The sequence below is a fragment of the Leptospiraceae bacterium genome, from assembly GCA_016708435.1.
Classification (GTDB): Bacteria; Spirochaetota; Leptospiria; order Leptospirales; family Leptospiraceae; genus UBA2033.
The window spans coordinates 230,686-346,028 of sequence record JADJFV010000002.1 but is presented as its reverse complement, the minus strand read 5'-3'; the positions used below and the strand labels follow the sequence as shown (position 1 = coordinate 346,028).

Below are 115,343 nucleotides of genomic sequence, written 5' to 3'. Positions count from 1 at the left end.
GGAGATTCTACGATGGACTTGGCACGCTCTGTTTCAACATTTTATGATACTACAAAAACTTTAAACTATGCAGTTTCGGGAAATACAGCCTGTGATTATCTTTATCAAATGGAGGCTATTAAGTGTTATCCAAAGAATGTATTGATCGCCACTGGAGACGGAAATGGAGTTCTAAGAAAAGTTTCGAGTGCGACTAGCATTGACACAATGAAAAAAGTTATTCTTAGAATAAAAGAAAAATGGAATGCAAACAGCATCGTAATAGGAATTCATCCCATTCTTTTGCCGAATGAAAATCTTGCTAAAAATCCAGTCAATGCAGGAGTTAGCCAGCTTGTGTCTTGTTTTATAAATCCCCTTCCTATTTTTGGCGTGACAGAGACTGATCCGCCAGACAGTTCCTTGATGCTAGATCAAATTCATTACAATGCAACCATCTACCCAAAATACAAGGCACAGATTTCAAGCCAGTGCGGTATCAGTTTTTAAAAGGAGCCTACACTAAAACTTCTATTGCGCTTGATTTTTTCTAGTTGCTCTATGACTATAAAAATAAAAAAATGAAGTAGGAGTAAATCAATTGCGATACAAACTTTGGATAGGCGGAGATTGGAAAGAAACTGGGGATACTCGCATTATATCTTCCCCTTTTTCTGAAACCACTGTTGGTCTTTGTGAACAAGCAGGGGAATCAGAGGTTGAGGAAGCAATTGAATTTGCAAAATCCGCATTTGATAAATTCAAAAAAGTTTCACGCTATACAAGATCCATTTTGCTAGAACGAATTGCAGAGGGAATTGAAAAACGTAGAGACGAATTTATTTCCGTCATAATCGAAGAAGCAGGTAAACCAATTATGCTCGCAGAAGTCGAAGTAAGTCGCGCAATTTCCTGTTTTCAAATTGCAAGTGAGGAATGTAAACGTTATGCGGGAGATATTATTCCACTAGACAGCGATCGAAACGGAAGGGAGTTTGATTCTGCAATAAGCTTTCTTACACCACGAGGAGTTATTTTAGCAATCACTCCCTTTAATTTTCCACTCAATCTTGTTGCACATAAAGTCGCCCCTGCCCTCGCTATCGGAGCAAGTGTAATTTTAAAACCATCCCCTGAAGCACCTGGAGCTTCAAATTTACTTGCGCAAGTTTTTGCGGATGCTGCAAAATTCATTTCCGATTCCCTCGAAAAAATTCCTCTCGCCGCGTTTCAAGTTGTTCACTGTTCAAATGAATTAGCCTCAGTAATGGTGAAGGATGAGCGGGTATCCACTCTTAGCTTCACAGGAAGTGATCGTGTAGGATGGGAATTGCAAACACTCGCTCGTCACAAAAAAGTTTGTCTCGAACTAGGAGGAAACGCTGCGGTCATTGTTCACAAAGACGCCGATTTAGAAAGAGCCGTTAGCCGCTGTGTATTTGGTGCGTTTGCATACGCAGGTCAAGTTTGTATATCCGTTCAAAAAATATTTATTCATCATAGTATTTTTTCGGAATTTAAAAAAAAGTTTCTAAGGGAAACAGAAAAGGTCATAGTAGGCAATCCATTTGAAAGAGATACGCTCATCGGTCCTTTAATCAATCGAAAAGCAAGAGATCGAATTCTTAACTGGGTAGAAGAAGCAAAGAGAGCAAATGCACTTTTCTTAAATTCCGTCAACGCAGTGGATAATATAGTATATCCAATCGTATTAGAATCAGTCCCTCCTTATCTAAAAATTTCAACAGAAGAAGTCTTTGGACCGGTCGTAATTTTGGATGACTATACAAACTTCTCAGAGGCAGTGCAAAGAGTAAATGATTCTCGATTTGGTCTTCAAGTGGGAGTATTTACAGATAGCGATAAAATTATGCGACAGGCAACAGATGATTTGGATGTGGGTGCAATTTTATTCAATGAAATTCCAGGCTTTCGCGTAGATCATATGCCTTACGGTGGCGTAAAAGATTCAGGCCTTGGACGAGAAGGTATTCGGTTTGCAATGGAAGAATTTAGTGAGCGCAAAACAATTATTAAACGGAGAAATAAGAATGTCATCGAATAAAAATTATAAAAGCTATCGAATCCTACTATTAGAAGACGATCCCAATTCTGCTGAAATAGTAACCAGAACATTAGAAAAATATAATATACTAATAGATCACGTTGTCAACGCGAGACTTGCTATTAATAAATTAAAAATCCCTTATGACTTAATCATCTCGGATGTCATGATGCCGGTCATGGATGGATTTAGTTTCATTGAAAAATACAGAGAGGAAATTCAAAATACTCCAATCATTATAATCACTGCACTGCAAGAAAAAGAAGACATACTAAGAGCAGCAGCCTTGCGGATAACGCACTATCTAATCAAACCATTCGAACAATCAAAATTGCTTGCAAAAGTTACCGAGGCTCTCGGTATTAAAGAAACAGATTTGGTTTCTAAAAAAGATTTTCCTTTTTCTATTTCGCATGACGTCATAAATGAATCAAGTATCAAGTTGATAATAAAAGGCATTACTAATTCCACACAATTTAAAAATACGCTGGCAAATTACATTGCTGAACTCAAAACTTATTCTTCGAGTATAAAGGATTTTACAATATTTGTAAGCAATGAATTCAATTATACCCAGGGCGCTGTGGATTTGATTGACTTTCTTTTGCAAGAAATTATGGAAGAGTTCAAAGTAAAAGAAAATCGATTTTTACTGCGAGGAGATTTTTTTTCAAAGCTACCAGAAGAAGAAATTACACGAACAAAAATTTTAAAACTAACGATTACCAGCAGTTCAAAGGGATGATTCTAAATTAATGAATTTAGGTCAAAAAATAGATCGATACTTAATCTTTATCGAACTCTGCGCGTTTTTCACATTCGGAATTGGATTAGTTGCTATGATCGGATGGGTCCTAGATTCAAGATTTTTATTTAGCATGAATCCAAACTATAAGCCTATGCCACCTAACGGTGCATTGAGTTCCATGATAATTGGATTTTCTTTATATGTTTTAAATAATTCATTTGAATGGAAAAGAAATTTATTTTCATTGGCTGTTCTTTTATTTTTTTAATTTCATTCACTAGAATTTTTGAATACGCAACCGAATCTGAACTTGGGATTGATTTTGCGCTTTTTCATTTTAAGAATTATGGGAAATGGTATAGCACTGCGGCAAAGACTTCTTTCTTTGGCTCTCTTTGCTCTGCACTTGCTGGAGCAGGCATAATGCTATTATCCATTAAGTCAAAGATAAAACTATTTGAATACACCGCTTTCTTTTTAGGAAATATCATTGGATTCATCGGAGCTATTTTTTCACTCGGATATATTTACGGAGTGCCTTTATTTTATTCTACAAACCAGATTCCAATGTCACTCAATAGCGCAATTTCTTTTGTTTTTTTGGGGATAGGAATTTCTCTCGCAGGCTCAATTCCAGAAATGAGGCATAGATTAATTGTAGAAATTCAGCTAGATGAAGCAAAGAAGCAAATCGAAAGCGCATTCCATTATTCTGCCTCGGGGATGGCACTCATTGGGATAAATGATAATTGGCTCAGAGTCAACCAGCCTTTTTGCAATATCTTAGGATATACAAAAGAGGAACTAACGTCTAGACAGTTTTTTAGCCTATTAGAAAAAGAATTCGTTATAGACTACATTGTAAAGTTTGATGAATTGTTATCGGCGAAAGTAGAAAGTCTGCAAATGGAAAATAGGCTCGAACATAAATCAGGCGCTTTAGTCTGGGCACTCTTGAGCATCTCTCTACTCAGAGATGAAAAAAATCTCCCTGAATACTATATCATCCAGATGCAAGATATTACTAAACTTAAAAAAATTGAATCTGACTTATTAAACGCGAAAAATGTTTTGGAAGAAGCCTTACACTCAAAGAGTCATTTTTTTGCTTCCATGAGTCATGAATTAAAAACTCCACTTCAATCAATCCTTGGTTACAGTGAATTAATCGCTGAAGAAGCAGCACAGATAAGTGCCGAGCAGATATTCAGCGATAGCCTCAAGATCAATCGATCTGGGAAAAATTTACTGAAAATGATTAATGACATTTTGGACATCGCAAAATTAGACGCAAAAAAAATGGAAGTAAAGAATGATTTATTTGAATTAAATACATTATTAGATGAATTAATTGATACAATCAAACCGTTATTATCCGCAAATAAAAATACTTTTTCTCTTTCCATTTCGGAGGAGATAACTTTAATTTACCAAGACATTGACAAATTAAAGCATATACTATTAAACTTACTTTCGAATGCCTGTAAATTTACAAATGGTGGAAGTATTTCGCTTATCGTCAAATTGACCAGGATTGATTTAGGAAAATGGATACAATTCGAAGTAGTCGATTCGGGTATTGGAATCTCAGAAGAGGATTCTAGCAAGATTTTTAATCCATTCCAACGATCGGTTGATTCAAATACAAGAAAATATGCAGGTACAGGACTCGGACTCACCATCGCAAAACAGTTTGCCAATTTACTTGGTGGTGATCTCTCCGTAGAAAGTAAAGTGAATGAAGGTAGTCGATTCATTGTTGTTTTACCTCTCCGCGAACCGCCAGGTTTACAGGATGTATAAACAATCGAAGATTATCATTGCCAGATTTTTCCATTCTGATAAATTAGAGTATAAAATCAAAGATTGAAAATTTTCTAGGACAAAGTATGAATATAAATTTTTGGCAAAACAAAACGATAGTTATTACCGGCACATCTAGCGGCATCGGCGAAGCAATATTATTCGCTCTAAAAGAGATTCCCTGCACAATATTTGCGCTAGACCGCAATCCTAAGAACATGGAAGCGTTTCATAACGCGGAAATTATTCCAATTCAGTGTGATATTAGTTCCGATGCCGATATACTTAACGTCCAAAAGCAAATCTCAGCTAAGACTGATAAAGTAGATGTATTATTTAATAACGCAGGAATTACCACTCATGGTAGATTTGATGAGACAGATATAAGTGTTTTCCGAAAAACGTTCGATATTAATTTCTTTGGAACTGTAAATCTAACTTCTAAACTAATTGAACCGATTAAGCGAGCCAAAGGGGTAATGATTGTTACCTCCACAGTCTCCGGCTTATACGGAGTTCCTGCGAGAGCAGCCTACTCTTCATCGAAGTCTGCCCTCCACGCTGTCTTTGAATCCATTCGAATCGAACTTTCCGAAATTGGTGTGCGTTCTATTATCTTCTGTCCTCCTTACACTAAAACCAACCTCAGAACTTCCGGCTTAACAGGGTCAGGTGAAAAGTTAAACGACAAACAACACGGAGGAAAACTACTCACTCCCGATCAAGTAGCAAACGCCATGTTAGCCGCAGTGGAAGATAAAAATTCTAGATTAGTGACAATGGATAAAAGCGGATTCTTTGTGAAGGTATTACGGTTATTTGCCCCTGCTTTATTAGAGAAGAAGATGTTTAAAAAATTATATAACGACTTTCATCACTGAGTATTATTCCATTTCTCCAAATAGTAAGTATCTGATAATGTTTCTTTGATAAATTGAAATACCTTTAAAGGAGAGATCGTTTGATTCTTCTTCTAGCGTAAACACAGTAAATTTTCCTTTCTTTAAGTGTTTATCCGCGAGGTAAAATGCATTTAGTTCTCGTTTTAGATTTTCCTCTTTTAGCTCTGCCGACACTTGGTAGAGATGCCAATTCTCTAAGTTGGAATGAGTTAGAAAATCTATTTCAGCATGATTCTCGATTAAACCATAATACATCTCTCTAGTTTTGCGTTTTAATTCTAGAAATAAAACATTTTCTAAACGATACGGATAATTCTCATTAAACGGTCTATATAAACTTAAAAGGCCGGTATCAATTGCGTAGAATTTTTTTGAAGTAGAGAAAACCTTACTTTGTTTCCAATCGAATTTATTCAATTCTACTAATGCAAATGGTTTAGTAAGATAGTTAATGTATTTGATAATAGTTTCTACTTTAATATCATACAACCCATACGCCTGGATTCTATTTTTGAGTTTTGTATAAGCTACAATATTTCCAGCAGTGGACAAAAGATAACTTAAAAGCTTTTCCAAAAGATTGATATTTTCGATATTGAATCTTTTTATTACATCGTCTAGAATAACCTTTGTAACAATTCCCTGTAGGTAGGATAGTTTTGACTCTTCATTTCGAATATCTAGAACTTCCGGTAATCCTCCAAACTTTAGAAATTCATAAAACTGAGTTCTAATTTCCTGTCGATTTCGTAAATAATCTTTCTCGTGACTAACATAAATTTGCCGGTAAGTTAAAAATTCTTTAAAACTAAAAGGGAAAATGAAAAATTCAATAAAACGTCCGGCTAGGTTTGTGCCTAATTCTTGCGAGAGGAGTTGTGAGTTTGAACCAGTGAGGACAATCTCTATATCCTTCTCTTTCTCATAAATCGTTCGAATCCATTTATCCCATCCATTTACATTTTGAATTTCATCTAAAATTAAAAGTTTTTTTCCTTTTCTCGCAATTCGAGATAGAAAGAAATCGTAAATGCGAGATAAATCTTTTGGACTCAATACCTCGGCAAGACGAAAGTCTTCGAAGTTCAAATACAAAAGATTTTCACGCGAATACTTTTTGGAATTAACTAATTTTCGAGCAATTCTTTGAACGATAAAAGATTTACCAGAGCGACGAAATCCAGTAATGATTTTCATAGGTTTAGAGCCAATGCTTTCTAAAATAATCTTTTCAGCGTCTCGCTCAATTCCTTCGTCTTGGGATAATAAAAAAGACTGCCACTCATAAATAAGAACTGAAAGCTCCTCTTCTGTCATAAAATCCCCCTATAAAGGAATTAATATATACACATATATCCTTTGTAAAGGTATTTTTCCTAATTTTGTCGTCTTTTGCCTGATTCCAAGAGAATTAAAAAATTCCCAAAATAAACAAGAACTTCATCCACAATAAAATCCAAATGAATCACACTTACGCGCTGTTTTAAAAGTTTAGCATTAATTTCAACCAGAACATCTTTTTTAATAGAACTAGGACTCGCCCCTTTCCAATACACATTCTCATGAATAGTTTCATAGATCACTCGAATGATTCGAGCATCATAGAGTTTAACCATTTCCGAGCACTTGTTTTTAAAATCGCCAATCCCTGGTTGCTTAGCTAATTGTTTTCTTTTCATACAATATCCTTCTCTCAAAATTCCGTTTATGTCTTAAGATAATTTTATTACTATTTTTTTGTATAGCCTTTATTTTTAACTATACAATTTTTTACTATATCGAAATAGTAGTATTCAAGCAGGACAGATTAGAGAGAAAAATAAAAAATATTTCAAAAACAGACAGTTTATTCTAAATTTTAGCACTCTTCCTAAGATCGGAAATCTTAATTCCCCAAACCCAAGACGAGCTAAAATTATGTAACATAAACAAATATTTACCATGAAAGAATTTTTTTAGGAATTTTTTTCCAAATCACTCCTAATTTGTCCTGCCCATTGTTAGAATTATATATAAAAGGGAGAAGAGCATGAAACCACAAACAAAACTAATCATAAAAATCGTCTGTTTAGGACTGGCATTTACAATCTTAATCAAATGGCTGGGCATTGAAAAGAGAGCCTATTTAAGCTCTGATCTCGTCTGCCCTAGCTTTGGAAATCTGCCAACACTTGTCATTCCAAAAGAATCCATTTCCGTAGACCCAAACGATGGAGCTAGAAGAATTGGAATCCGTAATAAACTCGGCGAAAAAAAACTTTATCCTTTCGAATTGGTAAATGGTGCATTGTTCATTAAAACAAAAATGGAACTCCGAGAATACCTTTCCGCTTATGGTGATATTTGCGGCGGCAAGCCCTCTTTTTACAATTCTATCGATTACGTAAAATTAGCCCGACTCAAAAAAATCGAGACCAAACGATTAGAAAGCGCCCGCAACAAAATGGAGCACAAAGAACTGGGAAATTTCTATGCCAAAGAGAAACGTCTTAGCACTGACAGATCTTTTCTTGCGAGTCGAATTTCATCTCTCCGAAATAAGCTTGAGCGCATTACACCCATTAGCTTTAATATTGTAGGCAAAGTTGCCGAGACTACCAAAGACTCACTGATTGTATTTGGTAGTGCCTTGCCAAATGCCAAAAGTGATAAGGATAACGGTGGTTTTGTGCACAATGGGGTAATCATTTTAAAAAATGCAAAGAAGACAGACATTGTCTCACCAGAATACTATTCAGCAAAGCATGTATTGGCGAAAGATTTTTATTTCATAAAAAGAATTGATGGTAGAGATACCTTCGGACATTACATGCCCGTGAGTGTGTATGATAGAAAAGTAAAAGTCACTAGCCCGAAAACTCTTTCCGATATCAAAAGAGAAATTTCTATAACTGAAAAGAAGCTATTCTCTATTGAGAAGGAATTAAAAGACATGGAGCGCATCGAAGAACAATTAATTGCAACGGTGATGTAGTCTTAAGTAGAGACAGGTCTAAGACCTGTCTCTACGAACGATACCAATTTCTACTTGACCAACCACTATTAAATGTAAAAATAAAACCTATACTTCTAAAAAGCTAACAGGCTTTATCCTCAAATCGGAAGAAGTGTTCAACTAACTGACGCTTACTTTTTCTGGCAAGATTGGGAAGGAAACTTTTTTTGCTACATCGCGAAGTCTCTTGTCTGTAGAACAAATATAAATTTCTGATAAACTATTTCTTTTAAATTCCAGGGCAGTAGCAATATGAATTGCATCTAATGATCTGCATCCTGATATCTCTTTTTTAGATTTTATAATTTCATAAATCGTTGAGTCAATATTTCTTTGTGAGATTTCAGAGAGCATCAATTCACAAGACTTTTCTTTTTCTCTTAAAATGCGATTGGTTTGTTTTAGATTGGTATTCTGAAAAGTTCGCCTGATAGAATTAATTGACTCGATAGAAATAAGAATAGAGCCTAATCTCGATTTACCCTTCTTCCAAATTTGATAGCATTCATCCGATCCCTCCTCTTCAAAAAGAATAGAAAGTAAAAAACTGGAATCTATAAATAAATTCATCTATCCTCTTTTATCTCAGCATAGACTTTTCTCCAATCTAGCTTTGCTTTGGTTTTATTTTTTTTATAAAATGAATCAATAAAAGACTCACTCCTAACCGCTTTCTTAATAATCCCTCCCTCAGTAGACTTGGAAATGTATTTTTCTAACTTAGAATCATTACTGAAATTTTTGTCCTGACTAGACCCTCTTAACTCTGCGACGATCCGATTTCGATCAGTTATCAAAAGTATTTCTCCTGTTTGGACAATCTTTATATACTGACTTAATTGACTTTTTAATTCTCGTATTCCGATGGCTAACATAATTCCAATGTAGTCCCTGTGACTACATTTGTCAAGTTATTTTCCCCTTCTCCAAAATGCCGCTAGCACACTTGCAATCAGCGAATGAGCAAGACTCGAAATCGCACAGGGAACTGCTGTCAGCGGATTTGTAAAATTTTCGCGAGCAAGCAATACTCCAAGACCTGAATTTTGCATTCCTACTTCAATCGAAATTGTCCTAGCAGAAATTAAATTCTCTTTTAAAAGGATACTCAATATATACCCAAAGAAAAATCCTGCAATATGTAAAGAAAATACAGAAGCTAAAAGTTTAAAGCCGGACTCAGTAATAGGTGCTTTATTTGCAGCAATGACCGAGGCTACAATTAATATAATCATTAAGACAGCTAGAAGTGGAGAAACAACTGAAAGTTTTTTTGTAAGCTTAGGAAAAAAGTAATTTAAAAATACACCAATGGCAACGGGTAAAATGATTACCTTTAAAGTGCTAAGCAGAAGCCCTACAGAATTTACATCAACTCGGTTTCCAGCTAGATACAAAGTTAGAAGTGGAGTCAGGAGAACAGAGAGCAAAGTAGAAATAGAAGTGAGGGTAACAGATAACGCAACATCCGCCTTCGCAATAAATGTCAAAACATTCGATGCAGTGCCTCCAGGACAGCAGGCAACAAGGATTAGCCCTACAGCAAAGGGAGTCGGCAAATCATAAATATAGGCAATCGCATATCCAGACAGAGGCATCACCGTGTATTGCAGAAATACTCCAATTAAAACTGATTTAGGAAATTTGAGAACTCTTTTGAAATCGTCAAGCGTAAGAGTTAAACCCATACCAAGCATGATGAGTGCCAGCGCAAAAGAGATATAATCCCCTTTAAACCACGAAATCAAAGGAGGATAAATAAAAGAAACTATGGACACAATCAGTATCCATAGTGGGAATAGAGAAGTTATGCGATAGATCAAATTATTCTAAATTCATATTTAAAGTATCAAATTTCAGATGATTGGAGCGCTTTAGATTTCTCACTACAAACCTTCCATCTATCTTTTCCACTTCCAAAAATTCAGCAAATATTTTCTCTATCTTATTTGGATCACCACCTGAGCCAAGAGTATTGCAATCACGACCACAACCATTGCAATCCATTTGCATTTCTTCCGGATTATCGGTTGCAGTCGCTACCTCTGATTTTAATTCTCTTAAGAAACCAAAAATACGAACTTGTAAAACATTATTCTCAGTAGACTTGACTTCATAGTTACCTAACGCATAAAAACGACTTGTATTTTCCGAGTCAGCATCAGTGGAAGAAGTGAATCCTTCCATAAACATACTTCCATCAGAGCGCAAACGAAGTGTCCAATTAGAGCCTGTTTGTTCGGGAGAGGTAACAGCAACATCAGTGCCAACTAGACTCTTATTGATGATATCAGAAGTTCCTGCTTGCTCAAAGTCTTTTCCATTTGCTTTTGCGATGTCTTTGATACGAGAAAACGGATCGAGTAGAAACCATTCTTTCCCATCAAAAAATCGCAGTTCACTTAAAACAATTCCTTTGTATTTTTTTCCTCGATAGGATTCATCGACTATCATTTTTAAATTTCTTCCGGAGAATAACTTAGGCAATTCGACAACCTGCGGACCCATTTCATCTTTTAAAGTAATTTTTTCACTATATCCATCGTCGCCGGTGAGGTTAATCGTTTTTACCCTCCCATTCTCTACGCAATGAACGTCTGATCTCTGATACCCATTCCATACTTTTATTGATTTAATTTTTTGTGGTTCTTTGAAAGTGAAGTCGATGGAAACTCCCTTTGAATTATCAAGCGATGCGTAGGAATATTCATATCTTGAATCAAATAAATTCATGACACCATAAGAAGCTTCTGGCTTTCCTGTTTCGGATGCAACAGCGGTTCCTTCGATTATCCGCGGCGACTTAACTTTGAACTGTTTTCCCTTCTCATCATACAAATGAACTGACGAAAGACAGATATTTGAATTCTTAGAAAAATTAAACGTAACCGAGCGAGCTGTCACCGGTGTTGCAAAACTATAATTCGCAACTTTACCCTCTTCTTTCATTGTCTGAATCATTTCGTCGAAGTTAATATACATATCAATGCGGGATTTAAAATCATCTCCACAGGAATTGACTTCCACTTTAGAAAGTTGAACAGCTTCATCTAAGTAAACATGAAACTTCACAAACTCAGCATTAGCCTCTGGCATCCACTTGGAATCATTCAATGCCAGAAATGGCAATCCGTTTTGCATAGACGTTGCCGTTACCATTGAAATTGAAATTTCCTTTTTGCAAGCCACAAAAAGAAAAAGGATCAGTATCAAAAATAGTTTTTTCATTTTAAAATATCTCCTCGAAAAGATTACATCTAATCTCTCAGAGTTTGATTTGAGATTTATTTCGTCAATTGGAAAATTAAGTCCTTAAAACAATTCTTTCATTTCCCGATTAATCTCTTCCACTTTCTCACGGGCTTTGGCTGCAAAGTCAGAACCTGAAGAATTAAAGATAATCGAGCGAGAAGAATTAATAAGTGAATTGCGAGCGCATACTTTCATTAGTTCGCTGAGATTTCCACCTTGGGCACCGTAGCCCGGAATCAAAAAGGCAAGTTCAGGAAATGCATTTCGAATTTGAGATAGCTCTTCTGGATGTGTTGCCCCTACTACAAGTCCAACTTGATCTTTGTATTTTACATTGAGCGACTTACTAAAATTAGCCACTTCTTCGTAGAAATTCTTTCCGTTTGAAGTCTTAATTTTCTGTAAATCTTTAGAGGCGGGATTAGAAGTGAGGCAAAGCAAGAAAACCGCGTGGTCTTTGTATTCCAAAAATGGCTCAATACTATCAGAGCCCATATAGGGGGAAAGTGTAACTGTATCAACCTTCAAATCACCAAAATAATACTTGGCGTATTCTTTGGCAGTGTTTGCAAGATCTCCTCGCTTCACATCTGCGACAATAGAAACTTGCGGATACTTAGATGTTATGTGCTCTACCAAATTTTCAAATTGTTCAATGCCTTTATAACCAAATCGTTCAAAGAAAGCAATGTTCGGTTTATAAGAAACAACTTTATCCTGTGTAGCGTCTACAATTTCCTTGCAAAAGGTAAATAGCGGTTTGTCAGAACTCTTGACATTTCCGGGTAATTTCTCCCACTCCGGGTCAAGTCCCAGACAAAGTAGGCTTTTTAATTCGTTTGAACGAGTTGTAAATTTTTCGTAAAATTTCATTAGATAGAATCCATCCTTTTTGTTCCAGGTATCTGCATGATGAAGTCTTTTCCAAATGCGAGAGAGGGAGTAATTGCGCCTATCGGTCTTGCATTTAGGACTGATTCCACGCATAGAATACTTGATTTTGCAGTAAACAAATAACCTTCCAGAGTCTCAAGCCAGGCTTCTTTAAAATTCCCGGCTTCATCAGAGGCTTTGACGTATACTAACGATTTGCCGGTCTTTCTCATTTCTTCGTTCGGACCTTCCACTGTAAATTCAATAATCTTCTGTAAAGTAGTTCGAACAATTTCAAAATCTGTCAAATAACGAATAGAACTTTCTAGAAAGGGAAGTGCTTTAATGAATGACTCCGGATAATGACTATATGTCGTTATATTAGAAATTTTCGTGCTGACAAAGGCGCTTGCCAAATCTCCCCATGGAATTGGAAGAATAGTTCGCTCTACTCCATCGCTGAATTGAACCTTTTTACTTCCTCTACCAAGAGGGTAAAATTCCAATTTGCCGCTTTTACGAATTCTGCCTCCTTTAGGAAGCATTTCAACCATAGACTTTGCTGTTCCTTGACTTGGCGAGCTAATGGCTACGAATGCAATTTCTAATGAAGAAGCATTTGGCAAAGCTTCGGAAACATATTTTGCCATGCAATCTGTTGGAACTACATCAAAGCCTACACCAGAAATCAAAACAATTTTCTTCTCGATTGCTTTGGCGTGATAGGAAAACGTATTTTCTAAAACAGGAATTTCACCTGTAATATCTAGATAATTAATTCCAAATTGCAGACAAGCCTGTATCATTGGCTCACTCGTATGAATAAAAGGTCCCGCACAATGTAGAACCAACTCAACATCTTTCAGTCCCTCTTCCATTTCGTGCGGCTTATTGAGATTAAACACTCGATAACTAAGGCCGAGAGATTCAGCAAGAGGTTTTAATTTCTCAGCAGATCTTCCAGCAAGAATTGGTTTATGCCCTCGGCTAATTGCCTCTTTTGCTATGATTTCGCCTGTGTATCCTGTTGCGCCATAAATAAGCCAGTTCTTCATACGTTAATAATTTCATGCACCTGGAGGTTTATGAAAGATCTCCTTTCCTAAATTTAAAACACCGCGTTCCATTTCCACGACAGAAAAATTTTTAGCGATAAGTTTATTTTTAAAATATTCAATTGCTCGGTGATTATCGATTAGCTCACCACAAGTAAAAATGTCTAGCGCACAGTATCCGTATTCAGGCCAGGTATGAATTGCGAAATGGGATTCCGCGACAACGGCTACTCCCGTTATGCCGTGAGGACTGAATTTATGAAAGACAGTTTTTACAAGAGTCGCACCAGAAATTCCAACTGCGTCAATCATAATTTTTTCAACCAATTCCTGATTGTTTATAATCTCAGGGTCACAGTCATACAATTCAACGATTACATGTTTTCCAAGCGCATTCATTGCATTTTCGTAGAGACGGATGAATTGAGTGACTTTTTGGCTCTACGCCTTCATCCCAAATTTGCGTTTCAATAATTTCGATGCATATGCCCAAGCAAGTTTTAAAACTTTTTTATTAAAGGAGGAATTTGAAAATATGTAGGTAATCGGAATTTCCCGCACGGTGCCGCCATTTGAATAAGTAAGATACAATGCTTCCATGTGAAAGTCAAATGCAACTGATTCCAACTGGGCGTTGGCAATTCTAGTAAATGCCTCTTTCGAATAACGTCTGTATCCTGAAGTGCAATCGCTCAAGTTTGGACCCAGTAGATGAAACATGCTCTTAGAGAGGCAATAGTTAATTAAGCGCGCTGCCCCAAAAGAAATAATTCTTCGATAAAATGGAACTCCTTCGACTTTTGCACGCTTCCCAATGACTAAATCATTCGGGGGATAGTTTAGAAATTTTGGAAGCTCATCAGGATTATGCGACATGCCCGCATCCATTGTAATCACATAATCATAACCCTTTTCAAGTGCAAACTTCATCCCATCTTGCACTCCGCCCGGTATATGCGTGTTCTTCTCATGTCGCACTGTAAACAACCGATTGGGGTAAGCACGCTGTAAGCCTTTGATGATCTCAGGAGTTTTGTCCTTCGACGCATCATCCACCACACATACATCCGCGTGCTTCACCGCGCCGTGAATCACTTGCGCGATAGTTTCTTCTTCATTATAGGCAGGAATTACAATTAGGGTTTTCAAATCTTACTTCTTAATTTCAAACACAGATCGATTTTCTTGTATCCACAAGAGAAGGCGTGTTATCCCCTCGTGAGGTTTGATTTTAGGATTAAAGCCGAATTTGCGTGCCATATTTATATCGCAAATGAAATAGCGCATGTCACCAGGGCGCTCTGCTTCGAAGATAATTTCTTGTTTACGACCTAGAATTTCACCGATCATATAGATGCATTCGAGGAGAGAAATTTTATGCTCTTTAGCTCCACCGATATTGTAAGTGCCGGAGATTTGATTTTGGAAGAAGTTGAAATAGCTTTCTGCTCCATCTGTTGCATGGAGGATATCGCGTGTTTGCTTCCCGGTTCCGAAAATACGCAGAGGTAAACCAAAGACAGAACGAATTGCAAAGTTCGCTACCCAGCCATGATCTTCCCCGCCAAATTGGCGCTCGCCGTAGATTCCGGTAAAACGAAAACTTGCCGCTGAGATTCCATACATATCACGGTATGTTTGCACATAATGCTCCGCACTCATTTTAGAAGCATGAAGAGGAGAAATTTTTCCAACCATCACAGATTGTGTTTCCGGAATTTCTATCGGACTACGCTCATATGCCGTTTCACCTTCAGTCAGTGAATCATTGATTGAATTTCCGTAGACGTGAATCGAGCTTGTGTTGACGACTGGAATTTTTCTTTTTCTAGCTGTCTCTAAAACGTTAAACGTTCCAACAACGTTAGTTGTCATATCTAACTCAGGGTCTTCCCAAGAAATTGTCATTGCAGGTTGTGCCGCAGTGTGAATAATAAAATCACAACCCTGTGTGCGGTCGAGAAGATGCTCGCTATTTCGAATATCTCCTTTCACCATTGTCACGCCTAATTTTTTTAAATAATTCCAATTGAAATCTCTTGTGGCATCTGTTCCGTAGCCGGTGCGTTTTAATTCATACTTGGTCATGCTATCATAACTTACAACACCCCAGCCTTTTTTGATAAACGACTCACATACATGCGAGCCTAAAAATCCACACCCACCTGTTACTAATACTTTCATAATTACTCCTCTGCTTTTTTATTCTTTGAATCTTCTCTTCTTTTTTTGAACGCAATCTTCATAATAGCTGCTGCATCGTGAAACGCATCTTTCCATTTATAAGGCTGTGATTCCACAGGCTTAAAATAAGAAATTGGAATTTCGATACAACGCATATGAGCGCGAATAATTTCAATCATCATCTCGACCGTGTAAGTTTTTCCTTGCACTTCGAGTGAGGGTTTAATTCTGTTATACGAATCTTTCCAGATAGCCATATAACGGCAGTCAACGTCCGTAAACCGCGGCTCTTGATTCCACCATAGCACTTCGATGAGTTTACCCATTGCGAGGTGAATAAAACGAGGAAGCGGTTTTAAATTAGAGCCCTGCTCTATCATCTGTCTTGTAGTGCGAGTGCCTACTACCATATCACAGTCTTTCATATACTCCAAAAGTTTAGGTAAATCTTTAGAGCGAAAGGCACCGTCAGGCGAAACGATAATCGCAATATCTCCCGTAATTCGATTGAAGCCCTGACGAATTTGAACTCCCTCGTATTCTTTTTTTTCTCCGTAGAAATAATGTTCTATTTGAGTCTTAAAAGATTTAGCTATTTCAACTGTCGTATCTGTTGACTCTGCATCTACTACTAAAATTTCATGCACCTTGTCTTTGAAGTCTACAATCACATCTGAAATAGAGCGCTCATTATTATGCGTTGGGATGATTAGAGAAATCTTATACTGATTAAATAAATCATTTCGGACTTCATAGACTGCGTAGTGATAGTCTTGCATAGAATTGATATTAAAATAATCGCATTCAATTTCTGTCGCATACACTTGATTAGTCTCTTTCGCCATTAGGTCAATTACATCTGTAATTTCGATGACTCCACTTTTAGGCGATGGTGGAGTTTTTTTGAAATACTCAAAATAGGCAGGCGTAAATAAGTAAGAGCCAAGACCAAGCCATTCATTTGGCGGGTCTTCTGGTTTTTCGACTAGATTTTTAATTCTCATTCCATCGAGTTCAACGGAATAATTCTTACGAATCCGAGACATCACAGAAGTTTTTAAAATTCCAATCGATGCTACTAACTTTTTATTTTGCTTATAAGTAGTTAGAAATTTTTCGTGATTAGTTTTATAATAATACTCATCACCCAAAATTAATAAGAAAGGTTCACTTATTTTATCTTCTAAGGAAGCAACGTCAGACGCAAGACCCTTCGTAGTCCACTCTACAGCTTCAATTACTACCTTGGGCAATACGTATTTTAATGCTTCGATCTCTTCGAGCATCTGATCTTTTAAGTGCCCGACTAGAATGTAGATTTTTTCGACTTTTAATTTATGATGTAGAAGTTCAATATTTCTAAGAAGAATTGATTTGTTTTCAATCTTAAATAGAGGTTTAGGAATAAAGTTAGTGCGCGGATAAGCACGAGTTCCCTTTCCCGCAGCAGCAATTACTCCTACTCTAATTTTTTTGGGATTACTATTTTGAATAGACTTCATTGCATTCATACATTTTCTGTGGACTATTATGCTTCGAATCAGCTATAAACGAATCAGATTGTTAATGTCATTCCCGATATTTTCAGTCGGGAATCTCAACATCTTGAGACCCCCAATATCGCTCGCTTGGCGGTAGGGGCGAATGCGGGCGGAATTTTGAGGGTGACAAACATCAGTTACTTTTCCATTTTATCGTCTAGAAATTTTTGAATCGAATTCTTATCTTTTTCCAAACTATGTTTATGAATTTCTTCAATTGCGATCTCAACAAGGCTACCTATAAACAAAACGCCTGATTTGACTTCGATATTGTAAACTCTTTCTGAAAATCCGTCCGAAGTAGAACGATAGACGCTATGTCCGGTAATAGTAACTGTCTTTTCATTCTTTGGAGGAGCAATTTTAAAATCGTGAGTGTTTGTTTCTGTGTTGAATGTGGATTCTTCAATGAGAGATGCGTCATCAAGAAGCGGAACAAGGACTGGAGGAAGAGAAGAAGCAAGACTTACTTTTCTTTTTTGGAAAATCAATTTGCCTTCTTTTCTTTCTTCGAGTAAAGTTACATTTTTGAGATCTGGAAATTTATCCAAGTATTTGTATCTATCTTCGCGAGCGCGGAGTAAATCAAAGAGCGAATAATTAAACTTATGCGTTACTGTATATTTCATTAAATTTTAAACCTTTTATATAATCCTGTTTCTTAGTTCAAAGAGAATCGCGGCATTATCTGCGCAATATTATTGTTAAATGCTAGTTCATGTATCTCATAACGCATGAATTTTACCAAGGGGAAAGAACCGATTGTTCTCTCTGCTTCTTTTTGGGTGTCCGCATTTACGACTGCCCAAATTCTTCCTCGATCCATGGAGAGAGAATAGCTATTGAGAATTCCACGACCCATCAGTCGATTGACTTGACTTCTTTGAAAGGGAATCAAGGACATAAATTCTTCCGAAATATATTCAGGTAAGGTTATGTCGACCATGTATTGATTCATAAATGATTTCTCCTAAAATGATTGGGACTTAGCACATTGGTAACAAGCATAAACTTAATGTCAAGGGTAAATCAGAAGATTTTATCATTTCTTAACTGTTTCCTTGTATTCAGCAAATTTTGCCATGATAACAGTCACGTATTTGTATGGCTCGATACCTCTACAATACCCATAGCGAACTCCGTATCCATTATAATAAGCAGGATCGGATAATAATAACATAGACTCAGCAACATTCTTGTCCCATTTAGTTGCATTTTTATTTTGGAATCGAGCGAGAGTCATTGCGTCAATCACATGCCCTTGCCCGGCGTTGTAAGAAGCGAGAACAAACTTTACACGCTCTTCGTCTTCCTTGATTGTTTTCTGCCAAATTCCATCCAGGTATTTGAGATGCTTCACACCGGCAGTAATATTTTTTCGTGGGTTGTTGATTTCTGCCAGACTCACACCAAGACCTTGAGCGGTTTCTGGCATTAGCTGCATGAGTCCGCTTGCTCCCATCCATGATTTTGCATTAGGATTAAATTTTGATTCTTGGTGAATGATAGCGGCTAACAGTCTCCAGTCCCAACCAATCACGCTTGCTTGTTCTTTAATAATCTCATCGAAAGCGGATACATGTGATTTGTTCTTAGGCTTGGATTCAATTTTTAATTCTTGCATTTGATTTCTAGATTTGCGATAATATTTGTCTTGCACTTCCGTAATCTTGGCCTGATTTTTTTCAATCCAGTCATTGATATACTGCAATAGCTCCGGAGAGTTTCGCCTAACGACCCAAGCGATCTTCTGAGGAAAGCTAATTGGGAGGCTAATGTCCAATTCACTGTAATAGGCATTGTTAATCAAAGCAGTCTGCTCATCGGCAACGGTATAATCGATCTCACCGCTATAAACTTGCTCGATAAGTTCGTCAGTTGTAATGTTTTCTGGAATTGTTTTGATGTTGATTGTTCCACCCAATTCTTCTTGTAATTTTTTTAGTCGGATATGATAATCGGAATTAGCCCGCACATGAACTGTTTTTCCAATTAAATCGACAGTATTATCAATGTATTCCGTAATCTTTTTGCGAACTACAAATCCCTTTTTTCGTTGGACTAGAACCTGTGTCGTCGTCATCAAATGCTCTGTGAATTTGAGTTGTCGTCCCTTCTCTCGCGTCACAATGGTATTAGCCGCTATTAAATCCCCTTCTCCACTGTTTAACAAATAGTCCAGATTAGCAAGATCGTTAGACGCTGTAATGTCAAGCTCTACACCTAGATCTTTTGTGAGTAATTTCAAAAGTTCGTATTCATAACCTATAGCTTGATCCTTGTAGATAAAATAACTATTCGCGTTATACGATGTGATGACTTTTAGCTTTCCTCTTTTTTTAATTTCACTCAGGCTGACTCGATTCATCTCCTCATAAATCGCAATACAGGAAAGGTTTAGGATAATAAACACAAGGATTGAGCGAGAAAAAAAATGTTGCATAGGTTTTAATTAAATTAGAAATCCAATCCTAAATTGTAAAGAAATTTATTTTTTAAAATTAAGTCCCAGGGATAATTTCTTTTGAGTGCGTGATTAGGGCTTGAGCCTAAACCAAATCGTGACAACAAGTAAAAACAAAACGAATAACTCCTAAAAGCAAAAAAGACATCCATTTGGCTTAGAAAATAAACATTGCATCGCCATAGGAATAGAAACGCATTTTACTCTCGATTGCTTTATGATATGCCTCTAGGATAAGCTCTTTTCCCGCAAAAGCAGCGACTAATAAGAGTAAGCTACTCTCAGGCAGATGGAAATTTGTAATGAGTCCATCAATGGAATCGACTCTATCACCCGGCTGAACAAAAAGATTTGTGATTCCTTGTTGTTTAGTGTAACAGTCAGTATTCGCATCATACGATGAAGCAAGAGTTCTTAAAGTTGTAGTCCCGAGTGATATAATTCTTTGTTTTCCTTTACTTGCATTTAAAGCTGCAAGAGTTTTTTCCGAAATTTGAAATTCTTCTTCGTGTAATTTCTTTTCCTGTATTTGTTTTTCCGTCAACGGGGAAAATGTTCCGTAGCCGATACAGAGTTCTACTGATGACATTTGAACGCCTTTTTCTTGCAGGGAAGTTTTTAACTCTTCCGTAAAATGAAGTCCTGCTGTAGGTGCGGCAACAGAGCCGGGAGATTTTGCAAAGATTGTCTGGTAACGCTCGTTATCCGCTGCATCCGCTTTTCTCTTCATATAAGGAGGAATGGGAATTGTCCCAATTGCTTCAAAAATTTCTTCTGAAATGGAAACCGAAGGAAATAAAAAAATATCCCCCTCTTCATTTCGATGGAGAGTAAAATAAATATCGTCTCGATTGGAAAATAATTTCTCGTTTGGCTTTAACTTGCGGACATTTTTTAGCAAGCATTTCCAGACTTCTTTGTCTCCCGAAAAATTCTTTTCTAAAAAAACGCATTCAAACTCTCTACCAGATTTATTCTTCAGATAAACTCTTCTCTTACTCACACGAGTTTCATTGAATACCAAGATATCGCCTTTAACAAAATATTTTTCTATACTTCGAAAGACTGATTCTATATGTATACTTCCTGACTTACGATTAACAATCATAAGCCTCGACTCATCCCGCTTTTCTGTTGGATAACGAGCAATTAACTCTTCCGGAAGATGAAAATTATAATCTGATAGGTTTAGCATTATTGGTTTTATGAAATTAATTAAATTGGTTTTATAACTATGTTGGAAAAATAAGTTCTAAAACAAAGCGATTTTTTGACGAAACACCTACCCTTTTGACTAATTATCAAATTTAGAACTGAATGCAATGCAACTAATAGTAGGATAGGCAAGGATGCCTTAATGCTGCCAACTTAAGATTTTTTTAACCACGAAGGGCACGAAGATCACGAGGGATTTTTGTTATGAAATTCTTTCTTTTCTTCGCGTTCTTCGTGCCCTTTGTGGTTAATTCTTTTTTCTTTTCCTTAAGTTGACAGCATCGGTGGTAAAATATTATTCCTATTGATTTTTTATGAGCGTATTTCAAGTTGATTATCAGCTATGCTTCAAAAATTTAAACAGGCGATGCCCTATTTTACTGGACTACTACTTTTGCTTTTGTTAGTCCAGAGTATCGGAAGGGCTTCCAACAAAACTGACTTCCACGATTACTACACTGCATCACAATTATTCTTCGAACAAAGAGACCTTTATAACATTGAGTCAATTGAAACACTACGCGAAGAAATAAAATTGGAAGATTTGTTTAAGGCAGAGAATTTAAAAAAATTGGAGAGCCTTAAAGGAAATGTGGGAACGTATATCTATCCTCCCCTATTTGCGTTTCTTTTAATTCCTCTTGGTTGGTTAAGCTACCCCACTGCCGCCACAATTTTTATTTTGGTAAATTTCATTTGTCTACTCGCATCGCTTTTTTTAATTACAAAGTTTATTTCTTTTAAAAATCCCTTTGTAATTCTTTTTTTCACATTAGCGGTTAATTACCGTTATCTAGAAAGTCATGTTTCAAACAACCAAGTCGCTTTCATTTTAATCTTATTCATGTTGCTTTCTGTCTATGTAAAATCGGATGCGTTAGCTGGTATACTTCTTTCTCTTGCAATAATTATTAAGCTCACACCTGCCATTTTTTTGTTTTACTTTTTATACAAACGCCAATTCAAACGCTTCGGTTATACTTTGTTATTCGCAGGAGCATGGACATTACTTCCATCGATTTATTCGCATGAATACAACCTACATTCTCTTGGGAATTGGTATGACCTCATATTAAACAACGCAATGAAAAACCCTGCCTTTCGTTCCTGGAAAAATAACCAAAGCCTAATTGCAACTATCGCAAAGTATTTCATGGTTGGGGCGGATCCATTGAATCAAGCCTTATTTGGAATGCCTTTTGCTAGCTTTGGTGCGAGAACAATCACCTATTTTTTTTACTTTTGTTCTTTGCTCATAGGAATTCCTTTTTTATACAAAATCAAAACTGGATTCACGGATGCGGGACTTATTTCTATTCTGTTTATACTCTCTGTGATTTTTAGTGGAATCAGTTGGGTGCATTCTTTTGTAGTATTGCTTTTTCCTATAGCCTACCTTGTGCATCGCATATTCGAAGAAGGAATTTCTGGTGCCAAGCGGAATCTTTTCATTAGCCTCTGCGTATTAACGATCATAACCTCTCGTTCGATCATAGGCTCTACAGGAGAAGGAATTTTCTTGATGTTCTCGCTTCTTCTCTACATATCGCTAGGGTTTTACTTGCTCTTATTAAAAATTGATACCGGTGAATCGAATGCAAATGGAAGTTAAATACAAGCCTAGAATTGCAGTCGATGCAAGACCTCTCGCCTACGGACTGACGGGTAATTCTCGTTATCTCTTCGAAGCTTTGAAATACCTAATTCGAAAAGATTCTCATTTCGAATATTACCTCTATTCCAACAAAGAAATTCATCCTATGTTTATGGATTTCATAAAGCTAAACAACGTCACAGTTGTGGTTCCCATAAAAACGATTCCGGGTGTAATCTGGTTAAATTTTGTTTTGCCGTATTTTCTTCATAGAGATAGAATCGATATGCTCTGGGGAACATTGCAACTCCTTCCCTATTTCAAGCTCCCAATGCCAGAATTTGTAAACTACCACGATCTGAATTTTCGCTCTGCACCAGAGACAATGACTCGTGCCAACTTTATTCAACACAAATTACTTTCTCCTAAAACGTTACGAAACGCGGATACCGTGTTTTGCCTCTCGAAGAATACAATGAAAGAAATTGCCGAATTCAGACCAGAATATGCAAAAAAACTAAAAGTAATATATCCCGGCGTAAGTAAAAAAGTAATCAAGAACAATGAATTAGCCATTGAAGGCAAATTTCTATTTACCATAGGAACACTTGAACCACGAAAAAATATTTCTACGGTCATTGACGCCTACTTAGATTTAAAAAAAGAAAAACCGGACTTCGATTACAAATTAGTCATTGCGAGTAGACGTGGCTGGGGACAAGAGGAATTAACCGCTAAACTACTCTCCGGTGAATTGGAAAAAGAAGGGATTCTATTTTTAGAAAATCCAAACGATAACTTACTCAACCTTCTCTACCAAAAATGCAGCGTTTTTCTATTTCCCTCTATCCACGAAGGATTTGGACTTCCACTTTTAGAAGCAATGCTAGAACAAAAAGTTTGCATTGCCTCGGACATTCCAGTCTTTCGAGAAATTTTGGAATCAGGCACCGACATTTTAGTCAACCCGCGTGCAACAAGCGAATGGAAAGAAGCAATTCTCACAATTACAAATCGAGATTCAATCAAAAGAAGGCGAATTTGGGATGAAAAACAGTGGACATGGTTAGCCACTGCTAGTCAGATAGAAGAATCCTTTTTAATTGAATGGCATAAAAGATTAGGTTCGAGCGTTTAAAGACATGCAGTTTAATTCCTTACATTTTTTAATTTTCTTTTTTATATCCATCATCATCGGAAACATTCTCAAGAAAACCTGGCAGAAGGTTTTCCTACTCATCGGAAGTATTTATTTTTATACTTATACAAACACTTACTTCATCGCATTACTCGTATTATCCACTGTAATCGATTATTTTGCAGCACTCGCCATTGATAACGAAAACAGAACAGAAAAACAAAGAAAGATATTTCTATCCATTTCTGTTTTCTTTAACTTGCTCATCTTGGGCTACTTCAAATATGCCTACCTCACTACAGATATTATCAATCAAATCTTTGGCTCACAACTTAGAACATTTAACGTAGTGGCTTATTATATTAACCTGCTACACTTAAATCCAGCACCTCTAGATGTGTTTTTGGAAAAAATTGTTTTACCGGTTGGAATTTCTTTTTATACATTCCAATCTATGAGTTATACGATTGATGTTTATCGTAAGCAAATTGAAGCGCGTCGCTCTTTCATTGATTTTTCTCTTTACGTTGCATTCTTTCCTCAATTAGTCGCAGGTCCGATTGTGCGGGCAACGACATTTTTCCGCGACTTAGATCATCGTTTATCAGTATTGAATGAAGACATTCAGATTGCGATCACTCGTATTCTAATTGGCTTTATGCGTAAGTTAGTTTTCGCTGACAATTTAGGCAAAGTAGTAAATCATACTTTTGCAAACTATCAGAGCATGAATGCAATTGAAGTCTGGACAGGGGCGATTGCTTTTGGTTGGCAGATTTATTTTGACTTTGCGGGTTACACTGATATTGCGATAGGAATTGCAAGACTGTTTGGTTTTAAGTTCGACCCTAACTTCAATTTTCCTATGACAATTACAAACATAACAGACCATTGGTCGAAATGGCATATTTCCTTTTCTACATGGATTCGGGATTACATCTATATACCGCTCGGTGGTTCAAGGGGTCGAAATTTTATTACCTATCGAAATATTTTTATCACATGGCTATTTGGTGGAGTATGGCATGGAGCGGATTATCACTATATAGCGTGGGGAATCTGGCAAGCGGTAATGCTTTCTGCGCATCGAATGTATGCACAAACGAGTCTTAGAAATTTCCTAAATGAAAAAGGTGGATTTTTATACAAGACCAGTTCGGCAGTCTTTACTATGTTCTGCCTTGCTTTCGGATTTGTAATGTTTAGAGCCCAGACAAATCCGGCAGGAACAGCAATGTTTCATGTAAAGGAAATGTTTAAATCAATGCTCCTATTAACAGAAAATTCAAGAGCACTTGACAGTTACTCTAATTATGACTACGGGATACTTCTTGTTATCTGCTTTGCGGCAAGCTCTTACTTCTCTAAAAAGAATATCGAGTTCATGGCAACAAGCGGAAACAAACTATTATTCGCAAATATTGCAGCTATCTTTTTAATTCTCATCTTTGGCGCAGAAACGCAAACCTTTATGTATTTTCAATTCTAGGCTACAACATGACAGAGTTTAATAAATTTTACAAAGACAAACGCTTTTACATTCCAATCCTAGTCCTAATCGGATTCGAATTGCTCTTTCAACTTTGCGCAGGTTTTTATAGACCATTCTTGAAAAAGAAATCTTATGCCGCAAATATCAATCAAATCATAGGTCATATCACAGAGAAAAAACAAAATCATGAACCAGATATTCTAATTGTTGGAACCTCTGTCGCTTATCAGGGATTATCTCTTCCTATTTTGCAAGAGAAGATCAAGGACACTGGATACAAAATTCAATCCGTAGCAATTCCGGGCTCGGAGCTAATCGTGCAAAGCCTCGCAGTAGAAGAAGTTTTAAAAGAATTTAAAAATGTAAAACTAGTTATCTATGTAGGAGAAATTACAATGCCCTGGGTGAGTAAAACCGATCTTACCCTCCCCACTCTCGCAATGGTAAATGAATTCGATAAGATTTCAGCGCTCAAAAAAGTTGTAGAGTTTGATTATGATTCGGGGAAAGGTTGGGGTTATTTTTTGCATTATGACGATTGGGCATATCTATTTTTTAAAAGCATTGCTTATAGAAGAGACTTAAATGATTTTCTAGTCGATCCAGGTAAGCGGCTAAAATACATTTCCCGCAAGAATGCAAATCCAAATCTAAATTTCTATGAATACGATAACGATCGAACAGAAAAAATGAGTGACTATCAAATTTTAAATTTAGAAGATTGCTTCAACAAGACACATCCTTTCGACAACAACCATCCAATTCCTGTAACATCGAATCCGGATCACAGGAAAGCTATTTGGGATACTTGCTGGGTGGCAAAGTATTCAACCAACGTGCAAACCCGCACGCCCGAAACCGAATTATATTTCAAGCGGCTAGCTAGCATTTACTCCCATATTCAGAAAAAGAATATTAAAATAATAAATATTTTCGCGCCCTATAGCAACGCCATTGAATCTCAACTAGGCGGTGCTGGACGAGTCCAGGTTTGGAAAGAAGAATTGGAGAAAATAAATCCACCGAATCCAATTCTCGTTGACTTTCGAAATGTATTTTACGGAAAGAATGGAGATGAGTATTGCTACGATGTAATTCATCTAAATCACAATGGCGCCGTTTTATTTTCCGAAGCCCTCGGTGATTATCTTAAAAATAATATGAATGAGTTAATAAAAAATGACAAGAAATAAATTGGAGAAGCGTTAAATCTATGTTATTCACATCTTTGCTATTTGCAGCCTTCTTCCTTGTTGTCTACATTGTATTCTGGTCAATTCCAAATCAGAAGGGAAAAGAATTCTGGCTATTAATTGCGTCTATCGTCTTTTATGGTTCATGGAGTCTTGGTTTTCTGGTTCATTTCCTGGCAGTCGTGGGAATCAATTATTATTTCATCCACCTACTTCATAAAAATCAATCGAAGCGGCTAATCAACACAGCCGTTATAATCAATTTAGTAAACCTAGGACTCTTTAAGTATTTTTACTTCTTCACAGATATTTTTGCAAGTTTAAGCGGAATATCAGCGTTAACCAATCTCCGCACTAGCACCACCTTTAAAATTATTCTTCCTTTAGCAATCAGCTTTTACACATTTCAAATGCTTGCTTATATAATTGATGTTTATAGAAAGAAAGTAGAAAAGGAAATCAGTCTACTTGATTTTACCATTTTTATTTTGTTTTTCCCCCAACTGATTGCTGGTCCTATTATGCGCTCTCAGGATTTTCTACCTGAATTAAAAAACATCAAAGCAAAGCCAGAATATCTTTCGCCCGGTCTCAGCTTCATTGCACTTGGAATTTTAAAGAAAGTTCTAATCGCTGATAACCTGGCTCTGCTCATTGATCCGGTATGGACTGCTCCGGCTAATTATGATTGGATTACTATTCTATTAGTTGCACATGCTTTCACCTGGCAGATATATTGTGACTTTAGCGGTTACACTGACATAGCCCGTGGATGCGCCTTTCTACTCGGATTTAGAATTCCTGAAAATTTTCGTTCACCCTTTCTTGCAGATTCAGCTAGAGACTTATGGCAACGCTGGCATGTCACACTGTCTACATGGCTAAGGGATTATCTTTATATACCGCTCGGAGGAAATAGACAGGGTGAATTTCGTTCTTATATTAATTTGATACTAACATTTACATTGGGTGGACTCTGGCATGGGGCAAATTTCACTTATATCCTCTGGGGTTTTTACCATGGAGTAATCTTGGCTCTAGAAAGAGTATTCGAAAGATTCAATTGGCGGATAACATCGACTAGTTTCTTGTGGAAATTAGTTTGTATTTTCTATGCCTACCATGTTTTCGTTATTGGAGCCATAATGTTCCGATCTAACAATATGGGCGATTATCTGTTAATCATGAAAAAAATTCTTACAGTGTCTTCTGGAAACCCAATCAGCGTAACTGACTTTGAAACAATTCTCTATTTATGTTTTTTTAGTTTTATCATTCAACTCGCTCAATACTTTGAGGCTGTTCCAAATTGGATTCTAAAATCGAGAAAAATTTTAATCCCACTCGCCTATATAATTTTACTTTTCCTCATCAGTCTGTATAGCAAATCCGGAAAGGAATTTGTATACTTCCAATTCTAAACTATGAACGAAACATTTTTAAAACACAAATTTTTATTATACCCCCTCCTACTCGCAGGATTTATTTTTTGCTTCGATAAATTTTTCGGGACTGACTTTGTTAGAAAATACACAGAGTCAAGGATTGAGTATTCATTCTACGCAGAGAAAGGAGCCTTACTTGAACAACTGCTCGCATACCAATCTAACAAGAAGCCTGAAGAGAAACTTTTAATCCTTTTCGGCACATCTCATATGGGAGAGTTTTCTCATAAATACATTCACGAAAAAGATGAACGGATAACGACATATAACTTCTCCGCACCAATGGCACCTCCATCCTATTTGTATTATAATTTACAAACAGTGCTGAATACAGGGGCAAAGATAGACTATGCGGTTTTGGAAATCATACCGGAAATTTTTCAGGATGCAGCCAATGAATATGCTTTAAAGTTTTCCTATGATTGGAAATTCATGTATGAAAATAAAGATATTTTTTCTAGTGATGAAATGGAAAGTTTTGTTCATGCGAATCTATTTAGTGTAGTGCGTTTCCCTCCCAGACTAAACATCGCAATGCAAAGAATCAAAGATAAAAACAAGATTGCCGGATTCGAATATTTTAACTCGATGGTTCATCTCGCAACCAAGCAAAACAATGGCGGGATTCCAAATCCAATCATCCATGAAATACCAGAAGATGTTTTCGAAAAAGAGTCTAAGAGCTATTACGCGCAAGCCTTTCGTAAACAGGGAAACAAATCTTTCAAGGAATCTACTGCACAAAAAAAGTTCTTTGAAAAATTTTTAGAAACCTGCAAGCAAAACAATATAAAAGTTATAGTCTACAAACCCATAATTTCTAAACCATTACAAAAACTTCTTGATGAATCAGATTTTTATGAAGTATGGTGGAAAGACAAAATCGAATTCGCAAACAAAAGCGGCATACCCGTATTAAACCTGGTTGACTATGCTAGCTCCATCCAATGCCAGAAATTCGTAGACGTCCACCATCTAAGCGGCGGCTGTTATCCAGAAATTACAGATATACTTTTGGAAAAGATTTTAACACCGATGGACACCGATGGACACAGATGAGGATAAGGGCGAAAATTTGAACAGTCATTTCGAACTAGCAGCATCAAAATTTGCGCCGTGAGAAATCTATATTACAATACAATGATAGTATTAAGCTAGATAGACCTTGCGAAGGCGCTGGTTCGCGACCGAGCGAATGGTGGACGATGATACCGTTCGAGGTGACAGGAGTAAAGCCATTATGAATAACAACGATTTAACTCTAAACCAGGCTCAAAAACAAGTTGATGAATGGATTACTACCATTGGTGTAAGGTATTTTAGTGAATTGACTAATCTTGCTCTCTTAATGGAAGAAGTTGGGGAATTATCACGATTAGTCGCTAGGACTTATGGAGATCAGTCTTTTAAAAAGTCAGATTTAGAAAAATCAATTCCATCGGAAATGGGTGATGTATTATTTGTATTGATTTGTCTCGCCAACCAAATGGGAATTTCTTTAGAAGATGCATTAAAACAAACCATCGAGAAAAATACGTCACGCGATAAAGATAGGCATAAGAATAATGAAAAGTTAAGGTAAAGTATCTTTTATGATTTTAGTTAGAAAGTTCTGAATATGTATATGCTTAATGCCGTTATGATTGCCTTCTGCCCTTTCATCCATTGAAACCACATACTTGGGAAAATTGTCTTTGATTAGAAGAAGATTTCCAAATTCTCGCTCGAATGTTTTTTCATCAGGAATCAAATAGGCAACTTGAATATAAAGCTTTTCATCTTTCCTAGAGCATACAAAATCAATTTCTTTATTGTCAAGTTTACCAATGCGCACATCATAGCCGGCAATGCGCAGATGCAGATAAATGATATTTTCCAATACTTTATGAATATCGGAGATGTTAGAGTTTAGTAAGGTTCTACGAATTCCTATTTCTTCAAAATAGTATTTTTCTCCAATTTCAAATATTTTTCTTCCTCCAATTTCTGCTCGTTGCACCTTAAAAATAATAAATGCACTTTCTAGATAAGAAATATAATTCAAAATAACATTAGGTGATATATTGATTCTTTGGGATTTCAGAAAATCACTAATACTCTTAGCTGACACGAGGCTACCCGTATTATCCGCTAAGTATTCCAAAAGTCTTTCCAGAAAAGCAACGTTCCTAAGTTGATAACGAGCAACTACATCTTTTAACAAAATTGTATTATAAATATTGCGCATGTATTCTGATACAATTTCTTCTTTGAGTTCTAGATGAATTAAAAAAGGTAATCCTCCAAATTTAAAATATTGCAATAAATTGTCTTTGTTATTTTTTAATTTATGAAAGTTAAGAAATTCTGGATACGAAAGACTGTAAATTTTAAATTCAATATAACGACCAGCTAGATTGGTTGCCAACTCACCCGATAAAATATTTGCATTACTTCCTGTGCAATAAATATCATAAAGATTTTCTGCCAGTAAACTTCGAAGTGCTGTTTCAAATTTTTCTATCTCCTGAACTTCATCAATGAAGAGATAAATTTTTTGTTTCTTCTTTTTCTTTAATTTTTCGATGTAGGATAAAAGGTCTTTGTGGTTTTTAATGGATGCAAATTCTGCTAATTCCTTATTTATATAAACAATCTGCTCAGACTTAATGCCTTTTTCTCGTAGCATCTCAATAATTTGAAACAGCATATAGCTCTTACCCACTCGTCTATGACCAGTGAGAATTTTTATAATGTTCTTATCCAAAAATGGGAGAAACCGATTTACATAGAGTTCTCTTTTTAAAAAAGGAAAGTCTGCTATTTCAAAATCCATTGATTTTAGCCTTATATTAAAGTTTTAAGTATACTTAAAACTTTAATGATTTTATGTAAATCTTTTAAGTATATGTAAAACTATTTTTTTAGAGGGAAATTCAGGATAGATGTCACTCGTAGAAACTTTATGATATATTTTAATTTTCTTTCTATTGCAGAATGTCTTTAGATTCAAAAGCTCCAGTTAAAATTAAACAATCACTTACCTTCACCCTACTAACGTAGCTTGCAGAATAAACACTTCTGAGAACAACTGTAATATTTACCATAGAGTTAATCTCTTCTTCATAATCCCGAAATAGACTCCATAAAAAAAATCTTCGCTCTCGCCAATCATCAAAATTCAAACATACAAAAATCTTTTTATACTTAACGCCTTTGACTTCGTAGTCATATTCCCGATAAGATTTCGAAACATCTTTGAACTGTATTCTGAAAAAATTAAACTTTCTATCTATAGATCTCCAATAACTCAAATCTTCTTCATCTACTTCAATAAAATCATCCTGTTTCATTGACAAAGTAGCTTTGTCTAAAACTATTTTTTTGGATTTTATAATAATATTTTCTTTAGGAAAACAATTAATAACGACTCCGATAGCTAGGATAATTACTATTAGCCAAGTATTCATCATTTCTTTATTCTCCTGTCACCTCGAACAGCATCACCGTCAGAGGTCTATCTTGCTTAAAACTACCGTTCTTTTGTCAGATAGATTTCTCACGCTCGCTTAGGCTCGGTTCGAAATGACAGTATACTTCTTAAATAAAAATTCCAACAAACTCATATCAAGAAGTAAAAGAAAAACAGCAGGGAAAAGAAAAAATTGGTAACCATCTTTCTTAAATAGGTTGGATAATTTAGAGGATGTGTTTTTATTCATGGAGTTAATTTTTTGCAGCAGGTTGTCGGCGCTCGCAGGGTTTGCAGATATATTGGTGTAATCCGCTTTTTGGATTGCTGCAAGTTCTAATAGAAACTCTTCATCTAGTTTAGTGCGGATTAATTCTGGGTTGGACTTGTCGCTGACTAAATTTCCTGTGCGAGTGACAAAGCCCGATACACCAGTCTGCTCGTCTTTGTAAAAAATATTTCCCCCCTCTTCTGTTCCGACTCCCCAGATTAAAATATCAGCATCTATTTTGGATGGTGTGCTTCCTTTATGTCTTCGCCGTCAGTTACTAATATCAATACTTTATTTCGCAAGACCTTGCCTGATTTAAAAATTTCTTCTGCTTTCCCGAAGGCTCTTTTTAAATTCGTGCCTGTGTTGGGAATCATGTCTACATCAAGACCACGCACATAATCCGAAAATGCCGCAATGTCTGTTGTCATAGGACAATACAAAAAAGGAACTCCCGCAAAGGCAATGATTCCGAGACGATTTCCATTGAGAGCGGGTAATTGGCGTAAGACGGTCTCTTTGAATTTAGAAAGTCGATTCGGTAGAGCGTCTGTCGCATTCATAGAAAGACTCACATCTACTAAAAATACAATGTCTACTCCGGAAACAGATTTTTCTTCCACGCCTGCTTCCTCAGAGAAGGAAGGATTTAATATCGCAATCACTAATAGAATAGTCACGATGACATAGAGAGTATATCGAATACTAAGAAGCCAATTCGGCGGCATACTCATCTTAGCCTTAACTCCCGGGTAGACCTTGATAAATGTATCAATATCCATTCTCTGTTTAATTTTATAGAATATGTAAACTCCCACTGATGCAACAAGGAGGATAAGAAGGAGTAAATGATAGAAGTCCAAATTTTTCATATATAATACCTGAGATAGAAACTTCGAATCAGAAAATCAAAAACTAAAAGAAGAATTGCAGGAAGTAGAAAATACATATAGTGAGGCTCTACAAAAATCCTTGGCTTCACGTTGAGATTGTCTTTTTCTAAGGTGTCAATGGAATTGAGAACTTCCGCAAACTCGTTCGAATCCGTTGCCCGATAAAAAAGTCCATCTGTTTTTTCTGCGATCTGTTGCAAGCTATCAAAGTCAGTTTCAAATTCTCCTTGCAAATCTTTTCCAATTCCGATCGTATAAATTTTAATTCCAAACTTATCAGCAGTATCCGCCGCTGTAATTGGATCAATTTTTCCTGTGTTCGAAACGCCATCTGTAATTACAATCATCACCTTCGATCTAGCCTTCGAGTTTTTCAATCGATACGTAGAAAGAATAATTGAATCTCCAATAGCAGTCCCCTGCTCGTCTACTGTGCTCTGGTTAATTTCGGAAACCACTTCTACGAGAGATTCAATATCATTCGTGAGCGGCGACTGCAAATAAGCCGCTCCTCCAAAGACAACAAGTCCCATTCTATCATTGATTCGCTTTTTGATGAAGTTTTTAATTAAGTCTTTCGAGACTTCGAGTCTATTTTTAGGTAGAAAATCATTGCTTCTAACCATGGAGCCTGAAACGTCAATAGCGATCATCATATCGACTCCGTTCTTTTCATCTGGTAGTAGACTAGATTGTGTGCCCGGTCCAGCAAGCGAAAGTATCATCAAGATAACAATGATAAACCGCAAAAAAGGAAAATACTTTTTCACGGTTTCTAGAATTGGAAATTTTACAGTATCCGCTTGGATTCCAATGCTAAGTCGCATTTTGTTCTCATGAAAATTCATTTTCCAAAAGAAAAAGGCGTATACCAATACAAATGGAATTAAATATAAAAGTTCTGGTCGTTCAAAGTAGTTCATCTAGCGAGTATTTTATCCCAATATTTTACGAGAGCCAGCGCATTATCGCGAGTAATCTGTTCTTCGTTCGGCATATATTTTACAGAATTAAAATAATTGTCTATAGAGAGTAACTCTACATTTGCCACACGATAATCCGTTTGCAAAATGTCGTGCAATTCTGTTTGCGTTAAGTGCATGATCGAAGTTTGTAACTTACTTCCAATTCTTTCTTTGATATAACCAGAAAGATGAAATATAAATTCCTTGTGAGACAACTCAGCATTCAACAGCATATTCTCTAATTGTTTTTTGTAAAAATCTACATTCTCTTCTACATCTAACTTTTCAAACAATGCATCTTTAATAGCAGCTTTCTTTTTGTTATTAAAATAAAATAGTAAATACGCAAGCCCGGTCACTACAGCTAAGCCTATGAGTATAAAAGTTAATAACCTTACTATGTATTGACCGGAAAACGCAATCGGCTCTGCAATATCAAGTGGCTCTTTTTCATCGGCTAATACAGATTTAACTTCTAAAGCCTCCTGGCTTTGTGCGACTTCCCCATTTGCATTCTTCCAACTCAATTTTGCAGTAAACTTTCCGGGCTCAAAATACACATAGGTAAATTTTAACTCGGTTGTAGTTTGCGTAATTTCTTTTAATTCGCCTATCGGTGTTTCTGCATCTTTCTCAGAGTAAAAAAATCCTTTTGCAGGCAAACTCCATTCTACCACATCACCAGTTTGAAATTTTACTTCAAGAACAGACTCTTCCCCTACTTGCACAGACTTCTTCGAATACGACTCGGTGACTTCAGCAAGAAGTAGACTAGGACAAAGATATAATAGACAAAGCAATATTCTTTTCATGTCACCCCCGAAATCTTTAATCGGGGGTCTCAAGAAGTAGAGATTCCCGATTAAAGATTTCGGGAATGACAAACAAACAATACTCTTAAATCTAAATAATGATTTCATCTGTTTAAAAACCGCACTATTGACTTACCCAAATCTGAATCAGTCTTGAGATTGAGCAAATTCGCTCTGTAAAATTCATTTAGTATTTCCGAATCGGAATTAAAAGTAGAAGAATAATCTCCACCTAGACTTGTTTCTAGATTTTGAACGAAGAAATTTTTCAGTATTTTATTATCTATATTCTCAATTGGATCTGTAATTCGAATTGCGTATAACTCATGTATAGCGAGAAGAGAGCGATACGGGCTAAGGTCTGTTATCCCTGCAAAATCGCTTATGATATAGGAAATCGAATTGCGGGGAATTTTATTTTTTAGATATTGCAAAGGCAAAAGATGATCTGTTTTATTTGCCTGAGGAGTTTCATTTATCTTTCGTAAGATGCGATAAGCTTCTGCCTTTGATTTAATACCTAGTGCGACAAATTCTATTTTGTCGGAATATAGAACAATATTGATTCTATCTCCCGTATTGAGTGATAAGAGTGCGATAAACGCAAGGAATTGAAATCCAATAAAGAACTTTGTATAGGAATTTGCACCGTTAAACGACATGGACTTGGAAATATCCAAGAAAACATTGATCGTTCTATCATTCTCTTCGTGAAAAAGTTTTACATATAGCTCACCCATTCTAGAACTAACATTCCAATCAACAAATCGTATATCGTCCCCATACATATAAACCCGCGACTCTTTAAAGTCCATCCCTCTTCCAGAGCGGTTAACAAGAATTGACCCCGCTCGATTACTGCGAATTTTCTTTTTGTATTTTAATTCAATCTCTTGGATTAACTTTTCTAATTCTTTTAGTATCATTAACGTGCCTTTCGCAGGGGCACCAGCACTGCCGTGCTGGACTGGGCTAATTTTGCCTGCCGGCGGCTTGGGCACTGCCCAAACCCTTTTATTATAGTCCTTTCTATCATACTAAGGTAGTGCAGTAACTTCTAGGACTGTTTTGATTAGAGAATCCACTGTTACGTCTTCGGAGACTGCTTCGAAGGTTAGGATCATACGGTGGCGCATGACTTCGTAAATGGAGAAGCGAATGTCTTCGGGCACTACAAAATTTCTTCCTTCTAATAAAGCATTTGCTCGCGCACAACGAAGGAGCGCAAGAGAGGCACGAGGGGATACTCCGTGTTTAACGTAAGGCTTGATTTCATCTAGCTTGGAAGTTTGGGGGCGAGTGTTACGAACTAATTTAACAATGTAGTCTTTTAATTTTTCATCTATATAAATTTTATCAGAAAGAGAAGAAATTTCTTGTATTTCTTTTCGGCTGATGCTTTTTTTGATTTCTTTATTTTTAGAAGTTACACTTCCATGCTGACTGAGTATCGCGACTTCTTCTGCTTCTCCCGGATAATCTACATTTACCTTCATTAAAAATCTATCCATCTGCGCTTCCGGTAGTTGGTAAGTTCCTTCCTGGTCAATTGGATTTTCAGTCGCTAAAACCATAAACGGCGCATCTAAATGAAAAGTTGTATCGCCTATCGTCACAAGTCTCTCTTCCATACACTGTAAGAGTGCAGACTGAACCTTTGCAGGAGCACGGTTTATTTCATCAGCAAGGAGAATTCCTGTAAATATCGGACCTTTTCTAGTTTCAAAATTAGCTGTCTTCGGATTAAATATCACAGTCCCAATTAAATCAGCCGGGAGCAAATCAGGAGTAAACTGTATTCGTTTAAAGGAAAGGTCAATACTCTGTGCAATCGACTTAGCAAGTAAGGTCTTTGCAAGTCCCGGCATCCCTTCTAATAATACATGCCCCTGTGCAACAAGGCAAGTCATGATATTTCGAATAACGAGTGTTTGCCCCGTTATTTCTTTCTTCAACTCTTCTAAGAGTCCACCGATTTTTTCTTTTGCTTTTTGAATTTCTTCTGTTTTTACTAATTCTTCCATTCTCTATATATTCCTGTTAAAATTTCCTTTTCGCAAACTCTTCAATAAATCTTTCCTGCTCAATTGACTCAACAGCTCGCAGTGAGCGATACTTTCGCACACGGGCTACTGCGTCTTTGGCGCTAAGTCCATAGTATTTAATTAAATAACATGCCGCAACTGTTCCAGACCGTCCAAGTCCTCCAACACAATGAATCAATACATTCTGTTTCTTAGACAGGATTTCATGCATCCAGTTTAAATTTTTATCCATTGTGGCATAATCCGGTATCCCCTGATCTATAATCGAGAAATAACAAGTAGCAAATCCGGCATCCGCGTATGCTGACTTAAGTCTTTGCACTCCAAACTCTTCGTATTCCAATTCTGTGATTAAAGATATAACTGCATTTATTTCATTGGACTTGATTGCTTTAACGTCTACGGTAATACTTCTCGCTCTATCTTTACGACCGGGGAGTATCGTCAAACCCATCTTACCCTCTCCTTTGTCAGTAGGATTTTCAATAAAATCCACACGAAGATCATTTGTGGTTTGTAAAGTATTCTTTATCTTTGCAGAGCAAGTAGCTCCTGCATACAAGGCTAATTTCTTTTGCCAATCATTTGATTCATCGAAGGAAAGCGTATGCATAGAATAACGCATGAGTCCAACAAATAATTGATATGGGTCTCTGTCGGTATGAATCAAATCAGGATAATAGGAGCGCATAATGGCGATTGTCTCAAACGCCTTTGCAATTTGCGGAAATTTATAATTATTCTTGAGTGAAAGATCAAGTGGCTCACCTAGATTTTGAACATCAAGCAAAATGTCTATTAGCTGCACAGCTTCTTTAAACTCATCGAGAGAGTTAATCGTCATGAAAATATAGAGAATATCATTTTCTAGTTTGATTAAGTCTTTTAGAATATGACCTTTGTGTGTATGAAAGAAATCAATTAACCAAACATTTTCCTGTGCGTCTATAATGATATTTGCTCCATTCAAGTCACCGTGCAAATAAGAAACATAATGATATGGAGTAATGTTTTCTTTGAGTCCAGAAAGTTCGCGCTCATAAAAATTGCACACATTCGGGAATGCAAATCCATGTAGATTGAGAGTATGCCCATTTGCCGGGGCGCCTATAATGGATTCTACTTTTTTACGAATGGAAGATGCGTATTTATTTGAATATTCATAATATTCGAGTAAATTTATTTTTTCATTTGTAGATGCATCATAGAGTCTACCGAGTTGCTTTCTAAAGATTATCTCCAATTTGTGTTTGATCTTTTCCATATCATCTACTACACCGTAGTATTTTTGAAAAGTCTTTACACCATTGTCAAGCATTGCCGCATAACGATACTTAATCGCTCCTCGGTCTTCTAGCTCCGCAAAGTCTACGATATTGGGAGCGTTATTTCCTAGAACTTCTTGGATTTTTTCAAAGGAAGATCTTTCTTTACCGATTAATTCGCGTTTGCCTATTTTAATGACTGTTGGCACCTGATAATGTCCAAACTTATCCATTGCCCGCGCTTTTAAAACTACGTTTCCTGAAAATCCTCCATCCAAACAAAGAAATTCTACTTCCTTTGCATCTCTATACAAATAAAGTAAAATCTGAGTATCAACATCGGATATAGCATAATTCGGATCAGAGAATTTTAACTGAATTGCTTTCTTGTCTTGAATTTTGTGCTCTATCTTTGGCAAAGTTCCTGTTAAAAAATTTGTAAAATCTCCCACAGAAGAAAATACTTTCACTCCCAAAATAGACGTTAGTTGATCGAGTGAAATAAAATGCATAGTTCTAGAAGAGCTAGCGCATAATGCAGAGCATACCGCTATTTCAAAATTAGGGTAGCGCGTTTTTAAATCATAAGCTAGGAAAGTTATCTTTGCTTCCGTCCAAACTCCCATTAGCCCTACCTTCACAGGCTCTGATTTATAAGGCGCGAGTAATTCGTCTAAATTCGTATTTACAAAATCATTTAGTCCAGATGCATTTACTATATGATGAGTTCTATTGGGTAATATTGATTTTGCGAAAACAAACTCTGCGCCTTCTGTATTTTGAATGCAATGATTTCCAAATTGAGTCAAGTGATCTTTCTGTAGCGGATCATCGGGATTATGCCAATCTCGAATATGTATGATGTTGAGATTTTCCACAGGAGTGTGATACGCCCAATCCATTACTGTTGTGATTGGTCCCTCTTCTACTTTTTCGCTCAGAAGACGACGTGCTTCTTCAAAGCCAACGTGTAGCAAATTTGGAATTCCGTCAAACTTCCCAATTAGTTTTGTGAAATCGTTTTGGAGGCATTGCGTAATCAAAATAGATTGTTTCATACTTCCATCATTCACAATCGTTATTGTTTACAAGAATTTTTTTCAATTACTCTTTCTCTACTTTTGCAATTTCATCTGTATAGGCTTTTTCGTTTTCTACAAATACCTCATATCGCTCTTTTAAGAATCCCTCCAATTTAGTTTCATCGAATACACCTGCATTTTCTAACCCTAGAGCGTAACGAAAAATCTCTAGTCTGTCTTTCGATGTCTTTAATCTTTCTTTATAATAGAAAAGTCTATCTTCTTTGGGAACTTTCTCATTTTGTAAGAATTGATTTTGTATATTTGCCATCTTTTGATTTGTCTCGGCTAGTTTCTTTGCTTCTTCGGCAGATAACTCTCGCGGTATAACGGAATTATGCGGAAATAGATTGGCAAGTTTCTTAGATTTTTCGATAATGAGTTTTTTCGTCTTTCCTTTTCGGCTGGAGTAATGGCATCTGCGTCTAACTCTTCTAATCCAAGATCAGGAAATTCTAGAAATTTTGCATCTTCATCAAACAAAGATTTTGCGTTCGCTCTGCCTTTCTTTTTAGTGGTATTCGAATTTGTTGATTCACTAATACTACCCATTTCATTTTCACGAGAATTGTTTTTTGTCTTTGTAAAATCATTAAAAAAAGAATAACCAATGAATAGTAAAAGAATAAGCGGAGCAATGTAATAAAATAATTTCATATCCTGAGTGTTTGCTGAAAAGCAGCGAGTTGTCAACTAGAAAACATCGGAGTTTAAAACTGGAAATAAATAAACGGCTTCACTTCCGCACGATGTAAGTAGTAAGCAAATAAAATAGAAAGACAAGCAAAAAATCCCTGTATAACGACAGGCGACTTATACCAGACTAGTCGCAAGTATCCGATTAGCTTTGCATGGAATAATTCATACAAATAATACAAAACCAAAAAGCAAACAATCCAAGTCTCTAAATTATTCGTATGATAACTGAGTCCGGAAAGATTTTGCAAAATGCGGCTAAAGGTAAGCCAGCTATCACTTCTAAATATAATCCAACCGAATAGCACTAAATGCAAAGTAACCGCACGTAGAAAAAGATTTTCTTTTTTATGAATGCCTGTAACTCGTTCAATGACCAATAGGGCACCATGATAAATTCCCCAGATAAAAAAAGGAATTCCCGCTCCATGCCAGATACCGCAGAGAATAAATGTGAATAGTAAATTTCGATAGACTGCATTTTTATTTCCACCTAGCGGTATATAGAGATAATCCCTGAACCAACTTCCAAGAGAAATATGCCATCGTCTCCAAAAATCCGTAATGGAATAAGATGTATATGGTCGATTAAAATTGAGAGTCAAGTGATAGCCCAATATCTTTGCAGATCCAATGGCTATATCGGAGTAACCGGAGAAATCAAAATAGATTTGCACTCCGTAAGCATAAAGACCTGCGAGTATTTCAAGAGAGCTATACATATCAGGATTTGCGTAAACTCCATCGACAATTCCAAAAGCCATACGATCTGCTAGAATCTTCTTTATCACACCAACAAGAATTTGAAATACTCCACTTGAAAAATTGATATACTTTAATTTAAAATGCTCTCCTCTGCTTTTGAGACCGGGTAAAAACTCTGTTGCCCGCACAATCGGACCTGCAACTAACTGCGGAAAAAAAGCAACATACTCAGCAAAACGAACGAGCCTTGTTTCTGGAATTAATTTTTTTCGCCAAATGTCAATTGTGTAAGAGAGAGTTTGAAAAGTATAAAAGGAAATTCCAACAGGAAGAATTAAATGCAAAAGTGGTATTTGAATTGGACTTCCATTGACCAAAATTCCATTGAAGAGGCTAATGGCAAAATCATAGTATTTAAAAAAGAACAAGATAGATAAATTGGAAGTAAGCGACAAGACCAAGTAAAATGTTCCTCTGCTCCCCGACTGCTGCTTTTTATAAATCTGCAATCCACAAAAGTAATCAATGATTGTAGAAATTAAAATAATGCCGAGCGCGTAAAAATTCCATGTTGCATAAAAATAAAAAGACACAATGGCAAGAAAACCAATTTTCCATTCCGGGTAACGTGTTAGAAAGGCAGATGTAATCCAAACAAATAAAAAGAAATAAAAATAAGCCTTAGATACAAAATTGACTTCTTTGTTTTTTTCTTTTTTTAATTTTTCTAAGTCTAGCCTACGAGTCTCTTCTACTACTCCATTGAACTTTTTATAATGCGTAAAGAAATCAGAGTAAAACACTTCTGCAAAGAACTCTCCGCCTTTTCGCGTCAAATGCGTCTTATCCGGTTGCATAAATCCATTCTCAGATAAAATATCATTCTGCCCAGCGCCGCCGAGAGCCGTAAAGCTATCAAAAAATGCAATCTTGTATTTCTCGGCTACTTCTTTTTGGGTATCTCGTATCAAGAGAATTTCCGGCATTGTTCGCATTTCGCCTTTTTCATTTCTAGAAATTCTTTCAATCGGAGAGAGTAAGAGTAGATTAGCCTCCGGCAATATTTTTTTAAAACGAATAATTACATCTTCTAGATTCTGACGATAACTTTCAGGAGTTATATACGCCTTACGCGCTAGATTTTCTGATTCATTTACTCCAAACTGAAACACCACTAAGTCCGGCTTATAGTGAGTAAACCCGCATGCTAGACTTTTTTCTTCAATTAAAAGTAAGTCTCCTACTTCTATGCCCTGTCTGGAAACAGTCGAATACGCAAGCCCGGAATCTGTTTCAAAGTTAATGGCATCAAATACAGTTTGCGAAGGAGAAATAGGGCTGATTTCTAATTGAAGAAGAGAAGAATCTTCTAATTTAAAATGAACCCGATTGCAGATATCCGCGTTTGTTTGTGTTATTCTAGTTTCGTCGAGTGGTTGTAAAACTTTATCTTTTATAGTTTGATAGTTTGCTTTTACAGTGAGTGGACTTCCTGCCTGCGAACTACGATAGAAAAGCTCAGCTTTTGTCCATCCGACCTTTGTTCCATCCATTTCATGCTTCATCGTGACTCTTGGATAATTTGGAATAGCCGCTTCTCCTAAGAATCCAATTTGTGGATTAATGAATTGTCTATGGTCTAAATTTTTCCATGTAAACTGAGTTTCATCCGTGAGGTTTTTATGAAGTAAAACTTTTCTAGATGGTTGATTCGTAATAGGAACGAGTCCCCTTCCTCCATCACCGAAGTCTTTTTGGAATTTTTCTTTTATACCAGATGTAATCATATCCGACCAGAGCATTGAATCTCCATAATGCAAAACTCGAACAACTTGTTTTTTATTCTTCTCTAGCTCAGAAAGTTTCTGTAGAAACGAAAGCAAATACTCATAATTATCCCCTGCATAGAGGTTTGTTTTTACTTTTACTTCTTCTTTTTTGGGCTCTTCTTTAAATAGATTTTTTATAGTATAATAAGAATCAGGAATGTATTCTTGAAAAGAAGGGAAATATTTCTGTGAGGAATCGAGCACTTCTTCTTGGATAAAGGAAAAAATTCCAAATGTTAGAATAAAGACAAGAAAGAATTGAAGAATCTTTTTTAGCACGGCAGTTAATTCTAATTTTTAAAACCTAATATAAATTCATGTTTATTTCTAGCGATAGCGATTGAACGGGGTCATGTTTTTTTATCTTTTTGAAAAAACATGACCGGAGTGAAAGCGCGGTCGTTTGCAAATGTAGGTGACGCATATATGCGCATCACCTACATTTGCAAACGAATCGCCCGAACAATTAATTCATTTCACTTCCCTAACCTGAATCGTTTCCACGCGATCTTCGCCTGCAATAATATCCGAGAGGATAACGACCTGTTGCCCAACGCCAATCATATTATTTTTTTTGAGAGTCTCAATGGCGAGTGCAATTGTTTTTTCGGGGTCACTCGAAAAATCTACTCTGTAAGGAAGTATACCGCGATTGAGCCAGAGCTTGCGACGAACAGATGTCATATTTGTAAATGCGTGAATGATTGGAAACTCAGGATGATAGGCAGCAATATTATTTGCAGTTGTTCCTCTGCGGGTAATAACGATTACTGCATTGCACTTAAGAGAGTCAGCGAGAAGAGCAGCCGACTTTGCAAGTTCTTCTTTTTTATTCTTAGGTTTTTTTTGTAATACATAACCCACTCCGCCACCGGAAGATTCAATACGCATTGCAATCTTATGAAGCATCTCTACACAACGAACCGGAAATTTTCCAGAAGCAGTTTCACCGGATAACATAATAGCATCCGCTTCTTCAAATACAGCATTTGCTACGTCGGTAACTTCTGCGCGAGTTGGAAATGGATTTTGGATCATACTTTCTAGTAAGTGAGTTGCGACTATTACACGTTTGCCTTGCACAGCACATTCTTTGATAATTTTTCGTTGAATGATTGGAAGCTCTTCTAGCTCTACCTCTACTCCCAAATCTCCACGGGCAACCATAACTCCATCTGACACAGCGATAATTTCTTTATAATTCTTAACTGCTTCTGCGTCTTCTATTTTCGCAACGATTTGTGCGTGAGCGTTGTTTTCCTCGATGATTTTTCTGAGTTGTAAAATATCTTCGTGACTTCTAACAAATGAAAGTGCGATAAAATCAATATCTTGCTCAAGACCAAATAAAATATCTTTTAAATCTTTCTGTGTAATAGAGGGGATATTCACCTTTATCCCCGGTAGATTGATATGTTTGCGGCTACCGAGTTTGCCCCCATCGAGGACTCTACAGACTAATTCTTTTTCTTTTTTTTCTAGCACGACTAAGTTGATTAATCCATTGTCTACTGTGACTTTGTCGCCAATTTTTAAATCATCAATTATATCAGTGTAGTTTACAAATACAGATTTTTCTTCAGATTCCTGTCCTGGAATCACATGGAATGTAAATATCTCTCCAACCTTTAAATCAAGCTCCGTATGAACTTCGCCTGTGCGAATTTCAGGTCCTTGCGTATCAATCATGATAGCAATTGGATATTTTAAATCTTTGTTTAACTTTTTGATTTTCTGAATTAAATCGCCATGAAATTTATGATCACCGTGAGACATGTTAAGCCTTGCGATGTTCATTCCTGCATCCGCTAGCTTTCGGATCATATTAATGTCCGAAGTAGCAGGTCCTAATGTGCAAATGATTTTGGTTTTTCTAAATTTTTCGATATTCTGCATTATATCCTAGGTAATACTCTTTCTAAAAACTCTTCCATAAAAGTATACAAATCAAATTTATCTTGATCAGGAGCAGGAGCCCTTCTCTCTGTATCAGATTCACGTTTCGCAATTTCCAATAATCGCTTTCCATGTCGTTTGAGATAATGACGCGATACAAGGATAGGCCATTTATATTTATTAGTTTTTGATTTTATTTGGAAAGATAATATTTCCTTTTGAGAATGCTTTTTCATAAACATCACGAACTGGTCTTCTGACATTCCAGTTTTGACGTTCTGCATAACATATTCTCGATCAGGATAAAGCTTCGCATCCCAAGCAATATCTAGTGCAGTAACGATTGCCTGTAAAACATCTTTAACTTGTTTTTCTTCTTCTGGCGAAAGCTTTTTATCTGGCTCACTGTCTTTTGCATCGGCTGCAGGTAAGCCTTGCTCAATTTCTTCAATTTGTTTCATTCGCTCTTCAACAAGCTTTGATTTTTCTTTTGCAATTTGTTTTGCTTTGGCTTCGTTTATTCGCTTTTTCTGTTCCATTTCTTTTTGGCGACGAATCTGTTCAGCTTCAGCTTTCGTAACATAGATATTTCCCATGAGGGTGCGCCACATTCTAGTCAGGAATGGCAGGTATTTAAAAAGACTTTCCATCTCCGCTGCATAGAAATCTTTTTTTATATTCTCATCAATACTCGTGTGTATATTCATACGAGAAAGAATGCGTATGTCTGTATCATTGCCTGTGCTTTGAAATATTTTCTTAGCTAAATCAGCCGCGAGGTTAACAGCGGATTTGTGCAACAAGAATTCAAACAAACTACTGCCATCATCATACTCACAATAGAGTATATTTTCATTGGCAATAATTGCCGGCAATACATCTTTAGGAATTGGCTCTCCATTCAATCGAATAGTTGCAATGTCTACGAGCTTACCGGCATTCTCCACTAACTTAACTACTTCTATGATTCTATCCTTTTGCTCTTTCTTCTTAATCTCTTCCCTGTAATTTTCATAGAAGGCACCTAGGATGATTAGCTCTTCGACCATGTATTTTTGGTCTCCATAAGAATCATCCATATAGGTTAGAACTTTTGTAGCTAGTGAGGCAAAGTCTGAGTATTCTTCGTCAGAGACTCCACCTATCACTCCAATCTTTTGTAAAGAAGGAATAATAAATTTCTTGAGATAGTTTACGTAAATTTCAATTCTTTCAATGATTTCATCTTTACTATTGTAAAGGAAAATGGATTTATTCGCTGACTTAAGTGCTTTTTCATTTCGAAAGAATAAAAGTATTTTATCGTCCACCAACTTTTTTAATACAGGCTTCAAGTGGGTATTCACTGTTATCTCTTTCAATTGCTTGCTAGAATCGTAGGGACAATTAAATAAATTCCCAACATCATACGATGCATAGGTATCACTTAATTTATTTGCATTGATACGTGTAAACACGTAATCTTTAAATTTATCTCCATGCCAAGGATTACGCACCTCAGCAATTGCCCGTTTTATGGCAGCAACGCTTCTTTCGTTGCAGCCATTGATATAACGCTGCGAAGAACCAGCATCTAACGTAGAAGGTCTTGCAAAAACAGTGTTTCTTCTAAGTCCTGTTGTTAAATTTTCTGATTTTCGAATATCACTTAATTCAAACTCTACAGTTGTAATTTTCTTTATGATAGGTGGGTTAGCTTTAAAACAAAGTTCATTGATAAAAAAATCCACTTTGTCTTTTTCGATACTAATGTCCCTAGTCAACTGCTCAGCGTTGGGCAGTATCTTATTGGCTAAAAACTTTTCCGTCCACTCGCTGATAGTCGTAAAGAAACGATAGATTCCCTTGTATTGGAAATCCCCACGTGACTCCATCCCTTGAACGCTTTGCGCCGCGGGATTATAGTCAACTACTCTAAAGAATTGTGAATTTTGTTCTGACAATTTATTTTACTCTCAAGTAACCTTTTTTGTAAACTAATTCCGCATTTAATATCGCAGCACCAGCCGCTCCGCGAATTGTGTTGTGACTCAATACAACATATTTAAAATCAAAAAGTGGATCTGGTCGTAAACGTCCAACAGTAGTAGTCATTCCATTTCCATTCATTAAATCTAATCTTGGTTGTGGACGATCTATTTCATCCCGATAATCAATCACTTGAAGAGGAGCAGATGGAAGTTTTAATTTTTGAGGCTCACTAGAAAACTCTGCCCATAGTTTTTTAATTTTTTCCACTGTGGTTTTTTTCTTTAGCTTAACTGAAACACAAACAGTATGTCCATCCACAACAGGAACACGATTGCAATGAGCGGATATCTTAAAGTTAGCCGGAACAATTTTCCCACCACTTACTTTGCCTAAACATTTTTGTGGTTCCATTTCTACTTTCTCTTCTTCGCCACCAATATGAGGAACAACGTTTCCTAAAATATCAAGAGATGGAACTCCAGGATAGCCTGCTCCCGAAATCGCTTGCATGGAAACTAAAAATACAGATTCAATTCCATAAGCATCAAAGAGTGGCTTGAGGGTAATGGTAACACCCATGATTGTGCAATTGGAATTTGTAATAATTTTGCCTTTTGTTTTTTGTGCTTCTAAAACTTTTAGTTGCTCAGAATTTACTTCAGCAGAAAGAATAGGAACATCTTTATCTGTTCTATGATTTTTAGAATTCGAAATTACCATCACACCGGCTTTCGCATACTCAGTTTCTACCTCTCCGGCAACATCACTGTCTAAGCCAGAAAAAACTAAATCTACTCCGGGAGTCTCTTTGGGTGTGCAGCGAGTAATTTTCATATTAGCCGCATAATCAGGAATTTTGGAAGAAACCTTCCATCTAGACTTCATAACGTCTTTATATAGATTACCGGCACTCTTATCCGACGCGCCTAACGCAACTACTTCAAAGTATTCATGACCTTCTAATAACTGAATAAATCTTTGTCCTACCGAGCCAGTTGCTCCTAGAACTCCAACCTTAACTTTACCCATTTTTTACCACCTTAGTGATAGATTTTTTTAAATGGCTAAACAATAAAGCAATAATTTTTTTATGAGTGTATGTATTCATTACTTTAAATCCAAATCGTTTTTTATTGGCGGAAATCAGCTTACTTATATATAACGTTATACATAAAACCAACATTCGAGCGACATAGAAGCCACATAGAAGCCGAATTCGGCTTCTATGTGGCTTCTATGTCGCTTCTACATTAGTTAAAGAGTATAGGTAATCAAAAGACAAATACTACTCTTCTTCGACCTCTTCAATAATTTCTTCTTTCTCTTTTTCCTTTTCCTTCTTTACTGCAGCAGGAGCTAAGCCAGAATAAATTCGTTGAAATCGTCTTTGAAATGCGACAGGCGTATGACCGCTTCGATAACCATTGCTAAAATGAACAGGTCTAGGTAAAAAAGTTGCAAGCGTTGCACACTCCCGAATGTTCAATCGAGAAGCATCTTTTTTAAAATAGAAATTCGAAGCAGCTTGTAGTCCATAAACGCGAGGTCCAAATTCAACTACATTCAAATACCAAGTGAGCTGTTGATCTTTTGAAAAAAGGAGATTAAATAAAATAGCACCGAGCGCTTCGCGAACTTTTCGGATGTAAGTTTTCTTTCGATTTAAAAAAGCATTTTTGATAAACTGCTGACTGATTGTGCTAGCTCCGGAAATAATTCTTCCTTGCTTGCGATTGTATTCTAAACTAGAACGAATGCTTTCAATGGAAATTCCACTGTGATTAAAAAACTCACTGTCTTCTGCAATCACAATTGCTTTTTTACAAGCAGAAGGAATTCGGTCAGTGCTAACCCATTCACCTCCGACGTATTGAATAAGCGGTCCTGTGATTCGAGTGTATCTATTTTTTCCTGTTTCATCATAAGGAAAGTAAATCAAAACTCCAAAGTATAAAACAGGCACCCAGGGAATAAAAAGCAGAAAAAGAAAAAGGAATATATATAGAAATTTTTTATTCCAAAAAAGTTTCTTTAGAATTCGCATATAGATATTCGGTGTTTTGGAAATGACCGGATTCTGATGACGCGGGGTTCTTGCCTTTTTTATTCTAATCGGTTTTTCTGGAAATTTTTGCAATTGTATCCCCGTATTCTGAATTCATCTTAACCATTCCCGGATAAGTGAAATGGTGAAAATCACTAAAGTCTTGTCCATTTAACTTATGACGAAAATCTACAAAATAAATTTCATCTTTCGAAGCCAAGCGTTCTAGATAGGAAAGATAATCTTGATACCATTTAGAATTTTCATACCATTTTAGAGCAAGCGGATTTTCAGGATTATTAACAAGTAAGACAGGAATCCTTTTTTCTTTCATCGACTCAGTAAATTTCATAAGATATTGTAAATGAATTCCTGGTCGAAAGGTTTCTCTTGTTAGCCGCTCCTTCGCATCTTTGAGTGCATGGATATATCGAATTCCCGGTCTATGTTCAAAATCAGAAAGCAACCTATAAGTAAAATATTCTTCGTATTCTGCATCCGTCATATTGATATATCGAAGATCTTCTGTCCTCTCTTCTCTCACATACTGCATATCTGAAAGAGGTCGGTCTAAGCCAAATGTTTGTTGCAGACGAACACCAACATCATCTCTAGAATGATCGAAGCGATCTTCTTTTGCTAAATAAGGTTTCCATGTTGCCGAGAGTCCGGCAGTGATAAAAGAGTATTGCTTTTGAAATTTGGAATTCAGTTTTATTTTTTTCCAACCAGGCTCAGTGAAAACCAGAACATCTGTTTCCCCTTCGGAACTTAGAGTTAAAGTCAAAGGTCCTTTTTCGATTATCTCCGGGACTATTTGAATCCAAAATCCTTTTTCAAACATATAAGCTTTTGGCAAAAAGGAAAATCGCTTTCCTGTCCAACCGAGTGAATTTACCCTTTCTGGAATTTGCACTCCTCCATAACCATGGTAGCTAGTGTTCCGCCCAAATCGATGATTGTATAAATTGCGTAGGTTTTGAGAATAGATTTCTCGATAGCGATAAAACAAAAATAGATAAGAAGAATAGTAGGTAGCAATTTTTTCTATGGGAAGGATTCTATAAAATTCTTCGACGGCTTTTTCTGGAAATGTAAATTTAGATTGAGGCGCATCTCCAAAATTTAAAGCATCTAACAACAAAGCACGGTCGTCGGCAGTTTCATTTGTTCCCGATGGATTTAAAACATACGCTCGATGCAATCGCAGATCTATAAAATTTAAGGGGAAAAGAATTAGGTCGGGTTTTAAATTTTGAATGTCCTCTCGAACCAAAAAAGCATCCAGTGGAGTCATACCCGCATACGATAAATATTCTACATCGAAATCAATTTGCGTTTTTTCTTTTAAATGGCTCTTTAATAAATCTCTATCAAGCGAATAATAGGCAATGCTACTTCCAATAATTAAAATTCTAGGTTTGAGTTTAGGAACTCTTTCGATTCTTTTCTTTTCGTAAATGAAATTAAAAAAATGATTCGTTCCCCATGGAGATTCATTTGGTAAGCGCCAAATTACAAAGCCAAAGAAAAATTGATCTAACAAAAATAGGGTTGCTAGAAATAATAATATCCGTTTCAGATTTAGAGCCATAAATAAAATTAAGATGAAGCCATTCAAGGTGACACAGGTAATGTTATCAAGTTAAGAATTTTCACTGTCATTTCGAACATTATGTTTCGACCCTTAGGGAGAAACATTGAGTTTGTGAGAAATCTATCTGGCAATAAAACGATAGTATTAAGCAAAATAGACCTCTCACGATTTTCCGGCTTGCGCTTGACCGCGCCCTTCGCCTTCGAATGTTCGAGGTGACAGGAGTAGCCACTTTCCTTAAAAGACAAAATAAATAAAGGGTTTTAATTCACCACTATATAATACAGCTAGGATTGACAAAAAAGCATATATGGGAAACTGCCATTGAGTGCCTTCGCTTTCGAAGAGATTATGAATTTTGTTTGGATAAAAATATCCGAATAAGTGAGCCAGAAAAACAGTAAGACCTATGGTATAAAATTGCAACTCCATTGTGTAATTGGGAGAAATTCCGGATTGCAATTTTAGAATAGAACGAAAAATGGAATAAGCAACGTCAAGATTAGCAGATCGAAAGAATACCCAAAGACAAGTTACCAGACAAAAAGTGAATAGGACATAAAGAACTTTACTGGTAGTCTTTACAAAAGGTCGGACATCCGAAATAAAAGAAGCACTTCTAAATTTGGCAAATACATAACGCTCAATTCCTAAATACGCACCATGCAAACCTCCCCAAATTACAAAATTCCAACTTGCCCCATGCCAGAGTCCACCAAGCAGCATTGTAAGAAATAGATTGCGATAGGTAAAGATTTCTCCATATCGATTTCCTCCCAACGGAATATACAAATAAGACCTTAGCCAGCTCGACAGAGAAATATGCCATCGTCTCCAGAAGTCAGTTAGACTAGAAGCCAAATACGGTAAGTTAAAGTTCTCAGGTAAATGAAATCCCAATAGCAAAGCTACACCACGAGCGATATCTGTGTATCCACTAAAATCTCCATATATTTGGATGGAGTAAGAAATCATTCCCATTAAAACAAATGACCAGGATAGAGTTTCAATTTGCTCATGTCTAGAAAAAACAAAATCGCTAATAACGGAGATATTGTCCGCAAGAACAGACTTCTTGATAAATCCTAAAAGTATAAAATAGAAAGCCTGATTTAAATTTATTTCTCCAAATTTTCTCTTGTATGCGTCCTGAATTTGGGGTAAAAATTCATAAGCAACAACGATTGGTCCTGCAACTAGTTGCGGAAAGAATGCCAGATATAGGGCATATCGCAGGAAGCTTTTCTCCGCAGGCAAGACACGACGATACACATCAATTGTGTAGCTTAGAGACTGGAATGTATAAAAGGAAATTCCAGCCGGCAGAAGAATACTCCAAGTTGGTCGAGAAAATGCAAACCCAAAGAGGTTACTAACTTGACTTACATTATCAGCCAGAAAAAAGAAATATTTATAAAAGCCCAAAATTGATAGATTGATAAATATCGAAACGAAAAGGAGAAATTGTCTTTTCGATTTTGAGTCGGTAGAATGAATTTTTTTTCCAATAGAAAAATCCAAGACAGAAGTAAAGCACAGAAGTCCAAGAAACTTATAATTCCAACTGGCATAAAAAAAGTAACTTCCCGCTAATAAAAAGATTACAAGAGCATCGTTTTTAAGAGAAGAATCGCTATTCTTTGAATCAACTTCGCTACCAGAATTCTCTTTTCGGAAACCAATTTTGTCAGCAATTTTAAAAAGAAGTGGGTAGGCGAACCAACGAAGAGAAAGGAAAAGGAGTAAAAAGAATAAAAATTCAGCAGAGGTAAAGTTCATGAGCCTAAAGTAAGGTGCTTAAAATCAGAAATACCAAATTAAATCAATTAAGTGCTTAATATTAAACAGCAAACTTGCATTTTACACCGCAACTTGGACAAATACAGGAGACTTCCGCCTTGACAGTGCGACCTTTTGACGTCTCTACCTTACCAATTGCCACAAATTCAAAATCCACATCTTCGGCAACGTAATGCCCCTTCCCATACTTGGCAGTTCCCTCGATCATATATATGCACGCATGACAGCGAACCCTAACTTTTAATGTTTCAGCCATTGGATTAAAATAACAAATTGCCCTCATCTCGCAATCTTTTTTTGCAAAAACCCTTACTTATTCTGCCGTTTTGTCATATGGATATCAATGCTATATACCTGTCATTATGTCTTATTGAGTATTTTTATGACTGTCTATTTCTCCTTCCACTTTTATTTGCCAGTATTCGGGCATTCTCTTTGTAATCTGTTATTAAAAGCTTTAAATTATACTCTTGGGACTTTCTTGCATTGCTTCTTTAACTTTAAACAGAACCGGAAAGGGTTTTTCTTGAAAGACTGATCATGGAATTTCTTTATTATATGACATAATTTTGGCAAATAAGGCGCTAAATGCTCGTTTTTAGGTAAAAAACCCTCTATTTTGTCCCTTTCTTTGTTTATTATTCAGGTAAGCATTTTTTAATGTCAGTAGGGGAAGATATGAACCAGATACTTTTACAGAACATGGAATTTACCGCATTGGATATTGAGACGTCAGGACTCAATCCAAATGAAAATGAGATTTTGGAAATTGCCGCAATTCGATTTGATCGAGATAAGATTCTAAATACTTATAATTTTCTCGTAAAACCGTTGAAACCGTTGCAGCAAAATGCACAAATAGTCAATGGAATTACCCCAAAAATGCTTGAAAATGCGAGAAGTTTAAATGATATTTTACCAGAGTTTTTTAAATTTATTAGTGACTCTGCTCTTGTAATTCAAAATTCAGAATTTGATCTTTCTTTTATTCTACCTGAAGCTAAGAAAAGAGGAATTCATATCCCTACTCTTCCCGTTTTTTGCACTCTCAATTTAAGTAGAAAATTATTTCCCGAGCTAAAGAAATTCAATCTAGTAGCGCTCCGTGATTTTTTTAAGATAGAAAAAATGAACACACAAACATCGCGTCATTCTTTTCATGAGGCACTAGACGACTCCTTTGCAGCGATGAAAGTATTTATTAACTGTGTAGATAAAATGAATCATTGGTCAGAAACTGTTGATAAATCCATCTATCATGCCAAAGGCTATAAGACTACAACGGACTATATTCAACAACAATGGCTATTTTAAAGTTCTTTTTTTTTGGATGCCTTCGTCTCGGATATTGACTGAAATCTAGAAGAAATTCCTAATTTTTCATTTCTCTTTACCATATAGATAAAGTGCTTCACGTACATTGTATATGGCTCTGGAATTTCTTTAGGGTCAAATTCCATCGGATTGTCCAAGAGATGATTAACTATTGATAAATTAAGATCATCCTTGCTAGTAAGCATTAAAGTCTCTAATCTTCTGCAAATTTCTTGATCATTCACTTCATTGCTTAAGCTTCTCATAGCTTCTATTAATTTACTAAATGCGGCTTTATTCATATAATTACATTAACCTTCTAGCTCGATACTTCCATTCCCAAATCATAATCTCTTCTTCAATGTTCTTAGCTTGTTCTTGGTATTTTTCAAGTAACGCATAAATCATATAAGCAACATCTTTCGATAACCCCTTTTCTAGTTCAAGTTCAAAATCAGCTTCAGCATGGTTTATTATTAAAACTGCAAGTCTAAAGATTTCATCCAAGACTTTAACCTTGTCTCTATTTGCATTCAGTTCTTCTTTATTGTTCACATTTTTGATCATCACATCCAAGAAGGTCCGAATAAAAATTATATCTTCTCCTTTTAGGTTAAAGTCAAAGAGCAATTGTTTTACTTTGTCTAACTCCAAATTACGAAGATGAATGCGTGCCAAAAACACTGGATTCTCTGAATACATATTTAAATTAGAGCCAGACGAAGCCATATCCGCTGCGCGAGCAATGTCAGCATCCACAACGGGAGTTGCAAATTCGGCCTTAACATCGGCTGCTGCCGTTCCACTTGTAGGAGATTTGTTTTCGTAAGCTACATTAATTTTCTTTTTTAGAATCAAGATATTTACGGTCGGGTAACGGATTTTAAGAGTTACCATATCGTTTTTCAACAGACTTTCGTCAGCAACGATATGATGAAACTCTATCCCCTGCTCTGTTGCATTCATAATATCTTTAACGAAGTTATAGTGAAAAATGATAACAGGAAGAATATCGCTATCACTACCAGAATTGAGGTATATTGTTTTAATATCTCTCGAACCGCCGTGCTGATAAGGGATGACAAGCTTTCCAGATTTAACGTTCACAAAACTCAATTCGCCCAATCTAAAATGGGAAAGGTTAAAGTCATCTCCCAAGAATACCACTCGAGGAACAGGAACAATGATTGAATTATTTTTAGCTCCCTTGGGAACTTCTGGACCCTTGGGTGTAAATACAACATAGGTAAGCTTAGTCAAACGCACTTTGACTAAGAACCCTGCAGGTGTTTTACGCTCTTCGTATTGCTGATCCTCTTCCATTTTTAAAGACTCCAAATATATCCCACGTGTAGGAACGAGTATTTGTAAGCCCTAGAAAATTAAAATAATTTTTTATTATTTTAATTTTCTTAAATCTTCTTTCTTAGTATTAAAATGTTCACAGTAGGGAATCGAATTTTTAAGTTAACCATTTCACTTTTCGGAGATGACTCATCGACTATGATATTTTGAAATTCCAAGCCCATCTCTGCAGCATGAACAATCTCCTTTAATGACTGATATTGATAGGGAATGATTGGCAATACATCGGAATCAGATCCTGTTGGAACAGATATGATTTTTATATCGGGAGCGTCTTCATACTGGTAAGGAATTTGTAGTTTTCCAGATTTGGAATTTACATATGTTAAATCACATAATCGAAAATGCGACAAATTGAAAGATGAGCCTAAGAAGATAATTCTCGGAACTTTAACAATGCTAGAATTGTTTTTCGAATTCCTTGGAACTTCTGTTCCTTTACGCGAAATGACTTCATAAGTCATAGTCGCCCTATGCACCCTTAAAGTGTAGCCGCCAGGTGTTTTTCTCTCTTCCATTGTCTCTTGATTCGAAAGCATATCATAACTCCAATTGTTTCATTTTGTATTGTAAAGATCCCCTTGAGACTCCAAGTGCCTTTGCCATTCGAATTTGATTACCGGAAAAAATCTTATTTGCCAGTAATATTTTCTGTCGCTCTAGCGCTTGAACACTTTTTCTTAAATCAAGATCTTCTTCATTCTGAAAATCTAAGCTTTTTATTTTGGAATTATTAAATTTCAAGTAAAATTCTTTTCTAATAATATTTTCTTTCGATGCAATGACCGCCTGTTCCAAAAGATTTCTCAAATCGCGTAAGTTTTCTTTATAGGGATAGTTAAACAAAAACTCATAAGCATCTTCCGACAAAGTCATGTCTGGTCTACGATTGACTTGCCTTAAATTCTTAAAGAGAAAATCAATTACTGTCTTAAGTTTCTCTTTGTCTAAACTTAATAGGTTCGGAAGCTGAACAGTATGCTGAGTTAGAAGATTCCAGAAAGGTTGGTAATCCTCTTTATGCTTCGTAAGATCATCTAAGAAAATAATTCGTGGCTCTAATACCGGCTCCTTTATGAATTCAAAAAAGACCCTTTGTTGCCCCATAGAAAGATTGGAAATGTTCTCAATGACAAGAATCCCATTTCCCGATAAGGCAATCCAATCTTGGATAGACTTTTCCAGCTTTCCTACCTGATCCGGCAGAGAGTTGAGATGAACTATTTTCCCATGCAAATCCAATTTTTTATAGATATACTTAACGAGAGATTTTTTTCCCGACCCTTGACTTCCTTGTATATTGATGAAACGGTTTGCTTTCAGACTATTCGTAAAGCCAATAGATCCACTCAAAATAAAATCAAACAGTTCGAAGTTTATGTTTTTTTCTTGATTTCCATTAACATAAGGAGCTGGAATAGAAACAAGGTTCAACTTCATTGCATGAAGATTTGCAATCTTGTCCGCAACTAAATCTAGAAAGTTTTTTTGCAATTCATTCACTTCATTCGGAAATTCGATTAGTAGGAAGCCGAACATTTCTCCCTTATAAGCTATTCTAGTTGTCATCGCCAAGGAAGAGATTGGCGAGCTTAAAGAAAACTCCTTAGCCCAAAATAAAACCGGTTCTTCCGAGGAAGTTATAGATTCGAAATTTCCATTCCCTCTTGCTAAAAAAGAATAGTAGAAATCAGATTCATAGCCGCAAGAAGTAAACTCAACGAAAGAATCTGCGCTTTCTTTTAAAACGAGAATGCCACAACTTCCATTTAATATCCGAACCAATCTTTCAAATACAAAGTCAATGTTTTCATAGAAAATGGAAACGTTTTCAGGATTCAGATTTTTTAATATTGAAATCATTGAAAGAGAATTTGTTTATTTTTAAGCAACCTGTCAAGTTACTTTCTGTCGGATGTCCGACATTTTCGGTATTTAACAAATGTCTCAAAACAAACTCCCTTTCACAAAAACGACAATTAATTAAAGCATAAATCATTTTTTCTAATTGAAAAACTGCTATCTATATCAAACCTAGTTAAAACACAAAAGCATGATTACAATTTCGATTACAAATCAAAAAGGCGGAGAAGGAAAGACAACAACTTCAATCAATTTAGCCGAAGGTCTAGCAAGAAGAGGAAAAAAAACCATTCTGCTTGATATGGACCCTCAAAGTAATTCAACAAGTATTTACGTGAGCACGAGCCTAGACCAGAACATGTTTCATATTTTTCACAATAAAGCAAAGCTAAATCAAATTATTCATGAAACCTCAAAACCAAACCTTTTTGTTGCTCCTGCCAGCTCTAGATTGGCAGAAATGGAAGCAGTGAGCGCAAATAACGTGGAAGCACCCTTTATCCTCCGAGATGCAATGGAAGACTTAGATGGATTTGACTTCTGCATTATAGATTGTCCTCCAAGCCTATCCATTTTCACTATAAACGCATTAGTTGCCTCGAACTTCGTGCTTATCCCGCTGCAAGCCGAGAAGTTCTCTGTAGACGGAATCGTAGGCTTACAACAAACAATAACAAGCATCAAGAAAAGAATTAATCCACAGCTTGAAATTATTGGAGCCTTAATCACTCAATTAAAACCGCATACACTACTCACGAAAACAATCATCCCAATTCTAACAAAGTATTTCAAAGTCTTTGATCAAAGTATTTCAGATGGCGTTGCTATTGGAGAAAGTCATTTGGCCAAATGCTCGATATATGATTACAATAAAAAATGCAGACAATCGAAAGAATACGAAGAGTTTGTAGAGGAATTTTTGAATGAGCTTAAAAAGTAAAAGATTAGGCTCGTTAGCTGATATTTTTCAGTCCGAGGTATTAGAAGGGACAATTCGCAAGATTAAACTTTCCAAGATATTGCCCTCTGAGAGACAACCGAGAGGAGACAGGAAGAAGAGCGTAGAAGAATTGGCAAATAGCATCATGACAGATGGGCTTCTTCAACCAATAGTAGTTACAAAAGCAGAGCAAGAGGAAACCTACAAAATAATTGCGGGCGAACGGAGATTTCATGCTGTAAGTCAACTAGGTTGGAGCGAAGTAGAATGTAAAATATTAAACAAACCAGAAAAGGAAGTCTATAAGCTCGCCGTAATTGAAAATCTTCAAAGAGAAAATCTTTCCGCCTACGATGAAGCTGACGCAATGAAAATCCTAAAAGCTGAATACGGATACACAGATAATGAAATTGGCTCAATTTTTGGAAAAAGTAGAAATTATATAACGGAGATTTTAAGCATTTCAGTTTTAGGGAAAAAAGAACTTGAGCTTTGCAGAGAAGTTGGCATTGACAACAAAAACTTACTGGTTCAGGCTGCGCAATCTCATAAAAAAGGAGATTTTCAAAATTTTATACAAAGCTATAAAAATGGCTCGCTTAAGACAATAAAAGAAGCAAAAGAGTTCAATAAAAAAGGTAATGCCCAAAGTAGCATCAAAACACAACAGTCAGCAAAATGCACCATAGAAAAGCTAGATAATAAAATCATTATTATGAGTAGTGATACAAAATTACTTCTACAAATCGAGAGTAAACTCAAAAAGTCTCTCGCAAAATTTCTTTCATAAGCAAGCTTTCTCACACCATATCTCACTATACAAACAACAACCAGCTAAAAAGAAGTACACAAATTTATTTTCTTGTACTTGACTTTGAAAAATAGTACACATAATGTGACATAACAAATATTTAGTACAAATAAGATATTTGTAAGTAAATCAGAAAGAAACCCCCCGGCGGCAACCGGGGACGGAAAATATTTCCGAAGGAATATTGTCAGATGAGACATAATAAAACTTTATTCGCATTAAGTCAATCCTTTTTAATTACCTTTCTGCTTAATTTCTGATATTTTCGTAACGGAAGGAGAAGCGTATGGGCGAAACAAGCAATCAATATATAAAATTCATGTCCGATATCATTGACTCAGGATTATGGGGAAAGCTAAGTCCAGCAGCAAAAACTCTATACCCTGTTCTGCTTAAATTTAGTGACCAAAATTTTAAACACGTATGGCCAAGCACTGAAACGCTGCTTAAACTTACCGGATTCAAGACCAAAAAATCGATATTACTAGGAAAAAAGGAGTTAATAAAAGAAGGGCTGCTTTATTATAAGCCCGGCTGTGGTAGAACAAATTCTACTTATTATTTTTCTTTTAACTACACAGGATCAAAAATTACCCCTCAGTGGGATAAAAATATACCCCTCTCAGGTATACCGGCATCGCCCTCTGCCGAATACAATTCAACTCCTCGGCGGGGTCAGGCGGTATCCCCAAACAATCTTAATATAACCATACATAATAACCAGTCATTAAAACAAGAAGCAGACCCAGAGAAATCACTTGATAATTTAATAAACTTATACGGATTTGACCTTGTTGATTCTGCAATACAAATTGCAAAGGGTAAAGGACTGGAAAGTAATATGTCCTATGTAGCGGGGATATGTAAAAAATTAAGCAGTAGTTCAGCAAAGGAATCGCCTATTTTTAATCGAGAGATTGACTCTGCTCAGCATATAATTGATTCATGGAAAAGTTTTTTAGATTGGAGTAAAGTCCATTTAACAAGATCATCTGTCGAGATTTTAGAAAGTATTCCAATTGCTGTTGATGGACACTCAATATTTATCGAAAAAAAGCTTACGGATTTTTTAAAGCAGATTATCCTAAAATTTTTTAATGAAGAAATTCGCCCTTCCATTATTATTGTTTTCTCTGAAACGACTCGAATATCACCATGACCAAAATTAATCGTAAGAGAAAGACATAAATTACATAGATGAAAGCAATATTTTACAAAATAATTTAAGAAATATAGGAAAATACTTTGCATGATTTCACCACCATACACATTAGATAGAAAATTATGTTTGTAAATAGAGTAAGCAATGCCAGATAAATCAGTAAGGATTAGTCATCCATCGGAAGTATTAATACAAAATATTTCAAGTAAAGGTCAATATGAACTCACAAATGGAGCACTTTTTCATTTCATAGAAGAGTCCCCTACTTCGTCCATTGCAGTAATCACATTTCAGTTTAAGGAGCTTTCTTCTTTTAACTGCATTCAATTTGATTCGATGGAGAAGGAAAGCGAGTTTATGCCAAATACTTTCCGTTTCGAAATATCAGATGATGGAAAAATTTGGGAACCTATTATTAAAGAATATGAATACTCACGCGTAAGTAAAAAGCAATGCAAATGGAATTTTTCGATGATTAATTCCGCTTTTCTTAAAATGGTGATAAGGCTGAATCGAAGAAATAAAGAAGGTCTTTTTAAAACGGCTTTTTCAAATTTCCGAGTAATGATTGCTGGTATCGAAAAAATTATAAGTAGCTCTGAGAATGATCGTTTTTGGGTTAAAGAGAATATTATAGACGAAAGACCTGACTATGGTTGGTCATCGAAAGAAAAAACTTCTCCAGGAGAGGAGTTTTTATTAATTGATCTAGGATCAATTAATCGGGTAGAAGAAATAAGAATTCTATCTAAGAATGCGGAAGAGACAAATTTTCCCGAAGCTTTTTATTTCTACTATAGTGAGGATGATTTGTCTTGGCATCAATTGCATGAAGAACCTCAATTTATGTCTGAGCCAGGGACTTGGTACAAATGGAAGTTTTTTCCGACCAATATTCGTTTTTTTAAACTACTTTGTGTAAATAATAAACCCAATTCAATGAAGAGATATGTTTCCCAAATTGTAGAATTAGAAATCTATGCAGACGCAGATATAATAGCTCTTTCCAAAAAAAGAATTATTGCAGAAACACCACCCTACTCTTCCATAATGCGTCCAGGTTTAGTGAGGTTAGCTGCTGATGGAGAAACAAAAGAAGGACTAGCGGTTCAGGGAAACGACAGGCGGCTTAGAGATGCTACTACTGAATTTAAAGGCATAGTGGAATTAGCCACAGATGGAGAGGAAAGAGAATTAGTTGCTGTCCAGGGAAATGACAAAAGACTAAAATATGCTACAGAAAATACTTACGGATTAATACGCCTAGCAAAAAAAGGAGAATCTAAAAGTGGATTAGTTGTTCAGAGTGATGATGATAGGCTAAAATCTGCAACTACAGATTCTATGGGCATAGTGGAATTAGCCGAAGATGGAGAAACTCGACCAGGTGTTGTTGTTCAAGGAAACGATAAACGCCTAAAGAAAGCGACTACTTCTGAGTATGGGCTTGTAATTATGTCTGAGCTAGGTGCTGACATGCCAGGTAGAGTTTTGACTGCAGATGATCCAAGACTAAAGAAAGCCACTACAGAAAAAGAAGGTATAATGCGTTATGCCAATAATGGCGAAGAAGCTGCAATGGCCGCAGTTCAGGGAAATGATAAGCGATTAAAAAAAGCCACCACAGAAACAACCGGTATCGTTGAGCTTGCGCAATCGGGAGAAGACAAAGAAGGAGTTGTTGTTCAAGGGAATGATAAAAGACTAAAGTATGCATCAACCGAAGATTCTGGAATAATTATGCTTGCAAGAAATGGATTTAATATTCCGAATAAAGCTGTTGCGGCTGACGATTCAAGACTCTCTGATTCTCGTGATGCTAAGCCGCATACTCATGATTATGCGCCTATTAATCATGAGTATGGTTCGCACTCGGGATTAATTCACTTGAAAGGTTCTTCGTCTTCAGAGTTTAAGAACATTTCTCCACCAACGCAAAGTCATTCGGTCATTTATGGTCACAATGAAGCAAAAGGTGGATCTGGAATTTCAGGCGTCGGAATTGATGAGGGTGTTGTAGGGTTCGGCGATGATAACGGAGTAGTTGGTTATTCTAACGGAATAGATGATGAGTCTGCAGGAATTGCGGGTTTTTCTAAAAAAGGCTACGGAGCGATTTTCTCTTCACAAAAAAAATATGCATTGTATGCAAATGGGATTGGTGTGAAGAAAAAAGACATTGTAGGTTCCGGTAAGGCGTTGTTAGCCCATGGAGAGTCAGACTTTATTGGTCAAGTTAGATTCGTTGATGAAAAAGGCAATGACTGTATCGCTCGGTATTTTAAGTTAGCGCACAATGATATCGTAGCCAAAGGAGATTTGCTCGTTATTACTGAGAAAGAAGGGGCTATAGCAAAGTCAAGAATCGGATATTCGACGAAGGTAATCGGAGTTTGCGTTGATTCCTCTTGCATTGAACTAGGTGACAAAAAAGTTGGAACAGATCATGTTCTCGTGGCTTTGTTTGGTGTAGTTAGTATGCATGTGGATGCTTCGGAAGGCTCAATTACTTATGGGGATATTCTTGTGTCAGGATTAACAGCTGGTCATGGTATTAAAGCAGATTTAAATAAATTGAAACCGGGGATGCTCGTTGGTAAAGCGTTAGGTGAATGTAAAAAAGACCGTGGGGTCATTCCTGTTATCCTTACGGTAAGTTAATATGAAAATATCTGAAATTTATTTCAAAGCTAATAAGCCAGTTTTCTCGTTTGAGATTTTTCCACCTAAGACCGTTGAAGGTGATGCTAAGTTAATTAATACAGTGTCTGATTTAAAAAGTCTTTCTCCAAGTTTTATTTCTGTGACTTATGGAGCTGGCGGTTCTACAAAAGATAAAACTATCGATTTGTGCGAAAGAATTCAATCCCAATTTCAAATTCCAACGATGTGTCATTTTACTTGTGTTGGAGCAAGCAGTATTGAAGTAAAAGCTACATTAGAGATTATTCAATCCAAAAAAATTGAGAATGTTATTGCGTTGAGAGGAGATCCTCCTAAAGAGCAAGGTGTTTTTGTTAAACATCCATCTGGATTTGCGAATGGAAAAGAATTAATTCAGTTTATTCGGCAAGAAAAATTTCCTTTTTGCATTGCAGGTGGATGTTATCCGGAAAAGCATCCTGACTCCCCTACTCTAGACGCGGACATTCAATTTCTTAAGCAAAAAGTCGATGCTGGAGCGGAGTTTTTAATCACTCAGTTATTTTTTTCCAATCAACTTTTTCAACAGTTTTTAGAAAAAATAAAGCTCACTGGAATTTCAATTCCAGTGATTCCGGGGATAATGCCGATTACCTCTTTTAGTCAGATAGAGCGTTTTAAAGGAATGGCTAACTGCGAAATTCCCCAAGAATTAGTTCAGGAATTGACGCTTCTAAAAGACCATCCTTCTGACTTTCTAAAAAAGAGTATTGAGTTTACTGTTTCCCAATGCAAAGAATTATTAACTATGGGAGTATCTGGAATTCATTTTTATACTTTAAATCAATCTAGAGCTACCATTGATATAATGAAATCTTTAATTTAATAGGAGTTTAATATGAGCAAATTGATAATTCAAAAGAGTTTCTTGGTTCTAGGAATAGCAAGTCTCCTCCTGATTGGATGTGTCTCTAAATCTGATTCAACGAGGGCAGCGGATACTAACGCACCCACAATCATTTCATCTACCCCTGATGTTAAATCAATGCCCGTTGCTATCGTAGAAGATGGTTGGGGTGTTAATCTAAAAGAGTCCTCTAATGCAAAAGATGTCAATGGGATAATGGATGTTAGTTGGTATACAAAAAAATATTCAGGAAAAGCAACTAGCAGATCCATTGAATTAAAGTCTCCATCTTATATGGAGTCTAGTTGTAAACAAACAGTAAAGAAAGAAAATGGAAAGTCTTTGATTGAAGCTGCCTTTTTATCTTTAGGTTCAGAAATTAAACCAGAAGTGATTGCTGGTTTAGTATCGAAGATAACCAAAGACGATTTGCAAAAAATTGAAGTTAGCAATTGCAAACCTATTTCGACTGAAAAAACATTCTCGGAATGCGAGTGTTCTTTGTCATACAAAGCAGAGGGTGGAAAGAAAGCTTTAATGGAGAAAATACTTCCTCTAAATAAATAATCATTGAAAAATGTAAAATTCCATTGGTGTTTTTATATAGATTATTCTTATTATAAGCAATAATAAAACGATAAAACTGAATCTGAGCGCATAGTAATCATTATGTGCTTTTTTTTCTTGTTTCAAAAATATAAGCCATGGTAAACTGATGGTAAACATCCGAGAGATATTATCAAAGGAAAGCCAGTATCCTACCTCCCCTACTCCTGCCGTGAATAAAATAAAATAAATGGGAATATAAAGAATTAAATCGCGCCGGTTTTTAATATTCGTTAAATTTAGAGCTAATATAATATAGAAAATGAAAATTGGAAATTTTGCTAGTTCTCTAAATATATTCTTTATTCCAGATAGAGATTGAAATTTGATACTCTTAAAGAATCCGAATAGCGGATAATCAATTAAATCCAAAAAGCCTAATGGATTAGTTCCATGGTGGAAACTTGGAATTAATTTAATTAATTCGATTATCAATAAATAGGTTCCTAGTGATAGTAAAAGTATAATTGAGATTCTAATTTCTCTATCTAGAAAACTTAATAGTAATAGTGTTCCAGCAATGATAATGCCTGATTCTCTTATGAAACATAGGAAGGTAATGGTAAGAAAAATGGAGATAAAATTATAACTTCTATTTGAAGCGGTTAATTTTAAATTGTCTAAATTAAAGCCATTTATCTTTAAAACGTAAATGCAAATAATTAGAAAGGATGCAAAGAGAGAGTCAGATACAAGTAGTAAATTAGAATTTAAACTAAAAGGAGAAAATAGATAGAAATAAGACAAATATTTTAATTCAGTATCCAATATTCCAAATAGTAACTTGAATGAATAAATATGGAAGAGAGTTAATAAACATAAAGTTATAATAGGATATGAGCCGAAACCAAAAATGCTTGATAAGAAACCGGCTAATAAGGATAAACCTATGCGATTAAATCTTATAAAGAAAGAGTCCATGATTGGAAAGGAATTAAGTCCTTCTGTAAATAAAGACTTGGCGATTAAATAAAAAAATTGTCCATCATAACCACCATCATTGTAAATAACAAATGCTTTGTCTATGAGTGATGGGTTTAATTCTGCAAATCCTTTCCATAGACCTATTAAAGACGAAAGATTGTAATTGTATGGTTGAATTTTAAAATAGGTTAGAATTAAGAGTAATAATAAGTATCCCCAAATTAAATATATTGGATTTAATGTATTTAGTCTATCTTTAAGGTTTTGCATATTATATATTATATATTGATTTGGCTAAATCTAGCTGCAAGTATTTAATTTGGTTGCAATAATAAATATGCTTTTAGAATAGGATTGGTTATGACTTTAATATTGACCATACAAAATGCATATGAATATTTAGAAAAGTTAGGTCCTGCAAAATCCATTCAACTCATGAAGAATTTGGGTTATGAAAAAGTTATTTCACTTTCTTCTAAACTAAAAAAAGAAAGATTAATCTATTTAGCGCAAAAACTTTCGGATGCAAAAATCCTTGAACTTATTACTCAAATTCCAGAGAAAGAATTAATTGAAATTGTTGAAGCAAACTCTGATGAGCAGTTAATATACTATATCCACAGTCTTTCGATTGAAGATCTGAAAAAAATTGCAACGTCTGTCTCTCCAGCAGATATAACGAAGTTAGCCGGTGGACTTGGTAAAGAAGGGGCAATTGAGCTTCTAAAAAATATTGGCACAGATAAAGCGATTGGGTTAATCAAATACATTGGATCTGATAATTTAGTGAAAATTATCCGCGATGTGAATATCGACCATCTTATACCCATTGTCAATACCTTGACATTACCTCAATGTAAGAAGTGGATTAAGAAACGAGGGCTAAATGAAATTCCGCAATTAATTCATGCAATAGGAGCTGAGAATATGCTTGTTTTTATTAATAGCATTGGATTTGAGAAAAGCTTAGAATTAATGGAGTTACTAGGGTTTGAAAAAATGGTAGAGTTAATGCACAAGATAGCTAAGATGCATTTGCCGCACTACAGATTGGATTCAGAAGAACAAAAACTTCATCCTAAAAAGCATAAGAATAAAACGAATGCAAAAATCCACGCAATCTAATCTGTTAGTCGATATCAATGATCTTATCAATTGCATTTAATTGACATAGAATTGGAGGAATTAATCTACTATTTGGATCGCTTGTTCTTAATGGATCGGAACTCTTTTTATTTCTATTTGCTGTAATGTTTGGTTGATCAATGGCTATTGCGGCGAGAAATATTTTAGTAGCACAATTCTCTACGTCACGTCGGCTATAAATTTTATCGTCTTGAATTCCAGCTAGAGAAGGAATTATGAAATCAGCGGCTAATGAGTTATTGCTGTTTGTTGATATATCATTTACAAAAAAAGAGGCAAGACGATTTTTAATTATTTCTTTTGCTTCTCCCCCTTTAACCTTGGAAGGTTTTATAAACAGTTTATTTGTAATTGGACAATTGAGAAAAATAGTTACGATCGAGATTAATGATAGTTTTATAATTAAATTCATTATTAAAACCTATATCCTAGTTTGAAATAAAGCTCTCTTCCGAATCCTAATAGTTGATGTGGGTCAATGGTTGGAGAAGTGAAACTACCACTGTCAATGTCTAAAGGAAATAAAACTCTTTGATTGAAAATATTCTTTGCAGAGATAACAAGGATTAGATCATTACCTAGATTGGATGAGAAAGTTAGGTTAAAGAATTTACTTTCTGGAACTTTCCAAACCCTGTAACGAGTAATACCTCCCCCTACTCCGTAGCCCAGATAGGAAGATGCATTTGTAGTTTCACCGGGTAATGGTGGTAATTCTCGCAGACTTCCATCATTGTTAAGAACTTGTGAATTTGTTCTTGGAGGATTTTCCATTAAGTAAATTGATCCATTGTAATAGAATTCTAAGCTTATTGTGTAATTGTCATTAATAACAGATCTAGATAAAGCTGCTTTCCATAATTTTGTTGGAGAGTTTAAAGTTTGGGGCTTGGGAGTAAAAAGAGTATTTAAAAATGAAGAATCACTAGGTCTTCTAAGTTGGTAGCTTGAATAACTGGCATTAGCCCGCCATTTAGTATCAATAATATATGTTGTTGCCAGAGAGCCACCAGTATTGCTCCATTCCGGTGATTGACCAAATGAAAGTGTTGCGGCATTGAAGGCGTAAATTGTGCTTCCTGTCATTCTAAAAAGATCAATATTCAATATGAGAGATCCTTTCATTAGTGGTTGAATAATGTTAATCTCTTTGTTTCTTACTTTTTCTGATTGTGCATTTCCTAAATCACGTGGCAATCGAATTAATTCTTGTGGAGTTACCATTCTGAATGCTTCAGCATACATGAATTTAACTGTGGTATCGGTTGATTTAATATTTTGAATCAATGCAATTCGCGGTGTTTTATCTTCTGTAACTACGTCCTTTCTTTGAAATGGTTGCACGTAGCCATTAGCCGTCCGATTACCAAATTGATCATTGACTGGATTTGTTAGGTTGACTGGATTTCCGGGACCTACATAGGGTTGGGTTCCACCAGTGCTCGGAGTTCTAAGAAAAGGATCTGTAATTGACTCATTTGCAACATCAGTTTCCATTCCATTTTGGTGTCGGTATACATTGTTTATCTTTTGAGCGTCATATCGCAAACCAAGAACTAAAGTTGTATCTGTTTTGAAAGTGGTGGTGATTTGTGTCCATAAACCAAATTGTCTTCCATCATCGGCTATTCCCTGTTGCCTCCTATCAATTAAGCCATTGCGTCCAACGTTTGCCTGGTAGTTGATATAATTTACGGCCTGCATATTTCCACCGGTCATAAAACGCAGTGCTTTAATGATTGAATCTTTATTCTCTATCTTATAAGGCGTGGCTTGAAATTCAATTCCCTCTACTTTAGCGGTTGACGCATAACGTTTCACAACCCCTCCTCCCATTGCTTTCATATAGTTTAAATAGGTAGGAGAGGATAATCTTGCCGCAGAGCTATTCCCATAGGATGCAGGAGCCCCTATCGGATTGTTAGCTTGCGAAAAACCTTGGTAATCCTTATCTCTATAATCACTATTTATATTTAGTTGGCGAAAGATTTTTACGCTCGCTTCATACTTTTCCAAGTAGGACGGCGTATAATCAAGTGAAACCGCTCCCACCCCCCAAATCCTATCATTTCTAGGAGAACCATACACAGTGTCCCCACCAGAGCCAGCTCCGTCAGCCTGCGGAGGAATCCAGCTAGTTCGTTTTGACATATAAAAGGATTTGAGGTTCCAGTCTCCATATTTAATATCTAAGTTATAATTTGGAAACCATTTTCCGTTTTCTGCCATTAGCCCCGTCGATGTCCACATTCTCTGTCCAGTGTCTACTTCAGCAGTATTTCTTCCATATTCACTTGTGCCAAGTGTTGAATTGGTTGGCGTGGAATTGAAGTTAGCCGCATTGGCTCCAAGATTTTGATCATAGAATCTATTACCGCCCCAAGAATTGTATCCAGAGGTATATAGTCCTTTGCCTTCAAATCGAGATGCGTCCAATGAAACAGAAAATTTATCGTTAAACTTGGAGTAATACAATGCTCTAGTTGTAAGGTTTTTTAAAACAGAATCATATTCTGTAATAAATTCCATTTCGTTTTTTTTGGTTGGCTTGCGGGTAATAATATTTACTACGCCCGTGATGGAATTATTTCCGTAAAGAGCTGCACCAGGACCTTTGATTACTTCGATTTTTTCAATTCGTTCCATATCAGTGTAAACGTCTGAATAAAATTCTCCAAAATGGAAATAATCATTTAACTTTTTTCCATCTTGCAGATAAAGAACCCGACGCTCTATTTGATTGTTTACAAAGAGTCCCCTGAAATCAGAACTCCAATTTTGACCAACCCAATGTGTATAAACCTGCGGAACAAAATTAAGGGCTTCTGTAAGATTTCTAAATCCAGATCTACGTATTTGTTCACGGCTAATGACTGTTACATCTGCCGGTGCTTCGGTTGTTTTCTGTGCAAATTTAGAAACTGATACAACTATATCATCTTTCTCGGAAAGAATTTTGAAAACTTCTTCCGATGCAGCAGCAAGATCTTCTTTTGGTAAAGGAAACATAAAATCTTTACCGATAGAATTATCTTTTACAAATTCGTTGATGTTTTCAGTGCGCTCAGAGCGTTTAACGTTTGATTTGATTCGATTTGAAATTTTATTCGTGAATTCGTTTATATTCTGATCATCGGAAACCTTTGTTTCATTCGAATCTAAAGTAAGACCTTCTACTCCCGATAAATCATTGGATAAGTTAAATGCATCTATCAATACTTCTTTTTCCGGATGATAGACTTGACCGTATAAGTTTAAGTTGCCGCTGTCTTCTCTTTTATAATATCCATCGATAAGTAAAAGGGTATTTTCTTGTTTAGCTTTATTTATGTTTTGCTTTAGATCGGATGAATCTATTTGAATTACTTCATACCCAAGGCTAATTAATTTTTTTGATAGTCTTTCTTGAATTTTCTGGGAAATACTTATTTCTTTTGCAGTTTTGTAAGGATTAAATGCGTTTAAAATAATTTTTTTATTCCTCATCTCTTGCGAATCGAGTTGATTGATGAGTATAAAAAATCCAAGGATGAATGATATACATTTTATTCGAAGCAAAGACAATACCCTATATTTTTAAAGATCAAAAAGATGTTGATAAATGTATTAGAGATTAATCCGCATAAGTCTTAAAGCCTTGAATAGGGCTTCTTGAGTGCTACCTATAGTTTCGTTCCTTGAGCAGGAAAGAATTAGAAAAATAAATTGCCTCCAAATTTTTTATTTCAGGGTTTGATGGCTACAAATCTATCCGAAAGTTTTTTATATCATTTCTCAAAAAGAATTGAACCTAAACAATTCAAATAATTTGAAAATGGTAACTCACCTTTACGCAAGTTGAGTTGTTAATTGTATATTAATTCAAAGAAAGGGAGTTGTGTATTTTTTTAGAAATCTTTTTCCTTCTCTTTATTTATTAAAATTATTCTTTCTTTTTTTTATTTAATTCTCAATATGTGGATATGATTTTTAAACAAATAAATATACTTATTCTAATTTTACTCCTTTCAAGTTGCACTGGAGTTTATTATGGGATTGATGGACCGGATGTTATTTCGCGAAATGATGCAGTGGCTAAGATCAATGATGCTTACCTTGTAAAAATTGCAGCCTGCGGTTTCAATTCAGACAATGTTAAATTACTTGCTACAAGGTATACTGTAAGTGACCGGAAAAATTTAGATGGTGCTTACTATGCAACAAAGGATATTGATGCTTGTGTTAAAAGCATCTTATTCGTTTCATGTGTTGACTCAGCGAAATTCACGTGCAATATTTCGCCAAAAGATTTCTTCGGTGGTGGAGGATTATTACAGGGTGGATTTTAAAAAGTATAACTAAAGCCTCCCCAGAAAGTTCTTTTTTCAACTGCAGGAGTTCCGTTTGAAAGATCAGGACCTCCTGCATTGCTTATCATAGGGTATAAATTTCCTGCCGCAAATAAATTCTTAATCATAAAATAAAATTCCATATTTTCTAAGAACTTGTAATTGAATCCTATGTTTGCTAAATGGTTTCCCTCTACTCTTTGGTTTTTAGGCGAATACCAAGACGGATAATAAAGATAAGTCACCGAAATAGTAAGCTTGTCAACGGGATAAAACAAAGTATGCCATCTTGTGACATTGCTTGGATAACCTCTAAACTGCCGATTGTTTTGATCGCTTGTTAGGTAGACACTATCAGTTTGCCCCGGAGAAGCAGTGAGTAGTTTTACAATGGATTGACTGAATGTTGTTGATATCATTCTCGTTTTGTAATTAATAGATATTTCTGCACCTCCCTGTCTAATCTCACCGGGATTATTTTTATAAAACCAATATCCATTCCAGTTTCCCGGCACATCATTTCCAAGTCTTGGCATGTTACATCCATTAGGACCCGGCGTTGTTGCTGTCGGTGTAGATGGCTTATCGCAGTATAAAACACCTACATCAATTACCTTTTCTACTTTATTAAAAAACATTATATTCTCAAGTGAGAGATTTGAGGTAAAACTGTAATTAGTCGCAAATTCGAAGCTTCGCATTTTTTCTGGCTTTGTTTTTGGAACGTCTCTATAATAACTAGTTGGAAAACCTTGTCCGTCGAAAGAGTTTGGAATATTCGAAGCCTGAATATATGGAAAATTTTGAATTCGCAAATGTCCATCTCCTTCAAAACCACCAGCATAAGAAACCCCTACTACACCACGAAAACCTTCTTGATAGGAAAAGCGAAATCGTAAATCTTTTGTCATTCCATAGAGTGCTCCGATACGAGGAGCTAAGTTACTTCCCCAATAAGGATGCTTATCGTAACGAAAGGCTCCGAAAATATCGACCTTGTCGGAAAGTTTATAAAAGTCTTCCATGAAAAAACTTTTTACCGAGATACTTCCTGGATATACATATCTATTTCTTTCATTTGGACTTTTGCCACTAGTATCTAATAATAATGCGTTATCCGCTACGTTTTGTGAATAATTTAGAATATAATTATTACTCTCTGAGTTCACTTGCCCCATATCGTATTTTCTATATTCAACTCCAATGGCTGCATTATTATTTTTTATTAATTCATTTAGACTCAAGATGACTGAGCCACCATATCTATATTCGCGCGTTCCGCCGAGGGCTAAACCTTTTTGGCTTCGAAGAAATATATCATCTACCGTATAATAATTTTTAAATTTTAAAGAAATTTTATCACTAATATCATAGGTATAAGTGCTAGTTCCACTCTTAACAGTATTTTGTAATTTATTTCTATCACGATAGAAATTATACAAGTCTCTAGTTTGATTTGTATAAAAGCCAGTGAGTTCTAAATTTTTATAATTGATAACGCCGGTCACTACATCACTATCTGCTCTCTTTAATCTTGCGCCGCTAGTTGCAACATTTCTACGCGTAACAACAGAATTAAATCCGCCGGAAGGATCAGGTGTGTATGTATCAAACATTCGCACTGCATCATTTGGTATTTTAGATGTAGGGACTAATTCCGTTAATCCTCTTTGGTAATCATAATAGCCTTCTTGACCAGAAAGAGTTTGTGATTTTGCCCAACCTTCACTTCGTATTTCCTGTCCGTTATAACGAGCAGTGGATATTTGAAAAAATGTTTTTAAATCAGGATTTTCTTTTCCACTTCCGCCTGCCTGTAAGGTTCCTGTTGAATAATTATTCTGACCCATTGAACCAGAAATTGTCGTTCCGTTTGTAGTATTTCCATTTTTTGTAATGATATTGATGACACCTAATAATGCACCTTGTCCCAAAGTAACAGAGCCCGGACCTCGAATCACTTCTATTCTTTCAATGTATTCCATATTCATACCATTGATGATTGAATCGGGCGGACCCCAAAACCATTCCGTGTTCATATTGTGTCCATTGATTAGAAGTAGCACTTTCGCGTTATTATCCGATGCGAATCCTCTAAAGCCGGCAATAGTGTCGTCCTGATCTTCTACTGTAAAGAAACCTGGAACATAGGTCGTCAATACTTCATTGACAGTTCTTGCTCCACTCATTTTGATTTGCTCTTTTGTTATGACTGAGACGGAAGCTGGTTGTTTCTTTGCATCTTTGATAACGTTAGACGCTACAGACACTGTTTCTTTTTCGGCAAGGATTTTAAATACATCGGCAGATGCACTTGCGACATTTTCCTCCGCGATAGGAAAATAAAGATCTTTATCTTTGCCTAGAGCTGTGCTAGTTATAGCATCGTTTATATTTTCCCGTCTTTCTGTTCTTTTGGTATTTGTGCGAACTCGAATTGCAATTTTCTTTTTTAATTCGTCAATGGATGAGTCTGCTGTTTTCTTGGTTTCGTTTGGATCTAACGTTATTCCTTCAATGCCAGATAATTCATCTGTGACATTTAAGGCATCGATCATATAACCTGTATCAGGATTGTAAATTTGGGAATAAATATTTACGCCTTCCGATTCATATAATTTATAATAGCCATCAACGACAAACTTTGCACCGTTTCCTTTTGCTATTGCTAATGTTGTTTTTAAATCCGATTTTGATTCTTTAACTTCAAACCCATTTGCTTTAAAGCTTTCTTCGAGATTCGAAAAGATTTTGTTAGCCATTGCATCGGATTTTTGGGATTTATATGGATTAAAATGCGTTAGGTAAATAGTCTTAGATTTATTCTGGGTATCTTGCGCTAAAATGGCTACAGATAGAAAAATAAAAATCGCGATAAGAAATGTTTTCATATAAAAAACCTCATGGAAATAACTATGGAGCGAGATGTATTTTTCGAATTAGGCTATTCGTTATTATACAATCATGTATCAGAAATACCCTTACCTAGATTTTCATGATTAAAGAATAATTAAAACTATGTCAAACAGATAATGCAATTTTGTTATAGAGAAATTCATTTTTTTATAAAATCTTATTTTTGAATTTTATTTGCGGATAATCTTAATTTGTCTGAAAGGTGAAAAACTAATGATAATAGTTTCTTACTGTTCGATAATGGGCATGCAAATTGCCAAAAGTAAATTACGAATTTAAAATATATAAGGGGTTGCGTAAAAGCATCATTTTCATGTTGTTAATTTCTTTCATTTGGGTTATAACAATGTTATACTCAATGCAATTTATTGACAAAGCTTGCTTTTACACAGTCCCTGACCAGCGTGCCTATCGCTGGATTTGGGGCTACACCTAATGGTGGGTTCGCCAAACTCAATGTTGCTCCCTAAGGGTCGCAACATAAGGCGGGCTATTGATTCTCTAATTTTTTCTTAAGCACAATCATTGCATCTCTCTTTTTGTAGGATAATCGTAAGTATTCTAAGGCTTCCTTATTGCTTGGAGCAACCAGCAATGCATTTTCAAAGATTTCAATGGAGGAATTGTAATTGCGCTCGTTGTAATGTCCAATTCCGGTTTCCACATAGGATTTCATATTTGAATTTTCAAAGCTACGGATGGTATTTAAGTCAGAGTTGGCTTGTGCATTTGATGGAAGAGTTCTTAAGGAAGCCATGAACATTTTAATTGCTTCGAATGGTTTTCCTCGTTTTGCTAAATCTGTTCCTTGCATTCTTTCTTGTTCGCTCTGGGCAAGTAGGCTTGCTTGTATACCTTCTTTCGCCGCCGCTATACTTGGATTGATTGCTAGAACTTTTTGATAGTCTGTCCTAGCTTGTGCATAGTTCTTGTTTTTGAAGTGGGTCTCCGCACTATTTAATAATTCTCTCGTTTTTGCACCGGAAAGTTTTTCTAGAATAATCTGTTGAAAAGAGAATGCTGACTTATTGCCTGGATCTCTTTTTAAAATTGCTTCGAATACGATTTTTGCCGAGTTTAACTTTCCTTCATTGAAAAGATTTAAACCTACATCAAATAGCTTTGTTAGTTTTGCACGCTCCACGATTGCATCAGGAACTGCAACTCCAGAGTCTTGTGCATATTTCTCATTCAAGAAAAAAGAAGATTGATCCGGAAGTAGAACTCTTTCTTCTCCGCAAGTAGAAGTTTTCATGTTAATCCTATTTGCTATTTGTCCTGTGAGAACTCCAATTTTACTATAGTCGGGGCTAATACCAAATGTTGCACCAACTTTGACAAGAGCTGGAAAACTCGTCATGAGTATAATATTGTTTTTTTTTGCAAATTCAGACAACTGTTCAAATTCAACATTCGAATACAAAGGATCATTAACCATGAAAAATGCGTCTGTTTTTCCTTTTAGTTCTTCCAGGGCTAACTTAAATTCTTTTTTGTCTGCTAGCTTTTTACGATTGTAAATCAGTTTGTATTTTAAATCCGTATATTCCCCTTCCCCGGCAGAATATTCTCCATCATTCGTTGTATAGAAAGCAGAAACTGTTCTTGCGTTAGGTTTAATGTCTTTCAATGCTTGAAAAAATTCACCTATGCTAATATCCATGCTTACTCCGCAAAGATTTCCCCCATCAATGCCAAGTGATTTTGGGGAATTTACCATTGAAAATACAATAGGCGTTTTCTTTAGATTCTCTTTTGCAATCTTGGTTGCTGCAGGTCCAATCGTAATAAAAAGGGGAGCTTCTGAGTCATCAATCGCTTTAAAATAACCGGCAATGTCCGGCTGCTCTGCTGTAATAATATCCAAATAGGAAATTTTTAGTTCGCCTTCGAATACTGACTGTATGCCGTAAAGCCCTTGCTCATAAATTCGATTGTCCGACGAAAGCAAAACTTCAATCGGTTTGTTCGCATAAATTGAATGCGTTAGGAAAAATACTGTAAAAATTATTTTCTTCCAATCTTTCATATTGCTGAATTCCTCTCTTTTAATCTTCTTAACTAAGCTTACTTTCCATTTTTCCTAATCTTTGGAGGTTTATCTCCGCAGGTTTGAAATCTGTCTTAATTTCTAAACTTTTTGACCATTGATTCTTCGCTTTTAGGTATAGACCTTGTTTAAAAAAATCCCACCCAAATTATTATACGCATGGTAGTTTAGCGGGTCTGTCTTCAATGTCCTTTCGTAGAACATGATTGCCTGATCTAGGCGATTTAAGAAGGAATGACAATTTGCTATTCTTAAAAGAATTCTCGAACTTTCTGCATTCTCGTCATCTAATAGCTGCTCATACAAGACTAAAGCACTTTGATATTCTTTGTTTTTATATTTATCTTCGGCTAGTTCTAATAAATTTTCATTCTCAGCTTTTAATTTCTCCCAAACAGACTGAGTTCTTTCGCGAATGGAGTTAGGAGAAGATTTTTCAGAGATCGCATCTCTAATCATTTCATAGAGTAATGTTGCTTGATTGTTTTCTGGTTGGATATTGAGCGCACGCTTGATCATTATCTCTGCTCGACTGTAAACCCTTAAGCCAAAGTAAATGGAAGCAAGGTTCATTAGATTTAGGAAATGTTTTTGGTCTCTAAGATACAATCTCTCTGCAATATCAGCGGCTAAATTCAATTTACCGTAAACTCTATAGGTATTCGAAAGTGCATACAGATACTCGTTATCACTCGGATTGAGTGTTAAGTATTGCTCAAAGCATTCGATTGCTTTTGGAAATTCTCCCTTTTGGAAATAAACCTTACCAAGTAGTTTTAGCATATCTGGAAAATCACTGTATTCAGTGAGGAAGTTTTCTACTTTCTTTATAGCATCTTCAGCATTTCCTTCCTCTATTAATTCCATTCCTGCCATTACGGATTCATTGACCTGATATGGTATTTCTTTGGGAAGTTCTGTCTCTGTCAAAGACTCATCAAAAGAAATACGAAGCAACGAAAAGTCGTCCATTAAAGCGCCTGTTTCCTTTACTCTTTGGGCAATATGAGAAAGTTTTCCCTCTCCTTCCTCTACTCTCATTAAGAATTGTTGTTCATCTTCTTGAATAAACTCAATCCCATCTTGATTTCTTAGAACCAAATCGTCTCGACCGTCTGAGCCTGTTATAATTACGTCCCCTGGCATGAGGTTAAACATTCTTATATTAAGCTGATCTTCCTGATCAGGAGTTCCAATTTTTCTTAAGGAAAGTTCTTGCTCCAAGAAGGAAGCTTTCCCATCCCGATATAATACAGTCCATGGATGTTCTGCATTCACATAGTATAAAACGCCGGTTTTATTATCTATTAGCCCCAAACAAATGGAAATATACATGGATCCCTCAAAGGAAAGAAAAACATTATGCAAGTCTAAAAATCTTTCCTTCAACCAAATTTCCGGGTAAGTCTTTTGGAATTTTTCGATTTTAGATCGAATCAGACCTGCATTGAATACTACTCCTAGGACAAGAGCACCACCTGCTCCTTGAATGGATTTGCCCATTGCATCTCCATTTATAAATACTGTGTATTCTTTTCCATTTAATAGAATTGTATCTGTGATGCAAATATCGCCTCCAATTTGTGAATTCCATTTACGAAAAGAGAATTTCTTTTTTTGCTCAATGAAAAAATCCGTTTTTACTTTGGAACTACTATTGTTGTTTGGTTGTAGCGGGCTTAGTAGAATGGAAGTCAGATAATAATCTCCATCTTGCGCGATCTTAAGAGCTTGGACTTCTTGTAGAGTTTTATTCAACTCTTCTGTTCTTTGGGCTACTTTTAGTTCCAAGTTCTGAGTAAAATCTTGGATTTGAGAAGTCATCTGATTAAAACTTTTTGCGAGTTGACCTAATTCATCTTTACCTGATAGTTTAATTCGATGGTTTAAATCCCCTCCCCCGATCTTTTGCGCACCTTCTGAAAGTTTTTGAATTGGTTTCGAAAAGACAAACGCTGCATATGCCGCAATAAAAATACCTATTACAAAAAGGACTCCTGCAACTCCAATAATCGTAGTCCTAATTTGCACAACGGGTTCGTAGACTTTTTTCTTATCGAACTCAAAGACTGCCGTTCCCCCTCTTAGCTCTTTTTTGTTTTCATCCAGAATGAAAATCGGATAAGAAAAACGTAGAATTACAGGATTTCCCGCAATAGATACTTCTTTCATTTCCAATTTTTCCAATTTTTTGAAATAGTCTTTGTCTGTTTCAGAAATCTTTTGCTCTAAGCGTTTTTCATTTAAATCAGCTACATACTTTCCATCTACATTGATGACGTAAGATTCTAAAAGACCCGTGATATTACTGTCCTTTAAACGTTTAATGGAAGTTCTCGTAGTATCATACGTTTCATTCATTAAAAGTTCTTCCGTAGCTAAGTTAGAAATATTTTGAGCGAGATTACTACACACCTCAAATGTCTTATTTAGAACAACAGCTTGGTTACGATACAAAACTATAAGGGAGAGCGGAAGCACGCTGATTAATACTACACTGCTGATCAAAATGATCATTTTCGTTCTAATCTTTACGTTTTGATTGAATTTTTCAAAAAATGCAAATAGATTCATACGTTATTCCCTTTATTCATTAATGTCAAATTAACTTCCTATTTTCCACAACTTATAGTTGTTTAAAAAAAGAAACAGGATTGATTCATTTAATTTTAGCTTTACTAAGTGCAGAGCTTCTTAGAATTAAAACTAAAAAGACTCTGCATTTTTAGAAACACTCTTTACAAAATTCGTATTTCTTTATTGCTAAAGTCAACAAAAATATTCATAAGATCTTATTTGTTAAATTTTTTTCGTCAAATGCAAAAAGAAAATTATTGTAAAACTAAATTCGCTAATGCATTGATAAATTCGGGATAAGTTCCATGGGCGGGTATTCGATAATATTCTTTAATTCCACTCTCTAACGCAATTTCTTTTAATTGAACACCGATTTCTTCTAACGTTTCCAAGTGGTCACTCACAAAGCTAATTGGAAAAATCGCAATTCTTTTATAACCTTCTTTTCCTAGTTGTTGTAGCATATCAATAGTGTTTGGCTCTGTCCACTTAGAAGGTCCTACCCTACTCTGAAAAGAAAGAAAAGTTTTTCCTTTAAAACCAGATTTAATAAGGAGTTCATTTAAATTTTTAACGTTTTCTTCAATTTCTTTTCTATAAATATCGCCTTTCTTGATCAGGCGCATCGGGATTCCGTGTGCTGAGAATAGAATTGTAATATTTTCCCAATCAGTGATTCCTGTTTTTGTATCCAAATGAAGAAAGTCTTCGGACTTTAATTTTCCCTTAAAGTAATCCAAGATTAAATTTTGGGTTGCTGTTAAAAATTCGGGGTGCCGATGGAATGGTCCAATGAATCCTTTTCGATTGATTGGACAGATTCCGCCCTTTTTATTTGAGCCACAATGATCGCCACAGGAACCCACTTGTATATTTGCCGGACATTGTCCGGTCAGTCCTTCTAGTATTTTAGCAATGCTCATTGTCGTGGATCTAGAGAAATGAGGGAATAGTGGTAAAATGATATTATCCTTTGACGCAATTAAGTCTTCTTTGGGAAGGTCGCGTAGATTCGGATACCCACATGCCATTGCTACTTGCACTTTCCAATCTTTCCCGGTTTTCTTTTGGAGGTAATTTTCAAGTGCTTTTGCTTGCTTGTTTGTTTCATCAACAAGTGGCGATCCTCCGCCAAAACCCATAGATGCGTAAGTGTGAGCTACTTTCGGAGCTCTTTTTCGAGCAATGAATCGCGCTAATCTGATTCTTAGAAATTCAGGCAAGGGTAAGTCAAATACAAGCGGATCACAAAACAAATCCAATAAGAATTGCTCTATCTCTTCTGAATTTCTAGGACCACCAAGATTGATTAAGGTTACTTTCATAAATATACCTAGAAATTGGAGAGGTATATTCGTAAAGTAAAACTGGAATTGTGTAAAAGCAAGATTTTCTCACAGAGCACACAGAGCACACGAAGTAAAGAGTCAATACTCTCTGCGAACTCTGTGCTCTCTGTGAGAGATACTTTCTTAATCATACCGGCACGTAAAGGTTGGCGCCCTTCTCTTTGAATTCTTCTGCTTTGTCTTGCATTCCTTTTTCTAAGGCATCGTTTTCAGAATACCCATTTTTTTCAGCAAACTCTCTTACATCTTGGGTCAATTTCATAGAGCAGAAATGAGGTCCGCACATAGAACAAAAATGTGCTTCTTTCATTCTTTCTTGCGGAAGGGTTTCGTCATGAAACTTTCTCGCCGTTTCAGGATCTAAGGATAAATTAAATTGGTCTTCCCATCTAAATTCAAATCTCGCCTTGCTTAATAAGTCATCTCTTAGCCTGGCACCGGGATGTCCTTTCGCTAGGTCAGCGGCATGAGCGGCAATTTTGTAAGTGATAACTCCGGTCTTAACATCTTCCTTATTAGGAAGACCTAAATGCTCTTTGGGTGTCACATAACAGAGCATAGCCGTTCCCATCCATCCAATCATAGCGGCACCAATTCCTGATGTAATATGGTCATAGCCAGGAGCAATATCAGTAACTAAGGGTCCTAATGTATAAAATGGTGCTTCATGACAAATCTCCAATTGTTTGTCCATATTTTCCTTTATTAAATGCATTGGCACATGACCGGGACCTTCAATCATCACTTGAACCTCATGCTTCCATGCAATTTTGGTTAGTTCGCCTAACGTCTGTAATTCGCCAAATTGAGCTTCATCATTTGCGTCTGCCGTGCATCCGGGACGAAGTCCATCTCCAAGGGAAAAGGATACATCGTATTTTTTCATGACTTCGCAGATACGCTCAAAATTGGTGTATAGAAAATTTTCTTTGTGATGGGCAAGGCACCATTTTGCCATAATAGAGCCACCTCTGGAGACAATGCCTGTTATCCGCTTGGCTGTTAATGGGACATATTTAAGTAAGACTCCAGCATGGATGGTGAAATAATCTACGCCCTGCTCTGCTTGTTCAATTAGAGTTTCGATGAACAAATCAATGGTTAGGTTTTCTGCTTTTCCGTTAACTTTTTCAAGTGCTTGGTAAATGGGAACAGTGCCGATTGGAACGGGTGAATTTCGAATGATCCATTCTCTAGTCTCATGAATATTTTTCCCGGTAGATAAATCCATTACCGTGTCAGCGCCCCATTTGACTGACCACTTCAGCTTTTCGACTTCTTCTTCTATGGATGATGAGATGACTGAGTTTCCAATATTTGCATTTATTTTAACTAAAAAATTCCGACCGATAATCATCGGCTCTAATTCTGGATGATTGATGTTTGCGGGAATAATCGCTCTACCGCGAGCAATTTCACTTCTTACAAATTCTGGATCAATTCCTTCTCTCAGTGCGACGAATTTCATCTCTTCTGTGATGATTCCCTTTTTGGCATAATGCATTTGCGATAGATTGGAATCCCCTCTTTTGATTCTTTCTTGAATCCATTCTAATCTTCTTTTCGGGATTCCTTGTTTTGGGTCATATCCCGTTGGTCCTTCCGTATTGTAAAGACAAGCCTCTGTTCCATTCGAAAGTTTTATTTTTTTGGAAGGAATTTCGTGTCCGTCTAGCTGAACATCGTCTTTGATAGGAAATTGATTTGCGAGTGTGTTAAAGTTTTGAGGAATTTGATTTGGTAGATTCATAAATCTCATAGGTCCTTTTTTAGAAATCCGTTAGTGAGATTTTTACAATCAAATAATAATAGTATAAATCCGTTTTCCTACGCTGGCATTATCCAGATCAGGTCAATTAGGGACTCTCTCAGAGTAAAAATACCCACCCCCAACGGTAGAATCAGTAGCAGTTCTTTTTTTATTTACGTCAACCAATTTTTTTAGAGTCTTTTGTTAAAGCCGAAATCAAACGTCACTTCTTTAGTATTGATATAACTTCTAAAGGATCCAAGATAATTGGAAAGAATATCGCTTTCGTAAAGCCCACCCTTGGTCGTAAAGGCACCAGTGGTGAATTGCCTATGACCCGTAATTCCGATTTTTAAAAGAGAAGTCTCCGATAGCATATAGCTTGTTTCTATTCTAACTAAAAAGCCCGGTCCTGATGTATAGGATAAAAAGTTTAACGCCCTTTGAACATGAAAATCTCTTGTTTTCATAAATGTGTAAAGTAAATGAAAAGAAGGCTCTATTTTAAATTGTCCGAAAGAATAGATATAACCAGCACCGATTGGAATTTCTGTAAATGAATTTGCGTAGGATAATCCAGAACCAATGGGACCGTAGAAAATTGGTCTTGAGGCTACGAATTGCATTACATCATAGACAATATATTTAGAATAAGAATACCTTAATCCAGCAGAAAGAAAAAGTCCAGAACCTGTTGCCCATGGATTTGGGGAAGCATCACCAAAATGGTATCTAAAAAACCCCTCTGCATTGTATTCGTAGACAGTAGAGCGACCTTTTCCGTCGGCAAAATTTGAAGTCCCTGTGTAGGTATAGGCAGTGTCATGAAGAACTCCCTGTCCCGGGGAAAATTTTGATCCTTTCTCACTAGAAGTGTTATTTAAAAAAAAGTCTTCATCTCTTGTTCCACCAGAATTTTGATACCAACCACTCGTAAGGAATTTACCTCGTATGGAAAATTTGTTTTTAAAGTAACCACCTTCAATTCCACCCAGGTTGAAATTTCTCTGGTAAGTAATCCTAGAGCCTCCGCGAATACCAGAAAGATTGGGATATTTATTCCCTGTTTCAAAGATATGCTCTCCTTCATTTCGAACTCCTACCAAGCCTATGTAACCATCGGCTAGAATTGAATTGCAATAGAAAAAGAAGATTAGGATAAGAACTTTTAAAAGATTCACTCAGCCATGAACTTCTATACTTAGATAAAAGTAAATCAAAGATTCCTTCGGTTTGGAGTTTTTGGGAACTACTCGGTGCGTTTTGCCATAGAGGCACAGAGAGTAATGATGCTTTACCATTTTTATTTATGTGCATCGTGTATAAGAGAGTCGATGGAAAAATTAGATTTGAATAAATGGATTATAGTTAGAGTTGTTGCATAATTGTCACCCTGAACCTATCGAAGGGCGATCTTTCTTAATAAAGTCATGGACAAGCTCACCATGACAATCTTTTCGATTTCGCAACAACTCTCTTGAATCAAAACAAACTTTAATGATGAAAATAAACAGTGTTTTATGCGTAAAGCTCTCTTGAAATTCCTCTGTGTCTTTGTGCCTCTGTGGCAATTCATTTTTGTTAATTTTTACAATATTAGGCTGAAAAGGAAAGAGTCTGTCTTTTTACCGTGAAATGATTTCACGGTAAAAAATGAAGTTAATCGTTTTTGCTTTCCTGTAATTTCGTCGATTATTAAATTGGGTAATATGACTAAAAGAAAAAGACAAGCTATTGAACTTAGTTCAAAAGAAGCAGCCAAAATGTTTGGTTTTTCTTTGGATGATTTTTTGAAAAAGGTAAAGGAATTAAAAATTCCAGTTTTAAAAACAGGCAATTATAGCGAAGATGTTCTTGAAAAATACTTTCAAAAGTCCGAAGAAAATTCTCACCTTGCGAATATTATTGCCATTTCCAATCAGAAAGGCGGAGAAGGAAAAACTACCATTTCTTTGTTTTTATCCGAGGCTTTGTCTTTGGATGCGAAAGTATTGTTGGTGGATTGGGACCCGCAGGCGAATGCAACTCGGCTTTTTATAAACGAGCCAGAAAGAACAGTCTTTGATTGTTTAGGTTATCGAAAGAATCCAAAATCTTCAGTAGAGACTGTCATTATTCAAGTGAATCCAAGTTTACACTTATTGCCTTCTTCTTTATCATTAGCCAATTTTACCACTGCGTTTGAACGAAGCGATTTCGAATTGTTAAAAGATGCTTTGTTACCAATCCTTTCTTCGTATGATTTTATTATTATTGATTGTCCGCCGTCTCTTGGACTTGGCTTAGAGAATGCTTTGATTGCTGCTGATTTTATCTTAGTGCCAGTTCAGACTAGGGCGTTTAGCGTCCAGGGCTTAAAAGATTTACATGAAACCATTCAGAAGATTCAGCAAAAAGTAAATCCAAAATTAAAATTACTCGGTGCAGTATTCAATCAATTTGAAGGGAACCGAGCTTTGTCAGGATTGTCTGAAACAGTTAAAAAATACTTTCCTGTATTTAAAACAAATATATACAGAAAGGAAAGTATTCCGCAGGCACAGGCAAAACGTAAGATGCTCGGTGCTTGCGATAAAGATACGTATAATTCTTTTCTAGAATTAGCAAAAGAAGTAAGGAGCAAAATAAATGTCAAAGAAAAATGATTTTTCTACACTAGACTTAATCTCCGCCTATGAAGGAAAAACTAAATCTACCGAGACAATTAGTTTGAAAGACATTGAACCGAGTCCGAATCAACCCAGACAATTTGGAAAGAACAATGTAGATGATTTAGTGGACTCCATGAAACGCATGGGCTTAATTGAGCCTATCGTTGTAAGAAGAAATAATTCCAAGTATATGATCGTAGCCGGTGAGAGAAGGTTTCATGCGGCGGAAAGATTGGGATGGAAGGAAATTCCTGCCATCATTACAGAAGCAAATCCTGAACTATGCTATGAAATGGCACTGGCAGAAAATGAAAAAAGGAAAAGTCTAAATCCCTGGGAAGTAGGCAAAGCAATTCAGTATCTTCGCAAAGAAAGAAAGAAAACAGCTTTAGAAGTGGGTGATATTCTAGGATATACAGAGCGCTATGTTAAGCAACTCAGTTCCATTGCAAGATTAGACGTTAAGCATGTAACTGAATTTCTAGGACAGGGAAATGAACCTTCTGTTAAGAATCTAGAAAGATTATTGAAATTTAAAGAGGGTAGGGGGGATGAAATGATTTCACCCTCTGTTAAAAAAGAAAAACTTTCAATTAATCTAAAAGGAATCAGTGCAAAACAAAGAGAAGCATTCTTACGGGAAATTAAGCCGATAGCGAAAAAATACGGAATTGAGATATAGAAATTATTCAAGATTACCACCAATGCACACCGATGAAAGATACGATAGGTAAGTGGTGAAGCATAATTATTTGTAAGAATATAAATACTGAAAGAAATTTCTGACAGGATTAACATGATAAAACATATCATCCTGTAAATCTTGTAAATCCTGTCTAAAATAAACTACACAAATAAATTTGCTTTAGGACTTAGTTACTGAATAATTGTTTGACTTGTTGGTAAATTGTCACCCTGAGGCACTCGAAGGGTGACTTAAACAATAAGGTCATGGATTTGAGAACCTTGGTTGGTGAGCCTGTCCACACGCACTGAAAAACACTCTGACTTGAGTATATTAATCAGCTAAATTGATTCTTGTTAAAGAAGATTTTTTTGACAGGATTTACAAGATTAACAGGATTAATATCTTTGAATGCGATAGGCGCTATATATAGGTAAGCAGATTTTAAAATCAAATAGAGGGTAATTATTATTATCCTCTATGGATTGAATTTAATCAAATAGAAATTCCAAAACAAATTGAGCTTTTTTAGAACTTTGGAGGAGTTTATCAAAACTAGTCTTTTCTTCGCGTTTTTCGTGCACTTCGTGGTGAAATCCTTTTTCCCTCATTCTTATCTTATTGCCATTTTATTCTTAATCTGAACAATATTTTGCTTGCCAAATAAAAAATAATCTGAAACCTATTCGATTTCTTTACGGGTAGGCTCAAAATGATAACCATCAATGCAAGAAAGTATGTTTTCACTGATTTTGTTCAGGTTTTAGAGCAAATTGAAGTTTTAGAAAGAACGCAATTTGTAGAAACAACCGGTGTATGGTCTTACTACCAGATTCTAAAGCATTGCACTGACCATATAGAATTTTCCATGACTGGATTTCCTTATACCTACAGTCCATTCTTACGTAAGACGGTTGGTAAATATCTACTATCCAAGCTTTTAGAAAGAGGATATATGTTGCCCGATGGCTACAATGGACAGTTAGAAACAGCGAGGATTGAAGGAGATGATAGACTTGCTTTATCCCAATTAAAAGCAGCAATCTATTCTTTTCGAAAGTTCAATAAGGATTTTGCCATTCATCCACTTTATGATACGATGGATAAACCAACTTGGGAAAAATTTCATTCCATCCATATCGCCAATCATCTTAGTTTTGTGGAGCTATTTCCAATAGAATTAGAGTTTGACGAAAATTTACAAGATACTTTCTTTCAACAGGATGTTTCTACTCCTAAAATACTTTCGGTTTCTTCTTTGAGTAAACTAGAAGCCCAAGATGGAATGATCCGCAAAAGGAAATCTAAATCTAAGACAAAAATAAAGTCAGTCGTCCAAAAAAGGAAAAGATAAGCATAGCTACTGATTATTATTTGCCACAGAGTCTCTGAGTCACGGAAATTTTTTGGTGGAGTAGGGGGATAAATAACTTTTCAAGTAAGCATACATTAAAATACTTTCTGTAAAAGGAGGCTTCACTTGAAAATTGCGATTATTTGTGGAAGTCATAGAAAAGATTCAGAATCTTTAAAAGTCAGCTCTTACTTATCAAACTTAATTCAGTCAGAAAAGAAAGAAACCTATATTTTAAATCTAGGAACAGCGGGTATACCTCTCTGGGAAGAATCCGTTTGGTCTGGTGACGAAGACTGGAAGAAACTGTGGAGTCCGTATTCAGAAGAACTCAAATCTTCTGATGGAATTATTATCGTTTCCCCCGAATACGGAGGAATGGCGGCACCTGCTTTAAAAAACTTCTTTTTACTTTGCTCTAAACAAGAACTTGCACATAAACCCGGTTTAATTGTTACTGTCTCTGCTGCTCGCGGTGGTGCCTACCCTGTTTCGGAGCTAAGAGCGAGTAGCTACAAAAATACCCAAATCTGTTATATGCCAGAGCATATCATCGTTCGTAACGCAAAACAAGTGTTAAACCCAAATCCTGAAAATCCTTTAGACGAAGATACCTATCTGCGAAAGCGTATTCCCTATGCCCTAAGTCTTTTATATTCCTACGCCGATGCACTGGCACTCGTTCGCAATTCTGGAATTCCTGACTACAAAGCATTCGCAAATGGAATGTCGTAATTTCAAAGATTACCACCGATGGACACCGAGGTCACCGATACTTGCCCTGAGCTGGGTCGAAGGGAAAGATACTATTATAAAAGATTATTTTCAATTTGGATTGAGGTCATATCATTTTTTACCGTTTTCTTATCGATGTCCATCGGTGGTAATCTTTTTTCCCAAGCTGGAGTAGGGGAGGCTTTGGGCTCTAGAACGGAGTTTGTAAAACTGGAAGAATCTTCGGAAGTCAAAATTCTTTTGAAATACGCAAGTGTGGATAATTTTATGAAAGAGAATCTCTACGGAGAGTTTAATTCTTGTTACCTGCACAAAGATGCATTTGTAAAATTCCAAAAAGCGATTCAGTTGCTAAAGGAGTCAAAGTCAAGGCGGAGATTTATTTTGTATGATTGCCTTCGTCCGAGGTCTATCCAATACAAGCTTTGGGAAAAAGTAAAAGGAACTTCAAAAGAGCCTTATGTGGCAAATCCAGAGAAAGGATCAATTCATAACTTTGGTTTTGCACTCGATTTATCCTTGCTTGATGAAAATGGAAAAGAGTTAGATATGGGAACTCTGTTTGATGATTTTACATCCTTGTCGGAGCCAACTCTAGAAGACGCATTTCTAAAAAAAGGAAAACTCATTCCTTCGCAATTCGCAAATCGTAAATTTTTAAGAAATATACTATTGCAAGCTGGGTTTGAGCAAAGACCAAATGAATGGTGGCACTATGATGCCTTTCCTGCAAAATTTGTAAAAAAAAGATATACAATCGTAGAATAACGAATTCTTGTGAGGATAAAAAGAATCTAATAGATATATTCTTTCAGAAAGGAACAAAAATGGCTGATATAACATTAAAAGGCAATTCAATTCATACAGTGGGCAATCTTCCAAAAGTAGGGGATACTGCACCAACATTTACTTTAACCAAAACAGATTTGAGCGATGTAACCAACAAAGACTTTGCAGGAAAAAAAGTCGTATTAAATATTTTCCCAAGCATTGATACTCCCGTTTGTGCAACATCTGTTCGCAAGTTTAACGCAGAGGCAAGTAAATTCGCAAATACAGTAGTGCTTTGTGTTTCTACTGATATGCCGTTTGCTTTGAATCGTTTTTGTGGAGCTGAGGGGCTAAAAGATGTTATCCCTGTTTCCGAGCTTCGTAATCATGAGTTCGGAGAAAAATACGGCGTTCGTATTTCGGACGGACCTTTAGCTGGAGTATTCTCACGCGCGGTTGTAATTGTAGATGAAAGCGGCAAAGTGGTATATACCGAACAAGTTCCCGAAATCGCCCAAGAACCAAACTACGCAAAAGCACTAGAAAAACTTGCTTAATTATTGCTTAATCCAAAGATTCAATTCACCGGAGCCGATTTTTTTGGTTTCTTCACAGAAATAATCATTGGGCATATCCCCACCAAATCCGTGGTAGGTTACGACACGAGTATTTACTTTACACTTTCGTAATTGAGCGGTGACGGTGGCGGTATAGCGAGAGAAATGCTCCTTTGTGAGTGGAATTGCATTGTCGATTAGATTGTAGGTTGCGACATTTTCGTAAAATGGATTGTAAAGATAAAATGCATCAAACTTAGACCAATTGAGTTCTGACATATCTCCGAGCAGAAATTCTACATTATCTGCTTGTAATTTTTCCTTTTTCCGATTAGCGATTTCATAAAGGTTTTGGCGAATCTCTACACCTACAAAAACACCTTTACTCAATAGAGAAGCGACTAAGCAAAATTTACCACAACCAGAGCCTACGTCTAGGACTCTAGTTCTTTCCGTGGTAGCTAGCATTCGCACTGCTTCCGTTGCTACGCGAATAGGTGTCCAATGTGTTTTTGATAACTCCTGCATTTCCTGTGGATAGATGGTTGCATCAAATACAGAATCGGAGACTGCTACTTGATTGGCTAGATTGGAAATGATTTCTCGAATTTTTTCTTGCTGTCTTCGCTCTTTTTCCATCTTTTGCCTTAAGGAATTTCTCATACAAGAAGGAAAAAATATTTAGGTAAGAGAAACAAGGTTTTTTTAATCTAAATATCCATTTGAAAGAATTTCTTTTTTTGTTGTTCCTATAATAGCATTTTCTTTACTCTACTGAAAGGGAGAAAATGTAAAATGGAAATTACAATTACGAAGACCCCTGAATTTAATGATACAGTCTTTTTATGGAGTCAACTTCGCACGCACGGGCTTTCGCAACTTTCTAATCCGGTGATGGAAGAAAAATTTCCCTTTGGTATTATTGCTAGGGAAGGGGAAGAGATTATCGGCGGTGTATTAGGGGAGATGTATTATAGGGGATTGCATATTGATCTTGTATGGGTAAGTGAGCCTTTGCGTAAAACAGGATTGGGAACTGCACTTATCAGAAAGGCGGAAGAGCTTGCTCGTGAATCTAGCTGCACTTTGATTTATTTGGATACGTTTAGCTTTCAGGCTCCTGAATTTTACGAGAAATTAGGCTTCGAAGTTTTTGGAAAGATAGAAAATTTCCCAGAAAATTACACAAGGTATTTCCTTCTAAAAAGAATAGTCTAGGATTTTTTTCTTGCTTCTTTTTTACCAATAACCAATCGTTTTTTAAAATGGAAAATTTAAAGATAGAAAAAACTAAAACAACGCCTCGAATTGATTTTGATGCAAAGCTAAACACTCTGTCCATGAGTGGTGACATATATCCAGAAGATGTGGATAAGTTTTTTAATCCCATATTCGATTGGTTGCAACGATACCTTTCGAACCTGCATTATAAATGCATTGTCTCAATCCATTTGCAGTATTTTAATACAGCAGCCTCTGGTCGGATTAGTCATTTCTTGGAGTTATTAGAGAAAACTTACAAAAAGGGAAAAGACATTTCCATTCATTGGTATTATGAACCTGACAATGATGAAATGGAAGAGGTCGCCGAAGAATTCAGAGAAGGAATTACAATTCCATTTCAGATTATCGAAAAAAGACTATAAGGTTTCTTTTAGGTCCTTTGTGTTTTGATAGAGCCTTTGTTATCTGTTTCTATGAGTAAATGCATAAGTAAAGATTTCGCCAGCATCCATTGGAATATATACACTTGCGGACAAAGAATTTCGGGGAACATCACTTACGTATACTTGTGATATGCCGCTACAATAGACTGCACAGAGGACATGAAAAGAGTCATCGAGTAGATAATCCGCTTGCCATTCGAATAAAACTTGGTTTGCATTTCTACTAACGTTTAAGTTGAGAAGATTTATCTCTAACTGGTTACTTAGGATTAACTGCTTGTAGTCAACGCTGACGCTATCGTTTGTAACTAAAATATTTTTCCAATTCTCTTTTGAAAATAGACTCGATTGACTTGTATATTTCTTCGTAATTTCAAATCGCAAAGCAGGTCGAAAGATTGAGTATAGTTTTCCTACGGTTTGTAATTTCTTTCTCTGCAAAATTTGCTTTTCGCTTTTTCTATCTTTAAAACTAACTGGTAGACTTCTGATACAAGTCTCTCCATTTGACTCATAAAAAACCAAGTCTCCCAATTTACCTCTTACACTTCCATGAATTTCATTTTTAAGTTTTGCCATGACTATTTCCTTACCTCACTTTATTCCTTTTTGGGAATGAGGATTTATCAAAACTTCGTTTCTTTTTAGATTACGCTCAATTAATTTATTTTTGCGTAAAATAAATTTTTACAATAATTACGCAGTTCAGCAGGTTTTTGTCGCTAGTGCGTAATTGTGAGTTTGATTTAGAGAGGCTTACTCCTGTCACCCCCGATATTTTCTGTCGGGGGTCTATCTGACAAAGAACGGAAATAATTTGCTCTGCTAGTATGAATAGTATCTGATTTTCCTTTCGATACACTTGCTCTATACGACCTTGCAGTCCATGTTGCGGTTCAAGTTGCAGTTCATCTATAGGTAGAAAAATTTATAGGTATATTTGAACTGCAAGAAGAACTGCAACATGGACTGCTAGTTGGTGTATAGTCTGGTAGATTTTAAATACAACTTCCCATTAAAAATAGCATTTACACAAAACCTAGGCAGAGGAACATAAAAGCATGAAACAAATGAACCTATTTATAATAATTCTTTTTTGTTTGGCGACGAGTGTGTGTGCGGAGAAGAAAGAAGATGCGAAGACGAATAATACAGAGAAAGTATGTTGTGAGACTTTTGGCTATGGAGCTAGGATGATTAAATGTTGTCAGTCTTATGAAATGGTTTCGAGAGATCAGTGCAAAGTGGAGGATGGGCTTGTAGGTGGCGGCAAACAGGTAGTAGATTTGTCTTTTTGTAAAAAAAAGTAATCTTGTAATGGGAATAATTTGATTAGAGGTTAAGTCTTATTATCCACTCCTTTGTAAAGTAATTTTCGAAGGCAAGTTTACCCTTTTGGATTTTAATTTTACAAAATTCCAAAAGGGTAAATAGTTTTAATGATTACATATCATCTTCAGCACTAGAGCCTTCACCCTCAGCCTCACCGGAAAAGTAACCTTGTAATTCACCTGCTTTACCAACTGCTTCACCTAAACTTTCAGCTAGACCGGCAGCAGTATCTTCGCCTACGATTCCATCAACAGAAAGACCTGCTTCTTTTTGAAATGCTTTGATTGCAGCTACTGTGTTTGGTCCTAATTTACCATCTATTTTTCCTGGATTGAATCCACAAATAGTTAATGCTTCTTGTATGCTTGTTACATCATATTCATCATTGCTCATATAGTATTTCTTCCTTTTATTTTATTCCCCAAGCCGCAGACCATTTAGTATGCGCAGGGTTAAATGCTGCTGAATCTTTGGAGCTAATCTTGAGCGCTAGCTCTTTGTATTTCTCCATTCCATCTTTCATTCTTTTTTTCTCTGCATCAGAAGCTCCACGACCTGCTTCTTTTTCTGCTCTAGATTTTTCTCTTAGCTCGCTAATTTTATAATTGGTCATTATCGTTTCTAGACCTTTTGCTGCATTAGCGGGATTATCCATATTAGCCTCAAGACTAGCAATTCCAGCTTCAAAAACTGTTACTAGATTTTGAGCAGGTGTTCCTGTAAGTGCAATAGTAGGGACAGTGTTATCTACAACTGTATTATTATTCACAACCGGAGGAACAGTGTTCGTGTTTTCTGCTGGCTTTTCTTTTTTACAACTTGTTGCAACTAGCAACACTATTGCAAAGAGAAAGAATGCTTTTTTAAATTGATTCATCCAAAATCTCCATTTTATTTGTTTAATAATGGCATGTTGATAGAGGAATTGGATACAGCAAGGATAAAAGAAAGGAGTAGGGGATACTTTGTAGGGTTGAGCGAAGTGTAAAATCTAAGATTTCTTGCTTCGCTCAATTTTAAATGCTGAGATTAGGAAAAATTACTATGTAAAAAGATAATTAAAGGAATCAGTCTTCTTTATTTCCTTTTTTCTTTTTATCTTTCTTTTTGTTCTTTCCGCCATCGTCATCTTTGTCTTTTTTCTTCTTATCTTTTTTGTCAGATTTAGAATCGTCATCGTCTTTGTCTTTTTTCTTCTTATCTTTCTTGTCAGACTTAGAATCGTCATCATCATCTTTATCTTTCTTCTTCTTATCTTTTTTATCAGACTTAGAATCGTCATCATCATCTTTGTCTTTTTTCTTCTTATCTTTCTTGTCAGACTTAGAATCGTCATCATCATCTTTATCTTTTTTCTTCTTATCTTTTTTATCAGACTTAGAATCGCTATCATCATCGTCACCCTTACCTGGTTTTGCACGACAATAATCGTCTACTTTTGTGCCAGATTCTTTCTGGTAGCCTTTTACCCATGTGCAATCGTTATTTGCATTGCACTTGGCTTCACTTAGGTCTTTACAAGGACTGTCTGCAAAGATAGATCCTGAAACGAAAAATAGAAACACACTGATTAAAAAAGATGGAATAGAGAATTTTCTCATGTTAGCTCCTTTATTGAACAAATACTTTTTTTGAAATCCTAGAACCAGTCAAGAAGATTTATTTTCAATTTCTAAGTAAATGCCCTGTGTATTTGCACGATAAATTGCTGCATGATTTTAAAAGTTTAGGACTTTCCCTAAACTTTTGGTCATTTTTATTAAAAAAAAATATTCTCTTACTCGAAAAAAATGAAACTGCTTGTGGATATTGAATGAGTTGAGTAAAAAGGAAATAATCGAATCGTATTTTGAAGCGTTAAGAAAAAAAATTTTAATAATGGAAATATTTTAGTTTGACAGATAGAAGATTTTTCGACCGATTGAATAGCTAATCTTTATGGAATAAGTTCAGATAGATTTTCAAACACAAAAGAAGATTCAAAAGAATGAGATAGTTATTTAAAAGAAAATTGACTGCTTGCTCAATGCCAGAAGTCAATAGGCAATTTTTAAACTAGAGGATAATCGAAGTTAAATGGCAGTAGAGATTAATATTCCAGAAGACTCAGTTTTGATTTCTCGCACGGACACAAAGGGAGTGATAACCTATGCTAGTCCTGATTTTTTAAGTATCAGTGGATACGAAGATGAGGAATTATTAAAAAAACCGCATAATATCATTCGCCATCCAGATATGCCTTCTCAGGTTTTTAAAGAGATGTGGTCTACAATAAAAAGCGGTCATGTTTGGACAGGAATTGTCAAGAATCGAAGTAAGAACGGAGATTATTATTGGGTAGATGCTACTGTTACCCCAATCAAAGAATCAAACCAGATAACAGGGTATGTATCAGTAAGAAAAAAGCCATCCAGGAGAGACATTACACGCGCAGAATCATTGTATGCCACAATAAGAAATTCGGGAAAGAAAAATTTCTTTGATAGGCTATTTGCTAAACCAAGCTTTCAATTAAGTAGGTTAAGTCTTTCTTTACTTGGAGTATTGTTTATTTCTATACTTCTAAATACGATTGGATTTTTTTTACCTCACCTAGGAATACTCATTTATACGATTACCTCCATCGGTGTTCTTATTTCGATATTTGCGATTAGCGAAAGGTTTTCAGAATCTCATATCTCAGAGATTACTTCTATCCTAGGAAAATTTTCCAGCGGAGAATTTAGCCTAGATAAATATGACTTTAACACTGACAAAACGAATGTCAAATACAACAATGTTGTTTTGGGGCTAAAGACTCTTATCCTTAGCCTTGGTGGAATTTTATATATCGTAAAAAAAATGTCCACTAATCATATGATTTACTCCGATAAACTTCAGAGCCTTTCCGGTGTTTACACAAAGCTAAGTTCAGATCAAGCATTAACAACGGAGATTCAGTCTAATTCAATTACAGAAATTTCTACTAGTATGACTGAAATCAGTGATACGATTACTTTGCAGTCCGATAATCTCGAAGTCATAAAAAACAATATTACAGAAGTAAATCATTCTATGACAATGACCGCTCAACTCTTAGAATCACTCAGTAGTCTCAATCAAAGAACTATCGACAAATACGAAGTAAGCTCTGAAAAAGTAACCAATGTCCTTTCTTCAATTAAAGATATGAAATTCATTTCCGAAAAAATCGAAGCAATTATTTCAGTAATTGATGGAATTGCGGATAAGACCAATTTGCTTTCGATCAATGCTTCCATTGAAGCAGCAAGAGCAGGTGTGCATGGAAAAGGATTTGCGATTGTTGCAAAAGAAGTTTCCAATCTTGCCGAAGAGACTTCCGTCAATGTAAAAGATAGCACTCTTCTAATTAAGACTTTCAGAAAGACGATTAAAGATGGAAGCACTCGTATTACAGAAGTCATTGATTTTTTCAATGAAGTCAAAGAGTTAATTTTAGAATTATCCAAGACAACAAATGAAATTATGGAAACAATGCTTTCCCAACTCGAAAAAATTATGGAAATACAGGCAAATGTTGAAGAGGCAACCAAAAAAGCGGAGAGCATAAAAGATTCTGTCGTCTACCAAAAAATTGAAATCTCGCAAGTCTCCGAATCTATCCAAAAATTAGTCAAAGAAAGTAAAGCTGTTTCTACAAAATCAAATGAACTCCTAAACATTTCTTCCGAAATTCATAAACCAGCTAAGTATTTAAAAGGACTCATGGAGCATTATAAGTTTTAAATTTTTTATTCTAAAGGATAAAATGGCTATGTTCGTATTATTTCAATTTTTTATTCGTGTTCTATCCTTCGCGGTTTTTGTGACGGGAGCTTCCGGGTTACTCAATTATTTCTTTGATTGGCATTTATCTATAGAAGGGACCGAGGCACCAGCGGTATTGGATGGTTCTGCCATGTTGGTTTGTTTTTCTATAACGCTAATTATGTGGGCAGAGCTTGCGGCTAATAATCATTATGTAGTGAAGTTCAAAAAGAAATGGTATGCCACAGCTTTGTATCTTTTGGCTTCTATTCTAATTTCTGCAATTCCGTCTTATCTAGTTTTTAAAGCAGATGAAAATTACACTAATCTCTACGATGCATTGGCTGAGAACGATATTGCAGAATTTCAGAACAAGGAAAATCTAAAAAAACTTTCTCAGAGAAACCTTGATCGATTATTCTCCGAGTCCATTCGTCGTAATTCCCCTGAAATTGCTAAAATAATATCTGAATTTTTGAAAGATGTAAATGGTGATCCAGATTACCCGTATTTGTTTTCAGCGGCTTATCTTTGTAATCCAAAAATCTTTGAAATTCTAATTCATATCAAAACAAATTTTTCGGTGAGAGATGCTTATATGGGTGGCACAGTTCTTCATTCGATTGTTACGGGTAATGGCAATACTCCCGATAAAAGCAAAGTGATTCGAATGTTAGTAGAACAAAAACATATTGATATAAATGAGATTGATAATTTTCAGGCGACTCCCCTTATGAATGCAGTAGAGCGAGGCGAATACGAATTAGTCGAAACTCTTCTCTCTTTAAAAGCAGATTGGAGAAAAGTTGACCATGTAGGAAATCCTGTCTTAACGCGCGTTTGCGAAAAGTCTTCTGTGTATCCTGAAGTCACAGAAGAAGACCGTATTCGCACAATTCAAGTATTAATAAAAAATGGTGCCGATAAAAATACAAAGGATTTTCTCGGAAGAGATTGTAAAGAATTGGCTTCAGAAAATGGGTTTAGGAAGTTGGTGGAATTGTTTTGATTCTCATTGATTAAGATTTTTCTTCTAAGTCTTGCGGATTTTTATAAATCTCTTCCATTTTTATTCTTGAAGTATAAATTCTGTATAAGAGAGTGATTTTATGGAATATTTAGATACAGTTCAGGATTTTAAATTGGAAGAAATAAAAAAAATCCTAATCAAAAATTCTGATCCATTTAAAATAATTTTATTTGGATCGAGATCAACAGGTAAATATCACAATAATAGTGATTATGATATTTGCGTGATCAAAGAATCCAATACCGATCTAAATACGTTAGAGAAAAAATTATACATTGATTTGCATGATACTAAGGAAGCGGTTGACTTAATATTAACCTCTCCTGAAAATTTTGATTTAGCAAAAAACAAACAATACTCAGTCTTTCGAGTTATTTACAACCAAGGGAAAATTATTTATGAGCGACATAGATAATCCTGATATCTGGTTGACTCGCGCAAGGAGCAGTCTTGCACGTGCAGGACAAGTTTTGTGCCTGAAACTAAGGCGCGTAACTTGTATTAGTCTGACAAATAAACAAAAAGTCCAACAACCACAACAAAGCTGGCTCAGAGCATGGTTCGATACGCAAGCTAGGATGCCGCTACTCACCAACCGAGCTTTTAAGTGTAACATAGTTCACTTTGTTAGTGGCTACTCTTTGTTAGGCGGTGTTTTGCTTTTTTATATATTTAATTATCAAAAAACTAAACCATCTGCAATACTGGATGTGGGGATTTGAATCAATCCATCAAATGCATCTATTACGGAAGTTTCTATATATTCAGAATCAAATCTAATAAGTGTCGGATCATTTGAACCTCTGGGTATGTGTTTAAAACTAATAATTCCGTTTTCAACATTAGCTTCTTCTAATAGTTTTTCGATACTTCCGGAAGCAGGCATTTCTAGTTTAGTATTTTCTATGCGAAAACCAAACTTATATTTTTCATCAGGAAAGAGAGCAGCAGTATAACCAGTCTTAGAAGTTAATCCAAGAGAGATATAATCAGTTCCCAATTCACTTGATAGACGTTGACCCATGGGCAAGCAACTTAAAAAATCCCCATACCGAATAGGTAGTTTTTGAATATGAGCATTATGAGCTACTAGGACAATTTTGGAATTCGAATCATTTAAATGCCAAAGAACAGAGTCCGCCATAAACTTATCTCTAGCTCCCATATCTCCGGGTAGTCCTTTGCCTGAAATAAATCCATTCATAGCATGAGAGTTATAGTCTGAGTAACAAATACTTTTTAAATGTTGATGAATTGTTTTATATTTCTTTTCTCCGAAACGAGATATATGTTGAGGAGCGAGTGCTTCAAGCCTATATAAGAGACGGTTAATTTGAGAAGTAATTTTGTCCTTTTCTTGTCCTGATAATGTATTTAAAAGAAATGCCGATTGGGCAGTTGAAAATCCGTCTATTTTTTTTGTGATTTCCCAAATGTCGGAAATAAAAATTAAACCTTCTGGATCTGCGACTTTAAAAAAATCATTTATTACATCTAACGAAGGGAAAAAAGAACCACCATTTCGAGGCACATCTATTCCCACAAAATTTAATTGTTTGCTTTTTGATTTAATATAGTTTCTCATCCATCCAAGAGTTTCATGAATTTGTAGAGGATATGGAAAATGCCCAAGTAAAGTTTTTAACTCTTCTTCTTTTCTATCATAATTATGAATCCAGCTATTAACTTCAAATCCCTCAGTGAATCCGAATTCTAATGCGTGAACATTGAAACCGCATTCTTCTACAAGAAATCTTAATATTCGGAAACGAATCTGACAAAATTCTTTGATAAAATGAGAATTCTCTCCCAGAGCTACAACTTTTGCATTTCCAATTATATCCCTCAACGGCTCCAAATCATTAAATGAATCATCTTGGTCTAATGAACGCAAATGTATAACATTGTCTTTTATCCAATCTACGATATTTAATGTATTTTCATTTTTCATGAAATATTATTTCTCCTATTTATTAAAAAAATGTTTATATTTGGTAAAGTTAAATACCGCTTAATAAAGTATATCCGCTCAGAGCGGAAAGGTGAAAATTCAATTATGACTGATTTACATTTTCATCTAAGTCTTGCGTATTTTTATAAATATCTTCCATCTTTATTTTTGAGTTTATAGATTGAATTGAGAGTTCATTGTCTAGTCCCTCTACTTTTTGATAGAGCCATTTATTATCATCTTGTCGTAAGAAAGATTCTGCTTTTGTTTGGTTTTGGGAAATAAGAATATATTCCGCTAAACTCTCTAAGTTTTGATAGTGTGAAAATTTTTCACCACGATCGTATTTTTCTGTGGAGTCAGATAAAATCTCTAGAATACACTTTGGATTGAGAAGCGTGTCTTGTCGCTTGTCGGCCATAATTTCATTTCCGCAAGTAATTACCAAATCAGGGTAGGTGAACATTCCTGTTTTACTAACTTGCACTCTTAAATCGGCAAAGTAAATGCGACATGGTTTGTCTTGTAAGAAGTTATTTAAAAAACTGGCGATATTGAGTGCAATTCGATTGTGTTTGCGAGTGACTCCTGCCATTGCATACATTTCTCCATTGATCAGCTCACTTTTAAATTCAGCTTTTCTTTCGAGCTCTAAGTATTGTTCTGTGGTCAGAATCTTTTTTTCGGCAGCAAGTCCCATATGAAATAAAAAAGGTGGGAAAGAGTCAAAGTCAAGAGATTTCTGATTATTTCCGAAATAATTATTGTAGAAACTCATACATGCGAAAAGATTCGAATATAACCATCATAAACTAGGAACGGTAACATGGCATTTGATATAGAAATGATTAAAAGTTTATATTCCAAAATGGGCTCGCGCATAGAAGCGGCTCGTAAGGTAGTAGGTAGACCTCTCACACTCTCCGAAAAAATTCTTTACTCCCATCTCTGGGACGGCGATGCAAAGACAGCATTTGAGCGCGGCAAATCGTATGTAGACTTTGCTCCTGATCGCGTGGCGATGCAAGATGCGACTGCACAAATGGCTTTATTACAATTCATGCAAGCAGGCCGTAAGAAGGTCGCAGTTCCTTCTACAGTTCATTGCGATCATTTGATCGAAGCAAAGGCAGGCTCCGATGCTGACTTGTCTATTGCAAATGAAAAAAATCGTGAGGTATACGACTTCTTAAAATCAGTTTCCAATAAATATGGAATTGGATTTTGGAAACCGGGTGCTGGTATTATCCACCAAGTTGTTTTAGAAAATTATGCATTCCCGGGCGGGATGATGATTGGAACAGACTCACACACAGTAAACGCTGGTGGTCTTGGAATGATTGCTATCGGAGTTGGTGGAGCAGATGCCTGCGACGTGATGAGTGGTCTTGCATGGGAATTAAAATTTCCGAAGCTAATCGGTGTTAAACTCACTGGCAAGTTAAATGGCTGGACATCACCTAAAGACGTGATCTTAAAAGTTGCCGGAATTCTGACAGTTAAAGGTGGAACCGGTGCGATTGTTGAATACTTTGGGGAAGGCGCGATTGCAATGTCTTGCACTGGTAAAGGAACGATTGCCAACATGGGTGCCGAAATTGGGGCAACTACATCAACCTTCGGATACGATGACTCCATGTCCCGCTATTTAAAATCTACTGGTCGTGCCGATGTGGCTGCACTTGCGGATACAGTCAAGGAACATCTCAATGCGGATAAAGAAGTTTACGCTGATCCTGCAAAATACTTTGACCAACTAATCGAAATTAACCTCTCTGAATTAGAGCCACACTTAAACGGACCGTTTACTCCAGACTTAGCAACTCCTATTTCGAAAATGAAAGAAGCTGCTCTTGCAAATGGATGGCCTACTAAGATTGAAGTTGGACTCATTGGTTCTTGCACTAATTCTTCTTATGAAGATATTTCGCGCTCTGTGTCTTTAGCAAAACAAGCCTCCGAAAAAGGCCTAGTTCCAAAAGCAGAATTTACAATCACTCCAGGCTCCGAGCAAGTGCGTTATACGATAGAGCGTGACGGATTCATTGATGTATTTAATAAAATCGGTGCAAAAGTTTTCGCGAATGCTTGTGGTCCTTGCATTGGACAGTGGGCGAGAGCAGGGTCTGAGAAAGCTGAGAAAAATACTATCGTGCATTCGTTTAATCGTAATTTTGCGAAGCGTGCCGATGGAAATCCAAATACATTCGCATTTGTTGGCTCTCCTGAGCTTGTTACCGCTCTTGCAATTGCGGGAGATTTAACTTTTAATCCTTTAACTGATAGTTTGAAAAACGAAAAAGGAGAAATGGTAAAATTTGATGCGCCAACAGGTATGGAACTTCCTCCAAAAGGCTTTGATGTAAAAGATGCCGGATACCAAGAACCAGTTGCTGATGGCTCCGGTGTGCAAGTTGCCGTTAGCCCCACATCTGACCGTTTGCAGTTACTCGATAGTTTCCCCGTATGGGAAGGAACTGACTTAAAAGGTCTCAAGCTTTAGTTAAGGCTAAAGGCAAATGCACAACAGATCATATCTCTATGGCAGGACCTTGGCTCAAGTATCGTGGGCACTTAGATAATATTTCTAACAACATGCTCATTGGTGCAGTGAATTTCTTTAACGAAAAAACAGACAACGTTAAAAATCAATTAACTGGCAGTTACGACGCTGTTCCTAAAGTGCAAAGAGCTTACAAAGCAGCAAACGTTGGCTCGATTGTAGTAGGGGACGAAAACTACGGAGAAGGTTCTTCTCGTGAACACGCAGCTATGGAGCCACGTTTTCTCGGAGTGCGTGCGATTCTTGTAAAGTCATTTGCCCGTATCCACGAAACCAACTTAAAGAAACAAGGTATGCTTGCTCTTACATTTGCGAATAAGGATGATTATGCGAAGATTCTAGAAGATGATGCGATTGATATCGTTGGACTTACTTCATTTAAAGAAGGAGTTCCTCTTACTTTAGTTCTAAATCACAAAGATGGATCGAAAGACGAAGTCAAAGCAAATCACACCTACAACGCAAGTCAGATTGAATGGTTTAAAGCAGGTTCTGCGCTTAATATCATTAAGGCAGAGCAGAAGGGGTAATTACCTCACGCCTCACCCCAATTTTGTATAAGTTGGGGTATAATATAGAGTAACCCCCTCTCCATATCATCGGAATTCTATGGAGAGGGGAGATAAATTAAAGTCGTAGAGTCAGTCAATGACTCACTCGTAACAAACTCTCTTGAATAAGAAAGAAAAGAATGAAATTTTATGTTTATATCCTCAATTGTTTTAAGAATGGTAAATTCTCTTGTTATTATGTTGGACAAACAAATAACTTAAAGGCGAGAATTGGAGAACATTTTGATAGTGTGGTAGAGCATAATACTGATAAATTTGTTGGGAGATTTGATTTTGTTAAATTGAAGTGGTATACAAAAGTAGCTGCAAGGGCAGAAGCATTGAAGGTGGAGAAGTATCTTAAATCTCTAACTCATGAAGAAAAAGATAGATACATGGAGAATAATTAATCTTTTTGTTTTTATTTAGAAAAAACAGTTTTAATCTTAATGATCTTTTAAGAACACTATCAAATCAAGGATATGCCGAAAACGAGTAATTGGATAAAACCCATTTTAGATGAAAAAATCATTGACTAATGGCTTTAGTTTTCTTTTTCTAAATGAGATGAGCCAGATATTTAAATATAATAAAAAAAACTTTACAGTCAGTTTACCTGAGCAGCCTCTTTTAGAACTCTATACAAAATTAATTACTCTTGAACTTTTCTTGAAAGAGAATTTGTCGAGTTTTACTAGTCACGATCAGTTGAAGGATAAACTTATTGAATTTCTTAATTCAATTAACAACGGCACAGCGATTACTCCTAAAGGAGATTTAGATTTGCTTAAGAATTTATGGGTGTATGATCGAAACGGAATACCTAAGCAAAATAAAGATATTGGTAAATCAAGTTATCCTAATATAAGATACATAAGACATAACAGCGATTATCAGGATGCAATTGATACTTCTTCTGAGGATGATATTAAAGTTTGTTTAAAAGAAGTAAAACAAATTTATGAACAGTTAAAAGACAATTTAGGAAAAGAAATTTATGAATAATATTAAAAGTGTTTTAGACCAAGTAAAAAAACATTTCCCAAAGCAATTTAAAATAGCTTATCGTTTCCCATACACATTTCTTATTTTGACTCATCCAGATTTCACTGATGATGAAGAGGAAAACGAAATTAAGTTTTGCAATTTGTTAAACATTGAACCACAATACATTAGAGATATTAGTAATCTATCCCTCCTTAGTTTAGAATGTCTATCACAGGAGGATTTTGATAAAAGAGAAATCAAGAATAGGGGAACATATTGGTCTGAATTAAGAATAGAAGAAGAGTTAGATTTGCTTAATAAAACAAAGACTGAAAATGAAGACCCCTTAAAGGTTATACATTTTTTTGGATATAAAGGTGGTCAAGGTCGTTCTAGTGTTTTAACGGCTTTATCATTAAACCTAATGAAGTATGGTTGGAAAGTATTAGTAATAGATGCTGATTTTGAGGCTCCCTCCCTTGATCTTATTTATAACAAGGATCTTAAATTAGAAAACACTTTACTTGGATTATATTTGGGCAAAAAAATCAATGCAATAAATTATGATAGTAAACCATCCGGTGGTTCTATTGATATTATTGGAGCAAAACCATCTTTAATTTACAATGAGATGAGTGAATTAGAGGATGATTGGAGTATTGAATATTCCGGAATGACTTTGCAGGCAAATGTAAATCCTGCAACTATTCAAATACTTGCAAAAGGATTACAAAGTTTTGCGAAAGAGAATTTATATGATATTGTGTTAGTTGATCAAAGATCTGGAATGTCGATTTCCTCTATAACTTGGATAAATGAATTAATAGGACAACTAGTTCTTTTTACAAGATTGGATAATCAATGGCAACATTCTTATCAATTTTTAAAATCACTTGTTCTGAATTCTAATTCTTCTGACATTCCGATCATTTCGCAAAAGCCGTATATGACTAAAGATTTAGCTCCTATAGATAAAGATCATTTCGAAAGACAAAAAGAGGATTTAAAATTTTTATTTGTAAAGAATAAACAGATTAAGGAAGGGTTAGATATTGATGATATTTCCGTGGGGGATATAAATGCAAATTTTCTAGATTGGCAATATGATCCCTCTTACAGAGATAATTTATTACCTGATACCGAACAGATTTTAAGTGAGAATCTACTTGTATTACAAAAATTAAGGAGTATTCTAGAAATAGAATCCGATAAAAGTAAATTTATCAAACCTGATTATTCTGGGATAAAAGATGAAGGATTGCTTATTTTAACTGATGCTCTAAATAAACTCTTAAATAAAAATAATGATATTAATTACATTTATGGAAGGAAGGGAACTGGAAAAACTAAAATCTTTGCTGAACTTGTAAGTCGAAATTTAGCAAAGCCATTGATTGCTCAAGATGATTATTTTCTTGAAAGAAAAAATGCAGAGGGTATTAATGGTCGCTCTGATACTGTTAAAAATATTATTTGGTCATTTAATAAAGAAATTAAGAAATTAGAAAATTCTCGTATAGAAGATATTGATGGCTTAGTTGAAAACTTCTGGTGGTGCATTTTCTTGACGGCAATTGAAACTATTTCCAAACATGGAAGCTTGCCTAATAAAGTGTTTGAAGAAGAATTTAAGAAAAAATATGAAAACTTTAAGAAAGAGTCTTCAAATTATAGCACTAAATTAAAGAGTATTTTGGTATCTCAAGAAGAAAAAATTACATTTTGTATTGATGGTCTAGAAACGACATTTGATGTTTATTATATAAATTATTATGTTAAAGCACTTTACGGAGTAATGAATACAATTTTAACAGATTCTTATTTTGAGAAAATTCAAGTCAAACTTTTTCTAAGAAAGGATTTGAAACCAGAATTTATACAAAATTCAGAACAAAAAGATAGTATTGAATTAGTATGGACAGAACAGGCTATTCTAAATTTTTTGTTTCTAGACTTCTGGCTAAAACGGAAGGAAATTACTTGAGAGATATTTTATACAATAAAATAAAGATAAAAAAGATTCGTTTGATTTAGATATTTTAAGTGATACTTTAGGAAGAGCTGAATTACCAATTAAAGATTGCATCTCGATTTTAAGAGAGATTTTTCCAAATAAAATTGGAAGTGGAAATTCTAACATCGATAGTTTTTTTCTAAGTTATTTTACAGATACTGAAAAAAGTATGAATATACCTTATTATCCAAGGGTATATCAATCCTTTGTTAAGGAATTAAACAAAGATATAAAGCAAGGAAATAGTATAGACAATAAAATTATTATTCAGGTTTATAATAGAGTTGCACAAGACTATTTAGATAGCTTAAAACATGAGCTTAAATTTTTGTTAGAATTTGCAGAAAAAGAAAGTGAAAATGAAAAACAAATAAAAAAATTCATTGAATCATTTCAAGATGAAAGAACTCCTTTTGAGAGAATGAAATTGATTATTGCAATTAATAAAAAGATGGGGGGGGATGTTAGATTTAGAGAAAAAGTATCCAAAGCATTTGATTCGATGAAAAACATGGGCATTTTTGAAGAAACAAATAACAATAAGTGGAGAGTTGGGAGACTTGTAAAAGCAGCATTTAAAATGACTTATGATAGATAAATAGTAATTATCATATTAAAAAGTTTTTAGAAACTAATTTCGATTAGACGCTTTATAGATAAACTTTCTTTTTACTGGCACTCCAAGTGCTAAACGGATAAAAGGAATCAATTACAGTGCTAGATTTACGAAAGAGCTTAAGCTTGGTTCAATGAATTATTAGAATAAAGGTAGAGACGTAGCGCGCTACGTCTCTACTATTACAACAAATACAAAATTTTACAGAAAACCTTTTAACAGTCCCAACCCTGTAGAAACTAGACTACCATTATCACCTTCTGCCTTACCTTGTGGAGTGAGTTGATTCACTACAACTGGTAATAATGTAGAAAGCATTCCACTTAATTCTTTTTCAGGGATGCCTGTTTTTTGGGACAGGGAAGACATTAGATCAGTGCCTAACGCATCATTTAACTGATTCGCAGATATGGCTTTGTTGTCGCCAGTTCCAATCCAGCTTTCTACGTTATCTTCCATGCCTTTTTCTTTTATCGTATTGACCACAGTATCAAGCAAAACGCCCTTATCCCCACTATTAGAAAGAAGTGTTTTGGTTAGATTGCCGATTTCGGAGGAATTGTCTCCGCTTATTTCGTTCATTATTGTTTTTAAAAAATCCATGACATAGTTTAGAAAGTATTGAAAGGACTGCAATACATTTTACGCAAGCGGGGTTTAATTAGTTATTGTCGTGAACATCATCATCGTAGAGACGTTGCGCATTATGGAACGACCAGAGGGAGTGACATTGAGTTTAACGTCTCTACGATGATGCGGCTAATACTCGTGCACTTCGCCAGTCTTTACAATTCCTAAAAATTCCCCTTCATCTACAACAGGCTCTTCTGTGTAATGATACAAATAACATTTCTTTTTTATAACAGGATCAATTTTTCGAATTTCATCAATATGGGAATGAACACCACTGCGTGGTCCTGTTTCGCAATCGTGATAGATGATGTCAGCTGATTCATAGAATGGCTTCATGATTGGTGGCATGATATAGAGAGTATCCGTTGGAAAATAGATTTTCTTATCAGCGCTTTCAAACATCAGTCCGAATGACGGCATATATGAAGTTCCCCCAACTACGTGAGTGGATTCTACTGTATAAAAAATCCAGCTCTTGTCGCCATCGTTGATTTGGTATTCGAGGCTCTTAGACATAACGATTTGGTTGAAGAAAGTGTCGAGGGAAACATTCTTTACCCCCTGCAATGTATCAAGTCCTGGTTTTGCTGCATCCCAAAGATCGTCCAACACTTCTCTATGTCCCCAAAGATCAGGCTTACAATCAGCAGGAATTTTTTCTCTCTTAAATAATCTATCAGTGATAGGATCGAGTTGTTTTGGTTTACCTTCATCTTCTGTTCTACGTTTCTTTTCAGAAGCGAGCCAATCTGTTTTCTTTGAATTCCAAAAAGGATTGAATACTGTCGAAAGGGCTATTCCTTCTATGCCGCCGATATGATCTGCATGTGGGTGAGAACAGTAGTATCCATCAATATCGCCCATCTTGAGTCCAACATTGGCAAGGGAATGGCGTATATCGCTTCCAAAATCTAAAACAAAACGATATACGTCAGGCTTAACTTTACCCTGAGTTTGAAATTCTAAAAGGAAGTTACTCTGATAGCGGGGGAAGTAGGCACGAGTAGAATTTGTTTTTAAAATATTTCGAATACCGTTAATGGTGAGGTGTGATTGTGTGTCTTTTGCAGACTTGACTGCTTCTGCAATCATAGCTTCTACCTTTGCTGTTTCGATTACGTCTTTGTATGTGCCAGTGGCAAATGCTGAATGAACACCTAATGCTGTAACTTTCATAGAGGACTCCCTTTGCAAATTTGAAACGATGCAATTTTTTTGCTACAACTTTTATTTAAAATCGGAAAAACTCATAGAGAAAACCAGATTCGCGGTTATAAACTTTACTTTCTAGAAGGTTAAGGGATACGATTGTAAAATGAGGAGACATACTCTTTAAGTAGAATTTTTTATCTCGAACATGTGCATATGGATCAATAAAATCAAGCTCCTTTTTCATATACTCATAATCGACTTTTGTAGGCACAGAAAAATAAACATACTTACAAAGCCTTGAAAGTTTAGCGAATGCAAAGGAGACTTTGCTCGTGGGAATGTATTGGAAGATTGAATTGCAGATACCTAAATCAAGTGGCTTTTTGATTTTAGATTCATCCAAATCTTCTAGAGTAGTGCATTGAACGGAGAGAGAGAATTGCTTTATCCACTTTTGTTTTTTTAGTTTGTCGTTAGCCTCTTTCGAAGGGTCAATCGCTATTATCCGTTCTGGTTTAAATTCTCTTGCAATTTCTTTTAATAAAATTCCTTTTCCAAATCCAAAGTCACCGATACTTGCGACTTGTATTTCTCCTAAAGCTAAAGCACTCTTTAAATACTTTGCATGTTCTTTTGCATTGTCAACGCCGTCAATGATGGATTCATCGTCCTCTGCATACATAGAATCCCAGTATTCTTGGTTGAACTTACTCAAGTCTTAACCTTACACTTTGCACAAGTTCCGGTATAACAAGAAGTATCCTCTGATTGAATTTTCTTTTTGTTAAATAAAAGTTTATAGAAAAATGTCCATATAGGTTGTGTAAATTTTACCAGCGCAATCAAGACAATGCTATATACTAAATAGTTTTGAAATTCTAAACTCATTTAATTACCTCTTTTAATTTTCGACTGAATGGGAATGTAAAAAATACAACAAGAATTTCCAGACTACCAAAAAGAAGTGATAGAATGAAAAAAGAAGATTCAAAGGAGTAATTTGTTTTTAAATATCTCTCTAAAAGAGTAGAAGCAATCGGACCAAGCATAAATCCAATAGAGCCAACACCTGTAAACCCCGCCATCACACTCGCATTCATTCCTTTGGGTGACATTTGCGAAGCAAGCATCATCGAAGGCACAAACATGACTCCCGCACCTGTCCCACAAAGGATAAGCAGTGTGAATAATTCCAATTTACCGCTAACGCCTCCTGCAAATCCGAGAGAAATTCCATACAGTAAAGAGCCAATCATCATTAACAGAAATGGACCTGTTTTTCTAGCCAGTCTTGCAAATGGATAGGAAAATAAACTCATTGGAATTAAGACCAAAGAAAGATAAAGACCAACTTCTCCCGGATTGAATTTTAAATCTTCTCGAAGATGTAGATTGAAACTAGTTACAAAGAATCCAACTGTAAATCTGTCTATGAAATTGTAAAGATAGGGAACTAGAATTAGTTTGTTTTGTTGAAATGCATTTGACCATTTACTCAGTGTTATCCGCTCGTGATAAAAAAACTCATAGTCTTTTAACAGAAAAAAAGAAACGATTCCGATTAGAATCATGATGGTCCCCGCCACATAGAATGGGAGTAGGGGATTCTTCTTTCCTAAAATTCCCATCGGGGAGCCAATGCCTACACCTAGACTTAAAAACATTCCCGCGAGTCCCATTAAGATTCCCTTTTTATAAAAATGCTCATTGGTGGAATCATTTTCTCTATCTGCAATGAGAGAAAGTAAAAGTCCAATTACAAAAATATGGCAGACTCCTTCGAAGAAGCGGATAATCTGTAGTATCTGTAGGTTTTCTGCATTGACCAAAAGAAAAAAACTAATTCCATCTAGAATGGCAAATACAGAAATAAAATACTTTCTGTTCTTGAATTTATCAGAGAGAAACCCGGCAATCGGGGAAAATAAAAATGAGCCTAACATCGCGTAACTCATGAAAAGGGAAACCATGAGATTGTCCCCACCGAGTCTATCTTTTACAAGGTCTTTGAATACAGGAACGATCATCGTTACAGGAAGCATTGTAAAAAAAATAAGCGCTAGAGTTAATTTTGGAATTCGATTTGATGTAATTAACTGATTCATTGTGGGATATGATGATCCTTTGTGCAAAATGTATCTAAAACTTACAATAGATAAAAATTGTTTTAAAATAGACTGTCATTTATAACTTTGTAAAATCAGTTAGAATCGTCAGCAAGAATTTTATGAATATTCAGGAAATACGGGATTGCATCAAGGAAGCCGAGAACGGGGAAAAATATCCTCTCGCAAAGTTGATTTCGGGTATTGAAAAAAAATCTTCCTTTGCATTCAGAAAAATGCTTTTCGAAGAATTAACAAACAATCACGATCTCCGAAAAAATTCAATTACTATTGGTATTACAGGATCTCCAGGAGCAGGAAAGTCTTCCCTCATTGGAGAGCTTTGTCATGATTTCTTAAAAAAACAAAGACGAAAAAAAATGGCAATCGTAGCAATTGATCCATCTAGCAAGTTGAGCGGCGGATCGATATTAGGCGATAGAACTCGCGTCACGATACCGGCTCGCGAGAATCGGATTTTCTTTCGATCGCAAGCGAGTCAATTAGAACTAGGTGGAGTCAATCCTCATACCTATCATGTAATTCGTTTGCTAAGATATTTTTTTGATTACATCATTATTGAAACAGTAGGAATTGGACAAAATGAAACAGAAGTTTCAAAGCTTGCAGATTATTCCTTTCTCATCTTACAACCATTAGCCGGCGATGGAATTCAGTTTATGAAAAGTGGTATCATGGAAGTGCCTGACGCATTTATTATCAACAAATGCGACGAAAAGGAATTAGCCACATCAAGCTTTCATATGCTCATCAGCTCTCTCGAATTTTTAAAAGATACAATCAATGGTCACAATATCCCAAAGATTTTTCAAACCAGTGCTTTGAAAAAAATAGGCATCGACTCTCTTCTGGAGTTTATGATGAGTATTCAACAACAAAGATCAAGAGAAAATGAAACAAGAGAACAAATCGCAAAAATGGTCCACGCCGAATACGGAAACTTCGGACTCAGAGTTCTAAGGGGAATCTCTGAATTCAAATCTGATTTCTTTACTGGCCAGTATGAATTAGTCGAAGAAGAATTTAATAAGCAAATAAAAACTAAAATTACTCTCTAAGCATAAAGAAATTATCCTCATTCATTATACTTGTCCTTAGGCGCATTGCCCGCTTTGTATTCTTTGACTTTTTCATAAAACTATTCCCTATTTTATGTATTCTGGTTGAGTCTAAATGGATTTCAAAAACGTTAGACTAAGTAATAGTAACTTAATTCATTGTGACCTATGGTAAAATCTTTTATAATCTCGCTCATGATAGTAATTCTATACTTCGGCTGCAAAGAAGTCCCTGAACAAAAAACTATCTTCGCACAAAAAGGTATATTAGATTTAACTAATGTTTCTTTTCAAGAAACAGAAATTGTAAATCTAGATGGAGATTGGGATTTTTATTGGAAAAAATTTTTAAGTTATGAGGAAATTCTAGAAAATAAAAAAAAGCCTGATCTTTATTTAAAAGTCCCTGGAGTTTGGAATGGAATTCAAATTAAAGCTGAGACTCTGACCGGAGAAGGGTATTGCACTTACCATCTTTTGGTAAAACTTTCCCATAAATACGAAAATCTCGCGATTCGTATTCCCATCATCGAAACTGCAAATTCTGTGTGGATCAATGATACACTTGTATATCAGGCAGGAAAAGTGGGAAAAACAAAAGAAGAAATGGATGCGTATATTTTACGGGAAATAAAGCCTGTTACCCAAAATGCGCAGAATGAGTTTCACATAACGGTTCATGTTTCCAATTTTATGAACCGCACAGGTGGAATCGTTGGTATTTTTTATTTTAGTAAATTAGAAAATCTCTACAAGAAAAAAGTCAACGCTACAATATCAGATATGATTATTCTTGGAAGTCTTTTCATTATGGGAATTTATCATATTGCATTGTTCCTAATTCGCAAGAAAGATAAAAGTCCATTGTATTTTGGATTTTTCTGTATAGACTATACTCTCAGATTATTACTTACAGATGAACGGATTTTACTCACAACGTTTCCATCTATTCCATTTGATATAACATACAGGTTGGAATATCTTACTGCCTTTATTTTGTTACCTTTGTTCGCAGCATTCTTAAATCATTTATTTGCGGGTAAAATACATACTTACTACATTAGGATAATTACTGTGTTCGCTTTTGGTATAACCGCTAGTGTTCTATTACTTCCTCATTCTATCTATACAAGATTTTTACTTGGCTATGAAATTTTGATTCTCTTTTCTATTCCTTATTTATTGTATATCAACATTGCTGCTGTCAAAGAAAAGTTAGACGGAGCAGCGATTTCATTTTTGGGAGTTGTTTTATTGGCAGTTGGGAGTTTGCTTGACATTCTTCAAGTGGAACATTTTTTTTACGGACACTATGTTTTCCCTTTCACTCTTTTTGGATTTTTATTTTTTCAGGCTTTTTCTATTTCGACTAAGTTTTCGAAGGCTTTTGATTTATCTGAGCACCAAGCGATTGAACTTTCAGAACAAAAAAATACTTTAAGTGAGATTAATACAGAATTAACCGTTCTTCAAAAAGACTTGGAAGCAAAAGTAAAACTTCGTGGCGAAGAATTAGAAGTAATCTACAATCAAAACTTATTAGAAATACAAAAAGCAACAGATCTTGAAAAGGAAATCGCAGTTCACAAAGAAAGGCAGGAGCTATTCGTTGATATCCACGACAATCTAGGTGGAAAGTTATTATCTCTTTCTTTTTTATTAAAATCAATGGGACCCAACAAAGTTGTCAGTCGAGAATTAAAATTAAAAATTGTAGAAATAATTGATGAAATTTTAAAAGGACTTAGAAATCACCTACTTGCATTCGAAGATATTACTCTCATCGAAAAAAATTTTATGAAAGGCTTCACGAATTTTCTAGTGCGTCGTTATAGCACTGCCGAAAGAAAAATTAAAATTGAAATCAAGCCAAATGCAAAGCCGGAGCAAATTTCAAAAAAATATTATCGTCATCTTTTCAGCATACTACAAGAACTAATAAACAATGATTTAAAATATGGAGGAAAAACTACTCGGTGGATTATTGACCAGAATGAGGATTCAATCTCCTTTCAGATGATTGCAAATTCAAAATATAAAGTAGGAAAAGTTCAAGCGGGTAATGGACGTAAGACGATAAGAGAAAGAATAAAACAAATGCCATTCGATTTTTCTGAAAAATTAGAAAAAGGAATTTATACTTCTCAATTAACAATAAGTTTGTCGCAAAAATAATGTAAATACTTAGCATAACTTTTTACCATGCTTCAACTATCGCTCAGCACAGGCGCCGGCATTGAGTTGCAAAGAGTAATATGGGCATGGATTGGCTAAGTTTCTTAGATGACATTTTCAGGGTTATTTTAGATTGTAGCTAATAAACCAAGGAGCCTTTATGAAAAAAAAATCTCTAGCGCATAACGTAGCTTTATGCTTATTTGCATTTGCCTTTCTCTTTTCCTCTTGTAAAAAACAAGAGGCCTCAGACCCCACAGAACCAACTCTCGGACCTGTAGAGAGATCGCATATGGATGAGTTGACTGTTCAGTCTATGAAGTTTAGTAATGGAAAGTCCGTCGAATACAAAGTTCTTTTGGACAAGTCAGAAATAGTTACAGTTTTATTTCTTCTTAAGAAAGGAGAAGAAATTCCTGCACATTTTCATAAAGTAAATAAAGCTGTTTATATTTATGATGGAAAGGCAGAAGTATTTGCGCAAAATAAAATGAATCCAGTAGTGAAAGGGGATTCTCTTTATATACCGCAAAGCAGTGTAACCTCTATTAAGAATACAAGCGAGGAACTCACGAAAGTATTTTTCTTTTTTCCAATCGGATTTTTTAAAACTCTACCGTTTAATTCTCCAGAAGGCACAAGTCTTGATGCAAACGGAGATAAAATTCAATTGTTAAAAGAAGTAAATGTTCCGTGGGAAAATTGGGACGGAAAAATTCCTGCTGGCGGAAAAGTAACTCCACTGGCATGGAAAACAATTATCGACAATGACTCTATGGTTATGGGGATAACAAAGATTGACCCCAATAACGATGTAGACAGTCATTTTCACAAACCAACCCAAATCGTAATCTTCTCTGACGGAGAAGGGAAGACCCATATCGCAAAAGGTGAATACAAAGAAATCAAAAAGGATAACTACATTTATCCGCCAACCTACAGTGTTCATCACTCCATCAATACAAGTAAAACAGAACCACTTATGGAAGTTTATTTTTTTCCAACCGGACCTTTTTCTACAATCAAGTATCTCGGCAAAGGTAAGAAATTTTGGTAGGATAGGGAACTAAAGCATTAGAAAAGAATTGTGTAAAAGCAAAGAAAATCTTGTTTTTACGCAAGTCCTAAATAATAGATAAAGCTTGACTCTTTGATTTTTTTGTATAAAATGAAATTGAGTAAGGATATTACAATGAAAATTAAAAGCGCAGTCGCAATCATCTTCATCTTAGTAAATATTTCTCTTCTTTCCAAAAGTCGTGGAGGGGTGAGGATGAATATTACTGTTCCTCAGTTTTCATCTCCTTCTAGCAATGGAGTCTCTTATCCTGTAGCGCCTGGGCTCAATCCTTATTTTTATAATAGTGCGGCTTATGGTAATTTACTTCTCAATCAATACAATGCAAATGTAAATGCGATGAACGCGCGTATACCGCAACCACAATCAGATTTGGGTGCTCAGTATTTAGATAAACAAATACAAAAAGAAATTTCCGATGAAATAGCCGTGCAACCGATTCAATCTGGTCAGTCGATGCCAACGTATCGAATTACTAATATCATCGATCACGGGCGATCCGATAAGAATACAGATCCAAAATTTAAGAATGTGGATTACCTGCTTTGGAAATTTCAAAGCATAGAAGAGGGAAATGCAGTTCAAATAAAAGGGAATCAATTGGAGTTTGGACAATCGACCGTGTTTGCGGATAAGCCAGATTCGCTGCTAAAATTTGTTAGGCTAGAAAAGGAAAGTTACTTCTTGCTAGAGAGTAAGGCTAATGGTAGTTTGACCGGACTTCTGGTAAATGCCAAAACAAAAAAAGTAAATAAGGTGCAATGCACAAAAGTAAAAGATACTCTGAAGGAAAATTACGAGTATGCTATCATTGCGGAAGAAGGGGAGTTTTGGAATTATATAGCATTATTTGGAAATACAAAGGATTAAAAAACCTCCAGTAGCGACTGCACGAAGCCCCGAGTGACTATTGTCGGGAGCTAAAGGAGGTCGGTGATGCTCTTGGATTTGCAAAAGACTTTTTCTTAGAAAAGCTTTCATCCAAGAAAAAACCTAGAGCAGAGTCACCTCACAAGTCTCAATTGATTTTAAATTCACTAGACCACCTCCTTTCGTGTGCTTACAATCTATATAGTATATAAAAATTGTCAAGCGGTTTGAAAAAAAAGATTACCATGCGAAGGCCAATGCTGTCAAGTTAAGAAGATTGTGTATTACAGTCACCTCGAACATACGAAGGTGAAGGGCGCGACTAAGCGCAGGGCGGGAAAATCGTGAGAGGTCTATCTTGCTTAACACTATCGTTTTATTGCCAGATAGATTTCTCCATCTACCCATTTGCTTAGTCGCAAATCCAGCCGCCAAGCGATGTTCGAAATGACTGTAAAAGTGTTATCGAAGGTGAATAAAATTTTCCAACATCTTTTTTCCACCCTCTGTCGCAAACGACTCGGGGTGAAATTGGATTCCTTCGATTGGGAAGCTATTGTGCCTTAGCCCCATGATTTCTATACCGGCTTCTTTTGATTCTATCTTGGCTGTGATAGTGAGACAGCTTGGTAGAGATTCATATTCCACCACGAGAGAATGGTAGCGCATTACTTCGATGTCTTGCGGCAAACCAAGAAAAACCCCTCTCTCATCGTGTGTGATCGTATTTGTTTTGCCATGCTTTGGTAGATGTGCTCTTACTACTTTGCCGCCATAATAATGAGCAATCCCTTGCATTCCAAGACAAACACCAAGCACAGGAGTAGTTTTTCCTAAGTCGAGCAATACATCAGCGCATACTCCGAAGTATTCTTTGTCTTTGGAGTCACCGGGACCGGGAGAGATTATGATACGATCGTAGTTTTTTTGTTTGATTTGATCGAGAGTCTTCTCGTCGTTTCGAATTACATCAAATACGAATGGCTGTTCTAGATTTTCTAGAATTTCTCCCACGTATTGGTAGAGATTGTAAGTAAAGGAATCGTAATTGTCAATTAGTAATACTTTCATTAGCCGCTCCTTATAAAACCTTTCTAGAGATAAAAGAGTTCAAAACTTTTTCTTGAGCCCCGAGCTTGTTTTTGATTTCCTGGTATTCATTTGCGGGTAATGAGTCGTAAACAATACCACCGGATGCTTGCGTATAAGCGTATTCGCCGGATACAAACAAGGTTCTGATTGGAATGGCAAATGTGCAGTTGCCGTTAAATCCAAAATGTCCGAGGGCACCACCATAAGGACCACGTGGATTTTTTTCTACTCGCTGAATGATTTTCATCGATTCAATCTTAGGTGCGCCGGATAACGTTCCTGCGGGAAAAGAGGATGCAAGTCCTGAAAACATATCTTCTCCTTTCTTGATAATTCCAATTACTTCACTGGAAATATGTTGGATATGACTGTATTTTTTAATTTCCATAAGTTTTCTACATTTGACAGTCCCGAACTTTGCTACTCTACCTAGATCATTTCTATGTAAGTCAACAAGCATATTGTGCTCTGCAATTTCCTTTGGATCATTGAGAAGTGTGCGAGCAAGCTTAATATCTTCCTCTGCGGATAATCCGCGTTTGATGGAGCCGGCGAGTGGGAATGTCTCCATTTCTCCATTTCGTAATCTAAATAATAGTTCAGGACTTGCTCCGATAATTTTTTTGTCTCCGAATTTTACATAATACATATGAGGAGAGGGGTTAACATGTCTTAGCTCCATATAAATGGGTAAGGTATCACCAGTGATTTTGTATTCTGCCTTTAGACCAATTTGGCATTGGAACGTATTTCCTGCTTTTACTTCTTCTAATACTTCTGCGACTTTTTGTTTGTGCTCTTCTTCGGAGAAAGTATAACCGGTAAATTCAATCGTGGTCTTATAGGATTTGTCACTTATATTGTCTTGCTGGATAATTTCGTTTATCTGCTCTATTCTATTTTTTTCGTAATAGAAATAGAAAACTTCACCGGTCATTTTATCTAGAATGATTCCATCCAAATAAACTCCAAAGTGGAATGTGTTAAAATCTTTGTGTGTTTCGAGATTAAGACTTGGCTCGAAATAGTTCATTCCTTCATAGCAAATAAATCCAACAAGACCACCTGCATAATTGACAGAAAGAACGTCTGTTGGAATTACATCACGCAGCGCATAATAAGGATTGTCGCAGTGATATTCTTTGTCGTCAATGAATAAAGATTTTTCTTTTCCATACACAATATGTTCGGGATCGAATCCAAGAATCGAATACCTTGAATCGTAGCTTTCTTTTTCCATGGATTCTAAAAGAAAGCAATTTTCAAATTTCTTTTCTATCTTTTGGAATAGCTCAAAGAATTGAATATTTTCTTCTAGTCTAGTGTAGGTTGCCTTTCGGGGTAGTTGAATTTTTGGGATACTCATAAGATAATTGCTACAATATGAATTCGGACTTTTGAGGCAATTGAATTTTAGTCGTAAATCTCAATCTCTGTCCAGATTTGCCTAAATTTTTTATGAAATAAAAGCAATTGCATGTAATGGTATCTGTAAATGTTTTCTGATTTTAAATTTGTAAAATGGTATTTATTTTTTTTGAAGTAGTATAATTTATTTGTTCCGTAGTATTGCTTTGAGTCTTTGTCATACTGGATAAATTCATCTTTTCTCGCATTGAATAAAATTTCTGCAAATAAATCATCATAAGACATTTCTAGACATTCTCTCGCAATGTTACAGAATTTTTCTCTATAAATTTCATTCGCGAGTCTTTCCATTTTATAGAATAAGTATTGTCTGGATACTCCGTGTTGCACTTCCGGTGAGTAGATTGCGAAGGCAAATAAATTTCCCGGTGTCACTGTCGTGCTGAGAGTTCGCTTTAGCTTTAGAGTTGCAGCAATCGATGAAATAGTTTTCTCTGGTTTAATTTGAAATAGCCCGCTGTGGCTAATATGAACTATCCCTTCTTTTGAAAGGAGATAATCATAGGTAAGCGTAAGTTGCACATAACTCATGGTAGGATTTTTCTTGTTGAAAATTCTTAAAATCCCACTAGCGTTTTCTATATCAGT

The 115,343-nt window shown here is 35.8% G+C and carries 106 protein-coding genes, 2 pseudogenes and 1 riboswitch (2 of these 109 only partly in view); of the genes and pseudogenes, 44 read left to right on the top strand and 64 right to left on the bottom strand.

Features of this window, described 5'->3' with window-relative positions; genetic code table 11:
- From IPH52_07030 to IPH52_07005, 6 genes are all read left to right on the top strand, one after another.
- On the top strand, window positions 1-489 hold the 3' portion of the coding sequence (locus IPH52_07030; GenBank protein ID MBK7054797.1) for an SGNH/GDSL hydrolase family protein. It extends 75 nt beyond the left edge of the window; 489 of the gene's 564 nt are visible here — the last part of the coding sequence; its start codon lies beyond the left edge, outside the window; the stop codon is at window positions 487-489.
- Between the two features lie 91 nt (window positions 490-580).
- Window positions 581-2,044 carry an aldehyde dehydrogenase family protein gene (locus IPH52_07025; protein ID MBK7054796.1) on the top strand — a complete coding sequence of 488 codons (1,464 nt, stop codon included), beginning with the start codon at window positions 581-583 and terminating at the stop codon, window positions 2,042-2,044.
- Window positions 2,031-2,789: a response regulator gene (locus tag IPH52_07020; protein MBK7054795.1), complete on the top strand. Its 759-nt coding sequence runs from the start codon at window positions 2,031-2,033 to the stop codon at window positions 2,787-2,789. Before IPH52_07025 ends, IPH52_07020 begins: the two co-directional genes overlap by 14 nt.
- 10 nt (window positions 2,790-2,799) lie before the next feature.
- On the top strand, window positions 2,800-3,060 hold the full coding sequence (locus IPH52_07015; protein MBK7054794.1) for a hypothetical protein: 261 nt from the start codon (window positions 2,800-2,802) through the stop codon (window positions 3,058-3,060).
- A complete protein-coding gene (locus tag IPH52_07010) occupies window positions 3,015-4,595 on the top strand; it encodes a HAMP domain-containing histidine kinase (GenBank protein MBK7054793.1) in 1,581 nt (526 codons plus the stop codon). Before IPH52_07015 ends, IPH52_07010 begins: the two co-directional genes overlap by 46 nt.
- A gap of 86 nt (window positions 4,596-4,681) precedes the next feature.
- A complete protein-coding gene (locus IPH52_07005) occupies window positions 4,682-5,476 on the top strand; it encodes an SDR family NAD(P)-dependent oxidoreductase (protein MBK7054792.1) in 795 nt (264 codons plus the stop codon).
- Between the two features lie 3 nt (window positions 5,477-5,479).
- On the opposite strand, the gene IPH52_07000 is transcribed toward IPH52_07005, so the two are convergent.
- Both IPH52_07000 and IPH52_06995 read right to left on the bottom strand, forming a co-directional pair.
- Window positions 5,480-6,814 carry an ATP-binding protein gene (locus tag IPH52_07000; GenBank protein ID MBK7054791.1) on the bottom strand — a complete coding sequence of 445 codons (1,335 nt, stop codon included), beginning with the start codon at window positions 6,812-6,814 and terminating at the stop codon, window positions 5,480-5,482.
- Between the two features lie 59 nt (window positions 6,815-6,873).
- Window positions 6,874-7,176 (bottom strand): hypothetical protein, encoded by a 303-nt coding sequence (locus IPH52_06995; GenBank protein ID MBK7054790.1) that lies wholly within the window; start codon window positions 7,174-7,176, stop codon window positions 6,874-6,876.
- 350 nt (window positions 7,177-7,526) lie between these two features.
- On the opposite strand from IPH52_06995, the gene IPH52_06990 reads away from it, so the two are divergent.
- On the top strand, window positions 7,527-8,471 hold the full coding sequence (locus IPH52_06990) for a hypothetical protein (protein ID MBK7054789.1): 945 nt from the start codon (window positions 7,527-7,529) through the stop codon (window positions 8,469-8,471).
- Between the two features lie 141 nt (window positions 8,472-8,612).
- Here IPH52_06990 and IPH52_06985 read toward each other — a convergent pair whose 3' ends face one another.
- The 14 genes from IPH52_06985 to queA all read right to left on the bottom strand — a co-directional run bounded on the left by IPH52_06985 (window position 8,613) and on the right by queA (window position 21,056).
- Window positions 8,613-9,062 (bottom strand): PIN domain-containing protein, encoded by a 450-nt coding sequence (locus IPH52_06985; protein MBK7054788.1) that lies wholly within the window; start codon window positions 9,060-9,062, stop codon window positions 8,613-8,615.
- Window positions 9,059-9,367 (bottom strand): type II toxin-antitoxin system prevent-host-death family antitoxin, encoded by a 309-nt coding sequence (locus IPH52_06980; GenBank protein MBK7054787.1) that lies wholly within the window; start codon window positions 9,365-9,367, stop codon window positions 9,059-9,061. Before IPH52_06980 ends, IPH52_06985 begins: the two co-directional genes overlap by 4 nt.
- Window positions 9,368-9,403: 36 nt before the next feature.
- The gene (locus IPH52_06975; GenBank protein ID MBK7054786.1) at window positions 9,404-10,315 is read right to left on the bottom strand and encodes a bile acid:sodium symporter family protein; all 912 of its coding nucleotides are present in this window, start codon (window positions 10,313-10,315) and stop codon (window positions 9,404-9,406) included.
- Between the two features lies 1 nt (window position 10,316).
- Complete coding sequence (locus IPH52_06970) at window positions 10,317-11,720, bottom strand: hypothetical protein (GenBank protein MBK7054785.1); 1,404 nt, start codon at window positions 11,718-11,720, stop codon at window positions 10,317-10,319.
- 84 nt (window positions 11,721-11,804) lie between these two features.
- A complete protein-coding gene (gene pyrF / locus IPH52_06965; GenBank protein MBK7054784.1) occupies window positions 11,805-12,617 on the bottom strand; it encodes an orotidine-5'-phosphate decarboxylase in 813 nt (270 codons plus the stop codon).
- A complete protein-coding gene (locus IPH52_06960) occupies window positions 12,617-13,672 on the bottom strand; it encodes a saccharopine dehydrogenase NADP-binding domain-containing protein (protein MBK7054783.1) in 1,056 nt (351 codons plus the stop codon). Before IPH52_06960 ends, pyrF begins: the two co-directional genes overlap by 1 nt.
- A gap of 12 nt (window positions 13,673-13,684) precedes the next feature.
- Window positions 13,685-14,071 (bottom strand): S-adenosylmethionine decarboxylase proenzyme, encoded by a 387-nt coding sequence (locus tag IPH52_06955; protein MBK7054782.1) that lies wholly within the window; start codon window positions 14,069-14,071, stop codon window positions 13,685-13,687.
- A 42-nt stretch (window positions 14,072-14,113) separates the two neighbouring features.
- Entirely contained in the window at window positions 14,114-14,821 is a 708-nt protein-coding gene (locus IPH52_06950; protein MBK7054781.1) for a glycosyltransferase, read from the bottom strand.
- 3 nt (window positions 14,822-14,824) lie between these two features.
- Complete coding sequence (locus IPH52_06945) at window positions 14,825-15,856, bottom strand: NAD-dependent epimerase/dehydratase family protein (protein ID MBK7054780.1); 1,032 nt, start codon at window positions 15,854-15,856, stop codon at window positions 14,825-14,827.
- A 2-nt stretch (window positions 15,857-15,858) separates the two neighbouring features.
- Window positions 15,859-17,358: a glycosyltransferase gene (locus tag IPH52_06940; protein ID MBK7054779.1), complete on the bottom strand. Its 1,500-nt coding sequence runs from the start codon at window positions 17,356-17,358 to the stop codon at window positions 15,859-15,861.
- A gap of 176 nt (window positions 17,359-17,534) precedes the next feature.
- A complete protein-coding gene (locus tag IPH52_06935; GenBank protein ID MBK7054778.1) occupies window positions 17,535-18,026 on the bottom strand; it encodes a DUF2505 family protein in 492 nt (163 codons plus the stop codon).
- 32 nt (window positions 18,027-18,058) lie between these two features.
- The gene (locus IPH52_06930; protein ID MBK7054777.1) at window positions 18,059-18,355 is read right to left on the bottom strand and encodes a hypothetical protein; all 297 of its coding nucleotides are present in this window, start codon (window positions 18,353-18,355) and stop codon (window positions 18,059-18,061) included.
- A gap of 84 nt (window positions 18,356-18,439) precedes the next feature.
- Window positions 18,440-19,840 carry a transporter substrate-binding domain-containing protein gene (locus IPH52_06925; GenBank protein MBK7054776.1) on the bottom strand — a complete coding sequence of 467 codons (1,401 nt, stop codon included), beginning with the start codon at window positions 19,838-19,840 and terminating at the stop codon, window positions 18,440-18,442.
- 178 nt (window positions 19,841-20,018) lie between these two features.
- Window positions 20,019-21,056 (bottom strand): tRNA preQ1(34) S-adenosylmethionine ribosyltransferase-isomerase QueA, encoded by a 1,038-nt coding sequence (queA, locus tag IPH52_06920; protein MBK7054775.1) that lies wholly within the window; start codon window positions 21,054-21,056, stop codon window positions 20,019-20,021.
- A gap of 363 nt (window positions 21,057-21,419) precedes the next feature.
- Between queA and IPH52_06915 the strand changes: the two genes are divergently transcribed.
- The 7 genes from IPH52_06915 (at window position 21,420) to IPH52_06885 (ending at window position 29,520) form a co-directional block, all read left to right on the top strand.
- On the top strand, window positions 21,420-22,688 hold the full coding sequence (locus IPH52_06915; protein ID MBK7054774.1) for a DUF2029 domain-containing protein: 1,269 nt from the start codon (window positions 21,420-21,422) through the stop codon (window positions 22,686-22,688).
- Window positions 22,672-23,808, top strand: a complete 1,137-nt coding sequence (locus IPH52_06910) for a glycosyltransferase family 4 protein (protein MBK7054773.1) — start codon at window positions 22,672-22,674, stop codon at window positions 23,806-23,808. The genes IPH52_06915 and IPH52_06910 overlap by 17 nt, the downstream gene beginning before the upstream one ends.
- Before the next feature lie 4 nt (window positions 23,809-23,812).
- On the top strand, window positions 23,813-25,297 hold the full coding sequence (locus IPH52_06905) for an MBOAT family protein (protein MBK7054772.1): 1,485 nt from the start codon (window positions 23,813-23,815) through the stop codon (window positions 25,295-25,297).
- An 8-nt stretch (window positions 25,298-25,305) separates the two neighbouring features.
- Window positions 25,306-26,493, top strand: a complete 1,188-nt coding sequence (locus IPH52_06900; protein MBK7054771.1) for an SGNH/GDSL hydrolase family protein — start codon at window positions 25,306-25,308, stop codon at window positions 26,491-26,493.
- A gap of 20 nt (window positions 26,494-26,513) precedes the next feature.
- Entirely contained in the window at window positions 26,514-27,914 is a 1,401-nt protein-coding gene (locus IPH52_06895; GenBank protein ID MBK7054770.1) for an MBOAT family protein, read from the top strand.
- A gap of 3 nt (window positions 27,915-27,917) precedes the next feature.
- Complete coding sequence (locus IPH52_06890; GenBank protein ID MBK7054769.1) at window positions 27,918-28,997, top strand: DUF1574 family protein; 1,080 nt, start codon at window positions 27,918-27,920, stop codon at window positions 28,995-28,997.
- Between the two features lie 181 nt (window positions 28,998-29,178).
- The gene (locus tag IPH52_06885; GenBank protein MBK7054768.1) at window positions 29,179-29,520 is read left to right on the top strand and encodes a nucleotide pyrophosphohydrolase; all 342 of its coding nucleotides are present in this window, start codon (window positions 29,179-29,181) and stop codon (window positions 29,518-29,520) included.
- Here the strand turns inward: IPH52_06885 and IPH52_06880 are convergent.
- The 19 genes from IPH52_06880 to IPH52_06790 form a co-directional block, all read right to left on the bottom strand.
- The gene (locus IPH52_06880; protein MBK7054767.1) at window positions 29,512-30,753 is read right to left on the bottom strand and encodes an ATP-binding protein; all 1,242 of its coding nucleotides are present in this window, start codon (window positions 30,751-30,753) and stop codon (window positions 29,512-29,514) included. The two genes, IPH52_06885 and IPH52_06880, sit on opposite strands and share 9 nt — an antisense overlap.
- 151 nt (window positions 30,754-30,904) lie before the next feature.
- The gene (locus IPH52_06875) at window positions 30,905-31,390 is read right to left on the bottom strand and encodes a hypothetical protein (GenBank protein MBK7054766.1); all 486 of its coding nucleotides are present in this window, start codon (window positions 31,388-31,390) and stop codon (window positions 30,905-30,907) included.
- 96 nt (window positions 31,391-31,486) lie between these two features.
- Window positions 31,487-31,639 carry a hypothetical protein gene (locus IPH52_06870; protein MBK7054765.1) on the bottom strand — a complete coding sequence of 51 codons (153 nt, stop codon included), beginning with the start codon at window positions 31,637-31,639 and terminating at the stop codon, window positions 31,487-31,489.
- A 254-nt stretch (window positions 31,640-31,893) separates the two neighbouring features.
- Entirely contained in the window at window positions 31,894-32,532 is a 639-nt protein-coding gene (locus IPH52_06865) for a VWA domain-containing protein (protein ID MBK7054764.1), read from the bottom strand.
- Window positions 32,529-33,476, bottom strand: coding sequence for a VWA domain-containing protein (locus IPH52_06860; protein MBK7054763.1), 948 nt, complete (start codon window positions 33,474-33,476; stop codon window positions 32,529-32,531). The genes IPH52_06865 and IPH52_06860 overlap by 4 nt, the downstream gene beginning before the upstream one ends.
- The gene (locus IPH52_06855) at window positions 33,473-34,330 is read right to left on the bottom strand and encodes a hypothetical protein (protein ID MBK7054762.1); all 858 of its coding nucleotides are present in this window, start codon (window positions 34,328-34,330) and stop codon (window positions 33,473-33,475) included. The genes IPH52_06860 and IPH52_06855 overlap by 4 nt, the downstream gene beginning before the upstream one ends.
- A gap of 104 nt (window positions 34,331-34,434) precedes the next feature.
- Complete coding sequence (locus tag IPH52_06850; protein MBK7054761.1) at window positions 34,435-35,256, bottom strand: DUF58 domain-containing protein; 822 nt, start codon at window positions 35,254-35,256, stop codon at window positions 34,435-34,437.
- Window positions 35,257-35,367: 111 nt separating this feature from the next.
- Entirely contained in the window at window positions 35,368-36,354 is a 987-nt protein-coding gene (locus IPH52_06845; protein ID MBK7054760.1) for a MoxR family ATPase, read from the bottom strand.
- A 16-nt stretch (window positions 36,355-36,370) separates the two neighbouring features.
- Window positions 36,371-38,698 (bottom strand): isochorismatase family protein, encoded by a 2,328-nt coding sequence (locus IPH52_06840; protein ID MBK7054759.1) that lies wholly within the window; start codon window positions 38,696-38,698, stop codon window positions 36,371-36,373.
- Between the two features lie 46 nt (window positions 38,699-38,744).
- On the bottom strand, window positions 38,745-38,993 hold the full coding sequence (locus tag IPH52_06835) for a hypothetical protein (GenBank protein ID MBK7054758.1): 249 nt from the start codon (window positions 38,991-38,993) through the stop codon (window positions 38,745-38,747).
- Between the two features lie 17 nt (window positions 38,994-39,010).
- Window positions 39,011-39,379 carry a hypothetical protein gene (locus IPH52_06830; GenBank protein MBK7054757.1) on the bottom strand — a complete coding sequence of 123 codons (369 nt, stop codon included), beginning with the start codon at window positions 39,377-39,379 and terminating at the stop codon, window positions 39,011-39,013.
- Window positions 39,380-39,432: 53 nt separating this feature from the next.
- Entirely contained in the window at window positions 39,433-42,231 is a 2,799-nt protein-coding gene (locus IPH52_06825) for a hypothetical protein (protein ID MBK7054756.1), read from the bottom strand.
- A gap of 192 nt (window positions 42,232-42,423) precedes the next feature.
- A complete protein-coding gene (pyk, locus tag IPH52_06820) occupies window positions 42,424-43,848 on the bottom strand; it encodes a pyruvate kinase (GenBank protein ID MBK7054755.1) in 1,425 nt (474 codons plus the stop codon).
- Window positions 43,848-45,791 carry a hypothetical protein gene (locus tag IPH52_06815; GenBank protein MBK7054754.1) on the bottom strand — a complete coding sequence of 648 codons (1,944 nt, stop codon included), beginning with the start codon at window positions 45,789-45,791 and terminating at the stop codon, window positions 43,848-43,850. Before IPH52_06815 ends, pyk begins: the two co-directional genes overlap by 1 nt.
- A gap of 1 nt (window position 45,792) precedes the next feature.
- Complete coding sequence (asd, locus tag IPH52_06810) at window positions 45,793-46,848, bottom strand: aspartate-semialdehyde dehydrogenase (GenBank protein MBK7054753.1); 1,056 nt, start codon at window positions 46,846-46,848, stop codon at window positions 45,793-45,795.
- A gap of 256 nt (window positions 46,849-47,104) precedes the next feature.
- Window positions 47,105-47,956, bottom strand: a complete 852-nt coding sequence (locus IPH52_06805; GenBank protein MBK7054752.1) for a transglycosylase domain-containing protein — start codon at window positions 47,954-47,956, stop codon at window positions 47,105-47,107.
- Window positions 47,928-49,466, bottom strand: a complete 1,539-nt coding sequence (locus IPH52_06800) for a hypothetical protein (protein MBK7054751.1) — start codon at window positions 49,464-49,466, stop codon at window positions 47,928-47,930. Before IPH52_06800 ends, IPH52_06805 begins: the two co-directional genes overlap by 29 nt.
- A gap of 231 nt (window positions 49,467-49,697) precedes the next feature.
- Window positions 49,698-51,239: an MBOAT family protein gene (locus tag IPH52_06795; protein MBK7054750.1), complete on the bottom strand. Its 1,542-nt coding sequence runs from the start codon at window positions 51,237-51,239 to the stop codon at window positions 49,698-49,700.
- Window positions 51,240-51,300: 61 nt separating this feature from the next.
- Window positions 51,301-51,516: a hypothetical protein gene (locus tag IPH52_06790; GenBank protein ID MBK7054749.1), complete on the bottom strand. Its 216-nt coding sequence runs from the start codon at window positions 51,514-51,516 to the stop codon at window positions 51,301-51,303.
- Between the two features lie 422 nt (window positions 51,517-51,938).
- On the opposite strand from IPH52_06790, the gene IPH52_06785 reads away from it, so the two are divergent.
- Complete coding sequence (locus IPH52_06785) at window positions 51,939-52,574, top strand: 3'-5' exonuclease (GenBank protein ID MBK7054748.1); 636 nt, start codon at window positions 51,939-51,941, stop codon at window positions 52,572-52,574.
- Here IPH52_06785 and IPH52_06780 read toward each other — a convergent pair.
- From IPH52_06780 to IPH52_06765, 4 genes are all read right to left on the bottom strand, one after another.
- Window positions 52,571-52,876, bottom strand: a complete 306-nt coding sequence (locus tag IPH52_06780; protein MBK7054747.1) for a hypothetical protein — start codon at window positions 52,874-52,876, stop codon at window positions 52,571-52,573. The two genes, IPH52_06785 and IPH52_06780, sit on opposite strands and share 4 nt — an antisense overlap.
- Window positions 52,877-52,880: 4 nt before the next feature.
- The gene (locus IPH52_06775; protein MBK7054746.1) at window positions 52,881-53,897 is read right to left on the bottom strand and encodes a hypothetical protein; all 1,017 of its coding nucleotides are present in this window, start codon (window positions 53,895-53,897) and stop codon (window positions 52,881-52,883) included.
- Between the two features lie 89 nt (window positions 53,898-53,986).
- On the bottom strand, window positions 53,987-54,478 hold the full coding sequence (locus IPH52_06770; GenBank protein ID MBK7054745.1) for a hypothetical protein: 492 nt from the start codon (window positions 54,476-54,478) through the stop codon (window positions 53,987-53,989).
- A 1-nt stretch (window position 54,479) separates the two neighbouring features.
- On the bottom strand, window positions 54,480-55,802 hold the full coding sequence (locus IPH52_06765) for a hypothetical protein (protein ID MBK7054744.1): 1,323 nt from the start codon (window positions 55,800-55,802) through the stop codon (window positions 54,480-54,482).
- Between the two features lie 190 nt (window positions 55,803-55,992).
- Between IPH52_06765 and IPH52_06760 the strand changes: the two genes are divergently transcribed.
- From IPH52_06760 to IPH52_06735, 6 genes are all read left to right on the top strand, one after another.
- The gene (locus IPH52_06760) at window positions 55,993-56,742 is read left to right on the top strand and encodes a ParA family protein (GenBank protein MBK7054743.1); all 750 of its coding nucleotides are present in this window, start codon (window positions 55,993-55,995) and stop codon (window positions 56,740-56,742) included.
- Window positions 56,726-57,532 carry a ParB/RepB/Spo0J family partition protein gene (locus tag IPH52_06755; GenBank protein MBK7054742.1) on the top strand — a complete coding sequence of 269 codons (807 nt, stop codon included), beginning with the start codon at window positions 56,726-56,728 and terminating at the stop codon, window positions 57,530-57,532. Before IPH52_06760 ends, IPH52_06755 begins: the two co-directional genes overlap by 17 nt.
- Before the next feature lie 307 nt (window positions 57,533-57,839).
- The gene (locus IPH52_06750) at window positions 57,840-58,712 is read left to right on the top strand and encodes a helix-turn-helix domain-containing protein (GenBank protein MBK7054741.1); all 873 of its coding nucleotides are present in this window, start codon (window positions 57,840-57,842) and stop codon (window positions 58,710-58,712) included.
- Between the two features lie 147 nt (window positions 58,713-58,859).
- Window positions 58,860-61,376, top strand: coding sequence for a discoidin domain-containing protein (locus tag IPH52_06745; GenBank protein ID MBK7054740.1), 2,517 nt, complete (start codon window positions 58,860-58,862; stop codon window positions 61,374-61,376).
- A gap of 1 nt (window position 61,377) precedes the next feature.
- Window positions 61,378-62,244, top strand: a complete 867-nt coding sequence (metF, locus tag IPH52_06740; protein MBK7054739.1) for a methylenetetrahydrofolate reductase [NAD(P)H] — start codon at window positions 61,378-61,380, stop codon at window positions 62,242-62,244.
- 12 nt (window positions 62,245-62,256) lie between these two features.
- Complete coding sequence (locus IPH52_06735) at window positions 62,257-62,832, top strand: hypothetical protein (protein MBK7054738.1); 576 nt, start codon at window positions 62,257-62,259, stop codon at window positions 62,830-62,832.
- On the opposite strand, the gene IPH52_06730 is transcribed toward IPH52_06735, so the two are convergent.
- Window positions 62,833-64,065: a hypothetical protein gene (locus IPH52_06730; GenBank protein ID MBK7054737.1), complete on the bottom strand. Its 1,233-nt coding sequence runs from the start codon at window positions 64,063-64,065 to the stop codon at window positions 62,833-62,835.
- A gap of 90 nt (window positions 64,066-64,155) precedes the next feature.
- Here IPH52_06730 and IPH52_06725 point away from each other — a divergent pair, with 90 nt between their 5' ends.
- Window positions 64,156-64,920: a hypothetical protein gene (locus IPH52_06725; protein ID MBK7054736.1), complete on the top strand. Its 765-nt coding sequence runs from the start codon at window positions 64,156-64,158 to the stop codon at window positions 64,918-64,920.
- A 4-nt stretch (window positions 64,921-64,924) separates the two neighbouring features.
- Here IPH52_06725 and IPH52_06720 read toward each other — a convergent pair whose 3' ends face one another.
- Window positions 64,925-65,353, bottom strand: coding sequence for a TIGR04452 family lipoprotein (locus tag IPH52_06720; GenBank protein MBK7054735.1), 429 nt, complete (start codon window positions 65,351-65,353; stop codon window positions 64,925-64,927).
- 2 nt (window positions 65,354-65,355) lie between these two features.
- A complete protein-coding gene (locus IPH52_06715; protein MBK7054734.1) occupies window positions 65,356-68,499 on the bottom strand; it encodes a TonB-dependent receptor plug domain-containing protein in 3,144 nt (1,047 codons plus the stop codon).
- 404 nt (window positions 68,500-68,903) lie between these two features.
- On the opposite strand from IPH52_06715, the gene IPH52_06710 reads away from it, so the two are divergent.
- Window positions 68,904-69,269, top strand: coding sequence for a hypothetical protein (locus tag IPH52_06710; GenBank protein MBK7054733.1), 366 nt, complete (start codon window positions 68,904-68,906; stop codon window positions 69,267-69,269).
- On the opposite strand, the gene IPH52_06705 is transcribed toward IPH52_06710, so the two are convergent.
- The 7 genes and pseudogenes from IPH52_06705 to IPH52_06675 all read right to left on the bottom strand — a co-directional run bounded on the left by IPH52_06705 (window position 69,266) and on the right by IPH52_06675 (window position 81,092).
- Window positions 69,266-72,160 (bottom strand): TonB-dependent receptor plug domain-containing protein, encoded by a 2,895-nt coding sequence (locus IPH52_06705; GenBank protein ID MBK7054732.1) that lies wholly within the window; start codon window positions 72,158-72,160, stop codon window positions 69,266-69,268. The genes IPH52_06710 and IPH52_06705 overlap by 4 nt on opposite strands.
- Before the next feature lie 515 nt (window positions 72,161-72,675).
- Entirely contained in the window at window positions 72,676-74,214 is a 1,539-nt protein-coding gene (locus IPH52_06700; protein MBK7054731.1) for a peptide ABC transporter substrate-binding protein, read from the bottom strand.
- Window positions 74,215-74,242: 28 nt separating this feature from the next.
- Window positions 74,243-76,809 (bottom strand): annotated as a pseudogene (locus tag IPH52_06695) (SpoIIE family protein phosphatase).
- A 257-nt stretch (window positions 76,810-77,066) separates the two neighbouring features.
- A complete protein-coding gene (gene hemH / locus IPH52_06690; protein ID MBK7054730.1) occupies window positions 77,067-78,143 on the bottom strand; it encodes a ferrochelatase in 1,077 nt (358 codons plus the stop codon).
- Window positions 78,144-78,145: 2 nt separating this feature from the next.
- Complete coding sequence (locus IPH52_06685; protein MBK7054729.1) at window positions 78,146-78,292, bottom strand: hypothetical protein; 147 nt, start codon at window positions 78,290-78,292, stop codon at window positions 78,146-78,148.
- Window positions 78,289-79,911, bottom strand: a complete 1,623-nt coding sequence (thiC, locus tag IPH52_06680) for a phosphomethylpyrimidine synthase ThiC (GenBank protein ID MBK7054728.1) — start codon at window positions 79,909-79,911, stop codon at window positions 78,289-78,291. The genes IPH52_06685 and thiC overlap by 4 nt, the downstream gene beginning before the upstream one ends.
- A gap of 57 nt (window positions 79,912-79,968) precedes the next feature.
- Window positions 79,969-80,062, bottom strand: a riboswitch (TPP riboswitch).
- 40 nt (window positions 80,063-80,102) lie between these two features.
- Window positions 80,103-81,092 carry a putative porin gene (locus IPH52_06675; GenBank protein ID MBK7054727.1) on the bottom strand — a complete coding sequence of 330 codons (990 nt, stop codon included), beginning with the start codon at window positions 81,090-81,092 and terminating at the stop codon, window positions 80,103-80,105.
- 582 nt (window positions 81,093-81,674) lie between these two features.
- On the opposite strand from IPH52_06675, the gene IPH52_06670 reads away from it, so the two are divergent.
- From IPH52_06670 to tpx, 6 genes are all read left to right on the top strand, one after another.
- Complete coding sequence (locus IPH52_06670) at window positions 81,675-82,556, top strand: AAA family ATPase (GenBank protein ID MBK7054726.1); 882 nt, start codon at window positions 81,675-81,677, stop codon at window positions 82,554-82,556.
- A complete protein-coding gene (locus IPH52_06665) occupies window positions 82,540-83,244 on the top strand; it encodes a ParB/RepB/Spo0J family partition protein (GenBank protein MBK7054725.1) in 705 nt (234 codons plus the stop codon). Before IPH52_06670 ends, IPH52_06665 begins: the two co-directional genes overlap by 17 nt.
- A gap of 715 nt (window positions 83,245-83,959) precedes the next feature.
- Complete coding sequence (locus IPH52_06660) at window positions 83,960-84,601, top strand: DUF1569 domain-containing protein (protein MBK7054724.1); 642 nt, start codon at window positions 83,960-83,962, stop codon at window positions 84,599-84,601.
- Between the two features lie 126 nt (window positions 84,602-84,727).
- The gene (locus tag IPH52_06655; GenBank protein MBK7054723.1) at window positions 84,728-85,336 is read left to right on the top strand and encodes an NAD(P)H-dependent oxidoreductase; all 609 of its coding nucleotides are present in this window, start codon (window positions 84,728-84,730) and stop codon (window positions 85,334-85,336) included.
- A 135-nt stretch (window positions 85,337-85,471) separates the two neighbouring features.
- Window positions 85,472-86,104, top strand: coding sequence for a M15 family metallopeptidase (locus tag IPH52_06650; protein ID MBK7054722.1), 633 nt, complete (start codon window positions 85,472-85,474; stop codon window positions 86,102-86,104).
- 59 nt (window positions 86,105-86,163) lie between these two features.
- Window positions 86,164-86,664 (top strand): thiol peroxidase, encoded by a 501-nt coding sequence (gene tpx, locus IPH52_06645; GenBank protein MBK7054721.1) that lies wholly within the window; start codon window positions 86,164-86,166, stop codon window positions 86,662-86,664.
- Here tpx and IPH52_06640 read toward each other — a convergent pair whose 3' ends face one another.
- Window positions 86,665-87,327, bottom strand: coding sequence for a methyltransferase domain-containing protein (locus tag IPH52_06640; protein ID MBK7054720.1), 663 nt, complete (start codon window positions 87,325-87,327; stop codon window positions 86,665-86,667). It abuts the gene before it with no gap.
- A gap of 132 nt (window positions 87,328-87,459) precedes the next feature.
- Here IPH52_06640 and IPH52_06635 point away from each other — a divergent pair, with 132 nt between their 5' ends.
- Both IPH52_06635 and IPH52_06630 read left to right on the top strand, forming a co-directional pair.
- Window positions 87,460-87,882, top strand: coding sequence for a GNAT family N-acetyltransferase (locus IPH52_06635; protein ID MBK7054719.1), 423 nt, complete (start codon window positions 87,460-87,462; stop codon window positions 87,880-87,882).
- A 47-nt stretch (window positions 87,883-87,929) separates the two neighbouring features.
- Window positions 87,930-88,310, top strand: a complete 381-nt coding sequence (locus IPH52_06630; protein MBK7054718.1) for a DUF1987 domain-containing protein — start codon at window positions 87,930-87,932, stop codon at window positions 88,308-88,310.
- A 39-nt stretch (window positions 88,311-88,349) separates the two neighbouring features.
- Here the strand turns inward: IPH52_06630 and IPH52_06625 are convergent, their stop codons facing one another.
- Window positions 88,350-88,910 (bottom strand): hypothetical protein, encoded by a 561-nt coding sequence (locus IPH52_06625; protein ID MBK7054717.1) that lies wholly within the window; start codon window positions 88,908-88,910, stop codon window positions 88,350-88,352.
- Between the two features lie 482 nt (window positions 88,911-89,392).
- Here IPH52_06625 and IPH52_06620 point away from each other — a divergent pair, with 482 nt between their 5' ends.
- Window positions 89,393-89,641 (top strand): hypothetical protein, encoded by a 249-nt coding sequence (locus IPH52_06620; GenBank protein ID MBK7054716.1) that lies wholly within the window; start codon window positions 89,393-89,395, stop codon window positions 89,639-89,641.
- Between the two features lie 133 nt (window positions 89,642-89,774).
- Here the strand turns inward: IPH52_06620 and IPH52_06615 are convergent, their stop codons facing one another.
- The 3 genes from IPH52_06615 to IPH52_06605 form a co-directional block, all read right to left on the bottom strand.
- Window positions 89,775-90,056 carry a peptidoglycan-binding protein gene (locus tag IPH52_06615; GenBank protein MBK7054715.1) on the bottom strand — a complete coding sequence of 94 codons (282 nt, stop codon included), beginning with the start codon at window positions 90,054-90,056 and terminating at the stop codon, window positions 89,775-89,777.
- 16 nt (window positions 90,057-90,072) lie between these two features.
- Entirely contained in the window at window positions 90,073-90,540 is a 468-nt protein-coding gene (locus IPH52_06610; GenBank protein ID MBK7054714.1) for a hypothetical protein, read from the bottom strand.
- 190 nt (window positions 90,541-90,730) lie between these two features.
- Window positions 90,731-91,264, bottom strand: coding sequence for a hypothetical protein (locus tag IPH52_06605; protein MBK7054713.1), 534 nt, complete (start codon window positions 91,262-91,264; stop codon window positions 90,731-90,733).
- A 475-nt stretch (window positions 91,265-91,739) separates the two neighbouring features.
- On the opposite strand from IPH52_06605, the gene IPH52_06600 reads away from it, so the two are divergent.
- The 3 genes from IPH52_06600 to IPH52_06590 all read left to right on the top strand — a co-directional run bounded on the left by IPH52_06600 (window position 91,740) and on the right by IPH52_06590 (window position 94,876).
- Window positions 91,740-93,410 (top strand): PAS domain-containing protein, encoded by a 1,671-nt coding sequence (locus IPH52_06600; protein MBK7054712.1) that lies wholly within the window; start codon window positions 91,740-91,742, stop codon window positions 93,408-93,410.
- Window positions 93,411-93,438: 28 nt separating this feature from the next.
- Window positions 93,439-94,440, top strand: coding sequence for an ankyrin repeat domain-containing protein (locus tag IPH52_06595; GenBank protein ID MBK7054711.1), 1,002 nt, complete (start codon window positions 93,439-93,441; stop codon window positions 94,438-94,440).
- Between the two features lie 100 nt (window positions 94,441-94,540).
- Window positions 94,541-94,876, top strand: coding sequence for a nucleotidyltransferase domain-containing protein (locus IPH52_06590; protein MBK7054710.1), 336 nt, complete (start codon window positions 94,541-94,543; stop codon window positions 94,874-94,876).
- 264 nt (window positions 94,877-95,140) lie between these two features.
- On the opposite strand, the gene IPH52_06585 is transcribed toward IPH52_06590, so the two are convergent.
- On the bottom strand, window positions 95,141-96,412 hold the full coding sequence (locus IPH52_06585; GenBank protein MBK7054709.1) for an erythromycin esterase family protein: 1,272 nt from the start codon (window positions 96,410-96,412) through the stop codon (window positions 95,141-95,143).
- 103 nt (window positions 96,413-96,515) lie between these two features.
- The gene (locus IPH52_06580; GenBank protein MBK7054708.1) at window positions 96,516-97,190 is read right to left on the bottom strand and encodes a Uma2 family endonuclease; all 675 of its coding nucleotides are present in this window, start codon (window positions 97,188-97,190) and stop codon (window positions 96,516-96,518) included.
- A 48-nt stretch (window positions 97,191-97,238) separates the two neighbouring features.
- Here IPH52_06580 and IPH52_06575 point away from each other — a divergent pair.
- The 5 genes and pseudogenes from IPH52_06575 to IPH52_06555 all read left to right on the top strand — a co-directional run bounded on the left by IPH52_06575 (window position 97,239) and on the right by IPH52_06555 (window position 103,125).
- Window positions 97,239-99,505: pseudogene (locus IPH52_06575) on the top strand (aconitate hydratase).
- 161 nt (window positions 99,506-99,666) lie between these two features.
- Window positions 99,667-99,936, top strand: a complete 270-nt coding sequence (locus tag IPH52_06570; GenBank protein ID MBK7054707.1) for a GIY-YIG nuclease family protein — start codon at window positions 99,667-99,669, stop codon at window positions 99,934-99,936.
- 109 nt (window positions 99,937-100,045) lie between these two features.
- On the top strand, window positions 100,046-100,531 hold the full coding sequence (locus tag IPH52_06565; protein ID MBK7054706.1) for a hypothetical protein: 486 nt from the start codon (window positions 100,046-100,048) through the stop codon (window positions 100,529-100,531).
- Complete coding sequence (locus IPH52_06560; GenBank protein MBK7054705.1) at window positions 100,524-102,497, top strand: AAA family ATPase; 1,974 nt, start codon at window positions 100,524-100,526, stop codon at window positions 102,495-102,497. Before IPH52_06565 ends, IPH52_06560 begins: the two co-directional genes overlap by 8 nt.
- Before the next feature lie 199 nt (window positions 102,498-102,696).
- Window positions 102,697-103,125, top strand: a complete 429-nt coding sequence (locus IPH52_06555; GenBank protein ID MBK7054704.1) for a hypothetical protein — start codon at window positions 102,697-102,699, stop codon at window positions 103,123-103,125.
- Between the two features lie 219 nt (window positions 103,126-103,344).
- On the opposite strand, the gene IPH52_06550 is transcribed toward IPH52_06555, so the two are convergent.
- From IPH52_06550 to IPH52_06530, 5 genes are all read right to left on the bottom strand, one after another.
- Window positions 103,345-103,725, bottom strand: coding sequence for a DUF937 domain-containing protein (locus IPH52_06550; GenBank protein ID MBK7054703.1), 381 nt, complete (start codon window positions 103,723-103,725; stop codon window positions 103,345-103,347).
- Window positions 103,726-103,902: 177 nt separating this feature from the next.
- Window positions 103,903-104,952 (bottom strand): MBL fold metallo-hydrolase, encoded by a 1,050-nt coding sequence (locus IPH52_06545; GenBank protein ID MBK7054702.1) that lies wholly within the window; start codon window positions 104,950-104,952, stop codon window positions 103,903-103,905.
- Between the two features lie 55 nt (window positions 104,953-105,007).
- Window positions 105,008-105,643 (bottom strand): class I SAM-dependent methyltransferase, encoded by a 636-nt coding sequence (locus IPH52_06540; GenBank protein MBK7054701.1) that lies wholly within the window; start codon window positions 105,641-105,643, stop codon window positions 105,008-105,010.
- Window positions 105,640-105,816: a hypothetical protein gene (locus tag IPH52_06535; GenBank protein ID MBK7054700.1), complete on the bottom strand. Its 177-nt coding sequence runs from the start codon at window positions 105,814-105,816 to the stop codon at window positions 105,640-105,642. Before IPH52_06535 ends, IPH52_06540 begins: the two co-directional genes overlap by 4 nt.
- A complete protein-coding gene (locus IPH52_06530) occupies window positions 105,813-107,033 on the bottom strand; it encodes an MFS transporter (protein MBK7054699.1) in 1,221 nt (406 codons plus the stop codon). Before IPH52_06530 ends, IPH52_06535 begins: the two co-directional genes overlap by 4 nt.
- Before the next feature lie 122 nt (window positions 107,034-107,155).
- Here IPH52_06530 and IPH52_06525 point away from each other — a divergent pair, with 122 nt between their 5' ends.
- The 4 genes from IPH52_06525 (at window position 107,156) to IPH52_06510 (ending at window position 112,235) form a co-directional block, all read left to right on the top strand.
- Window positions 107,156-108,112 carry a protein kinase gene (locus IPH52_06525; protein ID MBK7054698.1) on the top strand — a complete coding sequence of 319 codons (957 nt, stop codon included), beginning with the start codon at window positions 107,156-107,158 and terminating at the stop codon, window positions 108,110-108,112.
- A gap of 168 nt (window positions 108,113-108,280) precedes the next feature.
- A complete protein-coding gene (locus tag IPH52_06520) occupies window positions 108,281-110,287 on the top strand; it encodes a hypothetical protein (protein MBK7054697.1) in 2,007 nt (668 codons plus the stop codon).
- 160 nt (window positions 110,288-110,447) lie between these two features.
- A complete protein-coding gene (locus IPH52_06515; protein MBK7054696.1) occupies window positions 110,448-111,344 on the top strand; it encodes a cupin domain-containing protein in 897 nt (298 codons plus the stop codon).
- A 135-nt stretch (window positions 111,345-111,479) separates the two neighbouring features.
- Window positions 111,480-112,235 (top strand): hypothetical protein, encoded by a 756-nt coding sequence (locus IPH52_06510; protein ID MBK7054695.1) that lies wholly within the window; start codon window positions 111,480-111,482, stop codon window positions 112,233-112,235.
- Between the two features lie 462 nt (window positions 112,236-112,697).
- Here IPH52_06510 and IPH52_06505 read toward each other — a convergent pair whose 3' ends face one another.
- The 3 genes in view from IPH52_06505 to IPH52_06495 are tightly spaced (at most 47 nt apart) and all read right to left on the bottom strand, a layout consistent with a single transcriptional unit that may run on beyond the window.
- A complete protein-coding gene (locus IPH52_06505) occupies window positions 112,698-113,306 on the bottom strand; it encodes an aminodeoxychorismate/anthranilate synthase component II (protein ID MBK7054694.1) in 609 nt (202 codons plus the stop codon).
- A 10-nt stretch (window positions 113,307-113,316) separates the two neighbouring features.
- Complete coding sequence (locus tag IPH52_06500; protein ID MBK7054693.1) at window positions 113,317-114,693, bottom strand: anthranilate synthase component I family protein; 1,377 nt, start codon at window positions 114,691-114,693, stop codon at window positions 113,317-113,319.
- 47 nt (window positions 114,694-114,740) lie between these two features.
- Window positions 114,741-115,343, bottom strand: partial view of a hypothetical protein gene (locus tag IPH52_06495; protein ID MBK7054692.1) — the 3' portion only. The gene runs 510 nt beyond the window's last position; only the last 603 of its 1,113 coding nucleotides appear in the window; its start codon lies beyond the right edge, outside the window — the gene reads right to left on this strand; it ends in the stop codon at window positions 114,741-114,743.

Excerpts from the sequence above, each read along its gene's own strand:
- IPH52_07020 (MBK7054795.1), top strand. The coding sequence starts at position 2,031 with ATGTCATCGAATAAAAATTATAAAAGCTATCGAATCCTACTATTAGAA.
- IPH52_07015 (MBK7054794.1), top strand. The coding sequence starts at position 2,800 with ATGAATTTAGGTCAAAAAATAGATCGATACTTAATCTTTATCGAACTC.
- IPH52_07010 (MBK7054793.1), top strand. The coding sequence starts at position 3,015 with ATGGAAAAGAAATTTATTTTCATTGGCTGTTCTTTTATTTTTTTAATT.
- IPH52_07005 (MBK7054792.1), top strand. The coding sequence starts at position 4,682 with ATGAATATAAATTTTTGGCAAAACAAAACGATAGTTATTACCGGCACA.
- IPH52_07000 (MBK7054791.1), bottom strand. The coding sequence starts at position 6,814 with ATGACAGAAGAGGAGCTTTCAGTTCTTATTTATGAGTGGCAGTCTTTT.
- IPH52_06995 (MBK7054790.1), bottom strand. The coding sequence starts at position 7,176 with ATGAAAAGAAAACAATTAGCTAAGCAACCAGGGATTGGCGATTTTAAA.
- IPH52_06990 (MBK7054789.1), top strand. The coding sequence starts at position 7,527 with ATGAAACCACAAACAAAACTAATCATAAAAATCGTCTGTTTAGGACTG.
- IPH52_06985 (MBK7054788.1), bottom strand. The coding sequence starts at position 9,062 with ATGAATTTATTTATAGATTCCAGTTTTTTACTTTCTATTCTTTTTGAA.
- IPH52_06980 (MBK7054787.1), bottom strand. The coding sequence starts at position 9,367 with ATGTTAGCCATCGGAATACGAGAATTAAAAAGTCAATTAAGTCAGTAT.
- IPH52_06970 (MBK7054785.1), bottom strand. The coding sequence starts at position 11,720 with ATGAAAAAACTATTTTTGATACTGATCCTTTTTCTTTTTGTGGCTTGC.
- pyrF (MBK7054784.1), bottom strand. The coding sequence starts at position 12,617 with ATGAAATTTTACGAAAAATTTACAACTCGTTCAAACGAATTAAAAAGC.
- IPH52_06960 (MBK7054783.1), bottom strand. The coding sequence starts at position 13,672 with ATGAAGAACTGGCTTATTTATGGCGCAACAGGATACACAGGCGAAATC.
- IPH52_06955 (MBK7054782.1), bottom strand. The coding sequence starts at position 14,071 with ATGAATGCGCTTGGAAAACATGTAATCGTTGAATTGTATGACTGTGAC.
- IPH52_06945 (MBK7054780.1), bottom strand. The coding sequence starts at position 15,856 with ATGAAAGTATTAGTAACAGGTGGGTGTGGATTTTTAGGCTCGCATGTA.
- IPH52_06940 (MBK7054779.1), bottom strand. The coding sequence starts at position 17,358 with ATGAAGTCTATTCAAAATAGTAATCCCAAAAAAATTAGAGTAGGAGTA.
- IPH52_06935 (MBK7054778.1), bottom strand. The coding sequence starts at position 18,026 with ATGAAATATACAGTAACGCATAAGTTTAATTATTCGCTCTTTGATTTA.
- IPH52_06930 (MBK7054777.1), bottom strand. The coding sequence starts at position 18,355 with ATGAATCAATACATGGTCGACATAACCTTACCTGAATATATTTCGGAA.
- IPH52_06925 (MBK7054776.1), bottom strand. The coding sequence starts at position 19,840 with ATGCAACATTTTTTTTCTCGCTCAATCCTTGTGTTTATTATCCTAAAC.
- queA (MBK7054775.1), bottom strand. The coding sequence starts at position 21,056 with ATGCTAAACCTATCAGATTATAATTTTCATCTTCCGGAAGAGTTAATT.
- IPH52_06915 (MBK7054774.1), top strand. The coding sequence starts at position 21,420 with ATGCTTCAAAAATTTAAACAGGCGATGCCCTATTTTACTGGACTACTA.
- IPH52_06910 (MBK7054773.1), top strand. The coding sequence starts at position 22,672 with ATGCAAATGGAAGTTAAATACAAGCCTAGAATTGCAGTCGATGCAAGA.
- IPH52_06905 (MBK7054772.1), top strand. The coding sequence starts at position 23,813 with ATGCAGTTTAATTCCTTACATTTTTTAATTTTCTTTTTTATATCCATC.
- IPH52_06900 (MBK7054771.1), top strand. The coding sequence starts at position 25,306 with ATGACAGAGTTTAATAAATTTTACAAAGACAAACGCTTTTACATTCCA.
- IPH52_06895 (MBK7054770.1), top strand. The coding sequence starts at position 26,514 with ATGTTATTCACATCTTTGCTATTTGCAGCCTTCTTCCTTGTTGTCTAC.
- IPH52_06890 (MBK7054769.1), top strand. The coding sequence starts at position 27,918 with ATGAACGAAACATTTTTAAAACACAAATTTTTATTATACCCCCTCCTA.
- IPH52_06885 (MBK7054768.1), top strand. The coding sequence starts at position 29,179 with ATGAATAACAACGATTTAACTCTAAACCAGGCTCAAAAACAAGTTGAT.
- IPH52_06880 (MBK7054767.1), bottom strand. The coding sequence starts at position 30,753 with ATGGATTTTGAAATAGCAGACTTTCCTTTTTTAAAAAGAGAACTCTAT.
- IPH52_06875 (MBK7054766.1), bottom strand. The coding sequence starts at position 31,390 with ATGATGAATACTTGGCTAATAGTAATTATCCTAGCTATCGGAGTCGTT.
- IPH52_06870 (MBK7054765.1), bottom strand. The coding sequence starts at position 31,639 with ATGAATAAAAACACATCCTCTAAATTATCCAACCTATTTAAGAAAGAT.
- IPH52_06865 (MBK7054764.1), bottom strand. The coding sequence starts at position 32,532 with ATGAAAAATTTGGACTTCTATCATTTACTCCTTCTTATCCTCCTTGTT.
- IPH52_06860 (MBK7054763.1), bottom strand. The coding sequence starts at position 33,476 with ATGAACTACTTTGAACGACCAGAACTTTTATATTTAATTCCATTTGTA.
- IPH52_06855 (MBK7054762.1), bottom strand. The coding sequence starts at position 34,330 with ATGAAAAGAATATTGCTTTGTCTATTATATCTTTGTCCTAGTCTACTT.
- IPH52_06850 (MBK7054761.1), bottom strand. The coding sequence starts at position 35,256 with ATGATACTAAAAGAATTAGAAAAGTTAATCCAAGAGATTGAATTAAAA.
- IPH52_06845 (MBK7054760.1), bottom strand. The coding sequence starts at position 36,354 with ATGGAAGAATTAGTAAAAACAGAAGAAATTCAAAAAGCAAAAGAAAAA.
- IPH52_06840 (MBK7054759.1), bottom strand. The coding sequence starts at position 38,698 with ATGAAACAATCTATTTTGATTACGCAATGCCTCCAAAACGATTTCACA.
- IPH52_06835 (MBK7054758.1), bottom strand. The coding sequence starts at position 38,993 with ATGGCAAATATACAAAATCAATTCTTACAAAATGAGAAAGTTCCCAAA.
- IPH52_06830 (MBK7054757.1), bottom strand. The coding sequence starts at position 39,379 with ATGAAATTATTTTATTACATTGCTCCGCTTATTCTTTTACTATTCATT.
- pyk (MBK7054755.1), bottom strand. The coding sequence starts at position 43,848 with ATGCAGAATATCGAAAAATTTAGAAAAACCAAAATCATTTGCACATTA.
- asd (MBK7054753.1), bottom strand. The coding sequence starts at position 46,848 with ATGGGTAAAGTTAAGGTTGGAGTTCTAGGAGCAACTGGCTCGGTAGGA.
- IPH52_06795 (MBK7054750.1), bottom strand. The coding sequence starts at position 51,239 with ATGAACTTTACCTCTGCTGAATTTTTATTCTTTTTACTCCTTTTCCTT.
- IPH52_06790 (MBK7054749.1), bottom strand. The coding sequence starts at position 51,516 with ATGGCTGAAACATTAAAAGTTAGGGTTCGCTGTCATGCGTGCATATAT.
- IPH52_06785 (MBK7054748.1), top strand. The coding sequence starts at position 51,939 with ATGAACCAGATACTTTTACAGAACATGGAATTTACCGCATTGGATATT.
- IPH52_06780 (MBK7054747.1), bottom strand. The coding sequence starts at position 52,876 with ATGAATAAAGCCGCATTTAGTAAATTAATAGAAGCTATGAGAAGCTTA.
- IPH52_06775 (MBK7054746.1), bottom strand. The coding sequence starts at position 53,897 with ATGGAAGAGGATCAGCAATACGAAGAGCGTAAAACACCTGCAGGGTTC.
- IPH52_06770 (MBK7054745.1), bottom strand. The coding sequence starts at position 54,478 with ATGCTTTCGAATCAAGAGACAATGGAAGAGAGAAAAACACCTGGCGGC.
- IPH52_06765 (MBK7054744.1), bottom strand. The coding sequence starts at position 55,802 with ATGATTTCAATATTAAAAAATCTGAATCCTGAAAACGTTTCCATTTTC.
- IPH52_06760 (MBK7054743.1), top strand. The coding sequence starts at position 55,993 with ATGATTACAATTTCGATTACAAATCAAAAAGGCGGAGAAGGAAAGACA.
- IPH52_06755 (MBK7054742.1), top strand. The coding sequence starts at position 56,726 with ATGAGCTTAAAAAGTAAAAGATTAGGCTCGTTAGCTGATATTTTTCAG.
- IPH52_06750 (MBK7054741.1), top strand. The coding sequence starts at position 57,840 with ATGGGCGAAACAAGCAATCAATATATAAAATTCATGTCCGATATCATT.
- IPH52_06745 (MBK7054740.1), top strand. The coding sequence starts at position 58,860 with ATGCCAGATAAATCAGTAAGGATTAGTCATCCATCGGAAGTATTAATA.
- metF (MBK7054739.1), top strand. The coding sequence starts at position 61,378 with ATGAAAATATCTGAAATTTATTTCAAAGCTAATAAGCCAGTTTTCTCG.
- IPH52_06735 (MBK7054738.1), top strand. The coding sequence starts at position 62,257 with ATGAGCAAATTGATAATTCAAAAGAGTTTCTTGGTTCTAGGAATAGCA.
- IPH52_06730 (MBK7054737.1), bottom strand. The coding sequence starts at position 64,065 with ATGCAAAACCTTAAAGATAGACTAAATACATTAAATCCAATATATTTA.
- IPH52_06725 (MBK7054736.1), top strand. The coding sequence starts at position 64,156 with ATGACTTTAATATTGACCATACAAAATGCATATGAATATTTAGAAAAG.
- IPH52_06720 (MBK7054735.1), bottom strand. The coding sequence starts at position 65,353 with ATGAATTTAATTATAAAACTATCATTAATCTCGATCGTAACTATTTTT.
- IPH52_06710 (MBK7054733.1), top strand. The coding sequence starts at position 68,904 with ATGATTTTTAAACAAATAAATATACTTATTCTAATTTTACTCCTTTCA.
- IPH52_06705 (MBK7054732.1), bottom strand. The coding sequence starts at position 72,160 with ATGAAAACATTTCTTATCGCGATTTTTATTTTTCTATCTGTAGCCATT.
- IPH52_06700 (MBK7054731.1), bottom strand. The coding sequence starts at position 74,214 with ATGAAAGATTGGAAGAAAATAATTTTTACAGTATTTTTCCTAACGCAT.
- IPH52_06685 (MBK7054729.1), bottom strand. The coding sequence starts at position 78,292 with ATGATTAAGAAAGTATCTCTCACAGAGAGCACAGAGTTCGCAGAGAGT.
- thiC (MBK7054728.1), bottom strand. The coding sequence starts at position 79,911 with ATGAATCTACCAAATCAAATTCCTCAAAACTTTAACACACTCGCAAAT.
- IPH52_06670 (MBK7054726.1), top strand. The coding sequence starts at position 81,675 with ATGTTTGGTTTTTCTTTGGATGATTTTTTGAAAAAGGTAAAGGAATTA.
- IPH52_06665 (MBK7054725.1), top strand. The coding sequence starts at position 82,540 with ATGTCAAAGAAAAATGATTTTTCTACACTAGACTTAATCTCCGCCTAT.
- IPH52_06660 (MBK7054724.1), top strand. The coding sequence starts at position 83,960 with ATGATAACCATCAATGCAAGAAAGTATGTTTTCACTGATTTTGTTCAG.
- IPH52_06650 (MBK7054722.1), top strand. The coding sequence starts at position 85,472 with ATGTCCATCGGTGGTAATCTTTTTTCCCAAGCTGGAGTAGGGGAGGCT.
- tpx (MBK7054721.1), top strand. The coding sequence starts at position 86,164 with ATGGCTGATATAACATTAAAAGGCAATTCAATTCATACAGTGGGCAAT.
- IPH52_06640 (MBK7054720.1), bottom strand. The coding sequence starts at position 87,327 with ATGAGAAATTCCTTAAGGCAAAAGATGGAAAAAGAGCGAAGACAGCAA.
- IPH52_06635 (MBK7054719.1), top strand. The coding sequence starts at position 87,460 with ATGGAAATTACAATTACGAAGACCCCTGAATTTAATGATACAGTCTTT.
- IPH52_06630 (MBK7054718.1), top strand. The coding sequence starts at position 87,930 with ATGGAAAATTTAAAGATAGAAAAAACTAAAACAACGCCTCGAATTGAT.
- IPH52_06625 (MBK7054717.1), bottom strand. The coding sequence starts at position 88,910 with ATGGCAAAACTTAAAAATGAAATTCATGGAAGTGTAAGAGGTAAATTG.
- IPH52_06620 (MBK7054716.1), top strand. The coding sequence starts at position 89,393 with ATGAAACAAATGAACCTATTTATAATAATTCTTTTTTGTTTGGCGACG.
- IPH52_06615 (MBK7054715.1), bottom strand. The coding sequence starts at position 90,056 with ATGAGCAATGATGAATATGATGTAACAAGCATACAAGAAGCATTAACT.
- IPH52_06610 (MBK7054714.1), bottom strand. The coding sequence starts at position 90,540 with ATGAATCAATTTAAAAAAGCATTCTTTCTCTTTGCAATAGTGTTGCTA.
- IPH52_06605 (MBK7054713.1), bottom strand. The coding sequence starts at position 91,264 with ATGAGAAAATTCTCTATTCCATCTTTTTTAATCAGTGTGTTTCTATTT.
- IPH52_06600 (MBK7054712.1), top strand. The coding sequence starts at position 91,740 with ATGGCAGTAGAGATTAATATTCCAGAAGACTCAGTTTTGATTTCTCGC.
- IPH52_06595 (MBK7054711.1), top strand. The coding sequence starts at position 93,439 with ATGTTCGTATTATTTCAATTTTTTATTCGTGTTCTATCCTTCGCGGTT.
- IPH52_06590 (MBK7054710.1), top strand. The coding sequence starts at position 94,541 with ATGGAATATTTAGATACAGTTCAGGATTTTAAATTGGAAGAAATAAAA.
- IPH52_06585 (MBK7054709.1), bottom strand. The coding sequence starts at position 96,412 with ATGAAAAATGAAAATACATTAAATATCGTAGATTGGATAAAAGACAAT.
- IPH52_06580 (MBK7054708.1), bottom strand. The coding sequence starts at position 97,190 with ATGAGTTTCTACAATAATTATTTCGGAAATAATCAGAAATCTCTTGAC.
- IPH52_06570 (MBK7054707.1), top strand. The coding sequence starts at position 99,667 with ATGAAATTTTATGTTTATATCCTCAATTGTTTTAAGAATGGTAAATTC.
- IPH52_06565 (MBK7054706.1), top strand. The coding sequence starts at position 100,046 with ATGAAAAAATCATTGACTAATGGCTTTAGTTTTCTTTTTCTAAATGAG.
- IPH52_06560 (MBK7054705.1), top strand. The coding sequence starts at position 100,524 with ATGAATAATATTAAAAGTGTTTTAGACCAAGTAAAAAAACATTTCCCA.
- IPH52_06555 (MBK7054704.1), top strand. The coding sequence starts at position 102,697 with ATGAATATACCTTATTATCCAAGGGTATATCAATCCTTTGTTAAGGAA.
- IPH52_06550 (MBK7054703.1), bottom strand. The coding sequence starts at position 103,725 with ATGAACGAAATAAGCGGAGACAATTCCTCCGAAATCGGCAATCTAACC.
- IPH52_06545 (MBK7054702.1), bottom strand. The coding sequence starts at position 104,952 with ATGAAAGTTACAGCATTAGGTGTTCATTCAGCATTTGCCACTGGCACA.
- IPH52_06535 (MBK7054700.1), bottom strand. The coding sequence starts at position 105,816 with ATGAGTTTAGAATTTCAAAACTATTTAGTATATAGCATTGTCTTGATT.
- IPH52_06530 (MBK7054699.1), bottom strand. The coding sequence starts at position 107,033 with ATGAATCAGTTAATTACATCAAATCGAATTCCAAAATTAACTCTAGCG.
- IPH52_06525 (MBK7054698.1), top strand. The coding sequence starts at position 107,156 with ATGAATATTCAGGAAATACGGGATTGCATCAAGGAAGCCGAGAACGGG.
- IPH52_06520 (MBK7054697.1), top strand. The coding sequence starts at position 108,281 with ATGGTAAAATCTTTTATAATCTCGCTCATGATAGTAATTCTATACTTC.
- IPH52_06515 (MBK7054696.1), top strand. The coding sequence starts at position 110,448 with ATGAAAAAAAAATCTCTAGCGCATAACGTAGCTTTATGCTTATTTGCA.
- IPH52_06510 (MBK7054695.1), top strand. The coding sequence starts at position 111,480 with ATGAAAATTAAAAGCGCAGTCGCAATCATCTTCATCTTAGTAAATATT.
- IPH52_06505 (MBK7054694.1), bottom strand. The coding sequence starts at position 113,306 with ATGAAAGTATTACTAATTGACAATTACGATTCCTTTACTTACAATCTC.
- IPH52_06500 (MBK7054693.1), bottom strand. The coding sequence starts at position 114,693 with ATGAGTATCCCAAAAATTCAACTACCCCGAAAGGCAACCTACACTAGA.